The organism is Pseudomonas sp. MH10, assembly GCF_034353045.1.
Taxonomy (GTDB): domain Bacteria; phylum Pseudomonadota; class Gammaproteobacteria; order Pseudomonadales; family Pseudomonadaceae; genus Aquipseudomonas.
Genome location: NZ_CP133783.1, coordinates 1,942,501 through 2,057,843, shown reverse-complemented (window position 1 = coordinate 2,057,843; position 115,343 = coordinate 1,942,501). Strand labels below are relative to the sequence as shown.

Genomic DNA, 115,343 nt, shown 5'->3' with positions numbered 1-115,343 from the left:
TGCGTTGATCAATGCTCCAGAGGTGGAAGCGGTGCTAGTGACGTCCTGGGGCCCGAGCCACGAAGCGTTCGTGCTGGCCGCGATTGCGGCCGGTAAGCCTGTGTTCTGTGAGAAACCATTGGCCGTTACTGCCGAGGGCTGCCGCCGAATCGTTGATGCTGAAATCGCTTACGGCAAGCGTCTGGTGCAGGTCGGTTTCATGCGCCCCTATGACGAGGGTTATCGGGCGCTCAAAGCAGTGATCGATAGCGGGCAGATCGGCGAGCCGCTGATGCTGCACTGCGCCCATCGCAACCCGACCGTGGGTGAGAATTACAAAACTGACATGGCGATTACCGACACGCTGATCCATGAGATCGACGTGCTGCGTTGGTTGCTCGACGATGATTATGTTTCGGTTCAAGTGGTGTTCCCGCGCAAAACCGGCAAAGCTTTCGCGCACCTCAAGGACCCGCAAATTATCTTGCTGGAAACCGCCAAAGGCACGCGCATCGATGTCGAAGTGTTCGTCAATTGCCAATACGGTTACGACATTCAGTGTGAAGTCGTCGGCGAAACCGGGATTGCGCGCTTGCCGGAGCCCTCACAAGTCCAGTTGCGCAGCGGCGCCAAACTGTCTAGCGCGATCCTTATGGACTGGAAAGACCGCTTCATCGCCGCTTACGACGTCGAGTTGCAAGCCTTCATCGACAGCGTACGCATCGGTCAGATCGGCGGCCCCTCCGCGTGGGATGGCTATGCCGCCGCAGTCACCGCCGACGCGTGTATCGAAGCCCAAAAAAGCGGAGCAATCGTCCCCGTGGGCTTGCCGGAGCGGCCAGCGTTTTATGATTGACACATTTTCAAGGAGCCAACTTGTTGGCGAAGCGATTCATCAGCCAATCGCCAACAAGACGGTATCTACAGGGATTTCACGTGAGTTGAGCAATGGTTTCATGAAGGAGAACAATAATGCGCATTGCACTGGACCCTTACATGTACCGCCATCTGTCACTCGGGCAGATGGTCGATAAAGTCGCCGCGCTGGGCTACGAACACATTGAGCTGTCGCCCCGCGAAGACTTTCTGCCCTTCTATAAATACCCCCGCGTTGATCGGGCGCGGATCAAAGAGTTTCGCAAAGCCTTGAGCGACGCCGGGGTCAATCTCTCGTCATTGTTACCGCTCTATCACTGGGCCGATGCCGACGAAGAGCTGCGCAACGCCGCTGTGCGCAATTGGAAGCGTGCGATCCAAGTCGCCGTGGAAATGGACTGCCCGCTAATCAACACTGAGTTCAGCGGCCAGTCCAATAATGCATTGGTCTGTGAAAACCAGTTTATGAAATCCATGGACGAACTGATGCCGATCTTCGAGCGCGAAGGCGTGAAGCTGGACATCCAGGCGCACCCCTACGATTTTTGCGAGCGCAACAACGAATCCGTAGACATCCTCCGTGGCCTGGATTGTGACTGGATCAACTACCTGTATGCCGCGCCGCACACCTTCTTCTATGACGACGGCAAAGGTGACATCGCCTCAATGCTCCGCTACGCAGGCGAAAAGCTCACTCATGTGATCATCGCCGACACCTACAACCACCGCGCCTCTTCGGGTCTACGCTATATCGTCAACCCGCCGGGCGTTACGGCCACGGTGCATCAACATTTGGACATAGGGCAGGGCGATGTGGATTGGCCGGCGTTCTTTTCAACCCTGCGCGACATCAAGTTCGACGGCATCGCCACCGTCTCGGTGTTTGCCTGGGAAGAGCGTGCCGACGAATCCAGCCGCTTCATGCTGGAACGGGTGAGAAGCGAGTTGATCAGATAAGCACACTGAAACTGCCTTGAGGCTGTGGGAGCGAATTCATTCGCGAATGCCAAGACTCGGTGGCGACGGGTACACCGCTTTCGTCGGCAAGCCCACAGGACACATTGAACACTCAAACTGTGGAAGCAGGCTTGCCTGCGAAGATTACGGCGTAAATATTTTGAATCAGAGGACCTTTAAATGCGTATTGGATTAGTCGGATATGGCAAAGGTGGGCGCTATTTTCACGCGCCGTTGATCGCCAGCTTGCCGGGTGCCAGTTTTGTCGGCGTCGTTACCCGTTCCCCGGAGCGGCGCCTGGAGTTGGCGCAGGACTACCCCAACGTCCTGGCGTTCGACACGCTGGCGGCGCTGGTCGGCAACGGCGTGGATGCAGTGGTGATTTCCACGCCATTGGCCTCGCGACGGGCACTGATTCTCGAAGCCATCGAACTGGGCGTGGCCGTGGTCAGCGATAAGCCGTTCGCCAACGACGCGGCTCAGGCCCGGGAGTTGGTCGAGGCCGCTGAGCGACGCGGTGTGCTGCTGAGCGTGTATCAAAACCGTCGCTGGGATTCGGATTTCCTGACCGTCCGCAAACTGATCAATAACGGCGTGCTGGGCGACATCACGCGTTTTGAATCCCGAGTGGAACGTTATTCACCTAAATCCGTGGGCAAGGTCAGCGGCGGTGGAATGCTTCGCGATTTAGGCAGTCACTTGGTAGATCAGGCCCTCTTGTTGTTCGGTCCTGTGTCACGGGTGTACGCCGAACTGGACTTTTCAACCTCAGACAAAGAACTCGATCACGGGTTTTTTGTGTCGCTGACCCACGCCAGTGGCGTGGTTTCGCACCTCTGGGGCAGCTGTTTGCAAAACTGTCCGGGGCCGCGTTTCAGGGTCAGCGGCTCAGCAGGTTGCTACAGCGTGGAAGGGTTAGACGGGCAGGAAGCTTCAACCTTAGCTGGGCTGTCACCGAAAAGCGAAGGTGATAACTGGGGCGTTGAAGAACATCGCCGCTGGGGCTGGTTCGAACAGGGCGAACAGCGCGAACGTATTCCTTCCGAACGTGGCTGCTGGAACGAGTTTTATCGGCAGTTGCAGGACGCGGTTGCAGGTAAAGGCAATAACCCGGTGGACGCGCGCGATGCAGTGGCGTCAGCCGTGGTGCTGGACGCGGCGCGAGCGAGTGCCGAGTCAGGCACGGTAATTAAGCTGTAGGCGAACCCTGTAGGAGCGAACGTGTTCGCGAGGCGATGAACCTGATGCGCCACATCAGCCTTCGCGCCAACACGTTGGCGCCTAAAGAGGTGCAAGTCAGTAGCGTAAAAATAGAAAAGAATTCTAAAAGCAGTTGATATAGAAATTATTTTCTAATAGAGTCGTTCCAAGTTATCCATACAACTACAAAAACGTGGAGACAGACCGATCATGAACACCCCTATCCGTTTCACTTCTCTTGCCTTGTCACTTATGTTCGTCAGCGGCGTTGCCTTGGCCGATATGAAAATCGGCGTGAGCATGTCGCAGTTCGATGACACCTGGCTGACCTACCTGCGCGAAGACATGGCCACCAAAGCCAAGTCCATGCCTGACGGTGTGTCGCTGCAGTTTGTGGATGGTCGTGCTGACGTGAACAAGCAGTTGAGTGATGTACAAGCCCTGATAAACCAGAAAGTGGATGCACTGATCGTCAACCCGGTCGATACCGCCGGTACCGCGAAGATTACTCAGGCTGCCGTCGCGGCAGGTATTCCGTTGGTGTACGTCAATCGCCGTCCAGATGATCTCCACCTGCCTAAGGGCGTGATTACTGTGGCCTCCAATGACGAAGAGGCCGGCAAGTTGCAGATGCAGTACTTGGCCGACAAGATGGGTGGCAAGGGCAGTATCGTGATTCTGTTGGGCGACTTATCAAATAACTCCACGAAAGGTCGCACCGATGGAGTCAAAGAAATTCTGAAAAAATACCCAAATATCAAGATAGACCAAGAACAAAGTGGCACGTGGTCACGGCAAAAAGGGATGGACCTGACCAACGACTGGATCACCCAGGGCAAAAAATTCGACGCGGTGGTCGCCAACAATGACGAAATGGCCATCGGTGCGTCCATGGCGTTGAAGCAGGCGGGCGTTGCCAAGGGTAGCGTGATGATTGCCGGTGTCGACGGCACGCCGGATGGCTTGAATGCGATTACCAAGGGTGACCTTACGGTATCTGTATTCCAGGATGCCAAAGGTCAGGCCGATGGTGCCCTGGATGCCGCTGTGAAGATGGCCAAGAAAGAACCGGTCGAACAGTCGGTCTGGGTGCCCTATCGCCTGATCACCCCGGAAAACGTTGCTTCGTTCAAATAACAGAATCATCTCTTTCTATAACAAGAATGTCGCGAGAGGATTTGTCACATGTTCACTTCTGGTACGACTCCAAGTAACGCCACGCCCGATGTGTTGGCGGGCGCTGCCGCGATGGACACTGTCGACACGCCGTATCTGCTGGAAATAGTCAATGTCAGCAAAGGCTTTCCCGGCGTGGTGGCCTTGTCCAATGTGCAGCTTCGCGTGCGCCCCGGTTCAGTGCTGGCGTTAATGGGCGAAAACGGCGCGGGCAAGTCCACGCTGATGAAAATCATTGCCGGCATCTACCAGCCCGATGAAGGCGAGATACGTTTGCGTGGCAAGCCGATCAGCTTTGAAACTCCGCTGGCGGCGTTGCAAGCGGGGATCGCGATGATCCATCAAGAACTTAACTTGATGCCACACATGAGCATCGCCGAAAACATCTGGATCGGCCGCGAACAGCTCAATGGTCTGCACATGGTCGACCATAAAGAAATGTACCGCTGCACGGCAGACTTGCTCCAACGCCTGCGGATCAAACTTGAACCGCAGGATTTGGTAGGCACGCTAAGCATCGCCGAGCGGCAGATGGTCGAAATCGCCAAAGCGGTGTCGTATGACTCAGACGTGTTGATCATGGACGAACCGACCTCTGCCATCACTGAAACAGAAGTCGCCCACTTGTTCTCGATCATTGCTGACTTGAAGGCTCAGGGTAAGGGCATCATCTACATCACCCATAAAATGAACGAAGTGTTCAGCATCGCCGATGAAGTCGCTGTGTTCCGCGACGGTGCCTACATCGGCTTGCAACGCGCCGACAGCATGGACGGTGACAGTCTGGTGTCGATGATGGTGGGTCGAGAACTGAGCCAGTTGTTTCCTGAACGTGAAAAACCTTCCGGCAACTTGCTGCTCTCAGTGCGCGATCTGCGTCTGAATGGCGTTTTTGAGGGCGTTTCATTTGACCTGCACGCCGGGGAAATTCTCGGCATCGCCGGTTTGATGGGCTCAGGACGTACCAATATTGCCGAAACCCTTTTTGGCATTACGCCCAGCGATGGTGGCGAGATTCAGCTCGACGGCGTCAGCGTACGCATCACCGACCCTAATCTGGCGATCAAAAAAGGCTTCGCCCTGCTGACCGAAGACCGCAAATTGACTGGCCTGTTTCCGTGCCTGTCGGTGCTGGAAAACATGGAAATGGCCGTCATCCCGCATTACGCAGGTGGTGGTTTTATCAAGCAAAAAGCCTTGCGTACCTTGTGCGAAGACATGTGTCAGAAGCTCCGGGTAAAAACCCCTTCGCTGGAGCAGTGCATCGATAACCTGTCCGGTGGTAATCAACAGAAGGCCTTACTCGCCCGTTGGCTGATGACCAATCCGAGGATATTGATTCTCGACGAACCCACCCGCGGCATCGACGTTGGCGCCAAGGTGGAGATCTATCGATTGATTACTTTCCTGGCCAGTGAAGGCATGGCGGTGATCATGATTTCTTCGGAGTTGCCCGAGGTCTTGGGCATGAGCGATCGGGTCATGGTCATGCACGAGGGCGAGATGATGGGCATGCTCGACCGTGGCGAGGCGACCCAAGAGCGAGTGATGCATCTGGCTTCCGGCAATTCGATTCACTAGCCGGTCGACGCCGCAGAGAGAGGAGTAACCGCTATGAACGCAATTATTGGCAACAAACCTGTCGCTGTCCCGGCAAGGTCTAAACGGCGTTTGCCTACCGAACTGAGCATTTTGTTGGTGCTGATCGGTATCGGCCTGGTCTTTGAAGTGTTTGGTTGGATCGTTCGTGATCAGAGCTTTTTGTTCAACTCGCAACGTTTGGTACTGATGATCCTGCAAGTCTCGATCATCGGTTTGATCGCCATTGGTGTGACCCAAGTCATTATCACCACCGGTATCGATTTGTCCTCCGGTTCGGTATTGGCGCTGTCAGCGATGATTGCCGCGAGCCTGGCGCAAAGCTCCGATTACACCCGTGCGGTGTTCCCATCGCTCACTGATTTGCCGGTCTGGATTCCGGTGGCGGTTGGCATGGGCGTGGGGCTGCTGGCCGGTGCCATTAACGGCAGTATTATCGCCATTACCGGCATTCCGCCCTTTATCGCCACTTTGGGCATGATGGTCTCGGCGCGTGGCTTGGCGCGCTTCTACACCGCAGGCCAGCCCGTGAGCATGTTGAACGACTCCTACACGGCTATCGGTCAGGGCGCGATGCCGGTCATTATTTTCCTGGCGACGGCGGTGGTGTTCCATATCGCCCTGCGCTACACCAAGTACGGCAAATACACCTACGCCATCGGTGGCAACATGCAGGCGGCGCGCACCTCCGGGATCAATGTCAAACGGCATTTGATCATTGTCTACAGCATTGCCGGTCTGCTGGCGGGGTTGGCAGGCGTCGTCGCTTCAGCGCGGGCAGCCACCGGGCAAGCCGGTATGGGCGTGTCCTACGAACTGGATGCGATTGCCGCAGCCGTCATTGGCGGCACCAGCCTGTCAGGGGGGGTAGGGCGTATTACCGGCACGGTCATCGGTGCTTTGATTCTGGGTGTCATGGCCAGCGGTTTTACGTTTGTTGGTGTCGATGCGTATATCCAGGACATCATCAAGGGCCTGATCATTGTCGTTGCCGTCGTCATCGACCAATACCGCAACAAACGCAAAATCAAACGTTGATCGCTGAACGTCTCCTGGGGCCAGCCCTGGCCCCTTATACCCGTCGTCCCTCCAGCCCGGAACTGATGCCTGTTTTCAGGGGTCAGACCGTCACTGATGCGCAAGTCATTGTCCGATCAGTGGTCACTCAAGCCGCTGGGTGACCGGCTTGAGTGACTTGTTGCGCAAAACTGCTTCAATTATGTTGCTGTGTCCCTACCACGGCCTTAGACTGCCGCCCCTCGTAAATTGAGTGCCAGGTGGCGCTTGGAGACTGTGGCGCTTTTTCGGCAACGCTGAGTCGCTCCCTAATTCGCCCTAATGCACGTATTTTTTATAGAGAAATCAATGACAAAGGACAAGTTGCTGGCGATGCCAGCCGATGACTACATGAATTCCGAGCAGCACGCCTTCTTCGTTGCGCTGCTGCAATCCATGAAAGTCGAGATCCATGAGCGTATCGATCAAAGCCGTATCGCTATCGAAAGCCTGGACACGCCCGCTGACCCTGCCGATGCGGCTTCGGTCGAAGAGGAACGTCACTGGCTGGTCAACATCATTGATCGTGACCAGCGCATGCTTCCACAACTGGAAATGGCGCTTTCCCGCATTTCCGATGACAGCTTTGGCTGGTGCGATGACAGCGGCGAGGCCATTGGCCTTAAACGCTTGCTGATCAGCCCGACCACCAAGTACTGCATCGAAGCTCAAGAGCGTCATGAGCAAATCGACAAGCACCAGCGTCAGGCCTGATCAGGCCACGGGTTGCTTTACGGGGGCATTCAATTGCCCCGGTATTTCCCCCCTCGTTGTGTGCTTCACGCGCAGAATATTTATCACGCTGCGCGCTCGCGCCAACGTACAACTAACGACCCATAGCTAATGGCCAATGTCTGGCGTTTAATGCAGGCATAACAACCAAAAATGCAGATGGGTGACGAACATGGCTGGAGTTGGACCTCTCATGGGATCGCTGGCGTCGCAGGCGCAGGCCTCCAACGCATTGGCTGTAGAACCGCAACGTCCTCTTAGCCGCACCCGCTGGCTGACCCCTTTGATACAAAGCATTTTGCTGTGTCTATTGCTGATGGCAATGGCCTTTCTCAGCGTGTCGGTCTACGCCTGTCTGCCGTTGGTGCTGGTGGTCATCTGGTTGCCTCGCCTGTTTGCCGCACCGACGATTTCAGCCCTCGCACCGAGCAGCGGCGAAGGTATCGAAAAATTGACTCGCGATTTGTCGTACGCCACCAGTCACAACGCACTGTCCGCCGCCAGCGTGGCATTTTCTGTGGGCCAGTTGGCAAGCAAGGTCCAGTCGCAGCTCGACGCAGCCGAGCAAATCGTCAGCAGCGCCGACGTGATGATCGCAACCGAACAGGTGACCTCTCTTCTGAGCCAACAGGCACTCAGCGCCGCCAGCGAGGCCCGCGTCAGCAGTGACGCCGGGCGTAGCGTATTGGCTGAGTCCATCATTCGGATGCACCAGTTGAGCAAGCGCGCGGTCAGCAGTCGCGAGCTGATCGAGGCCTTGAACCAACGCAGCTCAGACATTCAGCGTGTCACCCTGGTCATCCAGTCAATTGCCAGTCAGACCAATTTGTTGGCGCTCAACGCCGCCATTGAAGCCGCCCGCGCCGGTGAGCACGGGCGAGGCTTTGCCGTAGTTGCCGATGAAGTACGCGGTTTGGCGGGGCGCACCGCCAGCGCCACCGAGGAAGTCGGGCAAATGGTGACCGATATTCAGCAGCTTACGGGGCAAGTGGTCGAGCAGATCCGGCAGTTATCCAGCGACCTGGACACCGGCGTCGAACAGGTTGAGCGAACCGGTCAGCACTTGGAAAACATCGCGGGGTTAGCCGCCGGGGTTGAAGCGCAAGTCAGCGAAATCGCCGCAGGCGCGCAAACCAATCAGCAACAATTGAGCAGCCTGTTTACCGCCGTTGAGCAAATGCGCGGCGATTTGGCGATCAGCGACGAACAAACCAAGCAACTGGCGAAGGCTGCGGTGCAAATGGAGGGGCAGGCGGAAACCATCAGTGAGCGGCTGGCCCAAGTTGGCTTGGATGATTACCATCAGCGAATTTACGATCTGGCCCTTGAAGGGGCGCATCAAATCTCGACTCAATTTGAAGCGGACATCGGGCAACGTCGTGTCAGCCTGGAAGACTTGTTTGATCGCAGTTACCAACTGATACCTAAAACCTCTCCGCCCAAGTTTCAGACACGTTTTGACCGGTATACCGACCAGGTGCTGCCATCGATTCAAGAATCGTTGCTGCCGCGCCATGAGGGCTTGGTGTTCGCCATCGCCTGCACACCTCAAGGTTACGTGCCGACGCACAATACTGCGTTCTGTCAGCCGCTGACCGGCGATCCCCGACTCGACACCGTGCATAACCGAACCAAGCGCAAGTTCGATGACCGCACGGGCATCCGTTGCGGCAGCCATCAGCAGCCCGTGTTGCTGCAAACCTACACCCGTGACACCGGTGAACTGATGCACGACCTCTCGGTACCGATCATGGTTCAAGGTCGTCATTGGGGTGGACTGCGTCTGGGCTACAAACCCGAGGGTCTGCCACCGTCTACGCGTGGCTAAGAAGTTTCCTGCGAAATCAGCGATTCCCGGCATTTACTTGTGGGAATCGTCTGAAATCTAACCGCGGTGAGTCACCGAATACTGATAACGACTACTGCTTTCGAAAGCGTAATTTCGTCCTTCATTTAGGCCGTTTTGCAGGGCGTTTAAGTTGTAAGCCCCTCTAAAGTCCTTAACGTTTGTGGGACTGTTCTGAAATATCGTGATGACCTTGACGTCGGTTCGCGGCTGAGCAAGCTGGTTTAAATCAACAGTCACTTTTTGATTTAAGCAGTCTGACTTTCAGCTGCATTCCACAGGCATTGAACATTATGGTTTCTATTTTTAAAACAGTGTGTGACGGGCGCTGCCCTGACCTTCACGTTCAAACGCGCGGTGTTACGGTGCGCATCGGCTTATTCTTCGATGGAACAGGCAATAACCGAATAAACAGCCAAATCGCGGCGGATTGCCGTGCTCAAGCGGTAATGAACAACAACGCTCATACCGGCGCTTGCGCTGGACGTCATGCGAACGCCGCTAGCAGTTATGCTAGCGACATTACGAACATTGCCCGGCTGTATGAATTGTATGTTTTGCGGCCCAAGGCGCATGAGACACCGCAGGGGTTAAGTGTGTCTGTGCCCATTTACGTGAGCGGCGCTGGCACCACATCTGGCAAGCACGACTCTGTGTGGGCGGGCCAAGTGCTAGGACGCGGTAACACGGGGGTTCTGGCCAAGGTCTCTGAGGGGGTGAAAAAGCTCCGAACGGTGCTCGAGACTTTTCAGGCGAATAATTGCGGCTGCACGGTCGAGGGGTTGGAACTGGACCTGTTTGGATTCAGCCGAGGCGCTGCGGCGGCTCGGCATTTTGCCAACGAAGTGTTGAAACAAGAGAAGGGGGCACTTGGCCCCTTGCTCAAGCTGCAAAGTATTGCGTGGGGGTCCGACTTCGCGTGGGGTTCAGGCAGCGTCAGGCTGAAGGTGATCGGGTTATTCGACACGGTGGCCGCGATCGGTGGTTTTTCAGACTTCGGAAATACGAGGGATAACTGCAATCGCCGGGTCAATCTTTACCTACCTCCAGGCAGCGCTCAACAGGTGCTGCACTTGGTTGCAGGTGATGAGCAGCGGCGTAATTTTGCCTTGAACAGCGTGACGCCGGGTTGGCCCAAGGAGATCGTGTTGCCAGGGGCCCACTCTGATATCGGCGGCGGCTACCACCTGAATGTTCGCGAAAAAGTGCTGCTCTCCCGTCCTCGGCGCAGTGTTGTCAATCTGAATACGGCGTTTCATGAAACGGTTGCCTGGCGCGAAAGCCAGGCTGATCTTCAGACCATAGACGCCAGGGAGTGGCTAGACCCGCTGGACGCGGAGGCTTCGCTGTCGATCGAGAACGATGAACGTCTCCCCAATGCGGGCAGCGACACGGTTGGGGTAAAAGCGGTTGTGGCAGCGGTGAGTATGAATCGCCGGGTTTATGGACATCTCTCTCGGGTTTATTTGCGCGTTATGCATGAATTGGCAAGCGCCGAGGGCGTGCCGTTGGAACCGGTGCCAGACAGCCCGGCGCTGAGCCTGGTGCCGGAATTACAGGTCATCGCGCAAAAGCTGATTGCGTACGCCAAAGGTGGTCCGTACACGCTGGATGAGGGCGAGCAGCGTTTACTGCGTCGACGTTTCATCCATCGGTCCGCGCATTGGAGTGCGCTGGTCGGCAGCGGTGCCAGCCGAAGCAACGCGATTTTCGTGCACGCGCCGGAGCCTGGGGGACGAATTTGCCACCCCAATGTTGGCAAGCCCGGTTACCCCGAATGACCTTTTTCGCTAGATCATGGGATGGTTTGTTACCGGTTATGTAACGAAGCTATGCAAGGGATAGCTTTTTCCCCAGGCGTCTAACCCCTAAGATAGCGACATCGTTACCTTGCTAATGAAATCTCGGGAGTACGCTCATGCATAGCAAACTCGATGTCGCCGTCATGATCGGAAGCGGCGTTCCACCGTCAATGCGCGCGTTGGGCCAGCAGATGTGCTGGGTGGTTTTGCTTAACGGTGAGCGACGAGGCACTGCCTTTGCCAGCCGCCATGATGCCGAAGAGTGCCGATCAGCCTGGGCCGCCCAGTTGTCCATGACGGCCTGACGTCACTACGGTTGCCGGCAGCCTATTTGTTGGCTTCGTGCAACAGCGCATTGAGTTCATCCACAACCGGCGCCCAATCGGCGTCTACGCGTAATTCTTCTTTAAGAAATTTCGCCTGTTGCGGTGTCCAGAACTCGGCGTCGATCAGTTTGACGTCTTCGGGCAGCGGGCCATGGCTGTCGACGAATGCGTCAATGCTGGCCTGATCGGAATCAAGGCCCAGTTGATCGAATAAGGTCTGTAGGGTGGGTGTCGTCAAGTCCATGTCATCTCCGTCGCGGGCAAGTAACTTGTTGGATGGCAACGCCACACTTTAACCGTGGCACAGTATCTGAGGCTTTGGCTCGGCAAGAGTTCGGATGGAAATGCCCGAAGACGAAAATTCTGGACGACGGCGAACTAAGCGCTCAATGCGCCGGCGTCTACAGCCACTTTTAACGCCTTGGCCGATTCCTTTGCTGCCGCCGCAGCGACGTCGGCGGTTTTGAACCAACGGTCTTTTTCGACCTGGTGGTAGCTGATAGCGTTTTTCCCTTCCTTGGCACGCATTACAATTACAGCTTGGTACTCGCCTTCGACTTCTCTGGACTCACCCCAGATGAAGAATTCGCCGATATCAAATTCAGTCACTATTACCTTCCCATGGATGACGAGTTGCTACTCTATGGCGTGCTTGTGCTTCGCCGGTAGTCTTGAGGTGCGCGAGTATGGCAGTTGTTGACGTGCTCAGGCGGTGTTTAGCACTAACGATGACGAATGACAGGTTGTCGGATCGAGGGCTGATCGGCAGGGGCAAGCTTGGGGTATTGGGGTTAAACCGAACTATTGCTTGATAGCGGACGAAAGGTATATATCCGTAAGGCGCCGCTAGCCGGTAGAATTGCTTTTTTTCCCCCCCCTCGGATTTACCATTCGATATTCCCCGGTCACTGGGGGTAGCGTCCTGAAAGGCTCGAGCGATATTGCTAGGCGCCGAACCCCATGGACCAAGACCCGTTTTCTGCGGCGCCCGACACAGTTGGGTACGCTCATTTTCAAGTTTGAGGATTCTTCATTGGCAGTCAGTAATCTGGACATGCACGCATTGTTCGTACTTGGCGATCTTCGCGCCAAGCTGGTCAAGCAATTTCAATCCCGTTTCGTTTATGTCACTGAGCAGAATGCCGAAGGCATTTACATTGCCGAAATCGACACTGAAACCGCGTTGGTGGTGGACGATAAACCCCGACTCGAACTCAAAGTAGGCGATCATTTTCGCGCGGCGGTATTGCCCAGCCGTGAAGGTGGGAAGTTCGAATTGAAATTCCGCGATATCAAATTGACGGTCTACGGGCTAGGCGAATATGCCTATGTCGATACCGCCGAGGGGCACGGGATAGTGTTCAAGGAAGGTCAGACTGTTGTCACAGTGTTCGCGGCTCACGAGCAGTTGCAAGGCACACTCAGCAAGACATTAAAAGCGGTGACCGGCAAAGCTGCCAAATGGCGCAAGGGTGAGCTGACCTTCAAGGCCAGTGAATAATCCCCTCAGTGTCCACCGGCATCCCGTTCGCCGCTGACCTCCGGTGGCACGTCATCGCCGGCCACGCGTTTGCGGAACAACCCGGTACGTGCCAACAACAATGTGGTGACCGGTACAGTGATCGCCAGCAGTATCGGGATTAACCAGGCGTGCAGCACCGGCCCGGAGTTCAGGGCCGAGAAATAAACGATAGAAGCCAAGGCCACTAGCCACGCACCCAGCGTAGAAGCTAGCGCTGGTGGGTGCATGCGTTGAAAGAAGTCCTGCATTCGCAGCAAGCCCAAGGCCCCGGTCAGGGCCAATAGGCTGCTGGATAGCAATAAGAGTGCGGTAACGACTTCGACCCAATACGGCAACACGCTGAGCGAACTCATTCGATCACCTCACCACGCAATAGAAATTTTGCCAGCGCAAATGACCCGACGAAACCAAATAAAGCGATCAGTAGCGCGGCCTCGAAATAGGTGTCGCTGGCGTAGCGAATGCCCAGCACCAGCATTATCAACATGGCGAGCACGTAGAGATAATCCAGCGCCAATACCCGGTCCTGCGCGGACGGGCCAATGAATAAACGAATTAACGTCAATACCATCGCCAAGGCAAAAATGCACAGGGTCAGCAGGATTGCGTTGGACAGCAGGTCACTCATTGGAAAATCTCCATCAGCGGGCGCTCATAACGGTGTTTGAAATGGGCAATGAATTGAGCCTCATCGTCCAGATCAAACACGTGCATCAATAGCACGCTGCGGTCCAGCGCTAGCTCTGACCACACAGTACCCGGCACCACTGTGGTAATCATCGACAGGGCCGCCAAGCCATTGGCGTCGCGTAAGTCCAACGGGACTTTGACGAATGCCGGGCGAGGCGGGCGCCGCTTGGCATTCCATACGCGCCAGCCCACGGCCAAGTTAGACGAGATGACATCGCACCCCACTTGCAAGACCAGTTTAAACAGGACGTTCGGTTTGCCGATGCGTACCGGCAGCGGACGCAACGGCGCCGTGAGCACCGGTGCGATAAACCCCAATAGCGCGCCGAGCAGCAGGTTGCCAAGGCTGAGTGACCCGTTCAGCAGCAGCCACAGCACCCAAAGTGCCAATGACAGCCATGGGGCAGGAAAGAACCGCTTCATGGTTGTGTCTCTCCAGCCGAAGTGGGTCCGAGCAGTGGCCGTGCGGCCATCACCGACAACACATAGTGCTGTGGATCATGTAACGCAGCAGCCGTGTCTTGTGTGTAGCGCAGCAAGGGTTCGGCTTTGAACGTCAGCGCGATGCATAACCCCAGCAGAATCACGATGGGCAGGCATTCGTAGCGACGCAGCAGCGGGGAAGGCCGGTTCGCAGGTGTCCAGAAACGCTGAATGCCGACTCTGGAAAAAGCCACCAGCGACGTGAACCCGGAAAAAATCAGCAAGCCGATCAACGTCCAACTGACACTGGAAATCGCTTCGTCCTTGGCCACATCCAGCCCCAGCGGATTGAGCAGCGCACTGAGCAGGGTCAGTTTGCCGATGAAACCCGACAGTGGGGGCATACCGATGATCAACAAGGCGCAGGCGATGAAGCTCAGGCCGAGGAAGGCTTTGGTCATGGGGATTACCTGACCCACCACTGCTTTCTGTTCGTCATCAAGATTGGTACCCGGGGGCGGATGCAGCGACTCCACGGTTTTGGGCAGTTGGTCGGGGTCCTCTTCCAGCGGTATTTCGTTAGCCGAGCGCGAGCGTTCAATCAGTTCTGCCAGTAGAAACAACGCGCTGAGGGTCAGGGTCGAACTGACCAGGTAAAACAGCGCGCCCGACGTCAAGCTCGGCTGTGCAAAACCGATGGCTGACAACAGGATGCCCGCCGACACGAGGATGCTCAGACTGGCCATTCGCTCAAGACGTTGGGCCGCAAGAATGGCCACGGCTGAGGTCACTACCGTCGCCATGCCGCCGTAGATCAGCCAGTCCCCACCAAAAAACGCCGAGGCGCCTGCCTGCCCGGAAAACAGTAGCGTCCACAGCCGCAATACGGTGTAGACGCCGACTTTGGTCATGATCGCGAACATCGCCGCGACCGGTGCGCTGACAGCGGAATACGCCGGCACCAGCCAGAAATTCAGCGGCCACATCCCGGCTTTGGCCAGGAACGCGGTGGCCAGAATGGCTGCGCCGGCGTGCAACAGGCCGCGATCCGCTTCGGGAATCAATGGGATTTTCATCGCCAGATCGGCCATGTTCAAGGTGCCGGTGACGCCATAGATCATCGCCGCCCCGATCAGGAACAGCGACGACGCCACCAAGTTGATGGTGATGTAATGCAAGCCCGCCGAGACCCTGGCGCGGCCGGAGCCATGCAGCATCAAGCCGTACGATGCCGCCAACAGCACCTCGAAAAACACGAACAGATTGAACAGGTCAGCGGTCAAAAATGCCCCGTAAAGGCCCATCAACTGAATCTGAAACAGCGCATGAAAACTGGCGCCCGCCCGGTCCCAGCGCGCCAATGCGAAGAGCAGGGCACAGACGCCAATGATTCCGGTCAACACCAGCATCAGCGCAGAAAGATGGTCCACCACCAACACGATGCCGAACGGTGCTTCCCAATTGCCGGGCAGGTAGACACCGATGGAGCCCGTGGTGCCCTCCTGCTGGACCCATGCCAGCAGGCAGATCGAAATACCCAATCCAGCCACGGTGGACAGCAGATTGATTTTGGCTTTTAGGGGCCGACGCTTTTCACTCAGCATTAACATCAGGGCGGCGGTCAACAGCGGCAGCAGAATCGGTACGACGATCAGCTGATTCATAAACGTCGCAGGATTCAGTTCGGTCATTGTGTCGGCTCCCGGCCATCCACATGGTCGGTGCCGGTCAGGCCCCGTGATGCCAACAGCAACACCAGAAACAGTGCGGTCATGGCGAAGCTGATGACAATCGCGGTCAGCACCAATGCTTGCGGCAATGGGTCGGTGTAATTGAGCAAGTCATGGGGCACACCGTCCTTGATGATCGGCTCCTTGCCGATGAACAGGCTGCCCATGCTGAAGATGAACAAATTGACCCCGTATGACAGCAGGCACAGGCCCATGACCACCTGGAACGTTCGCGGTCGCAGGATCAGCCACACCCCTGAAGCGGCCAATACCCCGATGGCAATGGCGATGACTTCTTCCATCAGGCAGCTCCTTGCGTGGTGATGGGTTTGGGCAGCGAGGTCGGACGATGACTACGCACCGATTGGTGGCCCAACGCCGTGAGAATCAGCAAGGTCGAACCCACCACCACGGCATAGACGCCGATGTCGAAAAACAGCGCGCTGGCGATATGCACGTCCCCAAGTAACGGCAGGTTCAGATGTGCGGTATGCGTGGTGAGGAATGGATAACCCAAGGTCATGGCTCCCAGGCCTGTGAGTGTCGCGCAAAGTAGGCCGGTACCCATCCAGCGCAACGGCCGCAGGCTCATTTGCGCTTCGACCCACTGGGTGCCTGCAACCATGTACTGCAGGATGAACGCCACCGACATCACCAATCCGGCAACAAAGCCGCCACCGGGCTGATTGTGCCCGCGCATGAACAAGTACATCGACACGATGAACGCAATGGGCAGGAGCAAACGCACCAATACCGCGGGCACCATCATGAACCCCAGCGCGGTGTCGCTGGCGCTGCGCGGGTTGACCAGATCGGTCACCACGTCGCGGCCCAACAGACGCTGTTGCGCCGGTAACGGAATGCTTTCCTTGGGAGGACGGAAGCGTCTGAGCAAGGCAAATATGGTCAGTGCCACGGCCGCCAATACGGTGATTTCACCCAGGGTGTCGAAGCCGCGAAAGTCCACCAGCATGACGTTCACTACGTTGCTGCCGCCACCCTGGGGCAACGCGTGACGGAGGTAGAACGACGAAATCGTATTGGGTGTCGGCCGGGTCAGCATGGCGTAGGAGAGCAGCGCCATACCGCCACCGACCAGCCCCGCTAACAGCAAGTCACGAATCCGTCGAGCGCGGGCACGGTTGAGGCTGTCCGGCGACGGCGCGACATTTTCGTTACGCCTCGGCAGCCAACGCAGCCCAAGCAGAATCAATACTGTTGTGACGACTTCCACGACCAGTTGGGTCAGGGCCAGGTCCGGTGCCGAAAACCAGACAAAGGTCATACAGGTCATCAACCCGCAGACGCTGACCATGGTGAGTGCTGCCAGACGGTGATATTTAGCCTGCCATGCAGCGCCAATGGCACAGGCGATTGCGATGAGCCACAAAGTCACGAACACCCCGGAGCCGGGAATTTTTGGTCGATCACCCCAGCTCAAACCGCTATGAAACATCGGGATCGCGCCGGCGATCAGTGCCACTAACACCAAAAGAAACAACTGCGCCTGCAAGCGGCGGGTACTGAACAAACGCTCAAAACGTCGCGCCCAGCGCATTTTTAGCACCAGGACTCGTTCGAACAAACGTTTGCCGTTCAAGCGGGAAACCAGCGGTGGGCCGGTAAAGCGCTCCTGTTTGAACGAGGTCCGCAACAGCAAAAACAGGACGATGCCGCCGCCCATGGCCACCAGACTCATGATCATTGGCGCATTCCAGCCGTGCCAAATTGCCAGGCTGTACGCTGGCAATGCGCCGCCAACCACCGGCTGGGCGGCCGCAGCCAGCAAAGGCCCCACGGATTGCGCCGGGAAAATACCGACAACCAGGCAAGCGAACACCAGCAGTTCCACAGGAACACGCATCCAGCGTGGCGGTTCGTGAGGGGTATGGGGCAGGTCGGTAGCCTTTGGACCGAAAAACACATCCACAGTGAAGCGTAACGAATAGGCAACGCTGAACGCCCCGGCAATGGTCGCCACCACAGGCAGGGCGACCTCAACCCACGCGGTGGAAGAGATGAACACGGTCTCGGCGAAGAACATTTCCTTGGACAGAAAACCGTTGAGCAGCGGCACGCCGGCCATGGCTGCACTGGCAACCATTGCCAATGTGGCGGTATAGGGCATTAGTTTGATTAAGCCGCTGAGGCGTCGAATATCACGGGTGCCGCTCTCGTGGTCGATGATCCCGGCGGCCATGAACAGCGACGCTTTGAACGTGGCGTGATTGAGGATGTGAAACACCGCCGCGACCGCCGCTAATGGGCTGTTCAAGCCGAGCAGCAAGGTAATCAGCCCCAGATGGCTGATGGTTGAATACGCCAGCAAGCCTTTGAGGTCGGTCTGGAAAATCGCCGAGTACGCACCCAGCAGCAGGGTGCAGGCACCGGCACCGCTGACGATCCAGAACCATTGTTCAGTGCCCGACAACACCGGCCAGAACCTGGCCAGCAAAAACACCCCGGCCTTGACCATCGTCGCCGAATGTAAATAAGCCGACACCGGCGTCGGCGCGGCCATGGCGTGGGGCAGCCAAAAGTGGAACGGAAACTGCGCGCTTTTGCTCAAGGCGCCGATCAGGATCAATGGCAAGAGTACCGGGTACAGCGCGTGGGCGCGGATCTGGTCGCCAGCGGCGAGCACTGTATCCAGGTCGTAACTGCCGACCACATGGCCGAGCAGCATGACGCCCACCAATAACGCCAACCCCCCGGCGCCGGTTACGACCAATGCCATATAGGCACCCCGTCGCGCATCGGCGCGGTGGTGCCAATAACCAATGAGCAAGAAAGAGAAGAGGCTGGTCAGCTCCCAGAAAAACACGATCTGGATCAGGTTGCCGGAAATGACCAAACCCAACATCGCGCCCATGAACGCGAGAAAAAACGCGAAAAAGCGCGGCACTGGGTCGTCTGGCGACATGTAGTAGCGGGCATAGAGCGACACTAGCGCGCCAATGCCCAATACCAGCATCGAAAACAGCCAAGCGAAACCGTCCATTCGCAACGAGAAGTTCAGGCCCAGACTGGGCAGCCAAACGAACTCCTGATGAATAACGCCGCCGTTGGCAATTTGCGGATACCACAACGCGACCTGTATCGCCCCGGCCAGGCTCAGTGCGCCTGCCAAAATCGACTCGGCATTACGCGCGTTGTGCGGCAGCAATGCCGCCAGGCAGCTGCCGATAAAGGGCAGAAGCAGCAGAACTATCAGGGACATAGGCTTCTAATCTGCGGGGAAAAGGCAAGAATGATACGTGGCGGGTTGGCGATCACCAATCGCCAACCTATGGCAAGATCCTACAGAGCATGCTTTACAAGGGTAGTCTGGAGTTCGACGCCGCGCTGTCGCGCAGCAAACTGGGAAGCACTGTGTGTGCTTCGAGATTGCAGCGTGTCAGGACGCAAGCCTTCCCGAATAAATTCGGTCCCACAGATTTTGGGGCTGCACAGATTTCTGAAGGAGCCATGTTGTGGTGGCGAGCGCGCGGATGCGGTCTGCCAGGTAAACCGCCTCGCCAACACGTTGGCTCAGATGGCGAGCGCCCGAGATCGCCTGTGAGTTAAATGCCGAATTGCTGTAAAAGCGAGACCATACATTCAGCAACCATCAAGATGAGACGACGCGTTACATCGAAAGTGGGCAATATCCTGCGTAGATCCAATGGAGCGAGTAATAGCGTGCACAAAGACAGTTCCCATCGAGCGCCAGTGCTGCAACACGTCAGCCAGAACGTGCGACGCCTGCGCAACGCAGCAGCGTTGAGCCAGAGCGCCTTGGCGGAAAAGTCGGGGGTCAGCCGGCGCATGTTGGTGGCCATCGAGGCGGGCGAGAAAAACGTTAGCCTGGCCACCCTTGATCGGGTGGCCGATGCGCTGGAGGTGGCGTTCAGTGACCTTATCCAGGCGCCTGACGGGCGTGATCCCAGCCGAATCAATGAAGTGGCTTGGGCCGGCTTAATCCCCGGAAGCAAGGCCGTGCTGTTGGCCAAGGCAATGGCGAAACGTGAGGTGGAACTGTGGGAATTTTGCCTGCAGCCCGGCGAAGTCTATTCTTCCGAAGCCGATCCTGAGGGTTGGAGCGAGCAAGTGTACGTATTTGAGGGGTGCCTTGGGGTTTGGCTGGGGGGTGATATTCGCTACGTTGAAAGCGGCGAGTTCTTTATGTTTGCCAGCCATCAAGTCCATGCCTATCGCAATGACGGCCACGTGCTGGTGCGTTTCGTCCGTAACGTCGTGTTATGAGTTCTCAATCGAAGGAACCGCATTAGATGAAGCCGTCAGGAAAAATGCCCGCATCGCAACTTGAACAGGCCAATCGTACTGTTCGTACCGCTGATATCCTGATTGTCGGCGCAGGCTTAAGTGGCAGCATGCTGGCTGTGCAATTGCTGAGACTGCCGGGTAAGCGGCACATTCTGATTGTCGAGACCCGCAGTGAGTTGGGGCGAGGAGAAGCTTACAGTGCCACCGAGTTGGGCCACACGTTGAACGGTAACGCTGCCCGAATGAGCGTCGAGCCCGATGATCCTGACGACTTGACCCGCTGGCTCGGCCATTACATCGCGGGGGGCGGTTGGCCTGAGTCTGCCGAGCAAGGAGTGCCGGTGGCCGAACTCTTCCCTCCCAGGGGGATTTTTGGCCTGTACGTTCAGCAACGACTGGCCGAAGCCCAAGCTTTGGGCGCCACCAATGGATCGACGCTGGAGCATGTGCGGGACGAAGCAGTCGATCTACAAAGCAGTGATTTTGGCGTACGCATAACGCTTAAGAGCGGTAAGCAGTTGCAAGGCAAGTTCGCCGTTCTGGCCACCGGAATGTTCCCCGCCGCGCGCACGCAGCAACGTGAGTCCAGTGGGCTCAATGCAGCAGCTGTTGATCCGTGGGATGTCTGCACCATGAGCCAACTCGATCCGCAGGCCAAAGTCTTGATTGTCGGTGCTGGGCTGACCATGGTCGACGCCTTGGTGTCCTTGCAGCAGGCCGGGCATCGGGGACCGATCGAAGTTTTTTCCCGTCATGGCTTGTTGCCGCATGTTCGTCGACAACCGCCCGTATGGGTAGATTTTCTGGCCGCAGATCCCAGCATTCGCAGCACACGCCAGTTACTGCGCAAGGTGCGCGAGCAATGCCAGCAAGCCATTGCAGCAGGGATCGATTGGCAAGCGCCGTTGGATACAGTGCGCGCCCACATCGGCCGATTGTGGAGTCAGGCCAGTGATGTGCAACGCCGGCAGTTCGTTCGCCATGTTCGGCCGTGGTGGGAGAGCCACCACCATCGCTCGCCACCCATGGGCGCGGCGTTGCTTGCAAAGCTGGTCAAGGAGGGCCGTTTAACGATTCATGCCGCGTCGTTTCAGGGGTTGGAAATGTTATCCACAGGTCAGTTGCAGATTCGCGTCCGTCGACGAGGCGACGCTGAACCGTCGTACATCATCGGGGATGCGCTGATCAATTCAACGGGCATCGAATACGACTGGCGTCGAGTGGACCGGCCGCTGCCCCGTCAGCTGTTGGCCAGGCGCCTGATCCAGCCGGGACATTTGGCGCTGGGCATTGCTGCAAAGGCTAACGGTGCGTTGCTCGATGCGCAGGGAATCGTGTCGAAGCGACTGTTCTCACTGGGCCCGCCGTTGCGCGGCATGTGGTGGGAAAGTACGGCGGTCACCGACGTTGCCAGTCAGGCAAAAGCGTTGGCTGAGCGATTGGCTTCACTGCGTTAGTGAATGATCCGGTTGCGCTGAGTCATCAAAAACGCCGCTCGACCCTAAGGTCCAAGCGGCGTTTCTTCCACGGTGAGGCTCAGTCCGTGGACGTCAGCACTTAGCGGATGCTGTCGATGCTGCCTTTGTTACCGGTAACTTTGACGTTCACCTTCTTGAAGATGAAATAGTCTTCGACATTCACTTCATAACGCGGCGCAACGATCAGGTCGGAACCGGAGCTTTTCACTGCTTTGTAGGCAGCCGCTGCTTTCACGGCGGAGATTGGATCAGGCAGGCTCAGTGCGGAACCGCCAGCGCCAGCGCCACCGTAGGTAACGCCATCGGCGAACTGAGTGTCGCCACCCACGCTCAACCAGCCAAACAGGATGTTGGTGGAAGATTCGCCGGTGATTTTTTCGCCGACTTTTACGTTCGCTTTCAAGTCAGCGGTGACCGAACCTGAAATCGGAGCGGTTGGCTGGCTCATGTTATAGCTCACGCAACCGCTAGTCGTGGCGATCAACGTGGCAACGGCGGCAGAGAGGTATAATTTTTTCATTCGGGAGAACTCCTGAGGGTAAGTGCTTGGCAAATTAAGCCGGCGCAACCTTAACCAGAGTGCTTTCAAGAAGATGTCAGGCGCTTCCTATTTGGTTGAGGGTTTCTTAACCACCTGTTGTAAGTAAATTCCGTAGGAGCTTTGCAGCCTGTCTTTTTTCCTCCTGAGCAGGGTAAAAAAGCTGCTCAACGCCCAAGCGCTAGATCGACAGTTGCAGGAATCGCCCCTCCTCGGCGTCGTCATTTTTTCTGCGTTTATTAACCGCCAGTTCGCCGATTTTGATCAGGCGGGTGCGGATGATGTTGCGACTCAAACCCAGCAAATTCGCGGTGTGTACTTGGTTGTAGTGGCTAAAACGGTAGGCCGCGCGCAGCAAGCTGTCTTCGACTTTTTCATGCAGGGCGCCGGTGTGTTCTTCGAATAGCGCTTGAAAAGCCCTGGCTAGCAGCCCGTTGGCGGACGGGTCTACCGGCGTATTTTCTTCCTGGCGTTCGATGCGCAGATTCGACAGGCGTAAATCGTCGCGCTGGATGACGCCGTCATGGCAAATGAGCAGGGTGTGGTGGATTACGTTTTCCAGCTCGCGAATATTGCCCGGCCAGCCGTAGGTTTTGAGTGTGTGTTCGGCCTCCGGACTCAGCGTAATCTGGCCATAACCCAAGCGTCGGCTATAGACCTCGATGAAGTGTCGAGTCAGCGGTAGGATATCGCCGGGCCTTGCACGCAGTGGACTCAGTTCCAGGCTGACCACGTCCAGCCGGTAATACAAATCCTCGCGAAAGTGCCCGGCGTTGATGGCTTTTCCCAACTGCACGTTGGTCGCCGCGAGCACCCGAACGTCGATGGGCGTACTTTTACGTGAGCCCAGGCGCACGACTTCCCGCTCCTGCAACACCCGCAGCAGTTTCACCTGAATTGACATGGGCAGATCGCCGATCTCATCCAGAAACAGCGTGCCGCCATTGGCCTCCTCAAACCAGCCGGCTTTGGCGCCCAGGGCCCCGGTAAACGCGCCCTTTTCGTGACCGAACAACTCGGCTTCAACCAGCGATTCGGAAAACGCGCCGCAGTTGACCGCTACGAACGGACCCTGGCGACGCCCGCTCAGGTTATGGATATGCCGTGCGACCAGCTCTTTGCCGGTGCCGGTTTCGCCAATGATCAGTACGCTGGCATCACTGGGCGCGACCTGTTGCACATGCGCCAGCAGGGCACGTGATTTTGGGTCTTCGAACACTTGAGCTGTGGCCCGGATCGATGTCGCCAGTGCGGGCGATGGCGGTAAGGTCAGAAGCTGCATAAGCATCCCTTTCTGGTTGTAATCGCGCTGCGAACACAAATTCTGAATGAGCCAACTGGTTGGCGAAGCGCTTAATTCGGTGCGCCAGATACATCGCCTCGCCAACAAGTTGGTTCCTACAGGGGGGGTTAGGCGTTGGCCTGGGTCGGCAGTACGTCGTTGGCGATCATTTCGCCGAACGGCCCGGTCAGGTTGGTGATGCCGCGTCCCGCCAGGCTGGCGTAGGGTTCTGGCAGCAGCGGGAACACCAGTTCGGCAAAGCGATAGGCTTCTTCCAGGTGCGGATAACCGGAGAAGATAAAGCTTTCGATGCCCAGGTCCGCGTATTCCTTGATTCGCGCCGCGACTTCCTGCGGGTTGCCCACCAACGCGGTGCCTGCGCCGCCTCGTACCAGGCCAACACCGGCCCACAGGTTTGGCGCAATTTCCAGGTTGTCGCGACGGCCATCGTGCAACGCTGCCATGCGCCGCTGGCCTTCGGAATCAAACCGCGAGAAGGATTTTTGCGCCGAGGCGATGGTTTCATCGCTGATGTGTTCGATCAGTGTGTCGGCAGCTTGCCAGGCCTCTTCGCTGGTTTCACGCACGATCACGTGCAGCCGAATACCGAAGCGCACCGTGCGGCCCTTGAGTGCGGCGCGTTTGCGAACATCAGCGATCTTTTCCGCTACGGCGGCCGGTGGCTCGCCCCACGTCAGGTAGACGTCCACTTGATCTGCGGCTAACGCGTGGGCGGCTTCTGACGAACCGCCGAAATACAGCGGCGGGTAAGGTTTTTGGATCGGCGGGTAGAGTGCTTTGGCGTTCTGCACGCGCAAATGCTTGCCTTCGAAATCAACGGATTCACCTTGCAAGACCCTGCGCCAAATCTGTAGAAACTCGTCGGAGACTTCGTAGCGTTCGCTGTGATCCAAGAAGCTGCCGTCGCCGCGATTTTCATCTGGATCGCCACCGGTGACCACGTTGATCAGCAGTCTGCCGCCGGACAATCGATCCAGCGTTGCGGCCATCCGGGCCGACACGGTGGGCGAAATGATCCCCGGACGAATCGCCACGAGAAAACGCAGGCGTTCGGTCAGTGGTACCAGGGCCGAGGCGATGACCCAAGAGTCTTCGCACGAACGGCCGGTGGGTATCAGCACACCGTGATAACCGAGGTCGTCTGCGGCCTGGGCCACTTGTTTCAGGTAGTTCAGGGTGACGGGGCGGGCGCCCTTAGTGGTGCCCAAGTAATGGCCGTCGCCGTGAGTGGGGAGGAACCAGAAAACGTCCATGACACATCCTTCAAGCAATGTCAGCGAATTTTTTTTCAGCGGCAAACAGGCGGCCACTGTTGAATAGCTGTTGCTGGTGAACAAACAGTGGGCTAGTTATAAAGCCTCAGGGTTATTCCGCAAAAGAACCTAAATCTATATTTTTAGATCGTTTATATATAAGCGGCGTCGGGCGTCGCGACCAGCCGGCGTGCGGTCCGGTGCTATCCTTGCCACCCGCGCCTCGACCTCTCATAAAAGAAGCTGCATGAACGCTAAAAAAGAAGCCGCACCGTTGCCGGAAGACTTACGGGTGTTCCTGACCGTCATTCGCAAAGCCGGTTTCGCCGCCGCCGCCGATGAGCTGGGCTTGTCACCGGCGTATGTCAGCAAGCGCATTCAGATTCTTGAAAGCACCCTGGCGACACGCCTGTTGCACCGCACCAGCCGTCGCGTTTCGTTGACCGAAGACGGCGAGCGTGTGCAGCGGTGGGCCGTGCGGATTCTTGAAGACTTTCAGTTACTGCATGACGAGTTGTCCGAAGCCCATGCCGAGCCACGCGGTCGTTTGCACTTGTGCAGCAGCTTTGGTTTTGGCCGTAACCACGTGGCGCCGGCCATTTCGCAGCTGGCCGAACTTTATCCACAACTGGAAATTCGTCTGGACCTGTTCGACCGCGTGGTGGACATCGTAAGCGAAGGTTTCGACCTGGAGATTCGGGTCGGCGATGACATCCCTGGCCAACACATTGGTCGCCGTTTGATCACCAATCGCCGGGTGCTCTGCGCTGCGCCCGACTACTTGAAACGACGCGGCATCCCGCAGACGCTGTCCGATCTCGAGGGCCACGATTGCTTGGTGCTGAAAGAGCGCGACAACGCGTTCGGCCATTGGCAACTGGAGCGCGAAAGCGGTCACGAAAGCGTGCACATCAGTGGGCCGTTGTCGTCCAACAGCGGGGAGATTGTTTTGCAGTGGGCACTGGATGGGCGTGGGGTTTTGCTGCGTTCATTGTGGGACGTGCGACCGCTGCTGGAGCAGGGTCGTTTGGTGCAGGTGCTAAATGACTACACCCAGAGCGCCAATGTCTGGGCGGTTTACCCGAATCGGCTGGCGAACTCGGGCAAGCTGCGCGCTTGCGTCGAGTTCCTCCAGCATCACTTCCATCAGTTGTCGCTTTAAGCCTTAGTTCAGCCAAGGATTGGCGTGCAGATGCCGCTGTTCGAATTCACGAATCTGCGCGCTGCGTTGCAGGGTGCTGCCGATGGCGTCCAGCCCCAGTAGCAACGCTTCCTTGCGCAAGGTATCGATCTGGAAGGGCATGACGCTGCCACCGTGCAGGCGAATTTCCTGAGCGTCCAGATCGACTTCGATGTGAGCGCCCTGGGCCTGACTGACCGTGCGACCCAACGCCTGAACTTGCGCTTCTTCCAACGAGATAATCAGCACCCCGTTGCGCTGGCAGTTGTCGTAAAAAATCCCGGCGAAGCTGCTGCCGATCAGCGCCCGAATGCCCATCTGCTTCAGGCCCCATACCGCGTGTTCACGGCTGGAACCGCAACCGAAATTCGGCCCGGTGACCATGAATTTAGCACCCTGCCAAGGCGCTTGATTAAGGATAAATTCCGGGTTGGGTTCGCCTGAGACTAGAAAGCGCAGGTCGAAAAACAAACCGCGATCCAATCCATTCCGGTCGATGCCCTTGAGGAACTGCTTGGGCATGATCACGTCGGTGTCGATGTTGGCCGCGAGCATCGGCGCTGCGATGCCGCTGACAGTGGTAAACGGTTGCATGTTCATCTCCTCAAACGCGGCCGTTGAAGCGGCGCACGTCAGTCAATCTTCCGGTGATGGCCGCTGCGGCCACCATGGCTGGGCTCATCAAGTGCGTTCGTGCGCCCGCGCCTTGCCGGCCTTCGAAGTTGCGGTTGGTGCTGGACGCGCAACGGTCGCCTGAGGCAAGCACGTCATCGTTCATCGCCAGGCACATGGAGCAACCCGACTGACGCCACTCGAAACCGGCCTCGATGAAAATGGCGGCCAACCCTTCGGCTTCAGCTTGATCGCGCACCGCCGTCGACCCCGGAACGATCATCGCCCGAACGTGATCGGCGACGCGCTTGCCGCGTACCACACTGGCGGCATCGCGCAGGTCTTCGATCCGTGCGTTGGTGCAGGAGCCGATAAACGCATGGCTGATGACGATGTCGCTTAGCGGCATGCCCGCTTCCAGGCCCATGTACTTCAGGGCGCGGACCATGTCCTGACGCAAAATAAGGTCGCTGATGGCTAGCGGGTCCGGCACCGTGGAACCGATGGCGGCAGCCTGATCCGGGCTGGTGCCCCACGTCACCATGGGTTCGAGGTCATTGGAGTTCAGATGGATTTCGCTGTCGAAATGAGCGCCGAGGTCGGTGTGCAATTGGCGCCACGTGGCGACCGCACGGCCCCATAACTCGCCTTTCGGCGCCCGGGGTTTGCTCTTGAGGTAATCAAACACTTTGTCGTCGGGCGCCATGAACGCACCGCGCGCGCCGGCTTCGACCGCCATGTTGCAAATGGTCATCCGCGCTTCGACGCTCAGGGCATCAATGGTCGAACCGGCGAATTCGATGGCGTAACCGGTGGCACCTGACGCGCCGATTTTACCGATGAGCGCCATGATCACGTCTTTGGAGGTGATGCCGGAGGCGAGGGTGCCATCGACGGTCACACGCATGCTTTTCAGGCGTTTGTAGACCAGGGTCTGTGAGGCCAACAGATGCTCGATTTCGGACGTACCGATGCCGAACCCAAAAGCCCCCAATGCGCCATAGGTGGTGGTATGGCTGTCGCCCGCCGCGATGACCATGCCCGGCAAGATAAAACCCTGTTCGGGGGCGATCACGTGTTCGATGCCTTGGCGCTTATCGAGGACGTCGAATAACTCAATGCCGAATTTTTCGCAGTTCTGCTCCAGGTAGGACACCTGCAACGCCCCTCCTTCGTCAGCCATGGCGGCTACACGTATCGGTGCGGTAGGGTTTACATGATCGACCACGGCCAACGCGGTCGACGGACGCCACACGTCACGGCCGGCCTCACGCAAACCGCTGAAGGCTTGCGGGCTGGTGTACTCGTTGATGACCTGGCGGTCGATATAGAGCAAAACATGCCCTTGATCATCGAGATTGCACACGGTATGCGAGTCGATGTGCTTGTCGTATAGCGTTCTTGCTTGGGTCATGGTCGCGCTCGCAGAGAAAGGTTATCGCGAGGCTGTCGACACGGCTCGACAGACTTCTGGATGCATCATAAGCGCGGTGGCAAGGCTATCAATGGCAAGACGGTGATGGCATGGGCCATGGTTCGTGTTTGATTGAATAAAAAATACTGAAAACAGGAGCGCCGTATTGCCCGACTGATCGACCCCATCACCGGCAAACGCAGATCCCGGTGGGACCGGATAACGTCGCTCCTGCCGAATGCCGTCAAACCAAAGATAGCAATTTCGAATACTCAGAACCAAAGCTTCCGCTATCAGCTTGCGGCTACAGTTCGCCGGTCAGAAACTGCGCACGCCCGTGGCCGAAACTCCAATCCGAATCACTGTTGATGACGATGGAAATCATCACGTCGCTGGGGTCGATACCGCAGTGGGTGTGCAGTTCTCGGCACAGCAGGTCATAGAATTTGACCTTGGAGGCTTCACTGCGCGGTCGGCTGGTGACGCTGAACAACACGACGTTACGCGTTCGTGGGATATCCAGGCCGGTGTCTTCGACGATCATGCGGCTGGCAGGGTGTTCGTTGACGATCTGGTAACGGTCGCGCTCAGGCACTTCGAACGCTTCGACCATCGCCCGGTGCGCGGCGTCTAGCAGGGTTTTGACTTGCGCGTCGCTGCGGCCTTCTACGATGTCGATTCTGATCAATGGCATGTCGTTTATCTCGTTCAAGGGCTAATGAACGCTACGTTAAGCCTTTACTTTGTGCGGCGCGAGGCGCGAATATCGAATTCATTGTTTTGAAATGAGAACAATCAACGGTGCAAAAAGCTGAGATTGAAGGTCTGTGGACCCACGTGTACTGGTTGTCGGTTTTAGCCGAGCAGGGCACCTATACCGCTGCGGCGATCCGCTTGGGTGTCAGCAAGTCAGCGGTCAGCCAACGTATCGTCGAGCTGGAAAAAGTCATGGGCATGAGCCTCGTCCAGCGCACCACCCGCAGCGTGCGGTTGACCGACGCGGGGCTGGCGTTGGTGCGGGACGTCGGTGGCGCCTACGAGCAGATTGCTCGCAGCTTTTCTGAGGTGCGCGACTCAGCGGGTGTCGCCCGTGGTTTGTTGCGGTTGACTGCCCCCGTAGCGTTCGCCCGTCAGCAACTGGTGCCGCATCTGGCAGAGTTTCTCGCCGAGCTTCCCGAAGTTCGGGTGCAACTGGACGTTTCCGACCACATTAGCTCCATTGCGTCAGAAGGCTACGACCTGGCGATTCGGCACAGCCATCAAATCCCCGACACCCACGTTGCCTGGAAGCTGTGCGCGACCCATTCGGTATTGGTCGCGACCCAGGCTTACCTCGAACGGTTCGGCAATCCTCAGCACCCCGAAGACCTTCTTCGTCATAACTGCCTGTACTATCCTCGCGGCGCCGATGTACCGGCCTGGACCTTTGAAGCGCCGGTGCGCAAACAGGCAGAACGCAATCGCTTGACCGTGCCGATCACCGGCTCGTTTGCCACCAACAACAGCGAGGCCTTGCGCGATGCGGCGCTGACCCATCTGGGTATCGCGTTGCTACCAGATTTCAGCGCTCAAGCCGGGCTGATCGACGGTCGATTGATCCAGGTGCTGCCGAAGTGGAAGTTGACCGGGGCCTTCCCCGAGGAGATCAACCTGGTGCGGCCTTATTCCGCTCAAGTCCCCAAGGCGGTGAGTGCGTTTGTCGGCTACCTCAAGGCACGTTTTTCGGCAGGATTTGGCTGGGCGAAATAACGGTTTTCGGGGTGCGCCTGAATTCTCGGACGTAGACCACCAGGCTGTACAGCAAGGGTACGAAGAACAGCGTCAGCACCGTGGCGGAGAGCATGCCGCCAAACACACTGGTGCCGATGGCGCGTTGGCTGGCCGAGCCGGGGCCGGTGGCCAACATCAGTGGCAATACCCCGAACATGAACGCCAGCGAGGTCATCACGATAGGGCGCAAGCGCATGCGGGCGGCGTCGAGCACCGCCTGACGAATCGAAGCCCTTTGCTGGTGTAGGGTTTGCGCCACTTCAATGATCAAAATCGCATTCTTGGCTGACAGTCCAATGATGGTGATCATGCCGACCTTGAAGTACAGGTCGTCGGGCAAGCCGCGCAACGTCGTCGCCAGCAGCGCGCCGATGACCCCAAGCGGGATGGCGAGAATCACCGCCAAAGGCATCGACCAGCTTTCGTACAGCGCCGCCAGGCACAAGAAAATCACCAGAATCGACAGCCCGAACAGCAACGGCATCTGATTGCCGGAGACCCGTTCCTGATACGACTGGCCGGCCCACTCATAGCCAAAGCCCACCGGTAATTGAGTCACCAGACCTGCCAACGCGTCCATCGCCTGTGTCGTGCTGTAGCCCGGCGCGGGGGTGCCACTGATCGACAAGGCCGGGAAGCCGTTGAAGTTGTCGATTTCCAGCGCGCCCACGCTCCAGCGCATGCTGACGAACGTACTCAGCGGCACCATGTCGCCATGAGTGTTGCGCACTCGGGCTTGGAGCAAGCTGTCCGACAGTTGACGGTCCTTGCTCTCGGCCTGTACCAGGATTTGCTTCACTTGGTTTTTGTAGATGAAATCCCCCAGGTATTGAGAGCCATACAGCGTCGCCAAGGTCTGGTTTATTTCGTCTAACGGCACGCCCATGCTCTGGGCTTTACGGCGGTCAATGGAGACCCGCAGTTGCGGCGAATCGCTTTGCCCGGAAAACGAAACGTCTGCCAGCACTGGGTTTTTCGCGGCCAGGGCCAGCAGCTGATCCTTGGCGTCCATCAACGCATCGTGACCGAGGCCCGCGCGGTCTTGCAGGCGCAAATCAATCCCTTCGCTACGGCCCATGGACGGCAACGGCGGGGTATTGAGGGCTTTGACCAACGCTTTCGGATGAGCCTCGGTGCCTTGGGCAAAGTGTTGATTGAGGCGCGCCAGAATCGCATTGATCTGTTGCTCGGGCTGTTTGCGCAGCGACCAGTCGGTCAAGGATGGCCAGACCATCGCCGTGTTCTGCCCATCGCCGAAGTAGCTGAAACCCTGCATGGCAAACAAGCTGTCGATGCTCGAATCCGTGCGCAAGTAGGCTTGTACTTCATCCACCACCTCGCGGGTATCGGCCTGGGTCGAGCCGGTGGGCAACATGATCACGGTGGCAAAATTGCCCTTGTCTTCGCTGGGTAAAAACGCACCGGGCAACTGCCAGAACAGCAAGGCCACGATCCCGAGGAGCCCGACATACAGCAGCATGAAACGTTTCGGCCGGTTGAGGAATCCGTCCAGTCCGCGCAGGTAAGCGCCAGCTAAGGCCATGCTGCGACGGGTCAGGCGATCCGGGATTGGCGTGTGTTTGACCGGCTTGAGCAGCGAGGCACACAGCGCCGGGGTAAACGTCAGCGCGAGGAACGCCGACAAGGCCATCGGCACCGCCAGTGCCACTGAGAATTGGCGGTAGATTTCTCCCACGGCGCCTTGAAAAAGGGCCATGGGAATAAACACGGCGGTCAACACCAGGGTGATGGCGACGATGGCGCCGCTGATCTGCTGCATGGCCTTGAGCGTCGCTTCCCGAGGGGGCAGGCCTTCCTCGTGCATGATCCGCTCGACGTTCTCCACCACCACGATGGCGTCATCCACCAAAATGCCGATGGCCAGCACCATGCCGAACAGCGTCAGCACGTTGATCGAAAACCCCAAGGCGTACATCACGCCGCAGGTTCCGGCCAAGGCGATGGGCACCACCAGGCTTGGAATCAGCGTGGCGCGCCAACTGCGCAGGAACAGCCACATCACCAGAAACACCAACACCATGGCTTCGATCAGGGTGTAGCCGACCTTGGCGATGGACAGTTTGACGAAGGTCGAGGTGTCGAACGCGGTCTGGTAACGCACGCCTGGGGGAAACTGCGCGGACATCTCATCAAGCTTGCTTTTGATTGCCTCGGCGGTGCTCAGGGCGTTGGCGCCGGTGGCCAATCTGACCGAGATGGCGCCGCAGTACTTGCCGTTGACGAACGCTGGGTAGTTGTAATTGTTGCCGCCGAGTTCGACCCGGGCGACGTCGGCCACGCGCAGGGCTGAGCCGTCGCTGTTGACCCGCAGCGAAATGTCGCCAAAAGCTTGCGGGGTGTCGAGGTCTTCTTCCACCGCCAACGGCGCAGTGATCGGCGTGTCTGGCGTAGCGGGCAGGGTACCGATTGAACCCAAGGTGATGCGCTGGTTTTGCAAGGTGATGGCACTGATCAGGTCTTGGGTGGTGACGCCCATGGCCGTGAGTTTGTGGACGTCGGCCCAGATGCGCATGGCGTATTCAGGGCTGTAGACCCCCACTTCACCGACACCGGGCACCCGCAATAAGGCCGGACGAATGATGCTGGTGGCGAAATCGCCGAGCTGGATATCGTCGACGCTGGGGTTGTCGGCAGTCAGGGTGACGAACAACAGCTGGTTCTCGCCGCTCTGTTCCACCTTCAAACCTTGGCGGCGAACGCTTTCTGGTAACCGTTCTTCAACCCGTTTGATCCGGTTCTGCACATCGATGGCGGCCAACTTGGTGTCAGTCCCGGTTTCGAATGACAGATTGATCTCGGCACGGCCTTCGGCGCTGGTGGACGTGAAGTAAAGCAGCCCGGCGATGCCATTGAGTTCGCGTTCAATGACGGCGGTCACGGTGCGTTCGGCGACTTGCGGCGACGCGCCCGGATACGACGCTTCGATGCTGACGCGGGGCGGCGCAACGTTGGGGTATTGCTCCACCGACAACCGGGTCGCGGCAAAACCGCCGCCGAGCAGAATCAAAATCGCGATCACCCACGCCATCACGGGGCGGGCAATAAAATAGGCGGACATGGGTTCCCTTATTGGCTCTCGGCGACGGCGCTGGTGCTCGTCGAGGGTTTAACCGCCACCGCCTGACCATCGGCCAAGGCGCTGCCGTCAAGAATCACCCGCTCACCCCCGGAAAGGCCGGACGTCACCCGCCATTGTTTGCCTTCCAGGCTGTCCGCGTGGACGCTGACTTGCCGTGCATGACCGTTGTCTTCAACCATGACGTACGCCCCTGCGCGGGTGCGGGTCAGGGCTTGTTGCGCAATCAGCACCGTCGGGCCGGCGTCGGGCGCGTGGAATTCCACTTGCACGTACATGCCTGGCAGCAGTAAATGATCCGGGTTGTTGAACACCGCGCGCATGGCCACGGTGTCGGTTTGTGGGTCGACCGCCGTGTCGGAAAACAGCAATGTGCCTGAATGGGCATAGCGGTGACCGTTGCCCAGCTTCAAATTGATCGGCATCGTGGCGGACGCTTTTAAGCCGCTCGTGTTGCTGTTCTGCAGGGCCAGAAAGTCGTTGGTGGGCTGGGAAAAATTCACGTAAATCGGGTCGATCTGTTCAATGGTGGTCAGCGGAGTGCCTTCGTCCTGACCTACCATCGCTCCTTCGCTGACCAAGGCCCTGCGCGCGCGTCCGGAAATGGGCGCGGTGACACTGGCGTAGGTTTTCTGCAACTGGGCGCTGCGGACTTTGGCCGCCAGCGATTGCTCGGCAGCCCGGGCCACTTTTTCGGCAAATAAATCCTTGCGGTACTGCTGAACGCTGATGGAGTCGATGGCCACCAATTGTTTCGAGCGTTTGGCAATGTCCGAGACGGCCTCGGTGGCGACCTTCGCCTGAGCCAATTCCGCCTCTACCTCCTGTAGATTCGCAATCAACTGCGCAGGGTCGATACGGAACAGCAGCGCGCCGGCTTTGACATCTTCGCCTTCGGTGTAGGTACGCTTCTCGATGATCCCCGCAACCCGCGCCCGCACTTGCGCCGTACGATAGGCCTCGAGACGCCCGGTCAACACCGTGACGCTGGCCTTGTCGGAAAGCGTGGCGAGGGCAACGTCCACGGCAACGGCATCATGGGCTGAGACGCTTGGGGCGGGGGCAGATTTGTTGCAGCCCGCCAGCATCCCGCCGACGGTGATCAACAAGGCCAAGGTCACTGGCGCAAGGTAAGGGCTGGACATCGTTTCACTCGGTGGCGGGCGGATTTTTTCTCGTCATGAGAAGCGTGTGTGCCAAAGTCTGACGGCTCGGATGGGCCTGGCGGCGCGTTTCGATCGGTGATTGTACGGTCAGGCGCCGTGATGAAAAAGCACTGGTTATGCCATCTGATCCGTCGAAAATACCGTGCATCGGCGTACGGGTGCATCGGCTGTACAGAATAAGACGTGCGGTGCTGTCGATCATGTAGTACATCCAGGATAAATTTCCCTCACACGGATAAAGGAGCCACACCTCATGAACATTCATCCATTCAACATCGCCATCAGTGATGAGGCGCTAACCGACCTGAACGCCCGACTTTCCCGGACGCGGTGGATGGCCGGCATCGATGACGCGGGATGGAGTGAAGGCACCGACAGCGAGTTTTTGAAGCGTCTGGTTGATCACTGGCGCACCGAATTCGATTGGCGAGCGCAGGAGTCGAGGCTCAACACGCTGCCGCAATTCATTGCGCAGGTGGGCAGCCAGCCGATCCACTTCGTTCACCAACTTGGCACTGGACCGGCACCGTTGCCGTTAATCTTGACCCACGGCTGGCCGGGTTCGTTTGTCGAAATGGAGGCCATCATTCCATTGTTGGCGGACCCTGCGCGTTATGGCGGTGATCCGCAGGATGCATTTCACGTGGTCGTACCGTCGTTGCCCGGCTACGGCTTTTCCCCGGCACCCTCGACCAAAGGCACCGGCCCGTTTGAAATCGCCGGGTTGTGGGCCGAGTTGATGCGCGGCTTGGGTTACGAGCAATTCGGCGCGCAGGGCGGTGATTGGGGCTCCAGTGTTTCGACCTGGCTGGCGTACCGTTATCCCGAGCGAGTCAAAGGGCTGCACTTGAATTACTTGCCGGGTTCCTACCGTCCGCCCTTGGGGCCTGATCAACCGCCGCTGTCGGACGAGGAGCAAGGTTTTCTCGACAAGGCCGCTGCGTGGGCGGAGCAAGAGGGCGCCTACGCCAAGATTCAGGGCACCAAACCCCAGACGCTGGCGTTTGGCTTGAATGACTCTCCGGCGGGATTGGCCGCTTGGATTGTCGAAAAATTCCAGGCCTGGAGCGACTGCGGCGGTGAGCTTGAACAGGCGATTTCTCTGGACGCGCTGCTGACCAATGTCTCGATTTACTGGTTTACCGGGACCATCGGTTCATCGTTCCGCCTGTACCTGGAAAGCCGCAAACGGCCGGTGCAGTTCAGCGCCGGTCAGCGGGTGCTGCCGCCGCTGGGCGTCGCACACTTTCCCGGCGAACTGCCCATGCCACCGCGCTCTTGGGTTGAACGCAGCTTCAACCTGCAACGCTGGACCGAAATGGAACACGGCGGGCACTTCGCGGCCATGGAACAACCGCAAGCGCTGGCGCAAGAGATCAGGGCGCTTTTTCGGCCGTTGCGCTGAGTAGGCTGAGTAGTCAGAACGGCATCAGTTTTTCGGCGATACTTGCGGCCCAATACAAAGTAATCGCCATCGCAGCCTGTTCCCTCGGCGCCCGGCCTTCACCGGGTGTTCGTTTTTGTTTGAGCAATAAGGTCTGCAGCAGATGCCGCCGCGTCTTCGACGCCGCGCTGTCGCGCAGCAAACACGAACCATTATAGGAGCGTTCGGCCGCATGGTTTCATGGGGCCTCTTTCCGCAATTTGATATTCAATTCACGGGTGATCTACAGGCAGGCGACCATCTGTAGCCAGCGTGTTGGCGAAGGTCCTTCGGACTAACCGCAGCCTTCGGCAGCTCCTACAGAAATCTGTGCAGCGCCAAAATGTGGGACCGAATTCATTCGGGAAGGCTTCAGTCCTGACACCTGCAACCTCAAACCACACAAAGTGCCACCCAGTTTGCTGCGCGACAGCGCGGCGTCGAAGACGTGGCGGACCCTCCTACAGAGGTTTGACGACAGCGCGGTGGAGCCTTTTCGCGTCATTCAGGCCCAGCCTCGTCCATAAACTCAGCGAGAAACCGCTTCAACCGTTCATGCCTCAGTGCAGCTATACGCGCGCCGGTCGCGGTCTGAAAACCATCGGCCAGGTGCAGCAGCTTGGAAGTGATCGACAGCGAAGCGCTTGTCATCGACTGCGCGGTGCTGGGCGTTGGGGTCGGGAGAGAGGGGCGCTTTGGGCATACAAACAACTCATCGAATGGGCCGACCAGGCGCTGTACGTCTCGAAGGAAGGCGGTCGAAATCGAGTGTCGGCGTATGAGGGTAAAGAGTGAGGAAGGGGCTGTAGGTCTCGGATTACTTGATCACGGGAAGCTTCCTACGTCCTATGTTGGCTCCGCCCGATAGTCGTTAAAGGCCCAGTCCTGCAGAGTTGCCGCATCTTTTGATGCGGAGAATCTGCCAATGCCTCAGGCCGCCGTCCCAACCTTCACGCTGAGTGTGAAAGGTCTTGAAAATCCTTCTTTGCAAGTGCTCGCGTTTGATGGCGCGGAAGCCGTCAGCACGCCTTACGCCATCACCGTCGAACTGGTCAGTCGGTCGTCTGGTATTGAGCTGTCGGACCTGCTGCACAAGGCGGCTTTTCTCGGTTTCGGCCCGAACGGCGAAGGCATTCACGGGCAGATTCACTCCATCCACAAAAGCGATTCCAATGCCCGGCTGACCCACTACGTCGCGGTGCTCAAACCCTCTCTCGCGTACTTGGAACACAGCAGCCACCGCCGCTCGTTCCAGCAGATGAGCGTGCCCGCGATCATTCTTGAAGTGCTGAAAGAGCACGGCCTGTTTGACGGTTTAGACGTGCAATTCGACAGTGGCGTGACCCGCGCTCCGGTCCGTGACTATTGCGTTCAGTACGACGAAAGCGACCTGCACTTCGTCAATCGGCTGTGCGAAGAAGACGGCTGGTTTTATCGCTTTGAGCATTCGGCTGACGGCCATCGGCTGATTTTCGCCGATGACGAAATAATGTTTCCCCATGCAGCGCGGCGGACGCTGCCGTTCAAGCCGCTAAACGGCATGGTGCCCGACGAGTATTCGATAAATACCTTCGGCGTGCGTTTGGCCGCGCGCACCAGCCATGTGGTGCATCGCGATTACGATTTTCAGAAAGCCGGTTATTTATTGGAAAGCGCTAGAAGTCCGCAGGCGACCCCAGCCCAAGTCCAAAGGGGTGAGGTCTTGCATGTCGATCCCAAGTTTGAGCATTACGTGTATCCCGGCCGTTTTCTGGAGGACAATCACGGCAGACGATTATCCAACCGTGACCTGGAACGGCATCGCACGGATTTCCAACTGGCCGACGGCAGCAGCGATCACCCGGTGTTGCGCAGCGGGACGGTGATTCAGCTGGAAGACCATCCGCAGTGGGGCTGGAACGCCTCGTGGGTGCTGATTTCGATCAAGCACGAAGGGCGACAGCCGCAGGTGTTGGAAGAATCAGGCGCGGACGTCCCCGTCGGCGCTGGAAAAATCGTTCAGGGTTATCGGAATTCCTTCACCGCCATTCCAGAAACGATCCAGTTTCGCCCCGCCTTGCGCCACCCCAAACCGCTGATCCACAGCACCCAAACCGCCAAGGTCACTGGCCCGGAAGGCGAAGAAATCCACTGCGATAAATTCGGTCGGGTGAAGGTCAAGTTTCACTGGGACCGCCGCGAACTCAACGACGACACCAGCAGTTGCTGGGTGCGGGTGGCGTCGAGTTGGGCGGGCAACAGTCATGGCGCGGTGACCTTGCCTCGGGTCGGCATGGAAGTGCTGATTTCTTATTTGGAAGGCGACGCGGATCGGCCGATGGTCATGGGCTGTTTGCCGAACAGTCTGAATCCGGTGCCGTATGAGTTACCGGCGAACAAGACCAAAAGCGTATTCCGCAGCCGCAGTTCCAAGGCAAGCCAGGGCTTCAACGAAGTCTCTTTTGAAGATCGCGATGGCGCTGAACGGGTCTACCTGCGTGCCCAGCGCGACATGGAACAACTGATCCAGAACGACAGCCGTCTTGAGGTGCGCGGTCAGCGGCTGGAGACGATCAAAGGCAACAGCACCACCGTTATCAAGGCCGAGCAACACCTCACAGTCACCGGCGCGCGCAAGGTGCAGTTGTCAGCGGGGGATCATTTGCAGGTGGCGGGGTCCAGCCATACCCGGGTCGGCGGCGCACTGGTCATAGACGCGGCGCAAGAAGTACACCTTTCTGGCGCAAACATCGTTATCGATGGCGGCGTCACGCTGACCCTCTCTATCAATGGTCAGCATCTGGTGCTCAACCCGGCGGGCATTTTCTGCAGTGTGCCGATTGTGTTGGGAGGAGCGCCGCTGCCGGGAACACCTGCGGCGCCTTTAGCGCCGGGAGAAGTACCGGTTCTAATCAGTCCGCTGATACCGGCGCAGCAAAGAATAGCAATGCTCTCGCAACATCAGTCCCGCTGCCTGTTGTGCGAAGAGGCCTCGCAAGCATGAGCGCGTTGATCGATTTTCCTCAAGACGTGCCGTGGGAAAAACACCATGCTTTTCTGCTGATCGACGGTGTGACCGTCCCTGATCTGAAAAGCAAACTGTCAGCCTGGCATCCTGCGGCGCCCCGGATTGCTTTGTATGCGGGCACTCGATTTGACGCCATCAGTGAGGTATCGCCTTGGTTGGTGGTTCTTGAGGGGCCTGAGGATCTGGTTTTTCAAGCGTTCGTGGCCAATGCCTCACGCGAATGGGGCGCCCTTATATTCAGCGACAAACCCTTGCTCGCCGTCGTCGGACACCTGCGTGGACTGCTCACGGTGCAGGTACCGGACGGACCGGAAGTCATGTTGCGCTTGGCTGATCCTGCCGTTGCGCACGCTTTGTTCAATATGCCAAACCGCGATGAGCGTTTGTTCGGGCCAATCGATACCTTGGTGCTAGCCGATTGTGTGGAAGGGCGCTGGCATCGACATCAACGCTGCGCTTCAGACGCGTCGGTATTACCCAAAAAATACGTCTTGAGCGCCGAGCAAAATAACGCTTTGGATGGCGCTGATCTACGTCGGGCCACGTTGAAACTTGATGCTCATCTGCTCGAGTATTTTCCTGATCTACGCACATCAGGCAGTTTGCCCCAGCGCTGGCCGGCGTTGCATCAGCAGGTCAGCGATGCCTACGCGCTGGGCTTTAGCAGCCAATCTGACCTGACTTACTACGTCAATATAATTGCCTGGCTTGGCGATTCGCCAATTGCGCAGCACCCTGAAATTGCTCGATTACTTGACCGCGCTTGCGTGGGGGCATCCAGCACTCGCGTGGCGGCTGCCGCTGAGCTGGCGCGCACCTGGGCCAACAACCAACCGGCAATGCAGGAGCTGTCATGAACACTAACCGTCGTATAGACCCTAACCTGGCCGCCGCTGCCGAATCCAAGAGTGACATTCTCAGCTACGGCACCTGTCCCCTACGCCAGCCCAAGGTGCAATTGCTACCGCTGCGTTATGGCCTAGTCGAACACACCGTTCCCACGGCTGAGGTGGCGTTGCCCTACGCGTTGCAAACGCGGCCATTGGGCGTACGCCTGTTGCGTAACGGCTGGCTGTATATCATCGACAACGGTACGGGCCTTCTGCACGAGTACCGGATTACAAATGGCCTTGTCAGCGCCTTAGTGTGGGAAGGCAAGCAGGTCAGCACTGACCAACGCAGCGCCGTGAGCGCGGAATGTGCACTGATATTTTCCAGAGCCAGCACGCTGAATGTCACCTATGCCGAGGTGCAGTGGACGGCAGCCAAGTGCAATCGGATGCTCAATAGCGAGGAGGAGCGTGCACGGTTCATGCAGTCGGTCTCACTGGTCAATGTGAGTTGTGAGCGAGGCGCCAAGAACCTGCTAACCCTGGAACAGACCCAGCGATGGCTCGCCGAACTGGCGCAAGACGAACAGCTTTGTCCTGTTCCAGACGATGTGCCCGCCGATGAACGAGCGCCCTATCTCTGGGAGCAGCCAGCGTATTTTCGTGAACTGCACCTCGGTGAGTTACTTAAACCGGTTCTGCCGCTCTATCAAAACGACACGCTCTGGCTGGTGGTCGAGGACGACCTCGGCGTATTGCGGGATTTGGCCAATTATCAAGACAAAGTGGTGGGCTGGATCGAAGCCTGGGCTAACGGCGGGTCACAACCGGGGGCCAATGAACGAGACTACCTGCTGGCCTGCTACATCGAAGCGCTGAGCCTGCTCGACGAAACCAAACTGACCGGTATTGCCGCCGCCAGCGATGATCCTGCTTTAAAAGCGATGCTGGAAGAACTGGACCAGTTGCCCTCGCCGCAGCGCGGTCACGCTGGCCGAGCATTGTTGGATCATTTAAACAATTGCGGAAGGGCGGTTTCCACGTACAAGGACGATCCACCGCAAGCATTGTTGGCGTTACGCCAGGAGGCGTCTGACCAATTTCGCAAGGAGGAAGGTTTTTTTGCAAGCCTTGCGTTGGGGTCGATAAAAACGGTGATCATTCAGGATGTCGATTGGCGTTATCACACCCGCCAGTTCATGGCGCCGGCGCCTGATGATTTCGTCGAACGCCATCTTAAAGCGTTAGTGCAACTGGGCAAGGACCAGACCCAGCGAATCAAGGATGTGCTCAGCGGCGCCAAATTGGGCCAAAGGGGCGTCAACGAACTGATTGATCGCGCCGCCATGGACCAGACCCTGGCCGAGCATCGTGCACGATTGATGCGCTGGAATGCGTTGCTCGACCAAATCACCACCGACCGCATAACGTTGGTCACCGCTGACCGCTTTCACCGCGCCGCTTGGTATTTCGATGCCCAACATCAGGAGCAAATGATACTGGCGTTCAGTGCCGAATACGCCTGCCTGAAAGACATCTGTAGAAGCGACGCTGCCAGTCAAGCCATCCTCGACTGGCTGGAAACGAAACCGCAGTTCAGTTTGCCGCTACTGCACACCCTGCCCTTTAGCGAACAAACCCAGTTGTCGACTCAATACGCTGCGTTGTTCAACGCCGGTTATGGGTTGATCAACAACATCCCGCATTGGACGGAGGTCTCCCAGCAAATCGGCCACGGAAAAATCCCGGCCATTGATGCGCTTCCGGCGTCCATCCGAGTGCTTGCCGAGGGTGCCCGCGATGCAATAACCCCGGCACTGCGTCTCGGCATGGAGCGTATGCAGGATGAATTCGTCCACGCGATCAACAGCGAAAAAATAACGGACTTGGATCAACTGTTTCGCAACTTGCCCAAAGCCTTGGCGCCGCGGATTGTCGAAGCTGCACGTCGTGAAGGCGTGACCTTTACGGTCGCCACGCCAGAGGAGCTGGCCTCGCTACAACGGGACATGAAGGAGGTCTTCGACCAGCGCTACGAACTTAAAGTGCTGGTTAACGAACGAAAACAAATCGTGGGCAATAGAAACCACAAAGAGCCGAGGGCCCAGGAACTTCAACGGCAAATCCATGGTGTCCGTGGGTCAATCAACGTGCTGGAAGCGCGTTTGGCCTTAGCCATCAGCCCTATCGCCGAACTGCCCGATGAGTCCATGCGATTGTGGGGCGCCGCACCGGGGAGAGCCGGAGTCACCGTGCTGTTTCCACCGGCGCAACAGCAGGAAATGGGGAGATTAATGGCGAACGTGCGCAAAGGAATGAGCGCTGCGCCGAAGTTGAATGTATTGGGGGATGGGGCTGGATTGTTGGTGTTTTTGGCGCAGTTTGTGAATTTTTTTGTGATGACCAGAGAGGCTAGAAAACATACTTGGAGTGATGACAGTTATAAATCGGTAGTATCTTCTACAGGCGCTACGGCTACCGCTGGATTTATTGCTGTTAGGGGAATAGTTGATACGGCACTCACTGCTCGTGCTGCTTCACTAGTAAGTACGTTTCAACAACATGCCGTGATGGGCGTGTATGTGCAATTGGGGAAGTTGCACGTCGGCTTGGGAGGACTAGGTTCGATCACAGGGGGTGCGATCTCAATCGCTAGCTTCAGCGCCCACCATGACAATTGGCAACGGGCGGTGCGTAGCGGTAATCAAAAACTTCAAAACAGCACATCACTTGCGGCGGCGGGCGCAGTAGGGCAACTTGCCAGCTACTCCTATGATCTCGGCAATGTTTTATATTCGGCTTACAAGGTAATAGCCGCGAGAGACGCTGCCGCGCGCATCGCAGCTTGGGCCGCCGCCGGAGCTCGACTGTCTACTGTGTTTTTCAGAATGAATATTGCGGGGGCGCTATTTACGGTAGTGGAACTGGGAGGGATTTGGCTCTATAACCGCTATAACCTCTCTCCCCATGATCAATGGCTGGAAAGCACCCCCTGGGGGTTAGATGACTACAACCGGGAAGCGCTCAGCCTCGGCGACTACAAACGTAAGTTGACCGGTTTGTTACAGGCTCCCCAAGTCCAAGTAGGTCCAAAGTTCTACGCTGATCGCTGGCAAGACATGTTAATGCAGGCAAGGCCGGGCAGTATTCATCTGGTCATGCCCGGCCTAAGTCTGGCTAGCTTGCAGCAACCGTTTAGGGGCAAGCCCTCTCAAGTGTTGAGCATTGGCGCGTATAGAGTGATTACGGCTGAATGGGAGCGCGGTCGCGATCAAGACCGCTGGGCAATCGTCAGCGAAGAGGTCATTGAAAGCCTGCAAGTCGCTCAGTCCGCGCCACTGATTCTCAAACTGTTTTATCCGGATGAGCGCGTAAGACCTTCCACCGTTACCAGGGCACGCCTGATTTTGGCCGTGTCCGTGGAGACTTACGATGCAGAAGGCAACGCACATACCCAGCTATACCATCTCTCGGTAGATCCGAACGGCGAAGGGGTGTTTCCTGTGGCACCGTTTGATCCGCCATACCGTGAAGCAGAGATATTGGCGATCGATCCCCTGATGCTGGAGATTCTTCATGGATAAGAATCAAAAAGCGGCAATCCCAGAACTGAATTTGCAATACCCCAAAAAAGCCGGAGATGTTGAACCGTTCCCAAGCGGTCGCGTCACGTACCTAGCACCACTTCCACTTCCTACTCAATTGCCAGCTCATTGCCCTTATGTGGGGGAGCTAAATGATATCTATCTAGACTTTGGACTAGGCTCCCCGCAGGTTTTTGCTTGGCAGGTCACGCTGGGACTTCCCTTCAATGGTTTTATAATGCTTAGCTTCGGTCTCCCGCTATTTTCGGGATTAGTAGGTTTATTAGTCGGATATGACTTATCGGAAGCATGGACCCTTATCGCAGGCACCCATCGCGTAGGATTGTCAATAACGACGGGAGTTACGCTATTTTGCTTAACAATGGCGCTCCTCATCTGGTTCTACGTCCACAACAAATACGAAGAAATCATCCCCACCCGCTTCAACCGCCAACGGCGTGAAGTTTGCTTCATGCCCGAAGACTACGAAAAACCCGTCTTCGTCCCGTGGGAATCCTTATCCGCCTGGGTCATTGAGGCCCAAGGCGCGACCCCGCACGGGGTTCAACGGCAATACGGCATGGGCTTCGGGTTTTTCTATGATGACCGTGTGGTCAGTATGGAATTCGGCTGTCCTGCGCTGCCCATCGCTATCAGCAACTGGGAAGCGATTCGCGCTTACATGGAATACGAAGTTCATACCCTAAAAGAAATCACCGACCCACTGGACCTGCAAGGCCCCGACGATCCGCCCCACGAAGGCATGCACACCTTTCGCAATGCCCGCGCCCGTTTACATCAGCAAATCCGCGACCAGCAGCGGGGTTGGGTGTATGGGTTTTTCTGGTACCTGTATCACGTCATGACCTTCTGGACCCTGCCGTTTTGGCTGTGCGAATGGGAAAACGGCCGCGTTAAACGCATGGCCCGTAACGCGTTGCCTGACGCCATGCGCGAATGGTCAGAACCTTTGCCAAAAAACCAATGGGCCAAGCCCAGCTCAGAACTGTTGCGGCTGAGCGCCCAAGTCAACGCTCTGCACAAACGCAACCCGCGACGTTCGATTACCGGGATATTTGCTGAGGTCTACGCCAACGGAACTACCGGCAGGCAACGCGCGTGATGGTCAGGGGCTCGGGAACGCTCAAATCTCGGTGGGAGCGAACGTGTTCGCGAAGGTTTTTCAGGCGCCACGGTACATCAGATATACCGAGCCACCTCCTTCGTGAACACGTTCCCTCCCACAGAAACTTTGTCTGGCCGGTGGGCGTGTTTCCTACAGCACCGTTTGAGTCGCCATACCGTAAGGCAGAGAGGCTGGCGATTGATCCCCTGATGCTGGAGATGCTTCATGGATAAGAATCAAAAAGCGGCATTACCAGAACCAAACTTGCAGCACCCCCAGAAGGCTGGTGACGTTGAACCATTCCCAAGCGGTCGCGTTACTTACTTAGCACCGCTCCCGCTGCCTACTCAAGCGCCCACTCACTGCCCTTATGTCGGTGAACTAAATGATGTCTATTTGGATTTTGGGCTAGGTTCGCCAAAAGTGTTTTCATGGCAAGTGACGCTGGGGGGGCCGTTTAATGGTTTTGTGATGCTCAGTTTCATCCTACCGTTACTTTCGGGACTGATAGGTTTATTCATTGGATACGATCTATCGGAGGCGTGGACTCTCATCGCAGGCACCCATCGGGTAGGCTTACCTTTAACGACTGGAGTTACGTTATTTTGTTTGGCGGTATATCTCCTCATCTGGTTCTACGTCCACAACAAATACGAAGAAATCATTCCCACCCGCTTCAACCGCCAACGGCGTGAAGTCTGCTTCATGCCCGAAGACTACGAAAAACCCGTCTTCGTCCCGTGGGAATCCTTGTCCGCCTGGGTCATTGAGGCCCAAGGCGCGACCCCGCACGGGGTTCAACGGCAATACGGCATGGGCTTCGGGTTTTTCTATGATGACCGTGTGGTCAGTATGGAATTCGGCTGTCCTGCGCTGCCCATCGCCATCAGTAACTGGGAGGCGATCCGCGCTTACATGGAATACGAAGTTCATATCCTAAAAGAAATCGCCGACCCACTGGACCTGCAAGGCCCCGACGATCCGCCCCACGAAGGCATGCACACCTTTCGCAATGCCCGCGCCCGGTTGCATCAGCAAATCCGCGACCAGCAGCGGGGCTGGGTGTATGGGGTTTTCTGGTACCTGTATCACGTCATGACCTTCTGGACCCTGCCGTTTTGGCTGTGCGAGTGGGAAAACGGCCGCGTTAAACGCATGGCCCGTAACGCGTTGCCCGACGCCATGCGTGAATGGTCAGAACCTTTGCCAAAAAGCCAATGGGCCAAGCCCAGCCCAGAACTGTTGCGGCTGAGCGCTCAAGTCAACGCTCTGCACAAACGCAACCCGCGACGTTCGATTACCGGGATATTTGCTGAGGTCTACGCCAACGGAACTACCGGCAGGCAACGCGCGTGATGGTCAGGGGCTCGGGAACGCTCAAATCTCGGTGGGAGCGAACGTGTTCGCGAAGATTTTTCAGGCGCCACGGTACATCAGATATACCGAGCCACCTCCTTCGTGAACAAGTTCCCTCCCACAGAAACTTTGTCTGGCCGGTGGGCGTGTTTCCTACAGCACCGTTTGAGTCGCCATACCGTCAGGCAGAGAGGCTGGCGATTGATCCCCTGATGCTGGAGATGCTTCATGGATAAGAATCAAAAAGCGGCAATACCAGAACCGAACTTGCAGCACCCCAAGAAAGCCGGTGACGTTGAACCATTCCCAGGCGGTCGCGTTACTTACTTAGCGCCGCTCCCGCTGCCTACTCAAGCGCCCACTCACTGCCCTTATGTCGGTGAGCTAAATGATGTTTATCTGGATTTTGGCCTAGGCTCCCCGAAGGTTTTTGCATGGCAGGTCACGTTGGGAGCCCCGTTCAATGGTTTCGTTATGTGTAGTTTTATCTTACCGTTGCTTTCGGGGTTGATAGGCTTATTCATCGGATACGATTTATCTGAGGCGTGGATACTTATCGCAGGCACTCACCGGGTAGGTTTACCATTAACTACAGGAGTCGCTCTATTTGTTTCAGCGATGTCGTTCCTCATCTGGTTCTACGTCCACAACAAATACGAAGAAATCATCCCCACCCGTTTCAACCGCCAACGGCGTGAAGTCTGCTTCATGCCCGAAGACTACGAAAAACCCGTCTTCGTCCCGTGGGAATCCTTGTCCGCCTGGGTCATTGAGGCCCAAGGCGCGACCCCGCACGGGGTTCAACGGCAATACGGCATGGGCTTCGGGTTTTTCTATGATGACCGTGTGGTCAGTATGGAATTCGGCTGTCCTGCGCTGCCCATCGCTATCAGCAACTGGGAAGCGATTCGCGCTTACATGGAATACGAAGTTCATACCCTAAAAGAAATCGCCGACCCACTGGACCTGCAAGGCCCCAACGATCCGCCCCACGAAGGCCTGCACACCTTTCGCAATGCCCGCGCCCGGTTGCATCAGCAAATCCGCGACAAGCAGCGGGGCTGGGTGTACGGGTTTTTCTGGTACCTGTATCACGTCATGACCTTCTGGACCCTGCCGTTTTGGCTGTGCGAGTGGGAAAACGGCCGTGTTAAACGCATGGCCCGTAACGCGTTGCCCGAGGCCATGCGCGAATGGTCAGAACCTTTACCGAAAAACCAATGGGCCAAGCCCAGCCCAGAACTGTTGCGGCTGAGCGCCCAAGTCAACGCTCTGCACAAGCGCAACCCGCGACGTTCGATTACCGGGATATTTGCTGAGGTCTACGCCAACGGAACTACCGGGAGGCAACGCGCGTGATGGTTTGTTTGATGTGGTAGGCCAGTCCGGTTTCAACTGAAAGACCAGCGTCGCTGATTTTACGACTGCTGCGCAGCCGATCGCGGGCAAGCTCACAGAGGCTCGCGCCGTCAGCAGACCGTCTGTGGGTTGAAATTGAATTGCGCAAAGAGCCCCAGAAAGCCGTGCACGGTTTCGCGACCTGGCGCTATCCTGCGGCATCGCGAACTCCCGAGTAACGCCGCCCATGCTGCACAAAAACCTCACCCGCCGTCTGGACCTGATCACCCTGCAATTATTTGTGGCGGTGCATGAAGAGGGCACGTTGACCCGTGCGGCGGCGCGGGAGGCGATTGCGGTGTCGGCGGCCAGCAAGCGTTTGATGGAGCTTGAAGACGCGCTGGGCATCGGTTTGTTCGTGCGCAACGCCAAAGGCATGGCCCTGACCGCAGCCGGAGAAACCCTGTTGCACCATGCGCGGCGAATGCTGTTCGACGTGGAAAAAATGGGCGTCGAACTGGACGAGCATATTCAAGGCGTGCGGGGTTACGTGCGGATGCTGGCGAACCTCTCGGCGATCATTCAGTTTTTACCGGAAGACCTGCACGACTTCGTTACCGACCACGCGCAAGTAAAAATCGACCTGGAAGAACGGCCCAGCAACGGGGTGGTGCAAGGCATCGTCGATGGCGTGGCCGACATCGGCATTTGCTCCGAAGACACCGACACCCAAGGCCTGTTCAGCGTGCCTTACCGCCATGACACGCTAGTGGTGGTGATCCGCAGCGATCATCCACTGGCCGGGCGCGACCACGTGGCGTTCGCCGACACCCTGGATTTCGACCACATCGGGTTGCATGCCGCCAGTTCGATCAACATGCGCACCCACGCCGCCGCCCGTGCTTGCGGACGCATACTGCGGCTGAGGATTCATGTGCCGGGTTTTGATGCCGTGTGCCGAATGGTTCAAGCCAACATGGGCATTGGTATCTTGCCGCGCAAGGCCTACGAATTGTTTGGTCACTCCCTCGGGCTGACAGCGGTGACGCTCAGTGATGACTGGTCCGAACGCACTTTATTGCTGGTTGCCCGTGAGTTGAACGCGCTGTCTCCCGTCAGCCGGTCGCTGTTTGATCACCTTAGTCGCCTGGAAACCTTGCGTTAGACGCTTCGCTTCAAGCGTTCGCGTTTGGCGAACGCTGCTTGCCAACTGACGGTTTGATTATTCGGCGTCCAGTCCTCTAGCCTTGGCTCAAATTCCAAGAACAATGAGGTACTGACCATGACTGCTCCCTTGAGCGGAATCCGCGTAATCGAGATCGGTACGCTGATTGCAGCCCCTTTTGCGGCGCGCCTGATGGCGGAGTTCGGTGCCGAAGTCATTAAGATCGAATCGATGGGTCAAGGTGATCCTCTTCGTAAATGGCGAAAGCTCCACGAGGGCACGTCCCTCTGGTGGTACCTGCAGTCGCGCAACAAAAAATCCCTCGCACTGAACCTCAAATCCCCCGAAGGCATTGCCATCGTCAAGCAACTCGCTGAAAGCACCGACGTGCTGATCGAGAACTTGCGACCCGGCGCGCTGGAAAAGCTCGGCCTGGGTTGGGATGTACTGCACGCCATCAACCCGAAACTGACGCTGGTGCGCATTTCCGGCTACGGCCAGACCGGCCCTTACCGTGATCGACCTGGTTTCGGCGCCATCGGCGAGGCCATGGGCGGGATCCGCTACACCACCGGCACCCCCGGCTCGCCGCCGGCCCGGGTCGGCGTCAGCCTCGGTGATTCATTGGCGTCAATGCACGCAGTCATGGGCGCGTTGATGGCGTTGCTGCGGGTCAAGACCGGGCAGGGCGATGGACAGATTGTCGATGTATCGTTGGCCGAAAGCGTGTTCAACGTCATGGAAAGCCTGGTGCCGGAATACGACATGATGGGCCACGTCCGCGAACGCAGCGGCGGTGCTCTGCCCGGTATCGCGCCGTCCAATACCTACCCGACCGCCGACGGCGCGTATGTGGTGATAGCCGGTAACAGTGACCCGATTTTCAAGCGGCTGATGCAGGTTATCGGCCGCGCGGACTTGGCGGAAAACCCGAAGTTTGCCCACAACGATGGCCGGGCGTTGCAAAGCAATCTACTTGACGATGCCATTAGCCAGTGGACGATGAGCCAACCCATCGACGCCGTGCTGCAAGCGCTGGAAGCCGCTGAAGTGCCGGCCGGCCGAATTTACTCGGTGGCCGACATCGTTGCCGATCCGCACTATCAGGCGCGGGGGATGATTCTCGACGCGGAGTTGCCCGGCGGCGCTTCGGTGAAAATGCCCGGTATTGTGCCGAAACTGTCGGAAACCCCCGGTTCAGTGAACTGGCAGGGACCGACGCTGGGCCAACACACTGACAGCGTGCTCGACAGCCTGGGCCTGACCGCCGCGGACATCGCCCGCCTTAAAACTGAGGGGGTGGTGCAATGATTACCGACTATTCCGAACGCTTGATTGTCCAGGAAGTCGCCCCCCGCGACGGCCTGCAAATCGAACCGAAGTGGGTCGAAACCGCCGATAAGATCGCATTGATCGACCAGCTGTCACTGGCCGGATTTTCCCGGATCGAAGCCGGTTCATTCGTCTCCCCCAAAGCCATTCCTGCCCTGCGCGACGGCGACGAAGTGTTTCGCGGCATCCAGCGTATACCCGGCGTGATTTACGTTGCTCTGATTCCTAATTTAAAAGGTGCCCAGCGAGCGATAGGCGCGGGCGCCGATGAGCTGAACCTGGTGATGTCCGCCAGCCAGACCCACAATCTGGCGAACATGCGCATGCGTCGCGAGCAGTCGCTAAGCGGGTTTGGCGACATTGTGGCCTTGGCCCGTGGCACCTCGCTGAGCCTCAACGGTACGGTGGCTACCACCTTTGGTTGCCCGTTCGACGGCGTGATTAACGAAGACCTCGTGCTGCAAATCGTCGACGCCTACTTTGAGCTGGGCGTGCAAGGCATCACCCTCGCCGACACCACCGGCATGGCCAATCCACGGCAGGTTTACAGGTTGGTGCAGCGGGTGCTGGCCACGGTATCGCCGGTGCAGTTGACCTTGCACTTTCACAATACGCGCGGCTTGGGCTTGAGCAACGTACTGGCCGCGTATGAAGCCGGTGCACGACGTTTCGATGCTTCTCTGGGCGGCTTGGGCGGTTGCCCGTTCGCGCCAGGGGCTTCGGGCAACATCTGCACCGAAGACCTGGTGAACCTGTGCGAAGAAATGGACATTCAGACCGGCATCGACCTGCCGCATTTGCTTGAGATGTCGCGCCGCTTGCCCGCGCTGTTGGGTCATGAAATGCCCGGTCAGGTCGCCAAAGCCGGACGCAACAGCGACGTGCACCCCGCACCCGACAATTTGCCCACGTGACACCGCTTCACGCTTGACCGTGGGGGCCACGACGCCCCCATGCCAGACAACAAAAACAATCGGACACCCACGGGAAGTCCGCCTGGAGACACCGCAATGACTATTTCTGTTTTGAATGCAGACAGCACTCCTGCGCACGTAATCAGCGCTGAAAAAGCCTTGATTAGCAAAGTCGCCTGGCGCTTGATGCCGCTGATTACGGTCTGTTACCTGTTCGCCTTCTTCGATCGCATTAACATCAGCTTCGCCAAATTCCAGTTACAGACCGACCTGAGCCTGAGCGACACCGCCTATGGCCTCGGCGCTGGGCTGTTCGTGGTCGGTTATGTGCTGTTTGAAGTGCCGAGCAACATGATGCTGTACAAAGTCGGCGCCCGGCGTTGGATCGCCCGGATCATGATGTCGTGGGGGGTGGCCACGGCGTTGATGGTGTTTGTGAACACCGAATGGCAGTTCTATGCCCTGCGCTTCGTTATCGGTGCGATGGAAGCCGGTTTCGCCCCCGGTGTGCTGTTTTACCTGACCCTGTGGTTCCCGCAGCACTATCGCGGGCGGATCACGTCGATGCTGTTTCTGGCCTCGGCGTTCGCTGGCCTGTTTGGTGCGCCGATTTCCGGTCTGGTGCTGGGGCATCTGGATGGCGTGATGAACATGCGCGGCTGGCATTGGTTATTCCTGCTAGGCGGCTTGCCGTGCATTGCGCTGGGATTGTTAGTGCTGGTGGTGCTCAAAGACAAAATCGCCGACGCCCATTGGTTGACCGCGCCAGAAAAAAACTACCTGTCGAGCCGAATCGCCCACCACGAACCGCACAAAAGCGGCTCGCTGCTGGCGGCGCTGAAGTTGCCAGGTTTCCTGATGCTCGGGCTGATTTACTTCCTGATTCAAGTGGCGTCGTACGGCCTGAATTTCTGGGCCCCGCAGTTGATTCGCAGCGCAGGCACTGAAAGCCCGGTGATGATCGGCTTGCTTACGGCCATCCCTTACATCTGCGGCGCGATCAGCATGGTGGTGGTTGGGCGTTTATCCGATGCCAGCGGCGAACGTCGCAAGTACGTGGCCGGCTTGGTGGTACTGGGCGCGATTGGTTTCTTCAGCGCCGGGGTATTCGCCGATCACACCGTGTTCCTGATTGTCGCGCTGAGCCTGCTCGGCGCAGGCATCGTCGCCTCCATCCCGGCGTTCTGGGCCCTGCCGCCAAAGTTGTTGGCTGGAGCCGGCGCGGGTGCTGCGGGAGGCATCGCGGTGATCAACACCCTCGGCCAGTTCGGCGGCATCGTCAGCCCGGTTATGGTCGGCCGCATCAAAGACCTCACCGGCAGCACCACCCCAGCTCTGTACGTCATCGGCATCGCTTGCTTGCTCGCCGCCGTGCTGTTGATGTGGGCATTGCCCGCGAAATTGCGTGAGTTGGATAAGACTGTAGGCGCTGCCGAAGGCTGCGAATAAGGTCGAAACGACCTTCAGCGGTTTTAAGACACAATTTACCTGACCCCACCCCACCCCACCCCGTCGCCTCCCCGAAACTTTGCCCTTGTGCCCCTGTCACTTCAAAAACAGGACAACACAGGGGATCAGGCGATGCCACGAGCTATCTGGAAAGGCGCGATCAGTTTCGGCTTGGTGCACATACCGGTCGCGCTGGTCTCGGCGACGTCTTCGCAAGGGGTCGATTTCGATTGGCTCGACAAACGCAGCATGGACCCGGTGGGCTATAAGCGAATCAACAAGGTCACTGGCAAGGACATGACCAAGGAAAACATCGTCAAGGGCGTGCAGTACGAAAAGGGTCGATACGTCGTGCTCAGCGAAGACGAAATCCGCTCGGCGCACCCCAAATCGACGCAAACCATTGAGATTTTCGGTTTTGTCGACAGCGATCAAATCCCGCTGCAAAACATCGACACCCCCTATTTTCTGACCCCCGACAAGCGCGGTGAAAAGGTTTACGCCTTGCTCCGCGAAACCCTGGTCGATACCCATAAAGTCGCCTTGGCCAATGTGGTGTTGCATACCCGACAGCATTTGGCGGCGGTGATGCCCTTGGATTCGGCCATGGTCTTGGTCATCCTGCGCTGGCCTGCCGAGGTGCGCGGCCTCGATACGCTGGAGCTGACGGACGCGGTAACCGAGGCAACGTTGAGCAAAAGTGAGCGCGAGATGGCCAAGCGATTGGTCAAAGACATGAGCGCCGATTGGGAGCCTGATGAATACCGCGACACCTTCCAGGAAAAGATTATGCAGTTGGTCGAGACCAAAGCCCGGGAAGGAAAAATCGAAGACGTCGAAACCGATACCGGCGAAACCGAACGCAAAAGCGCCGATGTCATCGACCTTACCGAATTGCTCAAGCGCAGCCTGGGCGGCAAAACCGCGGCCAAGCCGGCGAGTAAGGCGCCGGCCAAGCCCGCCGAAAAAGACCCCGCCGACGCACCGGCAAAACGACGAGCACCCCCTCGGAAGAAGACCACTAAAGTGTCTTGAGCCGAGTTGTCGACTGTTAAGTGCCCCCGTTCCCGTCCAGCGCAAGGTGATGAATGATGCCCAAGCCCTTGAGTGAGTACGCCCGCAAACGCAACTTTGAGGTGACGTCCGAGCCGTCCGATGACTCTCCGACCCGCAGTCGCAGCAAGGCCTTGAAGTTTGTTATCCACAAGCACGACGCGCGTAATTTGCACTATGACTTTCGCCTTGAACTGGAGGGCACGCTAAAAAGCTGGGCGGTGCCGAAGGGCCCCAGTCTGGATCCGAAAAACAAGCGCTTGGCGGTCCAGGTTGAAGATCACCCGCTGGGGTACGCGCGCTTTGAAGGCAGCATCCCCGAAGGCCAATATGGCGCAGGTGACGTGATCGTTTGGGATCAAGGCATCTGGCAGCCCCACGGCGATCCGCGCGCGACCTACAAGGACGGCAAGCTCAAGTTCACCTTGGTCGGTGAGAAGTTGACCGGTGAGTGGGCGCTGGTTCGTACACGTCTTAACGGCAGCGGCGACAAGGAGCAGTGGTTGTTGATCAAGGAAAAAGACGACATCGCCCGGCCTGGCGACGAATACGACATCGTCGAGGCGCTGCCGAACAGCGTGATCAGCGGCAAAAGTGTTGGGGCCAAGCGTCAGCCGCCACGCCCGTCGAAAAGCCTGAGCGCGAAGCCAAAACCCACGGCGCCATCGTCAGCAATCGCCGCTAAAATCAACGGGAAGGTCATTGTGGCTGGGGTCGGTATCAGCCATCCCGACCGTATTGTCGACAACGAAAGCGGCACGCAGAAAATCCAGGTGGCGCAGTTTTATGAAGCCATCGCCGACTGGATTTTGCCGCACTTGAAGCAGCGTCCCGTGGCCTTGCTGCGCTGCCCGGAAGGGATTAGCGGTGAACAGTTTTTCCAGAAACATGCCGATCAACTGGCGATCCCGAATATCAAACAACTGGTCCCCGGACTTGATCCCGGCCATGCGCCGTTGATGGAAATCGACAGAGTACGGGCGCTGGTCGGCGCCGCGCAGATGGGCACCCTTGAGTTCCATACCTGGGGCGCCACCAGCGACAAGATTGAAACCCCGGACCGGATTGTTCTGGACTTGGACCCTGACCCTGCTTTGCCCTGGCGAAGCATGCTTGAAGCGACGCAAATGACCTTGAGCGTACTCGACGAATTAGGGTTGCAAGCATTCCTGAAAACCAGCGGCGGCAAGGGCATGCACATCATTGTGCCGCTCGCCCGGCACGCGGACTGGGACACGGTCAAAGCCTTCGCCAAGGCCATTGCTCAGTTCATTTCCAGGCAATTACCCGAGCGCTTCACCGCGACCATGGGCCCGAAGAACCGGGTGGGTAAAATTTTCATCGACTACCTGCGCAACACCCGTGGCGGCAGTACGGTGAGCGCGTACTCCGCACGCGCCAGACCGGGCTTGCCGGTGTCGGTGCCTATTAGCCGCGACGAACTGAGCGAGCTGAAATCCGCACAGCAATGGACGGTGGGCACTATTGAGCAGCGTCTCGACGGTCTTAAAAATGATCCGTGGGCAGGCTACAAAAACCGCCAACGGATTAGTCATAAGATGTGGGTGCAGTTGGGTGTTGAGGAAGAGTAGGGCGGTTTTACGGGGCCTCTTTCTGCAATTCGATATTCAATTCACATAAAGACAGATGAAGAAATTCTGTAGGAGCCGAAGGCTGCGATCAGATGTTCAGTGCTTACTATTCCGTGTCGGCCCAAGTCTCCGTGGGAGTTGGCTTGCCAACGAAAGCTTCAATCCAGACAACCCAGGTTTCAGGTCGATATCAGCGGCGTGACGAAGGGCCTCTTCGCAGGCAAGCCTACTCCCTCAGTCTCGGCGGCTTCGCAGCATTCGGCTCTTACACATGGCCGCCCGCCTATAGATAACCATACGCTCAGCAATCACAAAGGCCGGATATACACCCGGAATACAGCGCCACTACGTTGTTTGTAAAGATGACTCACGGCAACCTCACTCCCCCCAACATGCTGCGCAACCGTGCGGAATTTCCTACACATCGCGATTAACTTCAATTCCAGCAATGACGATCAAAGAATCCGATACAGCAAGCGCTCAATTCGTACCCGGCTGACCCGGCGCAGGAAGGTGCGTACGGCAAGCGGGTATTCGCTGAGGGTGTCCAGCTCATCGTACTTGCCCACACGCAACGTATTGCGCATCAGTTGGGTCAGTTCAGCGGTGCGCGGTGCTGTCCATTCGGCCCGGGGATCGTCGATCAGCAGGGCGTTTTCCAAGTCCAGCTGAAAGGCGCGTGGGTTGAGGTTGTTGCCGGTCAGCAAGGTGTAGCGCTCGTCCGCCCACAAGCCTTTGAGGTGGAAGGTGTTATCGCCGTCCTTCCACAAGTGCAGGTTCAACTGATGCTTGGCGATGGGTTGCTGATGCTTGCGGGCGAATTTGCGCAGGCTGATTTCGTAGAGGTACGGCAGCGCAGCGATGACCTTGAACGGCTCGTCGGCGGGGATGAAGAAGTCGTTGGCGGTCTTGTCGCCAATGATGATGTCGATCTTCACCCCGCGCTTAAGGGCGCGGTTGATTTCACGGGTGACCACCACTGGCAAATTGAAATACGGTGTGCACAGGGTCAATTGCGTTTGGCTGGCGGCGATCAATTCACAGATTGTGCGGCTGAGGGGGTTTTTGTTGCCCACACCCAATAGCGGGATAATCCGTAGCCCGCCGATGTCTTCGGTGCCAGCGGTGGTGTCGTATGACGCGCGCTTGAGGTGATTGCGCAACCCGCGGATTTCGCCGCGCAAGCTGCGTGAGGTGGGCGGTGATGGCAGGTCGAGGCGGTGTACGGCTTTTGACGTAAGCACGTCCTGCTGCACCATGTGCTGCATCGAGTCAGCCAATGCTGTGTTTTGCAGCAGGTGATAACGGTCGAGACGGTACTTGTCGAATTTGTGCAGGTAAACGTTATTGATGCTGGCGCCGCTGTAGATCACGCAATCGTCGATCACCGTGCCCTTGAGGTGCAACACACCAAACAGTTCGCGGGTTTGTACCGGCACGCCGTAGATCGGCACTTCTACATCGTGTTCAAGGTTTTGCGCCTGGTACCACGCCGAGTTGCCCGGCTGCTTACCGGCCCCGATCAGGCCCCGCTGTGCCCGAAACCAGTCCACCAACACCACCACATCCAGTTCCGGCCGTGCTGTTTTGGCTGCGTACAAGGCCTCGAGAATCTCCTGACCGGCTTCATCTTGCTGCAGGTACAAAGCGATCACATAGATTCGCTGAGTGGCCGAGGCGATTTTTTCCAGGAGGCAGCGGCGATAATCGGCGGCGCTTGGCAGTAGCGTCACAGCATCGGCGGACGACGAAAAACCACGAAGTACAGGAAGAAGGGAGCGTCTGAAAGTGGAGCGCATAAGCCTCTCGAAGCAATAACCGGACAATTCGCGAGCTTACACCAGAGCGCGGGGTCACGTTGATATCCACATCAATGTGCCTTCCGTCTGATCAGGGCGTCAATTGGACGGAAGATAAATTTCCTAGGCTATGCGAGTGATGCTTTACAAGCCGCCTGTCGTTGTTTTCGAAGTAATAATGGCCATTTATCTAACTGAATCATACGGCTGCAAGTGTTATCCAAGGAGGGTTGGTGTACGCTGGGCGCGGCTAAAAAAAAGGGTGAAGTTGTTGAGTTCCCACGATGACGATAACAGCGTAGATCGAGTAAAACCGATCAAAAGGGCGCCAGTGCTTTGGTTGGCGGTCATTGCGATTTTTTTGGTCTGTGTATCGATTGTCACGTTTAACGTGTGGCAGCTTGAACATGCAAAAAACCATGAGCTGTATCAGGCCGAAATAGCCACCTCCAACCTTTCCAAATCCCTGGCCCAGCAAGCGGAAGATACCTTCGACGAAGCCGATGTGGTGTTGATCGATTTGGTGGAGCGGATTGAGAATGATGGCCTGGGGCCAGCTCAAATCAGGCGGATCGAGCGTCTGTTGGCAAAGCATGTTGTGGAAGCCCATCAACTGCAGGGCGTTTTTTACTTCGACCGCACAGGTCGGTGGATTATCAGTTCGTTCGGCATCAAGCCAGCAAGTGCTAACAATTCCGATCGGGAATACTTCCAGTATCACCAGCAAAACACCAACCTTGGGCCGCACATAGGCAGGGCGGTGCGGAGTCGAACAACCAACGATTGGGTCATCCCTATTTCAAGACGAGTGAACGATAAAAGTGGAAACTTCGACGGTGTGGTATTGGCCACATTGAACATGAAGTATTTCGATCAGTTTTTCGACAGTTTCAATATGGACAATAAAGGCGCGATCTTTCTGTCCATGACGGATGGCACTATATTGGCCAGGCGACCCTTTACGGATGATGTGATCGGGAAGTCGCTCGCCAAAGGCCAAGTATTCAGCGACTACTTATCCAAGTCCACATCGGGTACCGCCATGGTGACCTCGATTATTGACAAAGTCACCCGGCTGTACGGTTACCGGCAATTGGAAAAATACCCCTTGGTGGTGGCGGCGGCGATTTCCGAAGAGTCATTGCTTGATGAATGGCGTCAAAACTCGTTTAAATCAATCATCATTATTATTAGTGCCGTGATGGCCAATATCTTGTTCGGCGTCCTGTTGGTTCAACAGATTCGGTTCGGCCTGCAAGCGGAAGCGAAGATGCGCATCGCCCAGAGTTCGCTGGAAAAACTCGCGCTGCAGGACAGCTTGACCGGGTTGTCCAATCGCCGGCATTTTGATCAGGTTCTGAACGTTGAGTTCCGACGCAGCGAGCGGAAAAAAGCGCCTTTAAGCCTGATCATGCTGGACATCGACTTCTTTAAAAGTTTCAACGACAACTATGGGCATTACGCCGGCGATCACTGCATTGTTGCTGTTGCGGACACCCTTCGGGCTTGTTTGAATCGTGCGGGCGACCTTGCTGTTCGTTACGGCGGGGAGGAGATGGCGGTTTTCTTGCCGGAAAATGACGCAGTGGGCGCGTTTGCCTTGGCTGAAAAGATCCGCCTCGCCGTGGTTGCCAAACAAATACCCCACGGCGATAACCCGCTGGGCATCGTCACGGTCAGTCTCGGGTGCTACACCTGCGTACCCGGTGACGAAAACACCATCGTGACATTGATACAACGGGCCGATGCAGCCTTGTATTCCGCGAAAAAAGCTGGCAGAAATCGCAGCATGACCTTTGACGGGGATGCTTGAGAGGGTTAGCTTCACTTTGACGTATTACGCTTGAGCGGCCGGCGCGAGCAACTCGCGCTGAATTGACCATAGATCGTTATCCCAACCTGGACAGCTTCTATGCAGAATCTCGGTAGTAAGGGATTATCACTCACCAAGCGGCTGTTCAAATCCCGAGCGATAGGCTCCGCGCTTGGCTTTCTTTGCATCGCTATTGCCATGTTCCCGCTGCACCCTCCCGCATGGGCGTGGGCGTTGATGATCCTCAACGGCTTTATCTGGCCAGTAGCCGCGTTTCAATTGGCGCGCCGATCGACATTTCCGCTAAAAACCGAGCAACGTAACGTGCTGCTGGATTCGTTTTTTTGTGGTTTTTGGGTTGGAGCCATGCAGTTCAACCTATTGCCCAGCGTGACCAGTATGTCGATGATGGCCATGAACAACGTTGCGCTGGGCGGCATACGTTTTCTGCTGACTGGCTGGCTGGCCCAGGCCTTGGGTATCACGGTCTCAGGGTTAGTGTTTCCTTTGGCGTTCCAGCCTGAGACCAGCACGGTGCAGATGTTTGCCTGTGTGCCGCTGCTGGCAATCTACCCGTTAATGCTTGGCTGGATTGCCTATAAACAAAATCACCTGTTGAAAGACCACAAACGTGCGCTCTTGGCGCTCAGTCAAACTGACAGCTTGTCCGGACTGTTAAATCATGGGGCCTGGAAGGGGCATCTTGATGTGGAATTTCAGCGTTGCGCGTTGGCCCAGCAGGGCGGCACCATTGCCTTGATCGATATTGATCACTTCAAAGTCATCAACGATACCTACGGGCATGTGGTTGGTGACAACGTCCTTCGGCAGTTGAGCAAGGTACTCAATCAGAACTTGCGCAAGTTCGACTTGGCGGGCCGTTACGGTGGCGACGAATTTTGTGTGATTCTTCCCGATACCTCGTTGGCGACGGCCGCCGAGATCATGGACCGCCTGCGCGATACCTTTAATGCAACCCACTATGAGTGGGAACCGATGATGAAAGTCAGCCTCAGTATCGGACTCGCGCCCTATAGCCCGTCACATGCAGACGCGACGTTCTGGTTAAACGAGGCGGACAAGGCGTTGTACGTGGCGAAAAGTACCGGGCGCAACCGAGTCAGCTGCAGGGTGGATGGCGCGTTGCATCCGGTCCTGAGTGACCCGGTCTAGGCGCGGTTTTTAATAGCCGTTATGGCGCAGCAGGGTGTCGATACTGTCCTTGGAGGGACGCCCGTAGAACTTCAGCAATTGCGCTGCACGGTTGGTAAAGAAACCGTCGGCGCCACGTGCGCTCAACGCTTTGAAATCTTCAGCGTCATCGACGGTGTAGGGATGAATTAACAGACCTCGGTCATGGGCCATTTTGGTCATCCACGGCTTGACCATGTCCATGTAGCTTTGGTCGCCACCGTGTTTGAGTACCGACGCAGGACCAATCCCCGAGGCGCCGTGGGCTTTAGCCCAATCCATCCAGGCGGCGAACTCCGCTTCGGACTTCACCTCACGCCCAGCATAGAACGCCGCTTTATCTTTGGCGCCGGACGCTTTGAAGTCTACCGTCGAGCTGGCTTCCATGTAGCCATCACCGATCCACAGCAACAGCACTTTGGGCACCTGCGGCATGCTTTTTTGCAGCAGCTCCAGGCTAGGTTTTTCGAAGGTCTGCAACACCACGCGGCCTGGTGTGTTGGCAACGTTTACATGGCCCTTGGCTGCGGCCGGGCGTTGGTCAAGCCAGCCGCGTTTGGCCAACAGTTTCTGCAAATCTTCTTCTACGCCTGGAAACTGCGCGGGTACTTTGGTTTCGATATACAGCCCCGGCTTGTTCTCCCCCTCTTCGGCGATGTCGATGACTTCATTGAGGGTGAGAATTTTCAAGCCTACGTAGCTGCTACGGGCCTTGGCCGGGAACGCCGCGTTGAACCATGAGCCGGCATCGAGGCGCTTGAGCTCCTCCAGGGTGAAGGTGCTGATGGGGTCTTTAATCCGTTCGGGATAGACCTGCGCGATGTTGGTGGTGCGCCCGAGGGTGTCATCGTGCAGGGCAATCAGTACCCCGTCTTTAGTGCGCTGAATGTCCATCTCCAGATAATCAGCACCCAGATCACGTGCTAACTCATACGAGGGAATGGTCTCTTCAGGCGCATCGAACGATGCACCTCGGTGGCCAATAACAGCGGGCCAGGGCACGCCAATCTTTGCCGCAATGGCTTTGCCGGGAGGTTCCACGGCCAAGGTTGTTTCGCTTAGAAGGAGGGCGCTGGCCAGCAGCGTCAGAAGCCCGAGGGTTTTTGGAATTCGATTTAGCATCGTTGGATCTTCCTTATCAGTCGTCAGACAGGTGCGCTTGCACTGTAGCAAGTCGCGCATGACCGATAGGTGAAGGATCGTTTTAATGCAGGGATGTTTTCAAACGCCGACGGATAAAGCGCAACACCGCCAGCATCAACGCCACGACAATGATTGCCAGTAGCGCGTCTTCTTCGTAGTGCTTGATGTCCGCGAACAGCCACTCCAGTGATTGACCGAACAGGTAGCCAACACCGGCAATCAGCGGCGCCCAAATGGCGGCGCCAATCAGGTTGAACAGGACAAAGCGCGACGTTGGAACATCGCTCATGCCGATGGCAATAGGGCCGGCTATGCGTAGGCCATACATGAACCGCACGCCGATGATCAACCCGGTTTGGTAGCGCTCCAGCAGTAGATTAACCCGCCGGGCGCTGGGTTGCAGTTTGGGAAACCGTGCCATAAGACGGCTGCCGTAGCGGCGCCCGATCGTGAAGAACACACAGTCGCTCAATGCCCCGCCGAACACGGCGACAAGCGCCAGCAACGGAAACGATAAATAACCTTCGTGGGCCGCAAAGCCGGCGATGATCAGCACTGTTTCCCCTTCCAGGGCTGCACCGATAAAGACGGCCAAATAACCGTACTCAGCAATTACCTGTGTCAGCGTCATACGCGATCCTCATGATGTGGGCCATTGCGCCTGAGTTGACTGATCGCCGTTGGGGTTTGTTCCGTTGGCCGGCTTTCCGGTGCGAGCCGAGAAATCGCAGCCTTCGGCGGTTCCACGGACGATCTGTGCATCACCCCGCGAAGTTCTTTGAAAAGGGTTGCCTGACAAATCGTCTTCGTCGGCAAGCTCTTATAAAACTAATTTTTAATTATTTATAAAACAATAGGTTGGCGCAGGGTTACGTGTGTATATCCGGCCTTTGTGGTTGCTGAGCTTATGGTTTCGCTTTTACAGCGAGTCACCTTTTTCAACCGTCGGAGCGCCGAACCGCAAAAAGGTAACCCAAAACGCTTGCCCCACCATGCAGGACCTCGCTTAGGCTCGGTCTTCCCTCACTCCGGCGTTCGGCCGCATGGTTTCACGGGGCCTCTTTCCGTAATTTGATATTCAATTCACGGGCGATCTACAGGCAGGCGACCATCTGTAGATACCGTCTTGTTGGCGAAGGTCCTTCGGACCTATCGCAGCCTTCGACAGCTCCTACAGAAATCTGCGCAGCGCCAGAATCTGTGGGACCGAATTTATTCGGGAAGGCTTCAGTCCTGACACCCTGCAACCTCAAACCACACAAAAAGTGCCACACAGTTCGTTGTGCGACAGCGCGGCGTCGAAGACGTGGCGGACCCTCCTACAGAATCTGTGGGAGCAGGCTTGCCTGCGAATGTAACGGCGCGGTGTGCCTTGGCTCACGCCTTGCGGTTTACCGCGCCAGGACCATGGCGAAGTAGCCGAATACGGTCAGCAGAATCCCCGATACGGCATACGCCACCGGAAAGCCGATCCAAGGCACGGTGCTGTCGATTTCTTTTGCCGCTTCGCGCGCAGGGCCTGAGTGACTGCGGGCACCGGCGACGCCGCCCATGAGGATGGCCGGGTTGATCTTGAACACGTGGAAGCCGATAGCCCAGACGATAAACGGTGGGATAGTGCAGGCCACGAAGCCCAAGCCGAATATCTTCAGTGCAATGATCGCGCTCAGTTGCGACACCAGACTGGCACCGGCATTGACGCCGACGATGGCGACGAAAAAGATCAGGCCCATGTCTTCCAAGATATTCCGTGCAGCGTTCGGGGTGTTGCCGAAGAAGCGTACCCGAGATACCAGCGACGAAACGATAATGCCCGAGACCAACAGGCCGCCAGCGTTACCCAAACCCACTGAAGCACCGAACGCCGGCACTTGCACCAGGCCAATCAGCAGCCCCAGCACCATGCCCAACGACAGCGTCAGCAAATCAGTCGCCGTGCTTGGGCGTGCGACTTTGCCGAGAATCCCCGCCGCTTTGTCGATGGCGCTGCGCAGTCCGATCAAGTGCAGCACGTCCATCCGCTGCAAGCGTGTTTCCAGACCGATAGGCAACGGCGCCCCGCCGCGTTCAATGCCCAGCAATTGCACCTGGCCGGCAATCGGAGAGCTGCTGAATTCCTTGAGCGCCTTACCAATGGCGTCGCGGTGAGTCACCAGAATCTCGGCTTCGTCCAACGGAATGTTCAACGCACGGGCATCTGGCACTTCAGGCCCGATCAGGCCCATATGGTCGGTGAGTACATCAAGGCTGCCACCCAAGGCGATGACGTCGCCCAGTTGCAACACCAAGCTCGGGTCGGCGCCGAGCAATTGGGTGCCGCGCTCGACGTTCTCGATCTGGTACTGGGCGAAGTGCTCGCGAAACTGGCCGATGGTTTTCCCTTCGTACGCCGGGTTGACCAACCGATAGGCCCGTAAATCGAAGGGGCGATAACCGCTCAGGCCCGCGTCATCGACATTCGGAACACCGTGTTCGATCTCGTATTCCTTGGCCGCCTTGCGCGCATCCACGCCCCACCAGCGCGGCAGGTATTTGCAGATCAGAATGATCCCCACCGTGCCCCAGATGTAGGTGATGCCATACGACAAGGCAATCATCGCGGTGGCGGCAGCGGCGGTAGTGCCCGGCGGCAGTGGCACTACCCCAGAGGTAATCGCCTGTTCAGCCGAGCCGATGGCGGCGGACATGGTTTGCGAACCGGCGAGAATCCCGCCCGCAGCACCAACCGGCAGCGACAACAGTTTCGTGCCCGTCACCACAATCCCCAACCCGAGGAACGACGACAAAATTGCCAGAAAGGTGAATTTCAGCCCATCACCTTTCAAACTGTTGATGAACGACGGACCGACTCGTAGGCCGACGCCGTACATAAACAGGTAATAAAACAGACTTTTGGTGAAGCTGTTCAGCTCCAGGTGTATGCCATAGGCGGCAGCCCAGGAGGCTATCGCGCACCCAATGACGATGGCCGCCGCGACCGCACCGAGGCCGTAGCCCTTGATGCTGCCACGACCCACCCACACGGACAGGCCAACCACCACAAACAATAAAATGTACGGGTTGCTTTGTAGAAATGTCAGAAATGCAATCACAGTGACCTCGCGCTTTGCGATGAAACGCTATAAACACCGGGCAAATACGTTGCCCGGTGGAGTTCGAGGTCGAACTAAGCCGCGTCGATTGGAGTGGCAGCGACAGCGCCATGGTTGAAGCTCGGGCCGGCGTCAGACGCCAGTACCGGATTTTTTTGCAAGAAGGCGATGGCCTTGCGCAAGTCATCCAGCAGCAAGCCAATCAGGTCGCGGCTGACACCATGCCGTACCAATACCCGCTGGACGACAATGTCCTGGCGGTCAGAGGGCAGTGGGTACGACGCAATTTGCCAGCCGCGCATCCGCACCCGTTCCGACAAGTCATACAGGCTGAAGCCGTGGTCGATGCCGTCCTTCAGTTTGTAACAAACCGCTGGCAGGCCATCTTTGCCGTCGTAAACCAATTCCAGCGGACCCAGCCGGGTAATCTCACCCGCCAGCCACTGCGCAGTGTCCGAACAGGCTTGCTGGATGCGGGTATAACCGTCGCGGCCCAAGCGCAGAAAGTTGTAATACTGCGCGATGATTTCACCGCCCGGGCGACTGAAGTTCAGCGCGAAGGTGGCCATGTTGCCGCCCAGGTAATCGACGTAGAAGATCAACTCTTCCGGCAGATCGGTTTTCGAGCTCCAGATGATCCAGCCCACGCCCAATGGCGCGAGGCCATATTTGTGGCCGGAAGCATTGATCGATTTGACCCGCTCAATCTGGAAGTCCCACTTCAATGATTGCTGAATGAAGGGGGCGATAAAGCCGCCGCTGGCCGCGTCCACGTGGATCGGGATATTGAGCCCAAGGTCACGCTGCATGGCGTCCAATTCGGCCGCCAACGCCGCAACGGGTTCGTAGATACCGGTAAAGGTCACGCCCAAGGTGGCAACCACACCGATGGTATTTTCGTCGCAATACGCGCGCAGGTCGGCGGGCTCCAGGCCCAGCGCATTGCCACGCAACGGTACTTCGCGGATTTCCACGTCGAAATAACGGGCAAATTTCTTCCAGCAAATCTGCACCGGACCGCACACGAAGTTAGGTTTGTCGGTGGGCAGACCGGCTTCTTCGCGAAGTTTTTTCCAGGTCCACTTCAAGGCCAAGCCGCCGAGCATGGCCGCTTCGCTGGAACCGGTGGTCGAACAGCCCACGGTTTGCCAGGATTTCGGTGCATGCCACAGGTCGGCAATGATGTGCACGCAACGGTTCTCGATTTCGGCCGTTTGCGGGTATTCGTCTTTGTCGATCATGTTCTTGTCGAGGGCGTCGGCCATCAACTTCTGTACTTCGGGTTCGACCCAGGTGGTGCAGAACGTTGCCAGGTTTTGCCGGGAGTTACCGTCCAGCAACAGCTCGTCGCGGACCAGGTTGTAAGCCGCCGAGGGCGCAGTCGAATGATCAGGGAGCCGATACTTGGGCAGGCGTCGTTGCGACGTGCCACTGGAGTAAACGTCTTCGATAGCGTCGTCGCGGGTTTCAGCGGTTTGATGAAGTGCCATGGAATCCTACTCTGCAGAAATGAGGGAAAGGCGATAGCCCTGGCCGCGATGTACAGCGGATTGAGCCGCTTCAAAGCGTGCTGCAAAAACAGTGAACATCAACACAGACAAGCGTTAAGACGTTGCGTGCGCCGCTAATTTAGCGGGCGGGGGTGAGGGTGTTTTCGGGGAAGCGTAGCCAAATTCGATGTGTAACTAACCCGTATGAGCCTACGCTGAAACGGCTGGTGGTTAGTTGATCCAGATCAGTTAATGATCTTCTTCAGCCAGTTATCCAGGTCCATGATTTCGTTATCGCTGATGGTATGGCCGATACCGGGATACGCATGAAATTCAGGCTCGATGGCCAATTCTTTCAGCCAGGTATCAGCGTCAGTTGCGCCGACATACGGTACTCGCTGGTCAGCGGTGCCGTGACCGATGAACACTTCAAGCGCCTTGAAACCCGGTAACGGCTGCAACTCGGATTTCAGTACGGGCAGGATCTTGCCGCTCAACGCAGCGAACCCGCGCAGGATGTCTGGGTGCCGCAGGGCCACTTCATAGGACATGATCGCGCCTTGGCTGAACCCGATCAGAAACACCTTGTCCGGCTGGGTGTTGTATTTCTCGGTGGCTTTAACCACGAAGTCCGAAATCAATGCTTCGCTGCTTTTCAGGTCGTCGGTTTCGCCATCGTAAGGGCCGTCGCCGGGTTTGTTGTTGAACCACTGATAGCTATTGGGTCCGACCTCAAACGGTGCTCGCGCCGACAAAAAGGTGTACTCGGCGGGCAGTTGATCCTTGATGTCGAACAGGTCGGCTTCATTGGCGCCGGAGCCATGCAGGAAGATTACCAGCGGCTTGTTTCGGGATTGTCCGTCAGTCTGTTCCAGGTAACTCAAGGGCAGGTCGGTTTGCAGGGGAGATTGGGCATGAGCGGCGGATGACGCGAGGAGAAACAGTGCAGCGAGAACTTTGATCATATGCCTGCCTTTTCACAGCCTTGTCCGGATCGAGGGCGAAGCTTAGCACCGGTTTTTCTCTGCTGTATTCAAAACACGGCGCGATGGGTTTCCAGTTCACGCCAATGACATCAGCGCATCGACCACTTGGTGCAGGGCCTTGCTGAGTGGTTTGTCCTGACGCAGGACGATGCCCAAGGTGCGGGTCAATGCGGGCGTCAGGCGGCGAACTTGCAGCCCGCGTCGATGGTGGGCGGCGGCAACTGACAGGCTGGGTACGATGCTATAGCCCAAGCCCGCCGCAACCATTTCCTTGATCGCCTCGATGCTGCCCAACTCCATCACCGGCTTGATTCGAATGCCCGACTCCGCGTACCACTGGTTGATCAACGCCCGCGTGCTGCTGCCGGCTTCGAAGACCACCAGCGGGTAAGGGATCAGCGTCGCGGGGGTGACCTGTTCTGGCAGCTGTGTTTCCTCGGCGCTGAAGATCGCAACGAACACGTCATCCATCAGCGGCGTCACCGCTAAACTGCGTCCGGTCGCAGGTAGCGTGACCAAGGCTAGATCCAGACGATTTTCCTCCACGGCCTTTACGACGCTTTCGGTATTACCAATGCTGACACGCACCTCCAGCGCCGGAAATTGTTGGCGCAAGGTTTGAAGGATGGGCGGCAGAAGGTGGATGCAGGCCGTTGCACCGGTGCCAATGGCAATAATGCCCGCGACCTCCTGCGCGTGAGTCGCGAGGTCCAGCAATGCATGTTCGACGGCGGCGTCGATGTGGATAATGTGTTCCAGCAACAGATTGCCCGGCGATGTGGCTTTGATCCGTTTGCCGACGCGTTCGATGAGTCGCACATTGAGGCGCTGCTCCAACTGACGGATTTGCAGGCTGACAGCCGGTTGAGTCAGGCCGAGTTTTTCGCCTGCTGCAGAAAAACTTCCGCAGGCAATAACACATGAATAGGTGTGCAGATGATTGAGGTTGAGTCGTTGCATCTCAAAGTTTTTCTTATGCAGAGGATAAGCGATCATAACTTTTTTTTAGTCACCGGCCCCGGCATCATTGCCGCCTATCCGACGGTCATTAAAGCAGACGAACTATGAACACCCGCGAAACCCCGGTCCTGCGCGACGCCACCGACGACGACCTGCCCAGCGTGCAATCCATTTACGCGGCGCACGTGCTCGGCGGTATCGCCAGTTTCGAACTGGAAGCGCCCAGCGTCGCCGACATGCTGGGCCGGCGCGCTGACATCCTGTCCAAAGGGCTGCCGTATCTGGTCGCCGAACGTGGGGGTGAAGTGGTGGGTTATGGCTACGCGACCCTGCACCGACCGCGCCCGGGTTACCGTTTTACGGTTGAAGATTCGGTGTATGTGCGTGAGGGGCTGGGCGGGAAGGGCATTGGCCAGGCGCTGCTCGGCGCAATCATTGAGCGCTGCACCCAAGCCGGCTCGCGGCAGATGATCGCGATCATTGGCAACAGCGAGAATTACGCCTCGATCCGACTGCACGAACGCCTCGGTTTTCGCCGCGTGGGGGTGTTTGAATCGGTGGGTTTCAAGCACGGGCGCTGGGTGGACACCGTTCTGATGCAGCGCGCGCTAGGTTTGTAGGAGAAGCACCCACCGCCTTCGACGCCGCGCCGTCGCGCAGCAAACTGTGTGGCACTTTGTGTTGTTTGAGGCTGCAGCGCGTCAGGGCTTGCGCCTTCCCGAATAAATTCGGTCCCACACAGCCTGCACAGGTTTGACGCTGCACAGATTTCTGTAGGAGCTGCCGAAGGCTGCGATAAGGTCCGAAGGACCTTCGCCAACACGTTGGCTCTACCGCGGCTTGGTGTTTGCTGCGCGCTCCATCCTCAGTCGCCAGCGTCCGTTGTACCTCAGCTCGGTCATCGACAGCGGTTCGATGTCGATGGCATTGAACGCTGTCATCGGGCATTGCAGCGCATGGACGATGGCCGCGCGGATGATGAAGGGGTGGGTAATCGCGATGATGTGGCCGGGGGTGCGCAGCGTATCGAGCCATGCACTGACGCGGGCGCAAACGTCGGCAATGGATTCGCCACCGTGGGGCGCGCTCATGCTGTCGGTAAGCCAGGCGTTAAGCGCTTCGGGTTCTTGGGCTTGAAGGTCGTCAATACGCTGACCCTGCCAACGTCCGAAATCGCAATCGCGCAGGGCGGGCACGATGTCCAACTCGCTTGCGAACAGCAAGCCGGTCTGCTGCGCGCGAGTTTCTGGTGCGCTAAGCAACTGGGCAGAGAGCTTGAAGTGTCCAGACAGCGAACCCGCTGACGATTGCCAGTCCATCTCGATGGGTTCGTCTTGCGCAAAGCGCCCAAGTTTTTGCGCAACGGTTCGGGCGTGGCAGATCAAGGTCAGACGGGTTGCCATGGCGGTTCACACTGGTTTTACAAGTCGAGAAGAGTACACTGCCCGAGCAGTTGCATCATGTTGCAAAGCAGGAAGCCGGTTGGAATCCGGTGCGGTCGCGCCACTGTATTCGGTCATTGCCGTAAGCCAGACCTTGTTTTGTCCACCCGTTATCCGTATTGGGACGCGAGTTCCCTGGAGACTCTTATGACTTTCAACGCCACAACCCATACCGATACCTCGCTGCCGGTGATCCCGTTGGGTGAAATTCTGCCGTGGGCCGTGTTCGTCGGTTTGCTGTTGATGCTTGCGCTGTATTTCGTTGGCGCAGAACAAGGCGCCACGTCGATGTTTTCCGGAACGTATGTCCATGAGTTTGTGCATGACGGTCGCCACTTGCTGGGCTTCCCTTGCCACTAACTTCAGGAACATGACATGACTGGGCAATTACTTATTAGAGGAATGCTGGTGGGCTTGCTCGCCGGTCTTCTTGCGTTTGGCTTTGCCAAAGTGTTTGGTGAGCCGCAGATCGACAGGGCTATCGCCTTCGAAGAACACCACATGTCGGCGATGCACGGCGACGCTCCGGAAGAAGAGCTGATCAGCCGCGAGGTACAAAGCACCTTCGGTTTGTTCACCGGCATCATGGTCTACAGCGTCTCGCTGGGCGGGATTTTCGCTCTGGTGTTCGCTTACACCTTGGGTCGGGCTGGCAACATGGGCCCTCGTGGGCTAGCGGCATTGCTGGCATTGGCCGCCTTCGTAGCGATCATTTTGGTGCCGGGTATGAAGTACCCCGCTAATCCACCGTCGATTGGCGACCCTGCAACCATCGGCAAACGCACCAAGTTGTTCTTCCTAATGATGCTGCTCTCTGTGGCAGCGATGGTCATCGCGATCAACGCGGCGCGTAAGCTCATTGCTACCCGCGGCGTCTGGAATGGCGCGTTGCTGGCGGTTGCTTTGTATGCGGCGATCATGATTCTGGCGACGGCGATGTTTCCTACGGTTAATGAAGTGCCACAGGATTTCTCGGCGGTGTTGCTGTGGAAATTTCGCACGGCTTCGCTGGGTATTCAAATCGTACTGTGGACCACCGTCGGCTTGGCCTTTGGCTGGCTGGCGGAGCGCAAGCTCAATCCGGTGACTTCACCGCCTCGGGCCAAGCTTCAGTCCTGAGTAGAGGCCCGCCGCGTGCGGGCCTTTTACTGTGTGTCTAGCTTCGTGGCTTTAACCTATTTGACTGTGATCTGAGAGGAACGCATGCCGACTGTTTTGGTGCTGGTAGAAAACGTTAATGATTACCTGCCGATCATTGAAAACAGTGGTTTTACGCTGATTCTTGCGCCGAGCCCGGCCGAGCGCGCCAAGGCTATTGCGACCTATGGCGAGCAGATCAATGCGGTGTTGACCCGAGGCCCGTTGGGTTTCTTCGCCGATGAAATGGCTGCGCTGCCGCATTTGCAGATCATCTGCGTGATTGGCGCCGGTTACGAACATGTCGACCTTGATGCCGCCCAGGCGCGGGGCGTTGTGGTCACCAACGGGGCAGGGGTCAACTCGCCGTCGGTGGCCGATCACGCCATGGCCTTGTTGCTGTCGTTGGTGCGGGATATTCCACGGGCCGACGCCTCGGTTCGACGCGGCGAGTGGTGCAAAATCATGCGTCCTTCATTGGCTGGAAAACGCCTCGGCATTCTTGGCATGGGCTCGGTGGGCATGGCCATCGCCAAGCGTGCGGCTGGATTCGACATGTCCGTCAGTTACCACAATCGTCGCCCGCGCAACGACGTGCCCTACGCGTATTGCGCCACGCCGGAGGCGCTGGCCAGCGCCTCGGACTTCTTCATCGTCGCCACGCCGGGCGGTGCAGGTACTCATCAGTTGGTGGACAAAGCGGTGCTTGAAGCACTGGGCCCTAACGGGTTTATCGTCAATATCGCTCGCGCCAGCGTTATTTCGACTGCGGACTTGATCGAAGCCCTGAAACACCGGCGCATCGCTGGCGCCGCGCTGGACGTGTTCGACGACGAACCGCGAGTGCCCGATGCGCTGAAAGCCCTAAGCAACGTGGTGTTGACCCCACATGTTGCTGGCCTGTCGCCGGAAGCGTCCCAAGGCACCGTGCAAATGGTCGCCGATAACTTGCTGGCGCACTTTTCAGGGCGACCGGTGCTGACGCCAGTGCCGTTGCCGGGGAAATGAAGTCGCTGGGTACCGCGCGACGCCAACAATCTCTGTAGGAGAGTCCGCCACGTCTTCGACGCCGCGCTGTCGCGCAGCAAACTGAGTGGCACTTTGTGTGGTTTGAGGTTGCAGGGTGTCAGGACTGAAGCCTTCCCGAATAAATTCGGTCCCACAGATGTTGGCGATGCACACATTCGGTAGGCGCCGAAGGCTGCGATAGGTCCGAAGGACCTTCGCCAACACGTTGGCTCTTACAGAGGTCCGTATCGTCGGGCTCTGATGAACCATCACCTGCGTTGCTCCGTCCAAAAGCTTCAGTGTTCTGTCCAACCTGTTTTTAACGGTCTTGTGCACACTAGGGCCATGCCCGTTACACATTGGCTGTCTGTCAGGAGAAACCCATGAGTGATTTTGTGATTGCCCCCGTTACCGCTCCGTCGTTGGCCGTTGAAGGCACGTCGAGCCGTTTCCCGATTCGTCGCGTGTTTTGCGTTGGCCGTAACTACTCCGACCACGCTCGGGAAATGGGCCACGATCCAGACCGCGAACCACCGTTTTTCTTTATGAAGCCGGCCGACGCCGTGGTTCCGGCCGAAGGGACCATTGCCTACCCAACACTGACTGAAGACTTGCACCACGAGATCGAACTGGTGGTGGCGATTGGTAAAGATGGCGTCGATATTGCGCCTGAAGACGCGTTGAGCCACGTATGGGGCTATGCGGTAGGCGCTGATCTGACCCGTCGTGATATTCAAGCTCAAGCGAAAAAAATGGGTCGGCCGTGGGACTGGGCCAAGGGTTTTGACGAATCCGGGCCTAGCTCGCCGCTTAAACCGCTCAGCAGCGTCGGTCACTTGGAGGGCGCCGCGATCTGGCTCAAGGTCAACGGTGTCGAGCGTCAACGTGGCAACCTCAGCGACCAGATCTGGCCGGTGAAAGACGTGATCAGCTACCTCTCACAATCGGTCAAACTCAAAGCGGGCGACTTGATTTTCACTGGCACCCCAGCCGGGGTTGGCGCGTTGCAGGTGGGCGACGTGGTTAACGGCGGGATCGACGGGCTGAACGAATTCACCTTCACCGTGGGCCCGCGCTAACGCCCAACCGTTCACCCCGATCACTATTCGCTAGGCCTGACCGCCGCATCTGAAATACCCTGTGGCGGTCAGTCCAAAAGCAGTCAGGGTGCACCCGCCATGTCGACATTGTCCCGAATCCCCACTTACGGCATGCAGCAGCGCAGCGACCGTGCGGATTTCTACATCCGTGACAAGTCGGCACGTCCACCGCTGACCACGCCGCACCGGCATGAATATTTTCAGATTCAAATCAACCTCGGTGGCGACACCGTGCAGCACATTGGTGGCGCGATTCGAGCGTTTGCGCGCAATACCCTGGCGTTTATCCTGCCCCATCGCTTGCACGTTATTCCCCATCCCGACGACGGCAATTTTGTCTTGATCAACTTCTCTCAGGAATTTTTCCTGCAACATTTGCCGTGCGATCCCATGGACCTTGAGGATGTTTCTTTAGCCCAAGCGCCGGAATTGGCGCCATTCCGCTTTCAAGAACACCTCGATTTCGTGCTGGACGATGCGAACTTCTCTGAAGTGGAAGGACTGCTGCAAAAAATGCGCGAACTCGACCAGAACCGGCAGTTGGGCACCGGTTTGATGCTCAAGGGCTATCTGCTGCAACTGATCGGTAAGGTCTGCAATGTGTATGAGGCTCAATTGTTGGCGTTGTCTGCCAGCAAGGCGGAGAAAAGAGGCCGTCGCGATGCGCTGGGTCGGGTCTCAAGCTTTATCCGCGAGCACATCGCCGACCCTGAAATGACCCTTAAAGACGCAGCGGCTGCAGCCTTTCTATCGCCCAATTACCTGACCCACCTGTTGCGAAAAGAAACTGGCAGTACGTTTTCCGAACTGGTGCTGGAGCGCCGCATGCGCTTGGCGCGGACCCATTTGATCAACACCACCAAACCGGTGAGCCACATTGCCGAAGTCTGCGGGTTCGCTGACGAAGCTTACTTTTCCCGACGGTTTCGCAAAGCCAATGGTTTGCCACCGGGGCAGTTTCGGCGCCTGCATCGGGAGGGGTGACGGCCGCATTGATGCGTCAGACGCTTCAGCTCACCTTGTAAATAGGCCGGACAAACGGCACCCTCTGGTTCCATCAAATTCCAGTATTTCCCGCCGAGAACCGTGCCATGAAACCCAGACTGTTCCACGGATGGTATGTCGTGTTGGCAGCGCACTTGCTGTTGGCGCTGATTTTTGGCGGAGCCTACTCGTTCGGCGCGTTCTTCTCGCAAATCCAGATCAGTTTCAACGTGGGAAGTTTCTCCGTGGCTTCGGTGTTTTCCCTGACTGCGTTTATGTATTACGTGGTGGGTGTCTTTTCTGGCTCGTTGGCCGATCGAGTGTCGACACGGCTGGTGGTCAGCGTGGGCGTCGTGTTACTGGCCCTAGGCTTCTTCGTCAGCAGTCTGGCCGCCGGTTCGCTGCCATTCTTCCTTGTCTCGTTTTGTGTGTTGGTCGGTCTCGGCGTCGGTTTGGTGTATGTGCCGACGATCACCACCGTGCAGCGCTGGTTCGTGAAGCACCGCAGCAAAGCCTCAGGCCTGGCCTTGGCCGGGACCGGGGTTGGCACCTTTATCGGACCAACCGCCGCCGGCTTGCTGATGCAGCATTTTTCCTGGGAAATAACCCTTCGCATCTTCGCCGCCGTCATTCTGGTGATCGGCGTGTTGGCAGCGCTGTGGATGAGGAGCAATCCCCAAGAGCTTGGTTTGCTGCCCGATGGCGATCGTCCTTCCACGTCGTCTGGCACCCACGCTCACGGGGTGACGCTACCCGGTATGAGGCTGGCCGAGGCGGTCAAGACCGGACGCTTTTAGTGGTATTTCGTGGCGATCTTCTTCGGCTCGGTGGGCCTGTTTCTGGCACTTGTGCACATCAATCCCTACGCCCGACAATTGGGCCTGTCGGCCACCGAAGCTAACCTGTTAATCGGCCTGATCGGTATCGGCAACGTCGGCGGCCGACTGTTTTTGGGCAGCCTGGGGGATCGAATGGGCCCACGTCGTCTGCTGGTTTGCCTCAGCGTTGCGTTGATGCTGCTGAATGCATTTTGGCTCAGCGCCCATGGTTTCTACTCGTTAGCGCTTTTCGCCGTTTTATTCGGCGTGGCCAATGGCGGCTGTATATCTCTGTACCCGGCAGTCGCCGCCGGTTGGTTTGGCATGGCTAATCTGGGTGCGATCCTTGGTGCGCTTTACATTGCTGTGGGTGTTGCGGCGTTGGTCGGTGGCAGCCTCGGCGGATTATTGTTCGACCTCTATCAGAGCTACAGCGCATCGATTGTGCTCAGCGCGGCGTGTGCGCTGTTGTCGGTAGGGTTTATTTTGATTGCCGGACGGCAACCTCAAGTGGCGTCTGCATTGACGCCCGTGTGAGTTAACTCAGGAGAGACATGGATGGGTAATGAAAAAGTTCGTATTGCGCTGATCGGCGATTACGACGCTAGTGTGACCGCGCATCAGGCGATTCCTTTGGCGCTCAACCGGGTGGCTAATGACGAAGGGCTGTCGATTACCTTTGACTGGTTACCCACACCGAAGGCCCATGACAACTTTGCGTTGGCTCGATTTGACGGGCTGTGGTGCGTTCCGGCCAGTCCTTATCAAGACACCGAGGGCGCGTTAAATGCCATCCGTTTTGCACGCGAGCAGCAGGTGCCGTTTCTCGGCACCTGCGGCGGGTTCCAGCACGCGGTGATTGAATACGCGCGCAATGTGTTGGGTTGGGCGGACGCGGAACATGCCGAAACCTCGCCCGACGCGCAGCGCGCGGTTATCGCGCCGTTGAGTTGCGCATTGGTCGAAATGGCAGATGCTATCGAGCTCGTTCCAGGCTCACTGATCGCCAACGCCTATGGCGCGCTGAATACTACCCAAACCTATCGCTGCCGATTTGGCCTCAACGTCGCGTTTGCGCAGGCGCTGCTGACGGGGCCTTTGACCGGTTCAGGTCATGACCAGACCGGCGACATTCGGGTGGTAGAACTGGCAGGTCATCCGTTTTTCGTCGCCACCTTGTTCCAGCCGGAGAGGGCTGCGCTGGTGGGGATTACGCCACCGTTGGTTACGGCGTTTGTTCGCGCGTGTTGTGTGCGTCGGGCCGGTGTGAAGAGTTCAATCAAGGACTGAGACGATGATTGCCAAAACCCCCGAAGCACCTTATTACGCGGTAGTTTTCACGTCGCTGCGCACAGCCAATGACTACCACGGCTACGCCGAGGCGGCCGACCGAATGGTTGAGCTGGCCAGCCAGCAGCCCGGTTTTCTTGGCGTTGAGTCGGCCCGTGGCGAGGATGGGCTGGGGATCACCGTGTCGTATTGGTCGAGCGAAGAAGCCATCCTTTCCTGGAAGCATCACCCCGAACACGCCGCCATCAGAGAACAAGGCCGCGCCACTTGGTACCAAGCCTGCACCACCCGAGTCAGCAAGGTTGAACGGGCGTATTCGTTTGGATCAATGGGGTGAAGGAGCCACCTTCCAAATTTCTGTGGGAGCAGGCTTGCCTGCGAAGAGGCCGGCAGTCGCGCCGCTGATGTTGACCCGAAACCTACGGCGCCTGCACTGACGCTTTCGTTGGCAAGCCAACTCCCACAGGGTGATTTGGGTCCGCACGAACTCAGCGATGGCATAGCAGAACCGAATCTGTGGGAGCAGGCTTGCCTGCGAAGAGGCCGGCAATCGCGCCGCTGATGTGGACCTAAAACTGGGTCGCTTGCATTGACGCTTTCGTTGGCAAGCCAACTCCCACAGGGTGATTTGGGTCCGCACGAACTCAGCGATGGCATAGCAGAACCAATCTGTGGGAGCAGGCTTGCCTGCGAAGAGGCCGGTAATCGCGCCGCTGATGTGGACCCGAAACCTGGGTCGCTTGCAGTGACGCTTTCGTTGGCAAGCCAACTCCCACGGGGTGATTTGGGTCCGCACGAACCCAGCGATGGCATAGCAGAACCGAATGTGTGGGAGCAGGCTTGCCTGCGAAGAGGCCAGCAATCGCGCCGCTGATGTTGACCCGAAACCTGGGTCGCTTGCAGTGACGCTTTCGTTGGCAAGAATCTCCCACAGGGGACTTACCGTTGAGCCACCGGCGCATGGCTGTGGTGTACGTTTGGCGCGGTGTCGGCGGTGCGTACCAGTAGCCAGGTGGCCAGCGCCGAGATGATTGCCAGGCTTGCCGCAACAAACAGAATCGCTTGATAGCCCGCGCCGAAGCTGCTCGTGGCCAATGAATTCAGGCCCAATGCGCCGCCGCTCAAATCCCCGGCAGCGATGCTGCGGGTCAGGGCGAAGGTGTCGGCGGCCGTTGCGTTGGGCAGTCCGCTGATGACTGAAGCGGCGACGCGATGGAACAGAATCGCACCCAGCGCAGCAAAACCAATCACGATGCCGCTGAAGCGCACGGTTCCCGAGATGCCGGAGGCCATGCCGGCACGTTCAGGCGCGATGGTCGACATCGCAACCTTCGCCGTTTCACCATTCAAAATCCCTGCACCGGTGCCGGCCAGCAACAGCCCGCCGAGCATCGAAAGGTAGTCGAAACGCGGGATTTCCAGCCCAAGCCAGAACAGCCCGGCGCCGACCGTCGCCAGTCCCAAGGTCAGCAGCGTGCGCCCTCTAAAACGATGCGTCAGGTACGCTGCGGTCACGCGCGGCACGATGAATAGCGGCACGGCAATCGGCAGCATCAACAGACCGGCAGTTTGTGGGCTGTAGCCGAGACCGCTTTGAAAATAGATCGGCAGGTAGGTCAGCATGGTCAGCAGCGAGGCCGCGTAAGCCAGGCCCGCGATAATGGCACCGACGTAGGTGTGCCGACGGAAAACTGCCAAGTCCATCATTGGGCGTCCTTGTCGAGTTTCGACCAGTAAAAACAAGGCGAACAGCAGGGCCGCGCTGGCCAGTTCGAGCAGCACTCGCAGGCTGCCCCAGCCTTCATGGTTGCCGGAGATCAACGCCAAGGTGATCAAGAACAGGCTGCTGCTGAAGGTCACCACACCCAGGTAGTCAATTGTGTTGGCCTGGGGATCACGGGATTCTTTCAACGTGCGCATCACCAGTACAATCATTGCAATCCCGACGGGCACGTTGATGTAAAACGCCCATACCCAGCCAAAATGCTCGGTGATATAACCGCCGACCACGGGGCCCAGGGAAATCGCGATACCGATTACCGAACCCCAAAACGCAAAGGCCTTGGCCCGGTCAGCGCCGCGAAACGAATGTGACAGCGTCGCCAGTGCCGCGCTCAGCAATAGCGCAGCGCCCACCCCTTGCAAGGCGCGGGCGGCGTTAAGTGCGGTGACATTGGGCGCGGCGCCGCAAATAAACGAGGCCAAGGTAAAAATCGCCAGACCGACAATCAAAATACGCTTACGGCCATAACGATCTGCCAAAGCGCCGGCCGGCATAACCAGCGAAGCAAAGGTCAGGGTATAAGCGCTGATCACCCATTCGATGTCGGCGAAATCAGCGTTGAACGAATGGGCGATGGACGACAGCGACACCGCGACTATATTGGAATCCAGATTGATCATGAACGACGGAATAGAGACGCACAGCAAGATGAGGAATCGTTGCAAGCCATCGATGGGGCTATGGGTTTCGGTGCTCATGCGTGACGGTCTCGGGTCGGTGAATGAGCGCTCGAACGGCGATTCGTCTGTGCAACGAAGCGGATGAGGGTATATGCTCCTAATTCATAATTTGCGGGTATATACCTGTAATCGTCAAGTCTTTCTTTAGATCCAATGGCCACAGGGTCCAGACACACAGGAATAAGAAGTCTATGAACAGCACGTCCAGCAACGTCCGGGCACCAATTCAACTCAGCGGTGGCTTCGTGGTGCCCGAACAGGTCCTTTGCCATGCCACCAGTTTGCGCAAGGCAACCCGGCGCATTTCGCAGATGTATGACGTGGTATTGGCCCCGTGCGGATTGCGCTCAACCCAACGCTCGATCCTGATGCAGATCGCCCGCAGCCAAGTGCCGTCCATGAGCGAGTTGGCAGCGGCGCTGGTGCTTGATCGTTCCGCGCTGGCGCACAACCTGAAACCGTTGGAGCGCGATGGGTTTGTGTCGGTGGAAATCGATCCGAATGACCGCCGTAGCCGCTTGGTCAAACTGACCTCGGTGGGGGAGGCCAAATTGATTGAATCCCAAGCGTTGTGGCTGCAAGCGCAAGCCTGTTTCGAATCAGTTCTGGGTGCTGAAAAGGCCAGCGACCTGCGTGCCTCGTTGGCGTCCATCGCGTCGGGCGATTACCTGCAAGAGCTGGCCGCAGACTGAGTTGGATCAGTGGGCTTCGCGTACCTGGGAGGGTGCAATGATCAATGCCGCCTGGCGTACGGCTTGGGCGCGGCCGGTCTGGACGATGTACACCCCAGCAAGAATCGCGGCGACCGCCAGCAAGTCCATCAGATGAACTGGCTCCTGGACCACGAAGAAACCAATCAACAGCGCAACCACCGGCGGGATATAGGTGACGGACGCTGCCGCCAACGCGCCCAAACGCTGGACGATGAAGTAATAAAGAATGTAGGCGACGCCAGTACCCAACAGACCCAGCCCCAGGGACACACCGAGAAACGCACGCTGGTCGACGAGCAGGTGATCGACGCCGTGCAGGTCGGTGACGGCGGCGATCACCATCAGCGCAAGGCCGATTTGATAGGTCGACAACGCCACCGCCGAGATCCCCAGCCCGGACACAAACCGTTTGGCGTAGACGAACGAGCAACCGAGGCTGAGCGAACCCGCCACCATGTACAGAACACCCTCAAGCGAAATGCCACCGGTGCCGGTGGCCCACGGCCGGGCAATCAGCAGTACACCGACAAACCCCAACGCGACGCCCATGCCGACGCGACGGGTCAGCGGTTCCTGGCGTAGAAACAAAAATGCGCAGGCGAAGGTAAACAGTGGAATCGCACCGCTCAACATCCCGGCCACGCTGGACAGCAGCATCGAGGTGCCCTTGGCGAAGGCGTAGTAATAAAGGTCAGTGGCCAGCAGCGCCATCACTAAAAAGTGATGGGCATGCCGTAAGTGGCTCCAACGCAACGCGCGGGTCGCCAAGGCAAAGATCAGGATGGGCAAGAAGCCAAACAGAACCCGCAGCAGCACGATTTGCGAGGGTGTGATCAGGGCGGCGGCCCATTTCATGTAGATAAAATTGGTGCCCCAGATCACGCCAAGTAAGGCAAAGGCTATGTAGGCGATATTTTTCATGGGGGGTACCTGTGAGGTGGGGCGGTGAAAAACCGATTGTGCTCCGTCCGTTGGATCGGCTACAAATCATGATCTGTGCTGAATGGAATAGAAAATCTTCACCATGAAAAATTTACCGCCCTTAAAATCGCTGGTTTACTTCGAATCTGCCATGCGGCTCAATAGTTTTTCTCTGGCTGCCGCTGAGCTGTTTGTCACCCCGGGCGCAGTCGGTCAGCAGATTCGCAGCCTTGAACAGTGGCTTGGTGTCGCGCTATTTACTCGGCACATTCGCCAAGTCAGGCCAACCGAAGATGGCTTGGCCTATTGGGCTCGGATTCAACCGGCGTTGGCGCAAATCAACGAGGCCAGCCACACGTTACGCGACCGCCAAAGCAGCAGCGTATGGCTGACGATGCCGCCAGGCCTGGCGGCCAAATGGTTTGCGCGGCGCATGTCTGGTTTCCTTCGGCAGCACCCGGCGATTGCCCTGCACCTCAGTTCCTCGGTGGCATTGGTGGATTTCGCCAACGAGCGGGTGGACTTGGCGATCAGACATTTCGACGGGCACGCTCCCGAACTCGAAACGCATTTGCTCTATCAGGACCAGGCGCGGCTGTATTGCAGCCCGAGTTACGCCGCCCGTTTTGGACTGAAAACGCCTGAAGATTTGCGCCAGACGACGTTGTTGCACAGCACCCTGCACCCGCATTGGAACGATTGGCTGACGCGCTTCACGGCGATACCGACGGGGCAGGTGGTGCAAATGGCGGGGATTCATTTTGATCAGTCGCTGATGGCCATCGAGGCCGCCCGGCATGATCAAGGCGTGGTATTGACCAGCCCGATGTTGACCGAGGAGGAGGTGAGCAGTGGCGCCTTGATTGAACCCTTCAGCCAGCGATTGCCGCTGGCTAAAGGTTTCTATGTGGTTCAACCACGGCTGTCGACCTCGCGACCGGCAGTGGAGGCGCTCAAGGAATGGCTGATTGCCGAAGCGTCGACGCCACCCCCATAGCGTGGTTCAGAAATGCTTAAGGCATGACCGGCGGGAGGTATGCCAGCGTGGTGCCAAGAAACCACAGCAGGAACAACACCAGCGGGATGTGGACCAGAAATTGTACGAACGAGAAACCGATCAGGTCCCGCGCCTTCAGGCCCAAAACGCCCAGCAGCGGCAGCATGTAGAACGGGTTGATCAGGTTTGGCAACGCTTCGGCTGCGTTGTAGATCTGAACCGCCCAGCCCAGGTGATACTTCAGGTCATTGGCGACTTGCATCACGTACGGCGCTTCGATAATCCACTTACCACCGCCCGACGGAATGAAGAAACCGAGTACCGCCGAGTACACGCCCATCAACAGCGCGTAGGTGTCATGGGAAGCGATGTGGGTAAAGAAGGTTGAAATGTGGTGCGCCAAGGTCTGCGCATCACTGCCTTTGACCGTGGTCATCAGCGCTGCGATTGAGCCGTAGAGTGGGAACTGGATCAGCACGCCGGTGGTGGTCGGGACCGCACGGGTCACCGCATCGAGAAAGCTGCGCGGACGCCAGTGCAGCAGGGCACCGACCATGATGAACAGAAAGTTGTAGGTGTTCAGACCCGAAATGGCCGTGATCGCCGGTTTGGTCGAGAACTCATGAAACAACCAACCCGCCGCCAGCAACACTAACAGGATGATCAGGATCGGGCTGTATTCAAGCCACTCACCCGGACGCGAACGCTTCGGGATGGTCGGAATGCTGAAGCTTGGATCGACACCGCAGGCGGCGGCATCACGCGCACTGGCCGGCCCGGGCGCGGTGGCGTAAGCGATGATCAGCGAGACAACCACCAACACCGCCAGCATAACGCCGGACTGCCACAGAAAGATGGTTTGGGTGAACGGAATCATGCCGGTGATGGCAAGAATCGATGGCGGCAGACTGCCGGGGTTGGCTTGCAGCTGAGCAGCCGAGGACGAAAGCCCCAACGCCCAGACCGCGCCCAAGCCCAGGTACGCTGCAGCGCCGGCAGCACGGTAATCCATGCGCAGTTCGGTGCGGCGCGCCAGGGCGCGAACCAATAACCCGCCAAATACCAGCGACAGGCCCCAGTTCAACAACGACGCAACCATCGCGATCAAGGCGACCCATGCCACCGCTGAACGGCCGTTTTTCGGAATCTGCGCCAAGCGGTCAATCAGGCGAACGGCGGGGGGCGAACTGGCCACCACGTAACCGCCAATTACCACGAAGGCCATTTGCATGGTGAACGGAATCAGCGTCCAGAAGCCGTCGCCAAAGGCGTTGGCGACTTCGGTTGGTTTAGCGCCCATCGCCATGGTAGCAACCGCGACAATAACCACGGCCAATACAGCAAACACCCAGGAATCGGGAAACCAGCGTTCCGCCCAATTGGCACAACGCAGGGCAAAGCGGGCATAGCGGCTGTCTTCGATTTCGGCGGCCATGGGTCCTACCTTTATTAAAATTATTATTGAGCGGCCAAGTATTTGGCCCGTTCTTGTGTGTTGCAAAGCACTGGAACTGGAAGGATGGCACACCGTGATGGCAACTTGGTGTTAGATCGTGAATGACACGCACAAAACCTGTGGGAGCAGGCTTGCCTGCGAATGTTTCAATGCGGCCTGTTTGAAGGGCCGCGTCGTTTAATTCGCAGGCAAGCCTGCTCCCACAAGGAGGTGTCTATGCAATCCCTTTAAAACGTCATTTCAACCACGTCGTCCGGCACGATCAATTTGCCTGCGGTCTTGGCGATGATTTCTTCGATGCTGACCCCCGGCGCGCGCTCGCGCAGGATGAAGGCGCCGTCAGCGATTTCGAGATAGGCCAGATCGGTCAGCACCTTGCGAATGCAACCGGCGCCGGTCAACGGCAGGCTGCAGCGCGACAGCAGTTTCGACTCGCCGTCTTTGGAGGCGTGGGTCATGGTGACGATGATGTTATCGGCACCTGCTACCAGGTCCATCGCGCCGCCCATGCCTTTAACCAGCTTGCCGGGGATCATCCAGGACGCGATGTTGCCTTCAACGTCGACTTCGAACGCACCGAGAACGGTGAGATCTACATGGCCGCCACGGATCATCGCGAACGACTGGGCCGAGTCGAAAATCGACGCCCCTTTGCGCGCAGTCACGGTTTGCTTGCCGGCGTTGATCATGTCGGCATCAATGGTTTCTTCGGTGGGAAATTCGCCCATGCCGAGTAGGCCGTTTTCCGATTGCAGCATCACGTCGATGTCGGTCGGTACATAGTTGGCCACCAGGGTCGGAATGCCGATACCGAGGTTGACGTAAAACCCGTCTTTGAGTTCACGGGCGACGCGCTGTGCCATTTGTTCGCGGGAAAGTGCCATGGTCAGAATCTCTTGTTGTTCTGGAGAATGATCGTGCGAGAAAAAAGCGGCTTCAGGCCTTCTTTACAGTGCGCTGTTCAATGCGCTTCTCGAAGGTCCCCAGAATGACGCGGTCAACATAGATGCCGGGGGTATGGATTTCGCTCGGCAACAGCACGCCAGGCTCTACGATTTCTTCAACTTCGACCACGGTGATACGCCCCGCAGTGGCAACAACCGGGTTGAAATTCTGTGCGGTATGGCGATAAACGACGTTGCCGAAATGGTCAGCTTTCCAACCTTTGACGATGGCGAAGTCGCCGGTGATCGCTTCTTCAAGGATCACGTTCCGACCGTTGAACTGGCGAGTTTCCTTGCCGTCTGCCACCGGCGTGCCGTAACCGGTTGCGGTATAGAACGCAGGAATGCCCGCACCGCCCGCGCGCATTTTTTCAGCCAAGGTGCCTTGCGGGGTCAGTTCGACTTCCAGTTCGCCGCTTAATAATTGGCGTTCGAACAGGGCGTTCTCGCCCACATACGAAGCAACCATCTTGCGGATCTGCCGGTCTTCGAGCAGCACGCCCAGACCGAAACCATCAACGCCACAGTTGTTGGAAACCACGGTCAGACCCTTAACGCCACGGCGTTTGATTTCTGCAATCAGGTTTTCCGGGATTCCGCACAAACCGAAACCACCAGACAACACGGTCATGTTATCGGTGAGCCCATCAAGGGCTTCTTCGTACGTTGATACTCGTTTGTCGAGTCCAGCCATGGTAGATCCGCCTTTTGTAGTTGTTGTTCGACAAACGGGTTGCCGAATCGCGTTCGGAGCATCTTCTCTTGCCAGCAATGATTTGTTAATTTTGTTTTTCTGATGGATTGATAAAGAAAGTAAATATATGAACGTCAAACAGCTCCGCGCTTTTCTTGCCGTGGCCCAGTGCCTGAGTTTCGCTCAAGCGGGGGAGCGTTTGCACCTGTCGCAACCCGCGCTGAGCTTGACGGTAAAGAGTCTAGAAGATGAATTGGGCGGCAAGCTGCTGAGCCGCACTACCCGCAGCGTCAGCCTGACGCCAGAGGGCGAAATTTTGCTGCCGCTGGCGCGCCAGTTGCTCGCAGATTGGGACAACACCGAAGAACTATTGCGCCAACGCTTCACGTTGCAGTTGGGCAAAGTCTCTATCGCGGCAATGCCGTCCTACGCGGGTAATTTGCTGCCCAGGGTACTCAAGGTGTTTCGCGGGCGCTATCCACGGGTCAACGTCGCGGTGCATGACGTGATCAATGAGCAGGTGCTGGAAATGGTGCGCCATCGGCGGGTGGAACTGGGCATCGGTTTCGAGCCGGAGTCCAGCAGTTCGTTGCTGTTCACTCCGTTCTATATGGACCGGTTTGTGGCCGTGGTACCCACAAGCTCGCCGCTGGCCGAGCGCGGGGAAGTGACCTGGAGCGAGTTACTGCGCGAGGATTTTATTGCCCTGCAACGTCCCTCGGCAGTGCGCCTGTTACTCGAACAGGACTTGCACACCCAGCACGGCAAACTGTCCGTCGCGTTTGAGAGCCATCAACTATCGACCATTGGACGCATGGTCGCCAATGGGTTGGGCGTGAGTGCGGTGCCTTCGTTATGCATCCAGCAAATGCGTGAATTGGGCGCCCAGTGTGTGGCGTTGTCCGAGCCCCGCATCGAGCGGCGTATCGGCCTGATGATGCTCGCCGACCACAAACTGTCGGCTGCGGCGCAAGCGCTGCGCGATGTGTTGATCGAATCCGCTCTGGAGCAAGGGCCGCAAAAGCTATGAAAAGGAGCCATCCTTAGCGGAAAACGGCGCTCCGAAGCGGGAAGTTGAGGTATTGTTGCGCGCAATTGAGACCAAATATTTCTGAATTGGATTTCAACGCTGCCTTGCGAACATCTGCTTTACCCATAATAGCCCTACGAATAAGGAGCACTGCTTTGGATTTCTCATCTGTTGCCTGGATGGCTCATGACACGCGCCTGATGGTTTGTTGTCTCGTGGCCATTGCCATCATCATCGTGTTGATCAGCGCCACCAAGCTGCCGCCGTTCCTGTCGATTTTGATCGGCACGTTCATCGCAGGGGTTGGCGCGGGTTTACCGCCTGAAGACGTCGCAAAAGCCTTCAGCAAAGGCGCCGGTGGGATTCTTGGTGAGGCCGGGATTATCATCGCGCTGGGCTCGATGCTCGGGGCACTCATGGCTGAGTCCGGCGCTGCCGACCGAATTGCCACGACCTTGTTGGGTCTGGGTAAAGGCCGCTCGCTGCCATGGGTCATGGCGCTGGTGGCGATGGTCATCGGGTTGCCGCTGTTTTTCGAAGTGGGCCTGGTGATGATGGTGCCAATCATCTTCGTGATGGCGCGTCGTTCCGGGCAGCCGCTGCTGCGGATCGCCATCCCTGCGTTGGCGGGCATGACCACTTTGCACGCACTGATGCCGCCGCACCCCGGACCGTTGATTGCGGTCAGCGCGCTCCATGCGGACTTGGGCCTGACCATGTTGTTGGGCATCATCATTGCCATTCCGGCGGTGATTCTCGCCGGTCCGATCTACGGTAACTGGTTGTCAAAACGCATGCACGTCGGAGAACCTGCCGACATCGGCGCATTGTTCACTGCCAAACCGACGGCGACCCGTCAACCAAGCTTCGGTACCTCGCTGTTGATTATTTTGCTGCCCGTCATCCTGATGCTTGGCAGCACCTTGGCCAAAGTGGCCATGGCCCCGGAAAGCAACGTCGCGCTGACCTTGAAGTTTCTCGGTGAGCCGCTGGTCGCCTTGGGCCTGGCAGTGATTGCCGCGGTGATTTGTTTGGGTTGGGCCAACGGCATTTCCCGCGAGCATGTGGGCAATACGCTGCGCAAAGCGTTGGCGCCGATTGCGGTGCTGTTGCTGACCATCGGTGCCGGCGGCGGCTTAAAGCAAACGCTGTTGGACGCCGGTGTGAGCCACACCATCAGCAAATTCGCCGAAGGCGCGCACATGCCGTACCTGCTGCTGGCTTGGGTGATCGCAGTCCTGCTACGTCAAGCAACCGGCTCGGCGACCGTGGCCACCACCACCACCGCAGGGATTCTGGCGCCATTGATGGCGGGCCTTGCGGCGACGCAAAGTTCGCTGGTTGCGCTGGCGATTGGTGCGGGGTCGGTGTTCTTTTGCCACGTGAACGACGCCGGCTTCTGGATGGTTCGTGAGTACTTCGGCCTGGAACTCAAGCAAACCATCTGGGTATGGTCCGTGTTGCAAACCATCGTTTCAGTGGTGGGGCTGATCGGTACGTTCCTGTTGTGGGAATGGTTTGTGTAGCGTTTGCCCCCGTCTTCGACGCCGGGCTGGGGCGCAGCAAACTGGGTGGCACTTTGTGTGGATTGAGGTTGCAGGGTGTCAGGACTGAAGCCTTCCCGAATAAATTCGGTCCCACGGTTTTTGGCGCTGCACAGATTCTGTAGGAGCAGCCGAACGGCGCGAAGCCGATACGCTTTGGGATTTCATCGGCGCCAAAAGACTAACGCCGTTCAACATTCTGTGGGAGCAGGCTTGCCCGCGAAAAGGCCTGTGATCGCGTAACCGATGTCGACTTGAAACCTGGTGCGCCTGCAATGACGCTTTCGTTGGCAAGCCAACTCCCACAGGGGACGTCGGCAGATCTGGGATAGCAGGCACCTAACACTCATCGCGGCCTTCGGCAGCCCTTACAAAATAGCTTCTGAATTCAAAAGGTAGGCGGTATTTGATGAGAGCCGCCGAAGGCTGCGACAAGGGCCGAAGGACCTTCGCCGACACGTGGGCTCCTACAGAGTGCGCCCGCGTTTGACATGTCCCTTTGCAGCGCGCCAGCGTTGTATTTAAGGCGCTGGCGACATTTCCCTTCGCAAACTCGGAATCGTCCTACATAACGCTCGTTGCGCTTCAGATAGTCTGCGGCACGTCCGGAAAGCACCTGTTTTTCAGGTCGCCAGTGATGGCTTGCATGACGAAAGTTTGAACTTGGAAACCAGATACTGAGGGTTTCTTAATTTAATAGTCTGGAGCGTTTGATGAGTCTTCAACGTGCGTATAACCGTGCCCGTGTATCTGCCCTGTTGTTAGCTGTCGGAACATTGGCCGCTTGTGCCAGTGCGCCGCTGCCGGAAGAGCAAATCGCCCTGTCCAAAAGTGCTGTGAACCGTGCTGTTTCTGCGGAAGCGACCCAGTACGCGCCGCTGGAAATGAAGTCGGCACAGGACAAATTATTGCTACTCGAGCGCGCCATGGGTGAGCGAGATGCCGCCCAATCCCGGCTGTTGGCCGAACAGGTCGAGGTGGATGCCAACCTGGCCGAGCGTAAAGCCCACGCGGTCAAGTGGCAGCAACAATTGGAAGCGTCCCGCAACGGTATTCAAGTACTGAAGCAGGAAATGCTTCAAGCGCCGGATGCCGGTCTCAATTCGTCTTCCGACGACTCTTTGTAAGGATTAGCGTATGCGTAATTCATTGATGCTTCCCGTGGCTGCGGTTGCCGGCCTGTTACTGGCGGGCTGCGCCGCTACCCCGGAAAACGCCGATCTTCTGCAAGCCCGGAGCCAGTTCGCTGCGCTGCAAAGCAAGCCGCAGTCGAGCACCTTGGCTGCCCTTGAAACCAAAGACGCATTCATGGCGTTGGGCAAAGCCGACCAGCTCTCCAGCCAAGACCGCAAAGCCCCGGCGATTGAACAGCTGTCCTATGTCGCCAGCCAGAAAATCGCGCTCGCTGAACAAACGATTCTAGGGCGCGAAGCCGAAGCCGGTTTGAAAAGCATCGACGCCGAACGCACTCAAGTCCGTCTGGATGTGCGCACGGCACAGCTGCGGGCATTGCAGGCGATGAAAGCCAAGACCACCGAGCGCGGTCAGGTGATCACCTTCGGCGACGTGTTGTTCGATACCGGCAAGGCCGAACTCAAATACGGCAGCCAGCGTAACTTTCAGCAACTGGCTGAGTTTCTGCGGGCTAACCCTGAGCGCAAGGTGCGCATTGAAGGGTTTACCGACAGCACCGGCAGAAGTGATTTCAACCAGCAACTGTCGGAACGTCGGGCCTTTGCCGTGGTGCGTGCCTTGTCAAAACTGGGCGTGGGTTTCGAGCGCATGACCAGCACCGGTTACGGCGCTGAACACCCGATTGCAAGCAACGCCAGCGAGCATTCCCGCCAGCTCAACCGTCGGGTCGAAGTGATCGTTTCCAACGACGCTGCGATGGTTGATACGCGTCACTAACAACCCCCAAGTTGATCGACAGGACGCTGATCGAGCCCGCCTTACGCAATCCGTTTGCGTGGCGGGTTTTTTTTGTTGACCGCAAATGCGTGGCGAGAGCGAGCAGGTCAATAGCGACTATCAAGAGCGGTGATTTTTGCTCAGAGACGGTGACGGGTAGCCTTGGCACATTCCCGAAACAAACCCTGTGGATACGCTCATGAAATGCCTTACGCTCCTTGCCCTGTTAATCACCGCTGCAGTCGTTTCGGGGTGTGCCACCCATTCTCCTGAGTTGCGTCCGTACACTGCCGAAGAAACCCACGAACTCGCCCTCGAAGATTTGAACCGTCGGGGTTTGTCATTCGATGAATACCAAGTTAAGAAAACCCAGTTGCTCAATACCCCGCAAATCGCCCACGAGTTTGATAACCGCGGCGACATGAGCGCAATTCGCCAGATTACTCATACCGATCGTCAGGGTTAATCGCCTGGGTCAGTGGATTACAACGCCAATCTCAAATGCCCGGTTGCAGCCGTTTGACGGGCCTGCGCCCGGCGCTGTAAGCCATGATAAAAATGCTCGAGCCCTTCTTGCAGGCGTTCGGTGAGAATCTCGTCGAGTTCGCCGCCCCATTCGTTTTCGCTGTAGCTGATTTGAGTGTCGATGGCGAAAATGCCGTGCAACACTTCTTGGCATCTGAGCGCCGAGAGCACCGGCTTCAGCGCGTAATCCACTGCCAGCATATGGGCGATGCTGCCGCCGGTAGCTAACGGTAATACCACTTTGCCGGACAACGAGCGTTCTGGCAGAAGGTCCAGTAAGGTCTTCAGTGCGCCTGAAAACGACGCTTTGTACACAGGGGTGCCAATCAACAACCCATCGGCTTGCCGGACGGCTTCGATAAACTCGATGACGGCTGGGCTGTCGAAGCGCGCGTAGAGCAGATCTTCAGCGTTGAAATCACGGATCTTCAAGGCGTTGACGTTCACGCCATGGGCCTGCAACCAACTGCGGGCGTGCTCCAGAACCACGCCGGAACGGGATTTCAGGGTAGGGCTGCCTGAGAGAGAAACTACCAACATGCTGTATTTCCTTAGGTCAATGTCAGCCGCGATGCAGAGGCTTCGGACGGGTCACCGGTTATTAAGATCAAAGCAGCATGTGTGCCAGTCGCGGTTATGCTTATAACTGATTGATAGTTATAATATTTATTGATATTAATATTTTGTAACTGACCGCGTGAACTACGGGTTTTCGCTGCAAGTGTTGATTCACTGTTGCCGGGGCAACACTTCACTTGTTGCTTCTGTAGAGACTAACGTGTTGGCGAAGCGCCTCAAGCGGCTTATTAGACGGGCCGCCTCGTAAGCAAGTTGGTTCCCACAGAGGGGTGATGGATGGCCATAGTTTCCCAAACCTCAGACAAAAAAATCCCCGCGTTTTGCAACGCGGGGATTTTTGTTGGGCGGTGAGGTTCAGTTCTTGAACGCTGCACCCGTAGCAACGACGCTGGCCGATGGCAGCAGGTTGCTGATGTAACGGTTCCAACGGGTGATGTTGGCGGGGCCGACAAACACCACGTCTTGGGCTTCGAGCGTGAACTGTCGCGCCAGGACGAAGGCGGTCGGTTTTTCCGCATTCAGGTGGTAGACCGTAGCCGTCTGGCCGTTAACGTCGCCTGAGCGGATGACGTACACCGCATTACCGTCGGCTGAATCTGGGCTCAGGCCACCGGAATTTCCCAGCGCTTCCATCAGAGTCAACGACGTCGTACCAAATGAAATTACTTGCGGACGTACCACTTCGCCCAGCACGTACACCTTGTTCGGCGAGTTGCTGTTCAAGTGGAGGTAATCACCGTCCTTAAGGAATATCTTGCTGAGCTGCGAGTCTTTGCGGTTCAGCGCATCGACGTCGAGCACGTATTCCTTGCCGTCACGCTTGAGGGTCAATCCTGCGAGGTTGGCGTCGGTCAGGTCCAGTCCGGCTGTACTGATGGCTTGCACCAGGCTCAGCGGAATGTTGGTGATCGGCTGCGAGCCCGGGCTTTTGAACGCGCCCGACAGCAAGATACGTTGGCTGTTGTAACGCAACACTTTGACGTCGACTTTGACCTCAGTGTATTGCGGTGCGAGGCCCATTCGCAGTTGTTCGCGGACTTGGGCTACGGTTCTGTGGGCGGCCTGGATTTTTCCTACATACGGAAAGAATACAGTTCCATCGCTCAGCACTTCCCGGCTGTTGGCATCCAGTTGATCCTGGGAGCCAGGGGCCGTTAACTCAGGGTGTTCAAACACAGTAACCAATAACGTGTCGCCGGGACCGATGAGGTACTCGGGGGTCTTATAACTCAGCAGTTCCGCGGGTAATGGCTTGGGTTTTCGCCAGTTATTGGTTTGCAGCACGCTGGCAGTCGTAATGGCAACGAGTGTTACTTTGGGCGCGCCAGGCGTGTTGTCTTCTACTTCATCTGGAGTCATATGCTGCCCGGGAGCAAAGGCACAGCCCTGTAGGATCAGGCTGGAAAGCAGCACAACGGCTAGAGTTCGCTTCATAGAGTTCTTCCTTTCAAAAGTGCGTGACGCACCGCAGTGATTTCATTGCATCCCTTTCCAACACCGTTACAACTTCATCGCCCACACAGCGGCGCGCCTCCTGATCGAGCCGAGTGCGTGGAGAGATGAGTTAGTTAAAAAGCGTTCTTGTTAAGAAAGCCTTTGAACAGAGTCAGCAGGATGATTTTCATGTCCAGCCAAACTGACCAATGCTCGATGTATTCCAAGTCGAATTCGACGCGTTTTTGCATCTTGTCCAGCGTGTCGGTTTCTCCACGCCAGCCATTGATCTGCGCCCATCCAGTGATCCCTGGTTTTACTTTGTGCCGCAGCATGTAGCCGCTGACTTGCGTACGGTATTGCTCGTTGTGCGCCACCGCATGAGGGCGTGGTCCGACGATCGACATGTCGCCGCGCAGTACGTTGAAAAACTGCGGCAACTCGTCTAGCGAGGTGCGCCGCAGAAAGGCCCCTAGCGGGGTAATTCGTGCATCGTTGCGGGTGGCTTGGCGAATGACATCGCCGTTTTCCTGCACGGTCATGCTGCGAAATTTGTAGACCATGATCGCTCGACCATCGAGCCCGTAGCGGCGCTGCTGAAACAGCACTGGGCCATGGGAGGTGCATTTGATCGCAATGGATATCAGCAGCAACGGCAACGCGATCATCACTAGAATCAGACTGGATAACACCACATCTTCGAAACGTTTAACCACACTCCAGGCGCCGTCCATGGGTGAGTCGAAAATGCTGATGCTCGTCAGGCCGTTAATGCTTTCACTGCGCGCATGCAGCAGCTCGAACATGAACATATCGGGGATCAAGTACACCGAGGCGGTGGTATCACTCAAGCGTTTGACCAGCTCGCGCAAACCCTCTCCCTCAAAGGCGGAGGTGACGTAGATCTTGTCGATGTGGCCGTTACGGGCTTCGTCGATCAACTGCTCAAGATTGCCTCGAACGGGGACGCGTCGGCCAATGGCCACAAGGTCCATTTGCTGAGGGTGTTCGTCATAGAAGCCAAGCAGATTCAGACCCATCCAGGGGGCGGCGATGATCGACATGGCCAAGCGCTCGCCACATTGGCCGGTGCCGACGATCGCCACACGTCGAGTGTTAAAGCCCCGGCGCCGCAAACCTTGCAGCACACTGCGAATCAACAAGCGATAACCACACAGCAGCACCAGCACTAAGGCATACCAGGCCATTTGGCTATTATCGGGCGGGCGGGCGTGGTGCAACATCAGGTAGTCCACGCACAGTAAGATCACAAATGTCACGGCCCAATAATTGAAGACCTTGATCAGTTCGCGAAGGATGCGTTCGCCGCGCCAAGACCCGTACAGTTGGTGATAGTCGCTAAGCCAGTGGAATACCAGCACCGACAGCATGATCAGCAACCAGAGTTCGGCATCCGTTGGCTTGCCTTCAAGTCGGTTGACCCAATAACCGCACAGCACGATGACGGTTAGATCTAGCAAACGATGGGCCACGGACAGCAGCGACTGATGCGCGTGGAGAATGCCGCGAAAAGGAGTGCTCATGGCCAGTTCTCGTTCAAACAGATTTGATTGGAACGACCCGCGCACTGTGCTCGGAAAGGATCACCATCGGGGAAGGTACCGGGGCACTAACAGGGGCACTAACAGGGGCGCTCAGAGGGCGCCGGTGTGCGGTGCGAGCGACCTCCAGTCGTGAGTCGACGAAGGTTTTGATTTCTTGCTCGAAACGTTCTGCGGAAAAACGTTCGGCGTTAAGACGGCAGGCCAAGGCACTGATGCGTGGCTTGGCGTTCTCAAACTCGGCAACCGCCGCCTTCAGCGCTTCGGCGGTCTGTTCGTAGTAAAAGACCCCCGTTGGTACGGGTTGGTCCAAGCCATGGATGGTTTCCAATACGCCACCCTTGGCAAAGGCAATCACCGGTGTACCGCACGCCTGGGCTTCCACGGGGCTGATGCCGAAATCTTCCTCGGCGGCGAACACAAACGCTTTGGCGTTGCGCATGTGTTCAAGCAGCGAGGCGAAGGATTGATAACCGAGTAAGGTGACGTTTGGCGCCTGAATAGCCTGGCATTTTTCCATTTCAGGACCTTCGCCGATAACGATCAGGTGTTTGTCCGGCATGGCCGCAAAGGCTTCGATGATCATTGGGATGCGCTTGTAGGGCACCATCCGCGAGGCCGTCAGGTAAAACTCTTGCTTGGTTTCTTGCAGGGTGAAGCCTTCGGTGTCGACCGGCGGATAAATGACCCTGGATTCGCGGCGATAGGCTTTGGCGATCCGTCCGCCAATGAAGTGCGAATTGGCGATGAAGTCATCCACGCCCGCCGCAGTACGCTGATCCCACATACGAATGTAATGCAGGATCATTCGCGCGACCCGGCTCTTGAAGCCGCGATGCAAGCCCGCTTCCTGCAAATATTGGTGTTGCAAATCCCAAGCGTAGCGAATCGGGGAATGCACATAGCTGATGTGCACCTGATCCGGCCCGCTAAGCACCCCTTTGGCCACGGCGTGGCTGCTGGAAATGATCAGGTCATACCCGGACAGGTCCAGCTGCTCGATAGCAAGGGGCATCAGCGGCAAATATTTTTGATAGCGGGTTTTGGCTTTCGGCAGATTCTGGATAAACGTGGTCTTGGCTTTCTTGCCACCCAAATGGGCACGGTCCTGGTCGCTGAGAAAGTCGATCACCGAAAACAGATCGGCTTCAGGCCAGACCTTTATCAAGGCGGCGAGCACGCGCTCAGCGCCAGCGTAAGTCACGAGCCAGTCATGGACGATAGCAATTTTCATGGCGTTCCTTTCTGTAAGTACATGCCGTCGATCGGAGGCGGGCGTGGCGCGTCCTGGCATGACGGTTGTTAGGCAGTTACCGGGAAGGGTGGCCGGGCTCAGGGTTTACCCGAGGACGACTCAGCCGGGAATTTCTCCCCGACCACGTCCTGAGCGGCAAGCGGCTTGGTCTTTGCCTGCCGGGCCTCGTCTATTAGCGTGTCGATGCGCTGGGACACCCGCTGTGCAGACTCCTCCCAAGAAAACCGGCCCACGTTATTCAAACCGCGACGGCGCAACGACTGGCGTAACGGTAAGTCGGTCAATATCCGTTCCATTGCAGCGGCAATATGCTCGACGTCCAGGGGGTCGAAATACAGCGCACTGGCTTGCAACACCTCGGGAATCGAGGCTGCGTTGGCGGCGATTACGGGGCAACCACAGGCTTGCGCTTCCAAGGGTGGAATACCAAACCCTTCATACAGCGAGGGAAATATGAAGGCTGTCGCACCTTGATACTGGGCGATCAGCTCGGCATCGCTGAGCCGGCCCAAAAAGCGGATGCGCGGATCGCTGCAAGCCAACCGCTGAAGGCTGGGATCAGAAAATATCTCGCTGGCAGCGCCGACAATGTGCAGCTGCAACGCACCGTGATCACGCAAAGTTAGAAACGCTTCGATCATGCGTTTGAAGTTCTTGTGTGCGCTGGGTGAAGACACGGCCAACAGATAGTCGTGTTTGTTGCCAAGCGGTGGCCCCGGTTGAAACGCGTCGCTGACAGCATTGGGTACAACGAAAATCTTGTTTTCGGGGTAGTTATAAAACTGCGATATCTCGCCTTTTGAAAAACTGCTGACAGTCAACAATGCCTTGATGCGAGACAGCAGAATCGGGGTCATGACCCGATACAACGTGCGGAACGTCCGGGTGTAGCTTTCGGGATGACGCACGTACGTGATGTCGTGATGGGTGGCGATCTGGTTGCTATAGAACAACGGTGCGGTGCTGCACAACGAGACCAACAAGGGATTGCCCTGGCGCCGAAGGTAGAGTGGCAGATCCAGTTGTTCCCACAGGTGGCCACTGTTGCGGCCGATACACTGGACGTCCAGCGCCCTGGCACTCTCGTGCATCTTGATGCCGTGGGGGGCGACGAACACCAGGTCATTGCGGATCTGCTTGAGCGCTAGACACGTCTGCTCAGCGAATCGTTGTACCCCGCGCAATTCCTGGGTAAGAAAGCGAGCATTGATCACAATCATCGGAGGCGACCTGAGGAAAATTAAAGCGGTTATCCAAGGGCTTCGCACGCCTTGGTCGCAGGGTTAAAACCCGTTATTGAGCAAAAAGCGGCGGACGTGTCCCCAAGCTGATTATTTTTGGAAATTCATTGATCGGGATCTCGGCCGAGCACCGGCTGTCGTCACATTTCCAAGGGCTTCCACTGTCGACGCGGCCTTTTTCCGGCTCGGCAGTGTCAATCAACTGCACATTGCCGTGCTGAAGACTGCTGGCCTCAACGTGTGCCATTTGACCTCCTGAGATACTCCACGCGACCAGTATTTGCTCTGAGCCTTTGGAGAAGCGCAGCAGGTAATGGGTGTCGGTTTCTCGGCTTTTTTCGGCTTCGTAATGGAACTCGCGCACGGTCGGGCTGATGGCTTTAAGTGTCTGGTAGGCCGGTTTCGGTCGCAGGTTTTGCTCCAGCAGGCCGAAGTTTTGCTTTATTTCGTTGCGGTCGGTGCCTTCGTTGATGAGGTCGTACCACCACATGCCTTTGATGTCGGGCAGCGTGCGCCCAAGGAAGAAGCTGCGCGCCAGATAAGCCGCCTGGGTGCGTTCATCAACGCCGCATTTACCGTTGTTACTGGGCCAACCCATTTCGGTGAGGTACAACGGCACCGGTTTATTGGCGATGGACTTGAGGTTCGCATCGACATCGCGCAGCCACGCGATCCAGTGTTCAGGGGTATGACGTTCAGCGTTGCGGCAATACACCGAGGGGTGCAGCGATAAGCCGTCTACTTTTGACAGCACGTCGGCTTCGATCAGGCGGTCAGCAAATCCCATGTCAATGCCCTTGCTGGTTACGGCACCGGCTAGGATCTTCACCTGCTTATTTTGGGAACGGATGCGTTGCGCGGTTTCGGTCACCAAGACCGCGTAGTCGGTGGACAACGCTGCATCACCCGATTTTTCGCCGTCCCATTCGTTCCATATCTCGTAATACCCGGCGCTATTGCCCAGCCTGTGGCTCACAAACTTTGCGTAATTGGTGAAAGCGCGTCTGATTTGCGGATCGCGAGGTTTCGAGTTGTCGTCATAAGAGGGGTTGCCGTAACCCAGCACCAACAGCGGACTGATACGGCGTGCTTTGGTTTCACTCAAATAGTTCAGCCAGACCGAATCAATATGTAACTGGCCCCGCCTGGGCTCGACGGTGGACCACAAAGCATCGTCACGCACTGAGGTAATTCCAGCATCAGCGATCAGTTGCATGACCTGGGTCAGTGAGCCCTTTTTATTCAATAGCTGAGTGCTGACACCGATGATGAACGGCTCGTCGGCCATGGCCGAGAAGCTTAAAAACACGCCCATCAAAAAAAATATCAGGCGCGGGCGGGACCTGGTCCGGTTCAGAGTGAACATTATTCGTCTCATAAAGAGGCCGCAGGCCAGAGCTTTGCTCGTGGTCGTGGGCCGAGCAAGGACGCGCAATAAGTGCGGAATCAGTTGAAGCGGTTACGCCGCGGTGCGCCCATCAACCTTGCTCATACCGGATGCGACACGGGATGATCCCTGCGTCGCAAGATTTTCCCCTGGAGTGTCTCGGTGAAAATGCGTTGGTAGTGGTCGAGCATCAACTCCTCGTCGAGCAGTGAAGCGACACTGCTGCGTGCTTGGGTGCTGAGACGGGCCAGTAACTCGGGTTGCTCGTGCAAACTCAACATCGCGTGGCCCAGCGAGTCTGGGTCATCGGGACTGCAGAGCAAACCGTTGACCTGGTCCTGAATGATTTCGGGTAAGCCGCCCATTCGTCCGGCGATTACCGGCAGTGAGTGGGCGCAGGCCTCGACGGCAACCATGCCGAAGGGCTCGCTCCAGATCGACGGCACGACCGCTACATCCACCTGGCTGTAAAACGTTTCCGGTTTCTGATAACCGACAAAACTGATGTTCGGTGATGTCACCAACCCCTTGAGCAGCGTTTCGTCATTGAGCTGGCCGCGACCGGCAATCTGTAGGGTGGCGTCGAACGGAAGTTTTTGAAATTGCTCAATCAACCAACGAACACCCTTGGCTTCAGACAGCGTGCCCATGTAGCCAAATCGCAGTGGTTTCAGGGCGTCCACATCATGCGCGGCCACTTCCGGGGGCGGCGGGAATGGACTGCTGTTATGCACGACGTGGGCCTGCGCGCCTTTGAAGTAGCCTTGACCCTGAAGTGTTTCGAGCATGAAGCGGCTAACCCCAATTACGCTGTCGACCTGCGCAGAGCGTGTGTCATAGCCTTTGCGGAACTGTTTGCAGCTGGCGCATAGCTGCTGACAACATTTGCCATTCTTGAACATCGTGCTGCTAGGGCAGAGCAAGTACATATCGTGCAGCACTTGGACAATCGGAATGCCCGCCGCTGTGATTTCATCCCAAGCGGATACAGACCAACCGCTGAGGTTATGGCAGACGACAATGTCTGGGCGTTCTACGCGGATCACTTCGCGCACGTATTCGCGCATGGCGCCGTTATAGCGGTCGCGGATATGCCAACCGATTCGGCTCAGGCGTCCGGGACGCTGGGCGGTGTAATGCCAATAGAAGTTGCGCAGCCCGGCGCGGTAGACCTTGACTCGGTTCAGGCAATCGCTAGTCAGTCCAGTTTCGGGCCCCGTGGCCAGCACCACCACGTTACAACCGCGCTTGGTCAAACCTTCGGCCGTACGCTGCAGAATGATCTCGGCACCGCCGCCGATGTGAGGGGGGTAGAGGCTGTTGATGAACAGTATTTTCATAATGGGTAGGACTGGTGAAGACCCAAAACGCCCGACTCTCCGTCATGGATCGCTTTTTCGATTAGGTTCAGCCGCTGCTCCGCACCCCGGCGTTTGGCGATCAGGCGCAACAAGCGGAAAAATACCCAGCGATTGAGGCTGTAAATCCAAGACGAGGACGCCCAAATGTTCTTGTCGAACCAGGCTTGGTTACGGGCGCCGTAATAGGCGCGCAAGTCGGAGCCGCCAAGCAAGAAACTTTCATAAATGTTGTTGGATTTGGCTTTGATGTTCCACGACTCTTCCAAGTCATCGAGCAATGCATCAGGCACCAGGAAAATACGCCCGCCCCCGGCAGTAATGCGCCAGGTGTATTCGCTGTCATCGGCGTACAACAGCAGCGCATCCAATGGCAGGCCAATGCGTTGATACAAGCTGCGGTGGGCGAGAAGACCGCCATAGGTTGCAAAGGGTAATTGAACCATCGGCTGCTGATTGCGTTTCGCCTTGGGGTGGCCCCACGGCAAGCGACGCCAGATTTTGTACGGCAGTTGAGCAATGTGGAAACCGAAGAAACTTGAGCGGCGCTGGATGGCGAAGCGCTTGGGTACACCTGCCGCAATATCGGCCTGATGAGTAGGGCGGAAACCCAGCACAGCGGCTTTATCCCGACCATCAATCCGCTCGCGTTTGTACAGGCAATGGTGCAGCGTGGCGATTGCATTGACGGTGGGCGCATTGTCATCGTCCATCAGCCAGATGTATTCGGCACCTGCATCTATCGCGGCTTGAATACCTACGGAATAGCCTTTGGCCGAGCCGGTATTTTGTTGCAGATAAATCACTTCAACCTGCCCAGGCCAAGCACGTGTCAAAGACTCCAGCGGTGCAACCGACGCATTGCTGACGATGATCACCCGTTCGATTTGTGAACTTGCCAACGAACGGCTGACCAGGGTTTGCAGGTAGGGCAGTCGGTCACCGTACGTCAGCGTCACCAGCGTAGTTTTATGAGTCATCGTGCACTTCCAGGCAATTTAGAAAGGTAGAGATGTCGCGCCGTACACCCACTCACAAGAGCCTGTAGGAGCCATTTGTTGGCGAACAATCCCCCATGCAATGTCAGGCAGGTTGCTTCGCGAACAGGTTCGCCCCTACTGGGTCGTGAGCTCAGGCTCTGGCTTCCATCCGCGCGAGGCTGCTAATTGGCAGCGTGACCTTTTGTTCGCGTTGCAGCAGGTTGAGCAAGATAACGGCGCGTTCTTCGCCATCGGCGGCGAGGAAAATAGCTTCGAGGTCGCAAAAACTGCCGGTCTTGATCAGAACGTGTTCGCCCTGCTGAAATTCAACCCTGGGTTCGGGCAACAGCAGCCGTTGGCGAATTTGCTGGATCAAGTCGTCGTGAACGGGCACTGGGTGTGAGCCGAAGGTGACGATGCGCGCTACGCCTCGGGTTGAACGGATCGGATACCAGTTGTCATTGACCTGATCCATGCGAATGAACAGGTAGCCCGGAAACAACTCCTCTTCGCTGGCGGCACGAGGGGTGCGTTTTTTCGGCGCACCCGCTTTCAGTGGCCGATAGCACTCAAACTGCTGACGCTGCAGGTGTTCTTGCGCGCGGGCTTCCTGACGGGGTTTGGTTTGTATCAAGTACCAGCGCGCAGGATTTTCCATGTGAGTCATAGGTACGCTCCATTGCAATCCGAGTGTGACTGGGTGAACACGATCAGCCCGTAGCTTTCATCCGTTCAGCGGGCTCCCGCTGTGCGCCGCCAAAGACCGAGTAGCAACTCAATAGCTCTTGCACATGCTCGACACAATTGAACATCAGCACATCAATGATCGACAGATTGCCCACAAAGGGCCCTTTGTATTGGCGGTACTCAATCGAGTCCATCTTGAAGAACTGCAGACAAACGCCGTTTTGAGCGAAATATTCAGGGTCGTACAGCTCGATGCCGCCAATAGGATTCAGATAGCGTTCGCAGGAAAAAGTTTGCACGATTCGCAGCACCCGGTCCTGTTTGTCAGTGGGCGTGCCGATCTGTAAGTCGGAGCCGCGCAGAATGGGCGTATCGATGTGTAAATAGGTGCATATTTCCCTGATCGAATGTTCGATGTAGAGCGCCAGATTCTTCACCGGAAACTGGAGTAACCGTTCCAGTAGCGGCATAACCTGGGCGAAGTAGGGGGCCTTGGCGTAGCTTTGCGTGATCACGTTGATCAAGCGGCTCACTTCGTCGTCAAAGGTGTCACCCAGCTGTCGTTGATTGATCGGCATGTCAAACCGGTCACGTTTGAGTGGAAACGTAATCAACTTGGCCTCGCCATTATTAAGAATGCGATTGCGATTGACCCATCCTGAACGGATGTACTGCAAGTCGTCGCCCAAGACGAACACATCGGCGGCGGCTATCAGCTGAAAGTAGCCCAAATAAGGGAACAGGTACGGCTGCATCATAGCGATTGTCCGGACCATACTTATCTCCGAGTGGATAGTTGTAAGTCCGTCACTTTCGCGTCGGACTGTAGTTGTAGCCGTACGCTGCGCAGTCATACGAAGCCGTCGAAGCCTTGCGCAGTACACCGTTGAAAATAGCCCCTTTGATGACTACGCCGTTTTGGCCCAGCCGGCGTTTAGAGGCTTCGATTTCCTTGACCGAGGTCAGGCCAAAGCGGGTTACCAACAGAGTGGTGCCGGCCTGACGTCCGACCAATGTGGCGTCAGTGACCGCGAGGATCGGCGGTGTATCGACGATCACCAGGTCATACAGCGGAGCGAGGTCGGCGAGCAGTTTGTTGAAGTTGTCATGCATCAGCAGCTCAGATGGATTCGGCGCAGCAAAGCCGCAGGAGATCAGATCCAGGTGTGGCACTTCAGTGGCGTTGATCACTTCTTTGCTGGTCAGGCGCGCAGCCAGCGTGTCGGACAACCCGTGCTTTGGTTGTAAGCCGAATATTTTATGCAGGTAGCCTTTGCGCATATCGGCATCAATCAGCAATACCCGTTTACCGGTCTGGGCGATGATCACCGCCAAGTTGCTCGATACAAACGACTTGCCTGATGCCGGTGTCGGACTGGAAATCATCAGCACGTTGTTGCGCGCTTCAAGCATGGCGAAATGCAGGCTGGTACGCAGGCTGCGCAGTGACTCGACGGCCAGTTCGGTGGGCTCGGAAACGCTGAGCAGCTTCGACTCTTTGTCGGCGGTGCGGTTTTGGTTGTTCTTTTCCAAGCGCTCTTGTTGGCGCGAATAAGGCAGCGATGCGTACACCGGCATACCCAGGTTTTCGATGATTTCCGGGTTGTCGACACCACGGTAGAACGCCTGGCGTAGAAACACCACGATCACGGCGACCAGCGCTCCGAGCAGGGTCGCGAGCACCACGATCAGCTTGCGCATGGGCTTGGCAGGCTCTTCAACGTTGGCATCAGCGTTATCGATGATGCGCACGTTACCGATGCTGCCGGCGCGAAGGATGTCTTGTTCCTGGCTCTTGTTCAGCAACAGGGTGTAGGTCTGCGTAGTGACTTGCATGTCACGCGTCAGGCGCAGCAATTCCTGCTGCGTAACCGGCAAGGCCTGAATTTTTTTCAGCAAGGTTTGCTTCTGTGTTTCAAGCTGACCCATCTGCGTCATTAGCGCCCGATAGGTCGGGTGTTCCGGGGTGTACAGCCGTTCAATCTCGACACGCTTTAGTTTCAATTCGGACAACATGGAATCTAGATTGACTACTTGATCAAGCACTGACTTGGTTTCGATGCTCAGGTCCACCGATTTGGCGCTGGCCTGAAATGCGTTCAAGGCTTGTTCCGACTGCTCTAACTGTTTGCGGACCAGCGGCAATTGCGAGCGCAAAAACTCCAGACGCTGAGCAGCTTCCGCCGAGCTGCGTTCGACGTTTTGCCGAACATACAGGTGGCTGACTTCATCAAGAATGGTCTTGGCCTGAATCGGGTCCGGGTCTTGGATCGACAGGTAGATAATGCCAGAGTCTTTACCGGCCTCGGTGATGTTCAAACGTGATTGGTAATCCAGCGCGCTGATCAGCGTGCGTTCCTTGATCAGGGTGAATTCTGTGCCTGGGCGTGCCTTGAGCGTGGCCACCTGTATTTTTACGCCATTGCCTTCGACGGTCTGATTGGTTTGACCGTTAAGCAACACCCCGCCGTCTTTATCAAATAACGAGAACGCATCGGCGCCATTGGCCACCAAGGTTAACTTCTGACCAAGCAAGGCGTCTGGGACGTCGAGTTGAAAGACGTTAATTTGTTCGCCGCCCCAGGCGTAGTTGCGCAGACCGAGTACCGGGTCTGCCACTGCGCCAGGCGTGTCCGGTTTGAACGTACGGGCCATGTAGGCGCCGAACACCGGGAAATAGTTAGGCCGTTGAATGATGTTGAGCTTGAGGTCCTCGACCACTTTGCCCAGCACCGCACGTGATTTGATCAGTTCGATTTCAGTGGTGGCCTGAGACACGGACAACGGCTTGCTGTTGACCTCGGGGGTACCTTCGATGCCAACTTTTTTCGGCTCGATCTGGATCATCGCGTTGCCCTGATAGATCGGTGTCGCCAATAAGGCATACGCCAAGCCAACCAGTAGAAATACGCTGACGATCGACGCAATCAGGCCCTTGTGGTCAAACAGGGTACGCAAGACGGTGGCCAAATCGATCTTGGTGTCTTGGTAAAGGTCCAATGCAGGGCGGTTCATGACGGTCATTTATCGGGTTACTCCGACTGTAGATAAGGAAGCCAGTCATCGACACAACGCGACAGGTGCTCGAAGGTCTGTTCAAAGGCTAGTTTCGGGCGCCGGTACGGGTCGGCTATTTCCAGTTCGTGTTGCCATTTGCCAATCAGAAACGTCTTGCCCCGCACTTCAGGGGCCAGTTTCAGGATGTTTTGCACTTGCTCGTTTTCCATCAACAGAATCAGTTCGGCGTCATGCAGCATCTGTCGATCCACCTGCCGGGCCCGATGCTTGTGCGCCGTAATGTCATGGGTTTTCAGAACTTCCCGTGCCAAGGGGTCCATTGGTGAGGCGAGCATCGCGTGAATGCCTGCTGATGAAACTTGAACATCGGTGGACATGAGGCGCTGACGAAACATCGCTTCAGCCATCGGACTGCGGCAGATGTTGCCGACGCAAATAACCAGCAAATTATTGAACATGACCTTTCTTGACCGACAGCATGAGCCGCTTGCTGAGATTGACGCTGAAGTTACGGGCCACCAACAGCAGCGCCTGTAACTTGTGCAGCGGCGAAATAGCCGAGATCGACAGGCTGAACACTTGCACCAGGAAGTACTCGTACATCGCCTGATTGCCGATACGGTTGTAGTAGTTGGCCAAACTGGAACAGGTCTGTAGGCTCATGTGCAATTTCCGTTTGTGCGAGCGCATGGAGAAGACGCCACCAGGGTGTACGCGATACATGGCCGGTTTTATTTCGCCGAGAAACTTGCCCTTGCCATGGGCGCCGAGCAGTGACCACCAACACAGGTCATTGAGCGGCGCCAGCCAGAGTTCCGGTGGTAATTCGTGCAAGACGTTACGAAAGCAGGTAGTGAGTGTCGAGACTGGCCTGGCACGTTGCAATTCGACGGCACTAGCATCGGCGCGCAGATTGCCCAACAACTGAATACCGCGCTCGTCTTCGTCGTCGAACGACATAGCGTCGTGATACGTCAGCACGTAATCGGGATGGTTCTCAAGGAAGTCCACCTGAATCTGCAGCTTGCGGGTGTCAGTCCAGTAATCATCGCCTTCGCAGAAAGCGATGTACTTTCCTCGTGCTTCTTTGAACAGCGCAGGCGTGCACAGATTGCCTTGAGAGTATTGGTTCACCTGGTGATAAAACGGCCGGATGATCGTCGGATACCGAGCGACATACTGTTCGACGATTTGCGTGGTGCCATCTGTCGACGCGTCATCGTTGACCAGGATTTCGATCGGGAAATTGGTCTTCTGTGCGAGGAAACTCTCCAGCGTTTGAGCAATAAATCCGGCTTGGTTGTAAGTGGGACAAACAATGCTCAGCAGCGGCACAACGGGCGGCTGGTCAGAAGGCGTTTTCGGCAGTTTAGAGGCTTCGTTGTGCACAGTGGCATCCATGGCTTATGTACTCGGTTTGCTTAACAGGACATAAAGTTTTGCGGCTAACGGTTTGTGACTCATGGCCACCAACATCAACGTAATGAAACCGCTGACAGCGAGGCCCAGGAAGGTGGTGATACGGTCTTGACCGGCGATCATGCGGAACAGCGGTTCGCTGACGGCGATGCCAACGGCGGTCATTAGGGTGATGCGCACGATGTCGTGCACCCAAGGACCGTGAATTGCGGGGGCCAAGCGGTTGTGAACAATTGACGGCCAAATGACGAAAGACACCAGACGTAGGCCGAACCACGCCAGGGCGGCGCCATATGCACCCTGGTAATGGACCGCCAGAAACATCACTGGCACGGTGACGATTGCCGATACCACGCTGTACCAAACATGCAAGGTGAGCTTGGCGTGGGCGTACTGTAAGTAGAACTGAAACGAACTGGCGGCCATGATTGCGCTGCCCAGTGCGTACCAGAGCAATATTGAGCGGCTCCAATGAGCGGCGACCTGATCACCGGTCCAGGCAAAAATCAGCGGCTCGGCATGGAAGCCGATCACCGCGGCCAATGGAAACAGCAGGGTGCAAACGAAGCGGCTGGCGCCGAGAAACAACGCGTGCATGTCGTCCTCGCGACCTTCGGCCATCAACACCGTCAAGCGCGGCAGCAAGGTTTGCGCCAGCGGGTTGGCCAGCATCAGAATGCCGGTGGTAATCAGCGCGACCAGCGAGAAATAACCGTATTCCTTGAGCAGGAGCATTTCGGACAGCAGCACCTTGTCCATTTGTGTCAGCACGATCCACAGCACGGTGGTCAGCGACATGCTGGCGGCAAATGGAATAATCGGTTTGACCAGTGACCAGTTAAAGCCGCTGAACAGATGCGGGGCGGGCAACTGCTGGTAGGCCCGGGCGCCGAAAATTAACGCTTCAACCAGCCCCACCGCAACTTGAAATTCGAAAAAATCTCGAGGGTCCTGTGACAACATGCTCACCAGCAGCAAGCCGCCAAAATAGCGCAGGGTGGCAATAATCACGTTAGCGATGTTCAACCACGCGTGTTGTTCCAGGCCTTGGATGCCGCTTTTATAAAGCGTGGCATACAAGCGCAGCGCAATGATCACGCCCATCATGCTGATGCAACTGACAAGGGTTTCCTGATCCAGGGTCTGTGCGTTCAGCCACTGCGCTGCGACCCACGGGCTGGCCGCATAAATCACCAAGGTGCAGACCGCAGCCATGGGCAAAAACATGATTTCAAATGAGCGCAGCAAATGACCGGCACTTCGTTCTTGATTCGCCAGGCCTTGTTGGTGGGCGACTGCACGCACAAGGCTGGGCGATAAACCCGCGTCGAGCAACTGCAACCACGCTTGCATCACCGAGAAAAATCCGATCAGGCCGTAGGCTTCAGCCCCGAGATGGCCGAGGTAAAAAGGCATGATCAGAATACCCACCAACAACGCATACGCCTGTCCGGCGTAGCTCAACATGGTGTTTCTGATGACGGAGAGTTTTCTCGGCATGGCGCTTAAATAACCTGAGCGAGGACGGAGTCGTCATAGCTGACGCGGCCCCGGGTGCATTCTGTAATCAAGGTGTCGATCACCTTGTCCTGGTCTTCCTGCGCCAACCCTGGGTAGATCGGCAGGCAAAGCACGCGTTGAGCCAACGCCCGGGATGTGCTCTGGGCGGCTTGCGGTTGTAAATAATCGAGGGTGTCCAGAGACGGATAGAAGTAACGCCGAGGGTTGATGCCTTTGTCGTTGAGCGCCCCGCGCACGCGCAGTAATTGTTGTTCGCCGGTCAAACCAACAGGGAAGTAGCTATGGTTGAGTTCGCTATAGGGTTCGGGCTGCTGCAAGTCCAGGTAGTCGCCTAAGCGCGATTGGTAGCGGTGGGCAATTTCAGCGCGCTTTTCAAGAATATTTTCCAGGTCATCAAGAATGCACAGGCCCATCGCCGCCGAGAATTCATTCATCTTGGCGTTGATGCCGATGCCTTCGATGGTGTCGACGCCGGCAATTCCGAAATTGCACAGCAAGTACACTTTTCGGGCCAGTTCGTCATCGTTAGTGATGATCGCGCCGCCTTCTATGGTGTGGAACAGTTTGGTGGCGTGGAAACTCAAGGTGCTGATGTCGCCCCAGTTGAGTACTGACTTCCCCGCATGGCGGACCGCAAACGCATGAGCGCCGTCATAAACCACTTTGAGTTTGTGTTTTAGGGCGATCTGTTCAATGCGTTCGACCGCGCACGGGTTTCCGAATACGTGGGTGCCAACAATGGCCGTTGTGTCCGACACAATTCGGCTTTCAATATGTTCGGGGGAGATATTCCAAGTGCCGTCGTCGATGTCGGCGAAGATCGGTCGAATGCCTTCCCACTGCAATGAACTGCTGGTAGCGACAAAGCTAAAAGGCGTCGTGACCGCGCTGCCGGTCAAACCCAGCGCGCGATAAGCAACTTGCAGCGCCAACGTCCCGTTATTGGTCAGCAGAACGTGCTTTACGCCCAAGTAGTCCTTAAGCCGTTGTTCAAGCTCAGTCACCAGCGGCCCGTGATTGGTCAACCAGCCGCGTGCATAAATGCCGTCCACGTATGTTTTGAATTTGTTTATATCGCCCAGATAGGTCTTGGTCACATTGATCATCGAAGCCTCCGTGTCTGACGTTGAATACTCATTTCCCCACTTGAAAGCTCTTTTAACTGGGCGTTGATTGAGTGGGTGGGCTTCCGGTTTTTTCGCTCACCAGGCGAGCGCGGCGCTGATTGAATTTAAGAATCAACCGGGTAGCCAAACTGCCGGTGTGCGGATCACCGAAATGAAAGATTGCGGTCGCGCGTTTCAGGTTCGGACTGACAGGGCGGTTGGCATGCAACGACCGATAGCCCCAGAAAAAATAGATATTGCCCGGTTCAAGTTGCAACGTTTCAGCTTTGAACCAACCGCGATCCAGCGCCATACAAATTAACTTTCGACTGAAACGATTTTGCAGTAAGGCTTTTTCAATCACGTTAAACAGCACCAACGAACGCACCCGGCGCACGTTTGGAAACACAATCAAATCTCCGCGCTCTTCGCCGTGCTCGGGAATAAAAATCGGGACCAGTGCGGTCACCAGACTGGCGTCGAAATGGAAGCTGTTTGATTCGCGTCGCCCTTGGTTTCCTTGTACGCAGCGCAGCACCGGGAAAATTTGGTCACTGGGTGCTTGCTTGCCTGCGGCCTGCCGGTACAAGCGGGCCAGAAGTGCTTTGAACCCTGGGTCGGCCCAGATGTTGACCAGGAGACTGTCGGCCAATGCCTGCTCGCCGTGGTAGGCAAAATATTCGCCAGGGTGCTGACTGGCGTGAAGCTCTGTGTAGGCGCGCAATTGCGCGAGCTCGGCTTCGCCCACGACGCCGTTCAGGGTGGCAAACCCGTTGTTATCGATCTCATTGGCCAGCTGTTTTACGTGCTGTTCATCAATGGCAAAAGATAAAGGCATCGCATAGGACTCTTGTGGAAAGTGATGAATCAAGGTGTCGTCAGGTACAGGGGCAATTATTGCGATTGAGTCATTGGCAAAGTGGAAAGTGCAGTGATGCAATCGCAACCGTCTCACCACGCTACCGCCCGAATCAGTTGATCCAGTCGTTCATGGTTTGCGAAGTACAGCTGTTTGGAGTTCTTACGCGCTCGTTCAAACACTCGGCAACGCATCAATGAACAGGCAAAGCTACCGCTTGACCGAGCATGCTCAGTTGAATTTTTATGATTCAAACAATCAACGGGACCCCACAGGCGCTGGAAAATCGCACCTTCCCGCTAGTTAAAGTCTTGTGGGCAGAACTACAAGTGGTGTTGACCAGACGTGACGTGCGCACTGCTCTTTGGCACTGCTGCATTAGCAATGAATCGTCTGACAGGCATATATATCGATGGCGCGGTGCGTCCTGTCAAATTATTTCGTCAAATAACTGTTAAATTTTTGATAAACGGTTTGTTAGCATTTGTAACTCATTGATTTTGTTGACCGTCAAAAAAACATCGTGTGCACCGTCACGGTGCGGCGACGGTTTTTAGACGCCTTAAACAAACAGCATGGAGGGAAAAGTTCAGTAGTAAGTTTGATGTTTTGGCGGGAGGTGCGCGTACGAGTGTAGTTGGTTTTTATTAAAGAAGTTAATGTGCGAATGGGTGTAACAAGTGGTCCGCACTATTTAATTGAGTGTGTTTATCACGAAAAGCACGTTATGAATTTTCGACGTGGTTTTACTCCACGGGACTGGGCGGGAGTAGACATGGGTTCGCGAAAGGCAGTCTATGCGTTTTAGTAATATACAAATGCTAATTAATAATTTTTAGATCTATGCAGGCTCAGGCATTATCGACGCTTCGGCTTCACGCAAACGCCTTTGCTTTCTGAGGTGTGCGCCTCAGAGAAAATAGTCTATGAAAAATCTTCCGCTGTATTTCGACTACGCCGCTACCACGCCTGTGGACGAGCAGGTCATTGAGGTCATGGTCCGGTGCTTGGGGGCTTCCGGGAATTTCGGAAACCCGGCATCCAGTTCTCATGCGTACGGCCAATCGGCGCGGCAATCGGTGGAGCAGGCTCGGCAACACGTGGCTGACCTTGTTGGCGCACAGGCCAGCCAGATCATTTGGACCTCTGGCGCTACTGAATCGAACAATTTGGCGCTTAAGGGCTTCGCTCAAGGTACAGCGCGGCACGGCGGCCACATTATTACCAGTCAAATTGAACACAAGGCTATTCTCGATACCGCGCGACAATTGCAGGCTGCCGGGTATGAGGTGACTTACCTGACGCCGGATGCGAGCGGTGTCATCTCCCCAGCCGCCGTGGCTGCTGCACTGAGACCTGACACTTTTCTGGTGTCTCTAATGTTGGTCAATAATGAACTTGGCAGCGTTAACGACGTTGCTGGGATCGGCGCCCTGGTTCGTCAGCAGGGCGCGCTGTTTCATGTCGATGCGGCTCAAGGCGCAGGTAAGGTCAGGATTAATCTGGGAGAGTTGGCGGTGGACCTGATGTCGTTCTCTGCCCATAAAGTCTATGGCCCCAAAGGTATTGGTGCCCTTTATGTAGGTCCTCGCGCAGAAGGCCAATTACACGCACAAATTCACGGCGGCGGGCATGAGAATGGCTTGCGCTCGGGCACACTGGCGACCCATCAAATCGCAGGCATGGGCGCGGCTTTCAAGTTGGCAGAGCAGGTGTTCGATCAAGAAATTTCCCGGATCGCCGCGCTGCAGCAACGCTTGCGTCAGCTCCTGATCGACATTCCGGGTTTGCGCATTAATGGCAGTCAGCTCCAACGTGTGCCTCACACCCTGAGCTTAACGTTCGGCCAAGGCGACCTTGATCTAGGCGGGTTGAGTCAATCCTTGGCCTTTTCTTCAACGTCGGCCTGCAATTCAGCAAGCAACACGCCCTCGCATGTGTTGCTTGCGATAGGTCTTGATGACTCGTCGGCGCGTCAGACCATTCGGTTGAGCATTGGGCGCTTTACCACTGATCAGGATGTTGACCGTGCTGCGCAGCTGATAAAAGCTTCGTTGAGCCAGCCTGCGTTCTGGGCAGTTGCTCAGGCGTGAGTGCTGCTCCATTATCTGGACCGGGACACGCCACTAACCGGTCTAGCGGGAGAAGCAATGAGTACGCAGTTAACAACCAATGGAGTGGTCACAGAACGTTTGGCGCAGGTTCGCGCGTTGATGAGTCGGGAGCGTATTGACGCTTATCTGGTGCCGTCCGCAGACCCGCATCTTTCTGAATACCTGCCGGGCTATTGGCAGGGGCGGCAATGGCTTTCAGGTTTTCACGGTTCGGTGGGTACCTTGATCGTGACCCCGGATTTCGCCGGTTTGTGGGTCGACAGTCGTTACTGGGAACAGGCCGGTAAAGAGCTGGCAGGCAGCGGCATTGAGTTGATGAAATTGCTGCCGGGCCAGCCGACAGCGTTGGATTGGTTGGCGGAAAACGCCAACGATCAAAGCACTGTTGCAGTGGACGGCGCGGTATTAGCCGTGGCGTCGTCCCGTACGTTGGCCGCCAAGTTGTACGAGCGCGGCGCCAGCTTACGCACGGACTTCGATTTGCTCAGTGAAGTGTGGCTCGATCGGCCCGGCTTACCGACCAATGCTATTTATCAACACCTGCCGCCTCAGGCCAGCGTAAGCCGAGCTGAAAAGCTGACGAAAGTCCGTCAGGTGCTGCAAGAGCGCGGTGCAGATTGGCATTTTATTGCAACGCTGGATGACATCGCTTGGCTGTTCAATCTGCGGGGTGCAGATGTTTCCTACAATCCAGTGTTCGTTTCCTTCGCGTTGATCGGCCCGCAGCGCATCAACCTGTTTGTTGATTCCGCCAAAATGGATGCTGATCTTCGCCAGACGCTGGAAGGCGAGGGCGTTACATTGGTCGAGTACACCAAGGTCGCTTCGGCCCTGCGTGAGGTTCCGCTTGAGGCTCGATTGTTGATCGATCCGGCGCGTGTCACCTGCGGCCTGCTTGATCACCTCAGCGCCGAGGTCACACTGATCGAAGGGCTCAACCCAACCACTTTGTTCAAGTCGCAAAAGAGCCACACCGACGCCCAACATATTCGCCAGGCGATGGAACAGGACGGCGCCGCGCTTTGTGAGTTTTTTGCTTGGCTGGAGTCGGCGCTTGGTCATGAACCTGTCAGCGAATTATCGGTCGACCTTCATCTGGGTCAGGCGCGAGCGCGTCGTCCCGGCTACGTTTCGGCGAGCTTTGCCACTATTGCCGGGTTCAACGGCAACGGCGCAATGCCGCATTACCGCGCCACCGAGCAAGAGCATGCGCAAATAGAAGGTGATGGCTTGTTGTTGATCGACTCAGGCGGCCAGTACCTGGGCGGCACGACTGACATAACGCGCATGGTGCCCATTGGCACCCCGAGCGCCGAGCAGAAGCGAGATTGCACCCGTGTTCTTAAAGGAGTAATCGCGTTGTCGCGGGCTCATTTCCCCCGGGGGATTGCATCACCGTTGCTGGACGCCATCGCACGAGCGCCGATCTGGGCAGAGGGTGTCGATTACGGCCACGGCACTGGCCATGGCGTTGGGTATTTCCTCAACGTTCATGAAGGTCCGCAGGTGATTGCGTACCAGGTACCGGCCGCTCCGCACACGGCGATGCAGCCAGGAATGATCACGTCGATCGAGCCAGGTACTTATCGTCCAGGACGTTGGGGCGTGCGGATCGAGAACCTGGTGTTAAACCGCGAAGCGGGGAAAACCGAGTTTGGCGAATTTCTCAAGTTTGAGACCTTGACCCTGTGCCCGATTGACACTCGTTGCCTGGAAGTATCGTTATTGGCTCAGGAGGAGCGCGATTGGCTCAACGACTACCACGCTCAGGTGAATGAGCGTCTGAGCCCTTTGTTACAAGGGCCGGGACTTGAGTGGCTACGCGTACGTACTGTCGCGATTTGATGGTCGTCATGACGTCGCAGGTTTGAACCTGCGGCGTCAGGCCAAGACTTACGCCATGTAATCCACTAACGCTCTTACACGGGCTGATTGCCGACGGTTTGCCGGCGACAGGGCGTAGATCGGCAACGGATCAGGGAGGTAGTCCTGCAAAATTGCCACCGCTCGGCCCGCGAGCAAGTCGTCTTGAAACAGCCAAGTCGGCGACAGCGAAATCCCCAATCCGGCCAAGACCATTTCCCTGATGGCTTCCGAGCTGTTGCTTTGCGCGTTTCCTTTAACTCGAACCGAATGCGTTTGTTGACCTTTTTCGTAGCGCCATTGATTTTGCGTTGCGAGCAGGTTGAACAGCAGGCAATTGTGTTGACTTAACACCTCAGGCGTTTCGGGCGTGCCATTGCGAGCAAGGTAATCGGGGGCCGCGACGGTGATCCGGTGTGTGGTGCCCACTTGCCGGGCGATCAGGCCACTGTCGCTGAGGTCGCCCATTCGAAACGTGACGTCCAATCCTTCGGCCACCAAGTCCTGGTTTTGATCGCTGAGTTGCAAATCTATCTGCACGTCAGGATAACGCCGCAGAAAGTCCCCTAGGCGTGACGCAATCTGTGTGCGCCCAAAACTCACAGACGACCCGACTCTTAGCGCACCAGCCACCGTCTCACGTCCGGTTTGAAAGCTGTGCTCAGCGGCATCCACTGCGGCCAGGATCCCACAGCACTGATCGTAATAACGCTTGCCTTCATCGGTCAGAGACAACCGGCGTGTACTGCGTGCGATCAATTTGCCGCCCAGGCCGATTTCCAGCGCCCGGATGAATTTGCTAATAGTGGGTTGGGTGGTCTGCAGCTCTTTGGCGACCGCCGTAAAACTTCCGCGCTCAACCACACGAACGAAGACCGACATTGCATTGAGCTTGTCCATTTTTTTGGTTCATGCTGTTTTGGAATGTTTACTATAGCGTTGTAGCGTCTTATCGGCATGAATCGACGGCGGCAGAATTTCCCTACCGCTGCCAGGGCCTCCGGTGGGCACGTTGTCAGTTGCCTCGGTTGGGGCACGCATAGCTTGGCGCCATTGTCGCTTCGGGCTGCAACCTACTCAGGCGTGTTCACCTTGTTACCTTTGTTGACAGGCAAAGGGCGCCGCCATCATGGCGATATCCTGCGAGAGGCGACGCGGTTAATCGAGGCCGGTCAAATAAAACCTCTGCTGGATGATCGGCGTTTCACGCTGGACACCGCACAGGACGCCTATGACCTTATTGAAGGCGGCACTGCGCGGGGTCGCCTGGTGATCGACGTTTAGGTCAGCTCAAGGCTTCGCGAACGAAATCCAACCGGTCTTGACCAAAGAACAAGTCATCACCGACACACATGCTGGGCGCACCGAATACGCCGCGCTGCAGTGCCAGGTCTGTCGTGACTTTGAGCCGTTCCTTGACCTCAGGATCGTTGACCCAGCCAAAGACCAAGTCTGGATCAAAGCCGTTTTCTTTTAAAACACTGGCAACCACCGCCGTGTCATTGAGGTTAAGCCCGTCAATCCACAGTGCAGTGAATAGGCAGTCAATGAACGCCAGAAAACGTTCAGGCTGGTGCAACTGCATGCCGGCCGCTGCGCGCATCAGGTTGAGCGTGTTGATTGGAAAATGCGGATTGAAGCGTAGCGGCACGTCGTAGCGCTTGGCGAATCGGTCCATGTCTTTAAGCATGTACTGAGCCTTGGCGGGAACGGTAAGGGGCGAAGCGTTACTGGTTGCCTTGAACACGCCGCCCAGCAGCATGGGCCGATAAATTAGATCGCTGCCGGTCTCTGCACAGATTTTTTTAAGTTGGGTGTAGGCCAGGTAACTGGTGGGACTGCCCACATCGAAGAAGAAATCTACCGTTTTGTTCATTGTCGATATCCCTGTTTGTTGTTGTTTTTGTTTTTGGTGTGGGCGCGTTACCAGTGTTCACTCCAGGGCCGCAAATCCAGTTCAAAGGTCCAGGCGTCGCGTGGCTGGCTGTGTAAGAACCAATAGTTATCGGCGATGTGCTCTGGGTTCAGGATGCCATCCTCGTCTTTAAGTGCGTAGCGATCTGGGAAATTAGTGCGTATGAAATCGGTGTCGATGGCGCCGTCCACTACCACATGGGCCACATGCACATTGAGCGGTCCCAATTCACGCGCCATGCTTTGCGCCAAGGCACGAATGCCGTGTTTCGCCCCGGCAAATGCAGCGAATCCCGCCGCACCTCGCAAGCCTGCTGTAGCTCCGGTGAAGAGAATGGTTCCCCGCTGGCGCTTCACCATGCGTTTGGCGACTTCGCGTCCATTCAAAAAACCCGAGAAACAAGCCATTTCCCAGATCTTGAAATACTTGCGCGCCGTTTCTTCAAGGATGCTGCAAGGCACGTTGGCGCCAATGTTAAAGACAAATGCCTCAATTGGACCGATCTCAGTTTCGATCTGTTCGACCAACGCGATGACGTCTTCTTCTTTGCGAGCGTCCGACGCAAAACCATAGGCTTGGCCGCCTTCGGCATTAATGGCGTCTACCAATGGCTGGAGTTTGTCCGCGCTGCGCCGCGTCACGCAGGTGATGTAGCCTTCGCGCGCAAATCGTTTGGCGATTGCACCCCCCGTTGCGTCACCTGCGCCGACTACCAGTATGACTTTCTTCTTGTTCGAATCATCTGTCATGGTTGTTCCTCTTGGATAAACGATCGTTTACCTAACGAACGTTATGCTACGCTTTTGCCTGCGTCAAGGCGGTCACCTATCGGAGGTCATGTGCGTTATTCAGTCGTTCATAAAGAACAAACCCGGCAAAAGCTGCTGCAAAGCAGCGGCGAGCTGGCGAAAGAGCAAGGCTTCGCGGCAGTTGGTATTGATGGTTTTATGAGTGCGATAGGTTTGAGCGGTGGGGCGTTCTATGGTCATTTTTCGTCAAAAGACGAATTGTTCAGCGCCATTGTTGAAAGAGAGCTGGGTAATAGCTTGCGATTGTTGAATCCCGACGGTGAGCTGGACCGGCCGAAACTGGAACGCTGTCTGAAGCAGTACCTGAACATGGCTCACGTCTTGAACCCCCAAAAGGGCTGTGTCCTTCCGGTGTTGGGAGCGGAAATCGCCAGAGCGGATGTGGCTGTGCGTGAAAAAGCCGAGTACTGGCTTTCCCGGTTACAGCAAGCGTGGGCGCTTACGATGGGTTGTGAGCGCCTCGCATGGGCGGTATTGGCGCAATGTATTGGGGCGTTGGTAGTGGCTCGAATGTTATCGAGCCCAGCTCTTCAACAAGAAGTTCTCGACGCCAGCTACGATTTGCTCGTGGGGCAAATTGAAGCTCAAGAAGCTGGCGAGTGACCGCTATTTGCAAAATACAATCATGCTACGGCTGGTAAAGCCTGCTGGATTGAGACCGAACGGATAATCTCCCGGATCTTCCATCGCGTCACCGGATTTGGCGATGACCCTGTAACCATTGACACCGCATGTGGTGGCCGCCATCTCATAGCACTTGTCCCAGGAGGAGGTCAGGCCAGAGCAGTTGATATGTATTCCACGCTTGCTGTGTCTGATGTGTTTACTTGTCGCTGCACAACTGACGAGCGCCAGCGCCGCCAGAATTATCAAAATGTATTTCATTACTGTCCTTACTCTGGCGAACTGATTAATGCCAGTGCCCAGCTGAATTCGCCTGTCAACATGATGCGGCTGTGACGTCCTGGTCAAGTGAGATTCCCCGTGGGGTCTGCGCCGCAGGCTCAACATGGCTCAACCGGAATACAAATGCTAGTAACATCTTCTTGCAGCCAACCAACTAGCCTCAGTCTGCTGGCACGAGTATTGGCGATTTAGAGCGCATCGTCAGTGTCGCGCCTACAGAAGCGAAGATGATCGAGCCAACTGCCAGCCATTGGGTCAGTGTCAGGTTCTCATGCAAGAAAATCAGGCCGGACAGCGCGCCTAAGGCCGGCTCGATGCTCGCCAACGTACCGAACGTGCGAGCAGGCAAGCGGGTCAGCGCCATCATTTCTAGGCTGTAAGGCAGTGCCGTGGACAAGATTGCTACGCCGAGTGCGGTAGGAATCAGTGCCGGATTAAGTAAGGCAGAGCCTGCGTGAACGATTCCGATGGGGGCAATGAATATCGCCGCTATCAAAACGCCTAACGCCGCTGTCTGAATCCCGTTGTCCGCCCCCGCTTTCTGGCCGAACACTATATACAGAGCCCAGCAAACCCCAGCGCCTAGCGCATAACCCATCCCAATGAGGTCGATATTCCCACTGCCTGCGCCCATTGGTACCAGTAGGAGCAAGCCGAGGGTGGCCAAGACGATCCACACAAAGTCGATGGCTTTGCGTGATGAGAACAGCGCGACGGTTAGCGGTCCGGTGAATTCCAAGGCGACGGCGATACCCAGAGGTACGGTGCGCAGTGACATATAGAAGAGGAAATTCATACCGCCCAAGGCGATTCCATAAACGACAACGGTTCGTAGCGATTTGGCCGTAAGCTGCGCGCGCCACGGTCGCAGGATTAATAACAGCATCACACTGGCGAACGTTAGCCTCAACGTGGTGGTGCCTTGTGCGCCCACCAAGGGGAAGAGGGTCTTGGCCAGTGACGCGCCGGTTTGAATCGAAGCCATGGCGATGAGGAGCATGCTCACCGGGAATACTATCGAGGCGAGGTTGCGGGGTTGCTCATTCATTGCGGTTGATCGTCCACGGTCATCTTGAGAAGGGTGCCTGAGGCAGGCCATATGATGCGGAATTCACCCGACTTGAGCAATATATTGCTCAAATGAGTTTTGCCATCCTATATAGGAGATGATTTACAGTTCATTTGTGCAAAGTTTGGATTAACTCTTGACGTAACTTTTCCTGGGCCTATAATTCGCACCTCTTCCGGAGCAGATGAAACGGAAACTCCTTGGTAATCAATGAGTTAGCCAGATTTTTCAGCGAGGAAGAGGCTTCGATCGCGGTGATCGGAAGCGGTGAAAAAAGGCAGTTGACAGCGAGTTGAAACGCTGTAGAATTCGCCTCCCGCTGACGAGAGACGCGAAGTTGATCGAAGCGCAAGTGGTTGAAGTTGCAAAGGAAACTTTGAAACGTGTTTGAAATAACCGCTTGACAGTAACAGGCGCTGCTGTAGAATGCGCGCCTCGGTTGAGACGAAAGAATCAACCCACCGCTCTTTAACAATTGAATCAAGCAATTCGTGTGGGTGCTTGTGCCGTAAGACTGAAGTCAACTGATTATCAGCAGTCACCAGTTACTCCGCGAGAAATCAAAGAATAACCAACGATTGCTGAGCTAAATTTAGGGTTTTTTAAAAACCCAAAGATGTTTGAACTGAAGAGTTTGATCATGGCTCAGA

At 56.9% G+C, this 115,343-nt stretch carries 102 protein-coding genes, 1 rRNA gene, 2 pseudogenes and 1 riboswitch (2 of these 106 only partly in view); of the genes and pseudogenes, 52 read left to right on the top strand and 53 right to left on the bottom strand.

The genetic code is table 11. The annotated features are described in order from the left end of the window. The 10 genes from RHM59_RS09275 to RHM59_RS09230 form a co-directional block, all read left to right on the top strand. A protein-coding gene (locus RHM59_RS09275) for a Gfo/Idh/MocA family oxidoreductase (RefSeq protein WP_322286454.1) crosses the window boundary here: on the top strand, positions 1-835 show its 3' portion. Its footprint begins 176 nt before the window's first position; 835 of the gene's 1,011 nt are visible here — the last part of the coding sequence; its start codon lies beyond the left edge, outside the window; the stop codon is at positions 833-835. A 116-nt stretch (positions 836-951) separates the two neighbouring features. Continuing rightward, complete coding sequence (locus RHM59_RS09270) at positions 952-1,812, top strand: sugar phosphate isomerase/epimerase (RefSeq protein WP_322183674.1); 861 nt, start codon at positions 952-954, stop codon at positions 1,810-1,812. 180 nt (positions 1,813-1,992) lie between these two features. Further along, positions 1,993-3,012 carry a Gfo/Idh/MocA family oxidoreductase gene (locus RHM59_RS09265; protein ID WP_322165322.1) on the top strand — a complete coding sequence of 340 codons (1,020 nt, stop codon included), beginning with the start codon at positions 1,993-1,995 and terminating at the stop codon, positions 3,010-3,012. 210 nt (positions 3,013-3,222) lie between these two features. After that, positions 3,223-4,149, top strand: a complete 927-nt coding sequence (locus RHM59_RS09260; RefSeq protein WP_322165321.1) for a sugar ABC transporter substrate-binding protein — start codon at positions 3,223-3,225, stop codon at positions 4,147-4,149. A 48-nt stretch (positions 4,150-4,197) separates the two neighbouring features. Continuing rightward, positions 4,198-5,769: a sugar ABC transporter ATP-binding protein gene (locus tag RHM59_RS09255; RefSeq protein WP_322165320.1), complete on the top strand. Its 1,572-nt coding sequence runs from the start codon at positions 4,198-4,200 to the stop codon at positions 5,767-5,769. Positions 5,770-5,802: 33 nt separating this feature from the next. Further along, a complete protein-coding gene (locus RHM59_RS09250; protein WP_322183678.1) occupies positions 5,803-6,825 on the top strand; it encodes an ABC transporter permease in 1,023 nt (340 codons plus the stop codon). Between the two features lie 327 nt (positions 6,826-7,152). Further along, positions 7,153-7,557, top strand: coding sequence for a TraR/DksA family transcriptional regulator (locus RHM59_RS09245; RefSeq protein WP_322165318.1), 405 nt, complete (start codon positions 7,153-7,155; stop codon positions 7,555-7,557). A 190-nt stretch (positions 7,558-7,747) separates the two neighbouring features. Next, complete coding sequence (locus RHM59_RS09240; protein ID WP_416195063.1) at positions 7,748-9,403, top strand: methyl-accepting chemotaxis protein; 1,656 nt, start codon at positions 7,748-7,750, stop codon at positions 9,401-9,403. A gap of 311 nt (positions 9,404-9,714) precedes the next feature. Then, entirely contained in the window at positions 9,715-11,202 is a 1,488-nt protein-coding gene (locus tag RHM59_RS09235) for a DUF2235 domain-containing protein (RefSeq protein WP_322286453.1), read from the top strand. 137 nt (positions 11,203-11,339) lie between these two features. After that, positions 11,340-11,528: a hypothetical protein gene (locus RHM59_RS09230; RefSeq protein ID WP_322165315.1), complete on the top strand. Its 189-nt coding sequence runs from the start codon at positions 11,340-11,342 to the stop codon at positions 11,526-11,528. A 22-nt stretch (positions 11,529-11,550) separates the two neighbouring features. Here RHM59_RS09230 and RHM59_RS09225 read toward each other — a convergent pair whose 3' ends face one another. Both RHM59_RS09225 and RHM59_RS09220 read right to left on the bottom strand, forming a co-directional pair. Then, on the bottom strand, positions 11,551-11,793 hold the full coding sequence (locus RHM59_RS09225) for a DUF2789 domain-containing protein (RefSeq protein WP_322165314.1): 243 nt from the start codon (positions 11,791-11,793) through the stop codon (positions 11,551-11,553). A gap of 134 nt (positions 11,794-11,927) precedes the next feature. Next, positions 11,928-12,158 (bottom strand): hypothetical protein, encoded by a 231-nt coding sequence (locus tag RHM59_RS09220; protein WP_322165313.1) that lies wholly within the window; start codon positions 12,156-12,158, stop codon positions 11,928-11,930. Between the two features lie 424 nt (positions 12,159-12,582). Between RHM59_RS09220 and RHM59_RS09215 the strand changes: the two genes are divergently transcribed. Continuing rightward, positions 12,583-13,050, top strand: a complete 468-nt coding sequence (locus RHM59_RS09215; protein WP_322165312.1) for a hypothetical protein — start codon at positions 12,583-12,585, stop codon at positions 13,048-13,050. A 5-nt stretch (positions 13,051-13,055) separates the two neighbouring features. Here the strand turns inward: RHM59_RS09215 and RHM59_RS09210 are convergent, their stop codons facing one another. From RHM59_RS09210 to RHM59_RS09185, 6 genes are read right to left on the bottom strand one after another with little or no spacing between them, the layout of a single operon-like run. Continuing rightward, positions 13,056-13,424, bottom strand: a complete 369-nt coding sequence (locus tag RHM59_RS09210; RefSeq protein ID WP_322165311.1) for a Na+/H+ antiporter subunit G — start codon at positions 13,422-13,424, stop codon at positions 13,056-13,058. Further along, positions 13,421-13,699: a K+/H+ antiporter subunit F gene (locus RHM59_RS09205; RefSeq protein WP_322165310.1), complete on the bottom strand. Its 279-nt coding sequence runs from the start codon at positions 13,697-13,699 to the stop codon at positions 13,421-13,423. Before RHM59_RS09205 ends, RHM59_RS09210 begins: the two co-directional genes overlap by 4 nt. Further along, entirely contained in the window at positions 13,696-14,184 is a 489-nt protein-coding gene (locus RHM59_RS09200; protein ID WP_322165309.1) for a Na+/H+ antiporter subunit E, read from the bottom strand. The genes RHM59_RS09205 and RHM59_RS09200 overlap by 4 nt, the downstream gene beginning before the upstream one ends. Next, positions 14,181-15,875 carry a monovalent cation/H+ antiporter subunit D gene (locus RHM59_RS09195; protein ID WP_322286452.1) on the bottom strand — a complete coding sequence of 565 codons (1,695 nt, stop codon included), beginning with the start codon at positions 15,873-15,875 and terminating at the stop codon, positions 14,181-14,183. The genes RHM59_RS09200 and RHM59_RS09195 overlap by 4 nt, the downstream gene beginning before the upstream one ends. Further along, on the bottom strand, positions 15,872-16,216 hold the full coding sequence (locus RHM59_RS09190; protein ID WP_322165307.1) for a Na+/H+ antiporter subunit C: 345 nt from the start codon (positions 16,214-16,216) through the stop codon (positions 15,872-15,874). The genes RHM59_RS09195 and RHM59_RS09190 overlap by 4 nt, the downstream gene beginning before the upstream one ends. After that, positions 16,216-19,134: a monovalent cation/H+ antiporter subunit A gene (locus tag RHM59_RS09185; protein WP_322165306.1), complete on the bottom strand. Its 2,919-nt coding sequence runs from the start codon at positions 19,132-19,134 to the stop codon at positions 16,216-16,218. Before RHM59_RS09185 ends, RHM59_RS09190 begins: the two co-directional genes overlap by 1 nt. Positions 19,135-19,595: 461 nt before the next feature. Here RHM59_RS09185 and RHM59_RS09180 point away from each other — a divergent pair, with 461 nt between their 5' ends. Both RHM59_RS09180 and RHM59_RS09175 read left to right on the top strand, forming a co-directional pair. Next, positions 19,596-20,159, top strand: coding sequence for a helix-turn-helix domain-containing protein (locus RHM59_RS09180; RefSeq protein ID WP_322165305.1), 564 nt, complete (start codon positions 19,596-19,598; stop codon positions 20,157-20,159). A gap of 44 nt (positions 20,160-20,203) precedes the next feature. After that, on the top strand, positions 20,204-21,637 hold the full coding sequence (locus RHM59_RS09175; RefSeq protein WP_322171034.1) for an FAD/NAD(P)-binding protein: 1,434 nt from the start codon (positions 20,204-20,206) through the stop codon (positions 21,635-21,637). Between the two features lie 100 nt (positions 21,638-21,737). Here RHM59_RS09175 and RHM59_RS09170 read toward each other — a convergent pair whose 3' ends face one another. From RHM59_RS09170 to ssuD, 3 genes are all read right to left on the bottom strand, one after another. Next, positions 21,738-22,178: a hypothetical protein gene (locus tag RHM59_RS09170; protein ID WP_322165304.1), complete on the bottom strand. Its 441-nt coding sequence runs from the start codon at positions 22,176-22,178 to the stop codon at positions 21,738-21,740. A 199-nt stretch (positions 22,179-22,377) separates the two neighbouring features. Next, the gene (locus RHM59_RS09165; protein ID WP_322286451.1) at positions 22,378-23,478 is read right to left on the bottom strand and encodes a sigma-54 dependent transcriptional regulator; all 1,101 of its coding nucleotides are present in this window, start codon (positions 23,476-23,478) and stop codon (positions 22,378-22,380) included. A 128-nt stretch (positions 23,479-23,606) separates the two neighbouring features. Further along, entirely contained in the window at positions 23,607-24,752 is a 1,146-nt protein-coding gene (gene ssuD, locus RHM59_RS09160; RefSeq protein ID WP_322165302.1) for an FMNH2-dependent alkanesulfonate monooxygenase, read from the bottom strand. 247 nt (positions 24,753-24,999) lie between these two features. Between ssuD and RHM59_RS09155 the strand changes: the two genes are divergently transcribed. After that, complete coding sequence (locus RHM59_RS09155; RefSeq protein WP_322165301.1) at positions 25,000-25,914, top strand: LysR substrate-binding domain-containing protein; 915 nt, start codon at positions 25,000-25,002, stop codon at positions 25,912-25,914. A gap of 3 nt (positions 25,915-25,917) precedes the next feature. Here the strand turns inward: RHM59_RS09155 and leuD are convergent, their stop codons facing one another. From leuD to RHM59_RS09140, 3 genes are all read right to left on the bottom strand, one after another. Beyond that, positions 25,918-26,532 carry a 3-isopropylmalate dehydratase small subunit gene (gene leuD / locus RHM59_RS09150; protein WP_322165300.1) on the bottom strand — a complete coding sequence of 205 codons (615 nt, stop codon included), beginning with the start codon at positions 26,530-26,532 and terminating at the stop codon, positions 25,918-25,920. A 4-nt stretch (positions 26,533-26,536) separates the two neighbouring features. Further along, on the bottom strand, positions 26,537-27,958 hold the full coding sequence (leuC, locus tag RHM59_RS09145; protein WP_322165299.1) for a 3-isopropylmalate dehydratase large subunit: 1,422 nt from the start codon (positions 27,956-27,958) through the stop codon (positions 26,537-26,539). Between the two features lie 304 nt (positions 27,959-28,262). After that, positions 28,263-28,652: a tautomerase family protein gene (locus RHM59_RS09140; protein WP_322165298.1), complete on the bottom strand. Its 390-nt coding sequence runs from the start codon at positions 28,650-28,652 to the stop codon at positions 28,263-28,265. 107 nt (positions 28,653-28,759) lie between these two features. Between RHM59_RS09140 and RHM59_RS09135 the strand changes: the two genes are divergently transcribed. Then, the gene (locus tag RHM59_RS09135) at positions 28,760-29,707 is read left to right on the top strand and encodes a LysR family transcriptional regulator (RefSeq protein WP_322165297.1); all 948 of its coding nucleotides are present in this window, start codon (positions 28,760-28,762) and stop codon (positions 29,705-29,707) included. Here the strand turns inward: RHM59_RS09135 and RHM59_RS09130 are convergent. Genes RHM59_RS09130 through RHM59_RS09120 form a run of 3 tightly spaced genes read right to left on the bottom strand, consistent with a single transcriptional unit; the run spans position 29,667 to position 34,193 of the window. Then, positions 29,667-32,807, bottom strand: a complete 3,141-nt coding sequence (locus RHM59_RS09130) for a multidrug efflux RND transporter permease subunit (protein WP_322286450.1) — start codon at positions 32,805-32,807, stop codon at positions 29,667-29,669. The two genes, RHM59_RS09135 and RHM59_RS09130, sit on opposite strands and share 41 nt — an antisense overlap. Positions 32,808-32,815: 8 nt before the next feature. Next, on the bottom strand, positions 32,816-33,970 hold the full coding sequence (locus tag RHM59_RS09125; protein ID WP_322286449.1) for an efflux RND transporter periplasmic adaptor subunit: 1,155 nt from the start codon (positions 33,968-33,970) through the stop codon (positions 32,816-32,818). Positions 33,971-33,974: 4 nt separating this feature from the next. Beyond that, the gene (locus RHM59_RS09120) at positions 33,975-34,193 is read right to left on the bottom strand and encodes a hypothetical protein (protein ID WP_322165293.1); all 219 of its coding nucleotides are present in this window, start codon (positions 34,191-34,193) and stop codon (positions 33,975-33,977) included. Positions 34,194-34,244: 51 nt separating this feature from the next. On the opposite strand from RHM59_RS09120, the gene RHM59_RS09115 reads away from it, so the two are divergent. Beyond that, positions 34,245-35,396: an epoxide hydrolase gene (locus RHM59_RS09115; RefSeq protein WP_322286448.1), complete on the top strand. Its 1,152-nt coding sequence runs from the start codon at positions 34,245-34,247 to the stop codon at positions 35,394-35,396. Positions 35,397-35,409: 13 nt separating this feature from the next. Here the strand turns inward: RHM59_RS09115 and RHM59_RS09110 are convergent, their stop codons facing one another. Together RHM59_RS09110 and RHM59_RS09105 are read right to left on the bottom strand one after the other, a co-directional pair. Continuing rightward, the gene (locus tag RHM59_RS09110; protein WP_322165291.1) at positions 35,410-35,577 is read right to left on the bottom strand and encodes a hypothetical protein; all 168 of its coding nucleotides are present in this window, start codon (positions 35,575-35,577) and stop codon (positions 35,410-35,412) included. Positions 35,578-35,915: 338 nt separating this feature from the next. Continuing rightward, a pseudogene (locus tag RHM59_RS09105) lies at positions 35,916-36,093 on the bottom strand (phosphohydrolase); the annotation flags it as partial. 246 nt (positions 36,094-36,339) lie between these two features. Between RHM59_RS09105 and tssI the strand changes: the two are divergent. The 12 genes from tssI to ligD all read left to right on the top strand — a co-directional run bounded on the left by tssI (position 36,340) and on the right by ligD (position 54,160). Continuing rightward, a complete protein-coding gene (tssI, locus tag RHM59_RS09100; protein WP_322286447.1) occupies positions 36,340-38,397 on the top strand; it encodes a type VI secretion system tip protein TssI/VgrG in 2,058 nt (685 codons plus the stop codon). Next, on the top strand, positions 38,394-39,278 hold the full coding sequence (locus RHM59_RS09095; RefSeq protein ID WP_322286446.1) for a DUF4123 domain-containing protein: 885 nt from the start codon (positions 38,394-38,396) through the stop codon (positions 39,276-39,278). Before tssI ends, RHM59_RS09095 begins: the two co-directional genes overlap by 4 nt. After that, positions 39,275-42,835, top strand: a complete 3,561-nt coding sequence (locus RHM59_RS09090) for a toxin VasX (RefSeq protein ID WP_322286445.1) — start codon at positions 39,275-39,277, stop codon at positions 42,833-42,835. The genes RHM59_RS09095 and RHM59_RS09090 overlap by 4 nt, the downstream gene beginning before the upstream one ends. A 382-nt stretch (positions 42,836-43,217) precedes the next feature. After that, positions 43,218-43,958 (top strand): hypothetical protein, encoded by a 741-nt coding sequence (locus RHM59_RS09085; protein ID WP_322286444.1) that lies wholly within the window; start codon positions 43,218-43,220, stop codon positions 43,956-43,958. A 612-nt stretch (positions 43,959-44,570) separates the two neighbouring features. Then, the gene (locus tag RHM59_RS09080) at positions 44,571-45,317 is read left to right on the top strand and encodes a hypothetical protein (RefSeq protein ID WP_322286443.1); all 747 of its coding nucleotides are present in this window, start codon (positions 44,571-44,573) and stop codon (positions 45,315-45,317) included. Positions 45,318-45,935: 618 nt separating this feature from the next. Continuing rightward, complete coding sequence (locus tag RHM59_RS09075) at positions 45,936-46,676, top strand: hypothetical protein (protein ID WP_322286442.1); 741 nt, start codon at positions 45,936-45,938, stop codon at positions 46,674-46,676. Between the two features lie 226 nt (positions 46,677-46,902). Then, complete coding sequence (locus RHM59_RS09070; protein ID WP_322165283.1) at positions 46,903-47,820, top strand: LysR family transcriptional regulator; 918 nt, start codon at positions 46,903-46,905, stop codon at positions 47,818-47,820. A 117-nt stretch (positions 47,821-47,937) separates the two neighbouring features. Then, the gene (locus tag RHM59_RS09065) at positions 47,938-49,131 is read left to right on the top strand and encodes a CaiB/BaiF CoA-transferase family protein (protein ID WP_322286441.1); all 1,194 of its coding nucleotides are present in this window, start codon (positions 47,938-47,940) and stop codon (positions 49,129-49,131) included. After that, complete coding sequence (locus RHM59_RS09060) at positions 49,128-50,066, top strand: hydroxymethylglutaryl-CoA lyase (RefSeq protein WP_322286440.1); 939 nt, start codon at positions 49,128-49,130, stop codon at positions 50,064-50,066. The genes RHM59_RS09065 and RHM59_RS09060 overlap by 4 nt, the downstream gene beginning before the upstream one ends. Before the next feature lie 96 nt (positions 50,067-50,162). After that, positions 50,163-51,515 (top strand): MFS transporter, encoded by a 1,353-nt coding sequence (locus RHM59_RS09055; RefSeq protein WP_322286439.1) that lies wholly within the window; start codon positions 50,163-50,165, stop codon positions 51,513-51,515. Positions 51,516-51,647: 132 nt separating this feature from the next. Then, entirely contained in the window at positions 51,648-52,550 is a 903-nt protein-coding gene (locus RHM59_RS09050) for a Ku protein (protein ID WP_322183716.1), read from the top strand. 56 nt (positions 52,551-52,606) lie between these two features. Next, a complete protein-coding gene (gene ligD, locus RHM59_RS09045; protein ID WP_322183718.1) occupies positions 52,607-54,160 on the top strand; it encodes a DNA ligase D in 1,554 nt (517 codons plus the stop codon). A 455-nt stretch (positions 54,161-54,615) separates the two neighbouring features. Here the strand turns inward: ligD and pssA are convergent, their stop codons facing one another. Further along, complete coding sequence (gene pssA / locus RHM59_RS09040) at positions 54,616-55,959, bottom strand: CDP-diacylglycerol--serine O-phosphatidyltransferase (protein WP_322165277.1); 1,344 nt, start codon at positions 55,957-55,959, stop codon at positions 54,616-54,618. A 271-nt stretch (positions 55,960-56,230) separates the two neighbouring features. On the opposite strand from pssA, the gene RHM59_RS09035 reads away from it, so the two are divergent. After that, a complete protein-coding gene (locus tag RHM59_RS09035) occupies positions 56,231-57,772 on the top strand; it encodes a sensor domain-containing diguanylate cyclase (RefSeq protein WP_322165276.1) in 1,542 nt (513 codons plus the stop codon). A gap of 99 nt (positions 57,773-57,871) precedes the next feature. Further along, entirely contained in the window at positions 57,872-58,945 is a 1,074-nt protein-coding gene (locus RHM59_RS09030) for a diguanylate cyclase (RefSeq protein ID WP_322286438.1), read from the top strand. A 9-nt stretch (positions 58,946-58,954) separates the two neighbouring features. Here RHM59_RS09030 and RHM59_RS09025 read toward each other — a convergent pair whose 3' ends face one another. The 6 genes from RHM59_RS09025 to RHM59_RS09000 all read right to left on the bottom strand — a co-directional run bounded on the left by RHM59_RS09025 (position 58,955) and on the right by RHM59_RS09000 (position 66,634). Further along, complete coding sequence (locus RHM59_RS09025; protein WP_322183724.1) at positions 58,955-60,085, bottom strand: glycerophosphodiester phosphodiesterase; 1,131 nt, start codon at positions 60,083-60,085, stop codon at positions 58,955-58,957. Between the two features lie 82 nt (positions 60,086-60,167). Continuing rightward, positions 60,168-60,737 (bottom strand): DedA family protein, encoded by a 570-nt coding sequence (locus tag RHM59_RS09020; RefSeq protein WP_322165273.1) that lies wholly within the window; start codon positions 60,735-60,737, stop codon positions 60,168-60,170. A gap of 760 nt (positions 60,738-61,497) precedes the next feature. Then, the gene (locus tag RHM59_RS09015; protein ID WP_322165272.1) at positions 61,498-63,198 is read right to left on the bottom strand and encodes a transporter; all 1,701 of its coding nucleotides are present in this window, start codon (positions 63,196-63,198) and stop codon (positions 61,498-61,500) included. Positions 63,199-63,272: 74 nt separating this feature from the next. Then, a complete protein-coding gene (locus tag RHM59_RS09010; protein ID WP_322286437.1) occupies positions 63,273-64,688 on the bottom strand; it encodes a glutamate decarboxylase in 1,416 nt (471 codons plus the stop codon). Positions 64,689-64,933: 245 nt separating this feature from the next. Further along, a complete protein-coding gene (locus RHM59_RS09005; protein WP_322286436.1) occupies positions 64,934-65,653 on the bottom strand; it encodes an alpha/beta hydrolase in 720 nt (239 codons plus the stop codon). Between the two features lie 96 nt (positions 65,654-65,749). Further along, positions 65,750-66,634 (bottom strand): LysR family transcriptional regulator, encoded by an 885-nt coding sequence (locus tag RHM59_RS09000; RefSeq protein ID WP_322286435.1) that lies wholly within the window; start codon positions 66,632-66,634, stop codon positions 65,750-65,752. Between the two features lie 104 nt (positions 66,635-66,738). On the opposite strand from RHM59_RS09000, the gene RHM59_RS08995 reads away from it, so the two are divergent. Continuing rightward, positions 66,739-67,254, top strand: a complete 516-nt coding sequence (locus RHM59_RS08995) for an N-acetyltransferase family protein (protein WP_322286434.1) — start codon at positions 66,739-66,741, stop codon at positions 67,252-67,254. Positions 67,255-67,464: 210 nt separating this feature from the next. Here RHM59_RS08995 and RHM59_RS08990 read toward each other — a convergent pair whose 3' ends face one another. Further along, positions 67,465-68,037 (bottom strand): histidine phosphatase family protein, encoded by a 573-nt coding sequence (locus tag RHM59_RS08990; protein ID WP_322286433.1) that lies wholly within the window; start codon positions 68,035-68,037, stop codon positions 67,465-67,467. Positions 68,038-68,051: 14 nt separating this feature from the next. Further along, positions 68,052-68,193: riboswitch (cobalamin riboswitch) on the top strand. Positions 68,194-68,223: 30 nt separating this feature from the next. On the opposite strand from RHM59_RS08990, the gene RHM59_RS08985 reads away from it, so the two are divergent. From RHM59_RS08985 to RHM59_RS08945, 9 genes are all read left to right on the top strand, one after another. Continuing rightward, positions 68,224-68,436: a CbtB domain-containing protein gene (locus RHM59_RS08985; RefSeq protein WP_322165266.1), complete on the top strand. Its 213-nt coding sequence runs from the start codon at positions 68,224-68,226 to the stop codon at positions 68,434-68,436. A gap of 42 nt (positions 68,437-68,478) precedes the next feature. Further along, entirely contained in the window at positions 68,479-69,195 is a 717-nt protein-coding gene (locus tag RHM59_RS08980; protein WP_322286689.1) for a CbtA family protein, read from the top strand. A gap of 84 nt (positions 69,196-69,279) precedes the next feature. Beyond that, on the top strand, positions 69,280-70,221 hold the full coding sequence (locus RHM59_RS08975; protein WP_322286432.1) for a 2-hydroxyacid dehydrogenase: 942 nt from the start codon (positions 69,280-69,282) through the stop codon (positions 70,219-70,221). A gap of 383 nt (positions 70,222-70,604) precedes the next feature. Beyond that, positions 70,605-71,300, top strand: a complete 696-nt coding sequence (locus RHM59_RS08970; RefSeq protein WP_322183737.1) for a fumarylacetoacetate hydrolase family protein — start codon at positions 70,605-70,607, stop codon at positions 71,298-71,300. A 99-nt stretch (positions 71,301-71,399) separates the two neighbouring features. Further along, positions 71,400-72,305, top strand: coding sequence for an AraC family transcriptional regulator (locus tag RHM59_RS08965; protein ID WP_322286431.1), 906 nt, complete (start codon positions 71,400-71,402; stop codon positions 72,303-72,305). A 107-nt stretch (positions 72,306-72,412) separates the two neighbouring features. Next, positions 72,413-73,102 (top strand): MFS transporter, encoded by a 690-nt coding sequence (locus RHM59_RS08960; protein ID WP_322286430.1) that lies wholly within the window; start codon positions 72,413-72,415, stop codon positions 73,100-73,102. A 9-nt stretch (positions 73,103-73,111) separates the two neighbouring features. Further along, positions 73,112-73,660: an MFS transporter gene (locus tag RHM59_RS08955; protein ID WP_322286429.1), complete on the top strand. Its 549-nt coding sequence runs from the start codon at positions 73,112-73,114 to the stop codon at positions 73,658-73,660. A gap of 21 nt (positions 73,661-73,681) precedes the next feature. Then, positions 73,682-74,413 (top strand): CTP synthase, encoded by a 732-nt coding sequence (locus RHM59_RS08950; protein ID WP_322286428.1) that lies wholly within the window; start codon positions 73,682-73,684, stop codon positions 74,411-74,413. 4 nt (positions 74,414-74,417) lie between these two features. Further along, entirely contained in the window at positions 74,418-74,750 is a 333-nt protein-coding gene (locus RHM59_RS08945; RefSeq protein ID WP_322165259.1) for an antibiotic biosynthesis monooxygenase, read from the top strand. A gap of 602 nt (positions 74,751-75,352) precedes the next feature. Here the strand turns inward: RHM59_RS08945 and RHM59_RS08940 are convergent. Next, on the bottom strand, positions 75,353-76,894 hold the full coding sequence (locus RHM59_RS08940) for an MFS transporter (protein WP_322286427.1): 1,542 nt from the start codon (positions 76,892-76,894) through the stop codon (positions 75,353-75,355). A gap of 173 nt (positions 76,895-77,067) precedes the next feature. Between RHM59_RS08940 and RHM59_RS08935 the strand changes: the two genes are divergently transcribed. Next, complete coding sequence (locus RHM59_RS08935; RefSeq protein ID WP_322183747.1) at positions 77,068-77,568, top strand: MarR family winged helix-turn-helix transcriptional regulator; 501 nt, start codon at positions 77,068-77,070, stop codon at positions 77,566-77,568. Between the two features lie 6 nt (positions 77,569-77,574). Here RHM59_RS08935 and RHM59_RS08930 read toward each other — a convergent pair whose 3' ends face one another. After that, positions 77,575-78,510 (bottom strand): DMT family transporter, encoded by a 936-nt coding sequence (locus RHM59_RS08930; protein ID WP_322183749.1) that lies wholly within the window; start codon positions 78,508-78,510, stop codon positions 77,575-77,577. 151 nt (positions 78,511-78,661) lie between these two features. On the opposite strand from RHM59_RS08930, the gene RHM59_RS08925 reads away from it, so the two are divergent. Continuing rightward, positions 78,662-79,507 carry a LysR substrate-binding domain-containing protein gene (locus RHM59_RS08925; protein WP_322286426.1) on the top strand — a complete coding sequence of 282 codons (846 nt, stop codon included), beginning with the start codon at positions 78,662-78,664 and terminating at the stop codon, positions 79,505-79,507. A gap of 16 nt (positions 79,508-79,523) precedes the next feature. On the opposite strand, the gene RHM59_RS08920 is transcribed toward RHM59_RS08925, so the two are convergent. From RHM59_RS08920 to RHM59_RS08910, 3 genes are all read right to left on the bottom strand, one after another. After that, positions 79,524-80,942: a short-chain fatty acid transporter gene (locus tag RHM59_RS08920; protein WP_322165254.1), complete on the bottom strand. Its 1,419-nt coding sequence runs from the start codon at positions 80,940-80,942 to the stop codon at positions 79,524-79,526. A 248-nt stretch (positions 80,943-81,190) separates the two neighbouring features. Next, on the bottom strand, positions 81,191-81,847 hold the full coding sequence (locus RHM59_RS08915; RefSeq protein ID WP_322165253.1) for a CoA transferase subunit B: 657 nt from the start codon (positions 81,845-81,847) through the stop codon (positions 81,191-81,193). 52 nt (positions 81,848-81,899) lie between these two features. Beyond that, positions 81,900-82,601, bottom strand: a complete 702-nt coding sequence (locus RHM59_RS08910; protein ID WP_322183752.1) for a CoA transferase subunit A — start codon at positions 82,599-82,601, stop codon at positions 81,900-81,902. A 127-nt stretch (positions 82,602-82,728) separates the two neighbouring features. Between RHM59_RS08910 and RHM59_RS08905 the strand changes: the two genes are divergently transcribed. From RHM59_RS08905 to RHM59_RS08885, 5 genes are all read left to right on the top strand, one after another. Then, entirely contained in the window at positions 82,729-83,631 is a 903-nt protein-coding gene (locus tag RHM59_RS08905; protein ID WP_322183754.1) for a LysR family transcriptional regulator, read from the top strand. A 179-nt stretch (positions 83,632-83,810) separates the two neighbouring features. Beyond that, complete coding sequence (locus tag RHM59_RS08900; RefSeq protein WP_416194812.1) at positions 83,811-85,157, top strand: gluconate:H+ symporter; 1,347 nt, start codon at positions 83,811-83,813, stop codon at positions 85,155-85,157. Positions 85,158-85,888: 731 nt separating this feature from the next. Then, positions 85,889-86,302, top strand: a complete 414-nt coding sequence (locus RHM59_RS08895) for a DUF4398 domain-containing protein (RefSeq protein WP_322165249.1) — start codon at positions 85,889-85,891, stop codon at positions 86,300-86,302. A gap of 10 nt (positions 86,303-86,312) precedes the next feature. Then, positions 86,313-87,086 carry an OmpA family protein gene (locus tag RHM59_RS08890; RefSeq protein ID WP_322165248.1) on the top strand — a complete coding sequence of 258 codons (774 nt, stop codon included), beginning with the start codon at positions 86,313-86,315 and terminating at the stop codon, positions 87,084-87,086. Between the two features lie 199 nt (positions 87,087-87,285). Beyond that, positions 87,286-87,552: a hypothetical protein gene (locus RHM59_RS08885; RefSeq protein WP_322183756.1), complete on the top strand. Its 267-nt coding sequence runs from the start codon at positions 87,286-87,288 to the stop codon at positions 87,550-87,552. A gap of 17 nt (positions 87,553-87,569) precedes the next feature. Here the strand turns inward: RHM59_RS08885 and ssuE are convergent, their stop codons facing one another. The 16 genes from ssuE to RHM59_RS08805 form a co-directional block, all read right to left on the bottom strand. Next, complete coding sequence (gene ssuE, locus RHM59_RS08880; RefSeq protein WP_322183758.1) at positions 87,570-88,151, bottom strand: NADPH-dependent FMN reductase; 582 nt, start codon at positions 88,149-88,151, stop codon at positions 87,570-87,572. A gap of 393 nt (positions 88,152-88,544) precedes the next feature. Further along, on the bottom strand, positions 88,545-89,624 hold the full coding sequence (locus tag RHM59_RS08875; RefSeq protein WP_322165245.1) for a polysaccharide biosynthesis/export family protein: 1,080 nt from the start codon (positions 89,622-89,624) through the stop codon (positions 88,545-88,547). A gap of 134 nt (positions 89,625-89,758) precedes the next feature. After that, positions 89,759-91,168 (bottom strand): undecaprenyl-phosphate glucose phosphotransferase, encoded by a 1,410-nt coding sequence (locus tag RHM59_RS08870; RefSeq protein WP_322183760.1) that lies wholly within the window; start codon positions 91,166-91,168, stop codon positions 89,759-89,761. Between the two features lie 13 nt (positions 91,169-91,181). Continuing rightward, positions 91,182-92,420, bottom strand: a complete 1,239-nt coding sequence (locus tag RHM59_RS08865) for a glycosyltransferase family 4 protein (protein ID WP_322286425.1) — start codon at positions 92,418-92,420, stop codon at positions 91,182-91,184. A 98-nt stretch (positions 92,421-92,518) separates the two neighbouring features. After that, positions 92,519-93,661, bottom strand: coding sequence for a glycosyltransferase family 1 protein (locus RHM59_RS08860; RefSeq protein ID WP_322165242.1), 1,143 nt, complete (start codon positions 93,659-93,661; stop codon positions 92,519-92,521). A gap of 73 nt (positions 93,662-93,734) precedes the next feature. Further along, positions 93,735-94,997, bottom strand: a complete 1,263-nt coding sequence (locus RHM59_RS08855) for a cellulase family glycosylhydrolase (RefSeq protein ID WP_322165241.1) — start codon at positions 94,995-94,997, stop codon at positions 93,735-93,737. A 173-nt stretch (positions 94,998-95,170) separates the two neighbouring features. Beyond that, a complete protein-coding gene (locus RHM59_RS08850) occupies positions 95,171-96,409 on the bottom strand; it encodes a glycosyltransferase family 4 protein (RefSeq protein ID WP_322286424.1) in 1,239 nt (412 codons plus the stop codon). Beyond that, on the bottom strand, positions 96,406-97,407 hold the full coding sequence (locus RHM59_RS08845; RefSeq protein ID WP_322286423.1) for a glycosyltransferase: 1,002 nt from the start codon (positions 97,405-97,407) through the stop codon (positions 96,406-96,408). The genes RHM59_RS08850 and RHM59_RS08845 overlap by 4 nt, the downstream gene beginning before the upstream one ends. A 151-nt stretch (positions 97,408-97,558) precedes the next feature. After that, complete coding sequence (gene rfaH, locus RHM59_RS08840; RefSeq protein WP_322286422.1) at positions 97,559-98,074, bottom strand: transcription/translation regulatory transformer protein RfaH; 516 nt, start codon at positions 98,072-98,074, stop codon at positions 97,559-97,561. A gap of 43 nt (positions 98,075-98,117) precedes the next feature. After that, positions 98,118-98,870 carry a WbqC family protein gene (locus RHM59_RS08835; RefSeq protein ID WP_322286421.1) on the bottom strand — a complete coding sequence of 251 codons (753 nt, stop codon included), beginning with the start codon at positions 98,868-98,870 and terminating at the stop codon, positions 98,118-98,120. Between the two features lie 31 nt (positions 98,871-98,901). Beyond that, entirely contained in the window at positions 98,902-101,118 is a 2,217-nt protein-coding gene (locus RHM59_RS08830) for a polysaccharide biosynthesis tyrosine autokinase (protein WP_322165236.1), read from the bottom strand. An 8-nt stretch (positions 101,119-101,126) separates the two neighbouring features. Next, positions 101,127-101,570 carry a low molecular weight protein-tyrosine-phosphatase gene (locus RHM59_RS08825; RefSeq protein WP_322165235.1) on the bottom strand — a complete coding sequence of 148 codons (444 nt, stop codon included), beginning with the start codon at positions 101,568-101,570 and terminating at the stop codon, positions 101,127-101,129. After that, positions 101,560-102,513: a glycosyltransferase family 2 protein gene (locus RHM59_RS08820; RefSeq protein WP_322165234.1), complete on the bottom strand. Its 954-nt coding sequence runs from the start codon at positions 102,511-102,513 to the stop codon at positions 101,560-101,562. The genes RHM59_RS08825 and RHM59_RS08820 overlap by 11 nt, the downstream gene beginning before the upstream one ends. Before the next feature lie 3 nt (positions 102,514-102,516). Then, a complete protein-coding gene (locus RHM59_RS08815) occupies positions 102,517-104,031 on the bottom strand; it encodes a lipopolysaccharide biosynthesis protein (RefSeq protein WP_322165233.1) in 1,515 nt (504 codons plus the stop codon). A 5-nt stretch (positions 104,032-104,036) separates the two neighbouring features. Further along, positions 104,037-105,158 (bottom strand): DegT/DnrJ/EryC1/StrS family aminotransferase, encoded by a 1,122-nt coding sequence (locus RHM59_RS08810; protein ID WP_322165232.1) that lies wholly within the window; start codon positions 105,156-105,158, stop codon positions 104,037-104,039. Positions 105,159-105,210: 52 nt separating this feature from the next. Further along, entirely contained in the window at positions 105,211-105,996 is a 786-nt protein-coding gene (locus RHM59_RS08805; RefSeq protein WP_322165231.1) for a hypothetical protein, read from the bottom strand. Between the two features lie 947 nt (positions 105,997-106,943). Between RHM59_RS08805 and RHM59_RS08800 the strand changes: the two genes are divergently transcribed. Both RHM59_RS08800 and RHM59_RS08795 read left to right on the top strand, forming a co-directional pair. After that, complete coding sequence (locus RHM59_RS08800) at positions 106,944-108,110, top strand: cysteine desulfurase family protein (protein ID WP_322286420.1); 1,167 nt, start codon at positions 106,944-106,946, stop codon at positions 108,108-108,110. A gap of 57 nt (positions 108,111-108,167) precedes the next feature. Beyond that, positions 108,168-109,976: an aminopeptidase P family protein gene (locus tag RHM59_RS08795; RefSeq protein WP_322165229.1), complete on the top strand. Its 1,809-nt coding sequence runs from the start codon at positions 108,168-108,170 to the stop codon at positions 109,974-109,976. Positions 109,977-110,024: 48 nt separating this feature from the next. On the opposite strand, the gene RHM59_RS08790 is transcribed toward RHM59_RS08795, so the two are convergent. After that, positions 110,025-110,894, bottom strand: coding sequence for a LysR family transcriptional regulator (locus RHM59_RS08790; protein WP_322286419.1), 870 nt, complete (start codon positions 110,892-110,894; stop codon positions 110,025-110,027). Positions 110,895-110,981: 87 nt separating this feature from the next. Between RHM59_RS08790 and RHM59_RS08785 the strand changes: the two are divergent. Beyond that, a pseudogene (locus tag RHM59_RS08785) lies at positions 110,982-111,278 on the top strand (zinc-binding dehydrogenase); the annotation flags it as partial. A 1-nt stretch (position 111,279) separates the two neighbouring features. On the opposite strand, the gene RHM59_RS08780 reads toward RHM59_RS08785, so the two are convergent. Both RHM59_RS08780 and RHM59_RS08775 read right to left on the bottom strand, forming a co-directional pair. After that, the gene (locus RHM59_RS08780) at positions 111,280-111,870 is read right to left on the bottom strand and encodes a 2-hydroxychromene-2-carboxylate isomerase (protein WP_322165227.1); all 591 of its coding nucleotides are present in this window, start codon (positions 111,868-111,870) and stop codon (positions 111,280-111,282) included. Between the two features lie 47 nt (positions 111,871-111,917). Further along, positions 111,918-112,658 carry an SDR family oxidoreductase gene (locus RHM59_RS08775; RefSeq protein WP_322165226.1) on the bottom strand — a complete coding sequence of 247 codons (741 nt, stop codon included), beginning with the start codon at positions 112,656-112,658 and terminating at the stop codon, positions 111,918-111,920. Positions 112,659-112,748: 90 nt separating this feature from the next. Between RHM59_RS08775 and RHM59_RS08770 the strand changes: the two genes are divergently transcribed. Then, the gene (locus RHM59_RS08770; protein WP_322165225.1) at positions 112,749-113,321 is read left to right on the top strand and encodes a TetR/AcrR family transcriptional regulator; all 573 of its coding nucleotides are present in this window, start codon (positions 112,749-112,751) and stop codon (positions 113,319-113,321) included. Positions 113,322-113,324: 3 nt separating this feature from the next. On the opposite strand, the gene RHM59_RS08765 is transcribed toward RHM59_RS08770, so the two are convergent. Continuing rightward, complete coding sequence (locus RHM59_RS08765) at positions 113,325-113,603, bottom strand: hypothetical protein (protein WP_322165224.1); 279 nt, start codon at positions 113,601-113,603, stop codon at positions 113,325-113,327. Between the two features lie 181 nt (positions 113,604-113,784). Further along, complete coding sequence (gene rhtA / locus RHM59_RS08760; RefSeq protein WP_322286418.1) at positions 113,785-114,672, bottom strand: threonine/homoserine exporter RhtA; 888 nt, start codon at positions 114,670-114,672, stop codon at positions 113,785-113,787. Between the two features lie 643 nt (positions 114,673-115,315). On the opposite strand from rhtA, the gene RHM59_RS08755 reads away from it, so the two are divergent. Next, positions 115,316-115,343: ribosomal RNA gene (locus RHM59_RS08755) — 16S ribosomal RNA — on the top strand; it runs 1,511 nt beyond the window's last position.

Bases quoted from the DNA above. Each gene is read 5' to 3' on its own strand.
- RHM59_RS09120 (WP_322165293.1), bottom strand. From the start codon at position 34,193: ATGATCGACAGCACCGCACGTCTTATTCTGTACAGCCGATGCACCCGT.
- RHM59_RS08940 (WP_322286427.1), bottom strand. From the start codon at position 76,894: ATGAGCACCGAAACCCATAGCCCCATCGATGGCTTGCAACGATTCCTC.
- RHM59_RS08845 (WP_322286423.1), bottom strand. From the start codon at position 97,407: ATGACTCATAAAACTACGCTGGTGACGCTGACGTACGGTGACCGACTG.
- RHM59_RS09185 (WP_322165306.1), bottom strand. From the start codon at position 19,134: ATGTCCCTGATAGTTCTGCTGCTTCTGCCCTTTATCGGCAGCTGCCTG.
- RHM59_RS09125 (WP_322286449.1), bottom strand. From the start codon at position 33,970: ATGTCCAGCCCTTACCTTGCGCCAGTGACCTTGGCCTTGTTGATCACC.
- RHM59_RS09130 (WP_322286450.1), bottom strand. From the start codon at position 32,807: ATGTCCGCCTATTTTATTGCCCGCCCCGTGATGGCGTGGGTGATCGCG.
- RHM59_RS09165 (WP_322286451.1), bottom strand. From the start codon at position 23,478: ATGCAGCTTCTGACCTTACCGCCATCGCCCGCACTGGCGACATCGATC.
- RHM59_RS09200 (WP_322165309.1), bottom strand. From the start codon at position 14,184: ATGAAGCGGTTCTTTCCTGCCCCATGGCTGTCATTGGCACTTTGGGTG.
- RHM59_RS09255 (WP_322165320.1), top strand. From the start codon at position 4,198: ATGTTCACTTCTGGTACGACTCCAAGTAACGCCACGCCCGATGTGTTG.
- RHM59_RS08990 (WP_322286433.1), bottom strand. From the start codon at position 68,037: ATGGCAACCCGTCTGACCTTGATCTGCCACGCCCGAACCGTTGCGCAA.
- RHM59_RS09260 (WP_322165321.1), top strand. From the start codon at position 3,223: ATGAACACCCCTATCCGTTTCACTTCTCTTGCCTTGTCACTTATGTTC.
- RHM59_RS09240 (WP_416195063.1), top strand. From the start codon at position 7,748: ATGGCTGGAGTTGGACCTCTCATGGGATCGCTGGCGTCGCAGGCGCAG.
- RHM59_RS09225 (WP_322165314.1), bottom strand. From the start codon at position 11,793: ATGGACTTGACGACACCCACCCTACAGACCTTATTCGATCAACTGGGC.
- RHM59_RS08965 (WP_322286431.1), top strand. From the start codon at position 71,400: ATGTCGACATTGTCCCGAATCCCCACTTACGGCATGCAGCAGCGCAGC.
- RHM59_RS09195 (WP_322286452.1), bottom strand. From the start codon at position 15,875: ATGACCGAACTGAATCCTGCGACGTTTATGAATCAGCTGATCGTCGTA.
- RHM59_RS09170 (WP_322165304.1), bottom strand. From the start codon at position 22,178: ATGAAAAAATTATACCTCTCTGCCGCCGTTGCCACGTTGATCGCCACG.
- ssuE (WP_322183758.1), bottom strand. From the start codon at position 88,151: ATGTTGGTAGTTTCTCTCTCAGGCAGCCCTACCCTGAAATCCCGTTCC.
- RHM59_RS08800 (WP_322286420.1), top strand. From the start codon at position 106,944: ATGAAAAATCTTCCGCTGTATTTCGACTACGCCGCTACCACGCCTGTG.
- RHM59_RS08835 (WP_322286421.1), bottom strand. From the start codon at position 98,870: ATGGTCCGGACAATCGCTATGATGCAGCCGTACCTGTTCCCTTATTTG.
- RHM59_RS09095 (WP_322286446.1), top strand. From the start codon at position 38,394: ATGAGCGCGTTGATCGATTTTCCTCAAGACGTGCCGTGGGAAAAACAC.
- ligD (WP_322183718.1), top strand. From the start codon at position 52,607: ATGCCCAAGCCCTTGAGTGAGTACGCCCGCAAACGCAACTTTGAGGTG.
- RHM59_RS08815 (WP_322165233.1), bottom strand. From the start codon at position 104,031: ATGCCGAGAAAACTCTCCGTCATCAGAAACACCATGTTGAGCTACGCC.
- RHM59_RS09050 (WP_322183716.1), top strand. From the start codon at position 51,648: ATGCCACGAGCTATCTGGAAAGGCGCGATCAGTTTCGGCTTGGTGCAC.
- RHM59_RS08890 (WP_322165248.1), top strand. From the start codon at position 86,313: ATGCGTAATTCATTGATGCTTCCCGTGGCTGCGGTTGCCGGCCTGTTA.
- RHM59_RS09115 (WP_322286448.1), top strand. From the start codon at position 34,245: ATGAACATTCATCCATTCAACATCGCCATCAGTGATGAGGCGCTAACC.
- RHM59_RS09020 (WP_322165273.1), bottom strand. From the start codon at position 60,737: ATGACGCTGACACAGGTAATTGCTGAGTACGGTTATTTGGCCGTCTTT.
- RHM59_RS08805 (WP_322165231.1), bottom strand. From the start codon at position 105,996: ATGCCTTTATCTTTTGCCATTGATGAACAGCACGTAAAACAGCTGGCC.
- RHM59_RS09235 (WP_322286453.1), top strand. From the start codon at position 9,715: ATGGTTTCTATTTTTAAAACAGTGTGTGACGGGCGCTGCCCTGACCTT.
- RHM59_RS08830 (WP_322165236.1), bottom strand. From the start codon at position 101,118: ATGACCGTCATGAACCGCCCTGCATTGGACCTTTACCAAGACACCAAG.
- RHM59_RS08905 (WP_322183754.1), top strand. From the start codon at position 82,729: ATGAACGTCAAACAGCTCCGCGCTTTTCTTGCCGTGGCCCAGTGCCTG.
- RHM59_RS09140 (WP_322165298.1), bottom strand. From the start codon at position 28,652: ATGCCATTGATCAGAATCGACATCGTAGAAGGCCGCAGCGACGCGCAA.
- RHM59_RS09005 (WP_322286436.1), bottom strand. From the start codon at position 65,653: ATGATCAAAGTTCTCGCTGCACTGTTTCTCCTCGCGTCATCCGCCGCT.
- RHM59_RS08825 (WP_322165235.1), bottom strand. From the start codon at position 101,570: ATGTTCAATAATTTGCTGGTTATTTGCGTCGGCAACATCTGCCGCAGT.
- RHM59_RS09190 (WP_322165307.1), bottom strand. From the start codon at position 16,216: ATGGAAGAAGTCATCGCCATTGCCATCGGGGTATTGGCCGCTTCAGGG.
- RHM59_RS08935 (WP_322183747.1), top strand. From the start codon at position 77,068: ATGAACAGCACGTCCAGCAACGTCCGGGCACCAATTCAACTCAGCGGT.
- RHM59_RS08795 (WP_322165229.1), top strand. From the start codon at position 108,168: ATGAGTACGCAGTTAACAACCAATGGAGTGGTCACAGAACGTTTGGCG.
- RHM59_RS08995 (WP_322286434.1), top strand. From the start codon at position 66,739: ATGAACACCCGCGAAACCCCGGTCCTGCGCGACGCCACCGACGACGAC.
- RHM59_RS09000 (WP_322286435.1), bottom strand. From the start codon at position 66,634: ATGCAACGACTCAACCTCAATCATCTGCACACCTATTCATGTGTTATT.
- pssA (WP_322165277.1), bottom strand. From the start codon at position 55,959: ATGCGCTCCACTTTCAGACGCTCCCTTCTTCCTGTACTTCGTGGTTTT.
- RHM59_RS08885 (WP_322183756.1), top strand. From the start codon at position 87,286: ATGAAATGCCTTACGCTCCTTGCCCTGTTAATCACCGCTGCAGTCGTT.
- RHM59_RS09265 (WP_322165322.1), top strand. From the start codon at position 1,993: ATGCGTATTGGATTAGTCGGATATGGCAAAGGTGGGCGCTATTTTCAC.
- RHM59_RS09245 (WP_322165318.1), top strand. From the start codon at position 7,153: ATGACAAAGGACAAGTTGCTGGCGATGCCAGCCGATGACTACATGAAT.
- RHM59_RS09075 (WP_322286442.1), top strand. From the start codon at position 45,936: ATGTCGTTCCTCATCTGGTTCTACGTCCACAACAAATACGAAGAAATC.
- RHM59_RS08810 (WP_322165232.1), bottom strand. From the start codon at position 105,158: ATGATCAATGTGACCAAGACCTATCTGGGCGATATAAACAAATTCAAA.
- RHM59_RS09085 (WP_322286444.1), top strand. From the start codon at position 43,218: ATGGCGCTCCTCATCTGGTTCTACGTCCACAACAAATACGAAGAAATC.
- RHM59_RS08920 (WP_322165254.1), bottom strand. From the start codon at position 80,942: ATGGCCGCCGAAATCGAAGACAGCCGCTATGCCCGCTTTGCCCTGCGT.
- RHM59_RS09010 (WP_322286437.1), bottom strand. From the start codon at position 64,688: ATGGCACTTCATCAAACCGCTGAAACCCGCGACGACGCTATCGAAGAC.
- RHM59_RS09175 (WP_322171034.1), top strand. From the start codon at position 20,204: ATGCCCGCATCGCAACTTGAACAGGCCAATCGTACTGTTCGTACCGCT.
- RHM59_RS09070 (WP_322165283.1), top strand. From the start codon at position 46,903: ATGCTGCACAAAAACCTCACCCGCCGTCTGGACCTGATCACCCTGCAA.
- RHM59_RS08775 (WP_322165226.1), bottom strand. From the start codon at position 112,658: ATGACAGATGATTCGAACAAGAAGAAAGTCATACTGGTAGTCGGCGCA.
- tssI (WP_322286447.1), top strand. From the start codon at position 36,340: ATGCCTCAGGCCGCCGTCCCAACCTTCACGCTGAGTGTGAAAGGTCTT.
- RHM59_RS09250 (WP_322183678.1), top strand. From the start codon at position 5,803: ATGAACGCAATTATTGGCAACAAACCTGTCGCTGTCCCGGCAAGGTCT.
- RHM59_RS08915 (WP_322165253.1), bottom strand. From the start codon at position 81,847: ATGGCACTTTCCCGCGAACAAATGGCACAGCGCGTCGCCCGTGAACTC.
- RHM59_RS08865 (WP_322286425.1), bottom strand. From the start codon at position 92,420: ATGAAAATTGCTATCGTCCATGACTGGCTCGTGACTTACGCTGGCGCT.
- RHM59_RS08895 (WP_322165249.1), top strand. From the start codon at position 85,889: ATGAGTCTTCAACGTGCGTATAACCGTGCCCGTGTATCTGCCCTGTTG.
- RHM59_RS08945 (WP_322165259.1), top strand. From the start codon at position 74,418: ATGATTGCCAAAACCCCCGAAGCACCTTATTACGCGGTAGTTTTCACG.
- RHM59_RS08875 (WP_322165245.1), bottom strand. From the start codon at position 89,624: ATGAAGCGAACTCTAGCCGTTGTGCTGCTTTCCAGCCTGATCCTACAG.
- RHM59_RS08985 (WP_322165266.1), top strand. From the start codon at position 68,224: ATGACTTTCAACGCCACAACCCATACCGATACCTCGCTGCCGGTGATC.
- RHM59_RS08950 (WP_322286428.1), top strand. From the start codon at position 73,682: ATGGGTAATGAAAAAGTTCGTATTGCGCTGATCGGCGATTACGACGCT.
- RHM59_RS08975 (WP_322286432.1), top strand. From the start codon at position 69,280: ATGCCGACTGTTTTGGTGCTGGTAGAAAACGTTAATGATTACCTGCCG.
- RHM59_RS09065 (WP_322286441.1), top strand. From the start codon at position 47,938: ATGACTGCTCCCTTGAGCGGAATCCGCGTAATCGAGATCGGTACGCTG.
- RHM59_RS08790 (WP_322286419.1), bottom strand. From the start codon at position 110,894: ATGGACAAGCTCAATGCAATGTCGGTCTTCGTTCGTGTGGTTGAGCGC.
- RHM59_RS08960 (WP_322286430.1), top strand. From the start codon at position 72,413: ATGAAACCCAGACTGTTCCACGGATGGTATGTCGTGTTGGCAGCGCAC.
- RHM59_RS08925 (WP_322286426.1), top strand. From the start codon at position 78,662: ATGCGGCTCAATAGTTTTTCTCTGGCTGCCGCTGAGCTGTTTGTCACC.
- RHM59_RS09030 (WP_322286438.1), top strand. From the start codon at position 57,872: ATGCAGAATCTCGGTAGTAAGGGATTATCACTCACCAAGCGGCTGTTC.
- rhtA (WP_322286418.1), bottom strand. From the start codon at position 114,672: ATGAATGAGCAACCCCGCAACCTCGCCTCGATAGTATTCCCGGTGAGC.
- RHM59_RS09205 (WP_322165310.1), bottom strand. From the start codon at position 13,699: ATGAGTGACCTGCTGTCCAACGCAATCCTGCTGACCCTGTGCATTTTT.
- ssuD (WP_322165302.1), bottom strand. From the start codon at position 24,752: ATGGACGTTTTCTGGTTCCTCCCCACTCACGGCGACGGCCATTACTTG.
- rfaH (WP_322286422.1), bottom strand. From the start codon at position 98,074: ATGACTCACATGGAAAATCCTGCGCGCTGGTACTTGATACAAACCAAA.
- RHM59_RS09060 (WP_322286440.1), top strand. From the start codon at position 49,128: ATGATTACCGACTATTCCGAACGCTTGATTGTCCAGGAAGTCGCCCCC.
- RHM59_RS09090 (WP_322286445.1), top strand. From the start codon at position 39,275: ATGAACACTAACCGTCGTATAGACCCTAACCTGGCCGCCGCTGCCGAA.
- RHM59_RS08820 (WP_322165234.1), bottom strand. From the start codon at position 102,513: ATGGATGCCACTGTGCACAACGAAGCCTCTAAACTGCCGAAAACGCCT.
- leuC (WP_322165299.1), bottom strand. From the start codon at position 27,958: ATGACCCAAGCAAGAACGCTATACGACAAGCACATCGACTCGCATACC.
- RHM59_RS09055 (WP_322286439.1), top strand. From the start codon at position 50,163: ATGACTATTTCTGTTTTGAATGCAGACAGCACTCCTGCGCACGTAATC.
- RHM59_RS09230 (WP_322165315.1), top strand. From the start codon at position 11,340: ATGCATAGCAAACTCGATGTCGCCGTCATGATCGGAAGCGGCGTTCCA.
- RHM59_RS09025 (WP_322183724.1), bottom strand. From the start codon at position 60,085: ATGCTAAATCGAATTCCAAAAACCCTCGGGCTTCTGACGCTGCTGGCC.
- RHM59_RS09155 (WP_322165301.1), top strand. From the start codon at position 25,000: ATGAACGCTAAAAAAGAAGCCGCACCGTTGCCGGAAGACTTACGGGTG.
- RHM59_RS08910 (WP_322183752.1), bottom strand. From the start codon at position 82,601: ATGGCTGGACTCGACAAACGAGTATCAACGTACGAAGAAGCCCTTGAT.
- leuD (WP_322165300.1), bottom strand. From the start codon at position 26,532: ATGAACATGCAACCGTTTACCACTGTCAGCGGCATCGCAGCGCCGATG.
- RHM59_RS08780 (WP_322165227.1), bottom strand. From the start codon at position 111,870: ATGAACAAAACGGTAGATTTCTTCTTCGATGTGGGCAGTCCCACCAGT.
- RHM59_RS08860 (WP_322165242.1), bottom strand. From the start codon at position 93,661: ATGATTGTGATCAATGCTCGCTTTCTTACCCAGGAATTGCGCGGGGTA.
- RHM59_RS08765 (WP_322165224.1), bottom strand. From the start codon at position 113,603: ATGAAATACATTTTGATAATTCTGGCGGCGCTGGCGCTCGTCAGTTGT.
- RHM59_RS08850 (WP_322286424.1), bottom strand. From the start codon at position 96,409: ATGAAAATACTGTTCATCAACAGCCTCTACCCCCCTCACATCGGCGGC.
- RHM59_RS08970 (WP_322183737.1), top strand. From the start codon at position 70,605: ATGAGTGATTTTGTGATTGCCCCCGTTACCGCTCCGTCGTTGGCCGTT.
- RHM59_RS08980 (WP_322286689.1), top strand. From the start codon at position 68,479: ATGCTGGTGGGCTTGCTCGCCGGTCTTCTTGCGTTTGGCTTTGCCAAA.
- RHM59_RS08855 (WP_322165241.1), bottom strand. From the start codon at position 94,997: ATGGGCGTGTTTTTAAGCTTCTCGGCCATGGCCGACGAGCCGTTCATC.
- RHM59_RS08900 (WP_416194812.1), top strand. From the start codon at position 83,811: ATGGCTCATGACACGCGCCTGATGGTTTGTTGTCTCGTGGCCATTGCC.
- RHM59_RS09270 (WP_322183674.1), top strand. From the start codon at position 952: ATGCGCATTGCACTGGACCCTTACATGTACCGCCATCTGTCACTCGGG.
- RHM59_RS08930 (WP_322183749.1), bottom strand. From the start codon at position 78,510: ATGAAAAATATCGCCTACATAGCCTTTGCCTTACTTGGCGTGATCTGG.
- RHM59_RS09210 (WP_322165311.1), bottom strand. From the start codon at position 13,424: ATGAGTTCGCTCAGCGTGTTGCCGTATTGGGTCGAAGTCGTTACCGCA.
- RHM59_RS08870 (WP_322183760.1), bottom strand. From the start codon at position 91,168: ATGAGCACTCCTTTTCGCGGCATTCTCCACGCGCATCAGTCGCTGCTG.